This window comes from Micromonospora sp. NPDC047134, assembly GCF_040643455.1.
Taxonomy (GTDB): domain Bacteria; phylum Actinomycetota; class Actinomycetes; order Mycobacteriales; family Micromonosporaceae; genus Micromonospora.
On record NZ_JBEYUI010000002.1, the window covers coordinates 407,032 to 500,382 of the forward strand.

At 71.3% G+C, this 93,351-nt stretch carries 88 protein-coding genes and 1 pseudogene (1 of these 89 only partly in view); 49 read left to right on the forward strand and 40 right to left on the reverse strand.

Annotated features, from left to right (window positions below):
• Positions 1 to 1,185, forward strand: the 3' portion of a protein-coding gene (locus ABZ795_RS04685; protein WP_357528850.1) for an endo-1,4-beta-xylanase. It extends 234 nt beyond the left edge of the window; only the last 1,185 of its 1,419 coding nucleotides appear in the window; the start codon falls outside the window, past its left edge; the stop codon is at positions 1,183 to 1,185.
• A 1-nt stretch (position 1,186) separates the two neighbouring features.
• A complete protein-coding gene (locus tag ABZ795_RS04690; RefSeq protein WP_357528852.1) occupies positions 1,187 to 3,877 on the forward strand; it encodes an RICIN domain-containing protein in 2,691 nt (896 codons plus the stop codon).
• An 87-nt stretch (positions 3,878 to 3,964) separates the two neighbouring features.
• Here the strand turns inward: ABZ795_RS04690 and ABZ795_RS04695 are convergent, their stop codons facing one another.
• From ABZ795_RS04695 to ABZ795_RS04725, 7 genes are all read right to left on the reverse strand, one after another.
• Positions 3,965 to 4,903 (reverse strand): oxidoreductase, encoded by a 939-nt coding sequence (locus ABZ795_RS04695; protein WP_357528854.1) that lies wholly within the window; start codon positions 4,901 to 4,903, stop codon positions 3,965 to 3,967.
• A gap of 49 nt (positions 4,904 to 4,952) precedes the next feature.
• Complete coding sequence (locus ABZ795_RS04700; RefSeq protein ID WP_357528856.1) at positions 4,953 to 5,966, reverse strand: glycosyltransferase family 2 protein; 1,014 nt, start codon at positions 5,964 to 5,966, stop codon at positions 4,953 to 4,955.
• A gap of 23 nt (positions 5,967 to 5,989) precedes the next feature.
• On the reverse strand, positions 5,990 to 7,135 hold the full coding sequence (locus ABZ795_RS04705; protein WP_327022411.1) for a glycosyltransferase family 4 protein: 1,146 nt from the start codon (positions 7,133 to 7,135) through the stop codon (positions 5,990 to 5,992).
• Between the two features lie 56 nt (positions 7,136 to 7,191).
• Positions 7,192 to 8,289 carry a lysylphosphatidylglycerol synthase transmembrane domain-containing protein gene (locus ABZ795_RS04710; protein WP_357528858.1) on the reverse strand — a complete coding sequence of 366 codons (1,098 nt, stop codon included), beginning with the start codon at positions 8,287 to 8,289 and terminating at the stop codon, positions 7,192 to 7,194.
• A gap of 94 nt (positions 8,290 to 8,383) precedes the next feature.
• Positions 8,384 to 10,210 (reverse strand): BTAD domain-containing putative transcriptional regulator, encoded by a 1,827-nt coding sequence (locus tag ABZ795_RS04715; protein ID WP_357528860.1) that lies wholly within the window; start codon positions 10,208 to 10,210, stop codon positions 8,384 to 8,386.
• Between the two features lie 39 nt (positions 10,211 to 10,249).
• The gene (locus ABZ795_RS04720) at positions 10,250 to 11,275 is read right to left on the reverse strand and encodes a glycosyltransferase family 2 protein (RefSeq protein WP_327022408.1); all 1,026 of its coding nucleotides are present in this window, start codon (positions 11,273 to 11,275) and stop codon (positions 10,250 to 10,252) included.
• A 201-nt stretch (positions 11,276 to 11,476) separates the two neighbouring features.
• Positions 11,477 to 12,682 carry an endonuclease/exonuclease/phosphatase family protein gene (locus ABZ795_RS04725; protein WP_357528863.1) on the reverse strand — a complete coding sequence of 402 codons (1,206 nt, stop codon included), beginning with the start codon at positions 12,680 to 12,682 and terminating at the stop codon, positions 11,477 to 11,479.
• 394 nt (positions 12,683 to 13,076) lie between these two features.
• Between ABZ795_RS04725 and ABZ795_RS04730 the strand changes: the two genes are divergently transcribed.
• From ABZ795_RS04730 to ABZ795_RS04745, 4 genes are read left to right on the forward strand one after another with little or no spacing between them, the layout of a single operon-like run.
• Positions 13,077 to 14,108: an NAD-dependent epimerase/dehydratase family protein gene (locus ABZ795_RS04730; protein ID WP_357528865.1), complete on the forward strand. Its 1,032-nt coding sequence runs from the start codon at positions 13,077 to 13,079 to the stop codon at positions 14,106 to 14,108.
• A 28-nt stretch (positions 14,109 to 14,136) separates the two neighbouring features.
• Positions 14,137 to 15,126, forward strand: coding sequence for a UbiA prenyltransferase family protein (locus ABZ795_RS04735; protein ID WP_327022405.1), 990 nt, complete (start codon positions 14,137 to 14,139; stop codon positions 15,124 to 15,126).
• Positions 15,127 to 15,150: 24 nt separating this feature from the next.
• On the forward strand, positions 15,151 to 16,299 hold the full coding sequence (locus ABZ795_RS04740; protein ID WP_357528867.1) for a glycosyltransferase family 4 protein: 1,149 nt from the start codon (positions 15,151 to 15,153) through the stop codon (positions 16,297 to 16,299).
• A gap of 49 nt (positions 16,300 to 16,348) precedes the next feature.
• On the forward strand, positions 16,349 to 17,311 hold the full coding sequence (locus tag ABZ795_RS04745; protein WP_357528869.1) for an aldo/keto reductase: 963 nt from the start codon (positions 16,349 to 16,351) through the stop codon (positions 17,309 to 17,311).
• A gap of 140 nt (positions 17,312 to 17,451) precedes the next feature.
• On the opposite strand, the gene ABZ795_RS04750 is transcribed toward ABZ795_RS04745, so the two are convergent.
• The 4 genes from ABZ795_RS04750 to ABZ795_RS04765 are packed head-to-tail and all read right to left on the reverse strand — an operon-like array spanning position 17,452 to position 24,250.
• Positions 17,452 to 18,990, reverse strand: coding sequence for a condensation domain-containing protein (locus ABZ795_RS04750; RefSeq protein ID WP_357528871.1), 1,539 nt, complete (start codon positions 18,988 to 18,990; stop codon positions 17,452 to 17,454).
• On the reverse strand, positions 18,987 to 22,133 hold the full coding sequence (locus tag ABZ795_RS04755; RefSeq protein ID WP_357528873.1) for an amino acid adenylation domain-containing protein: 3,147 nt from the start codon (positions 22,131 to 22,133) through the stop codon (positions 18,987 to 18,989). Before ABZ795_RS04755 ends, ABZ795_RS04750 begins: the two co-directional genes overlap by 4 nt.
• A gap of 54 nt (positions 22,134 to 22,187) precedes the next feature.
• Positions 22,188 to 22,988 carry a hypothetical protein gene (locus tag ABZ795_RS04760; protein ID WP_357528875.1) on the reverse strand — a complete coding sequence of 267 codons (801 nt, stop codon included), beginning with the start codon at positions 22,986 to 22,988 and terminating at the stop codon, positions 22,188 to 22,190.
• Entirely contained in the window at positions 22,985 to 24,250 is a 1,266-nt protein-coding gene (locus ABZ795_RS04765) for an ATP-grasp domain-containing protein (protein ID WP_357528877.1), read from the reverse strand. The genes ABZ795_RS04760 and ABZ795_RS04765 overlap by 4 nt, the downstream gene beginning before the upstream one ends.
• A gap of 402 nt (positions 24,251 to 24,652) precedes the next feature.
• Here ABZ795_RS04765 and ABZ795_RS04770 point away from each other — a divergent pair, with 402 nt between their 5' ends.
• The 15 genes from ABZ795_RS04770 (at position 24,653) to ABZ795_RS04840 (ending at position 38,876) form a co-directional block, all read left to right on the forward strand.
• The gene (locus ABZ795_RS04770; protein ID WP_357528879.1) at positions 24,653 to 25,666 is read left to right on the forward strand and encodes a Gfo/Idh/MocA family oxidoreductase; all 1,014 of its coding nucleotides are present in this window, start codon (positions 24,653 to 24,655) and stop codon (positions 25,664 to 25,666) included.
• Complete coding sequence (locus ABZ795_RS04775; protein WP_357528881.1) at positions 25,663 to 26,385, forward strand: hypothetical protein; 723 nt, start codon at positions 25,663 to 25,665, stop codon at positions 26,383 to 26,385. Before ABZ795_RS04770 ends, ABZ795_RS04775 begins: the two co-directional genes overlap by 4 nt.
• Positions 26,386 to 26,388: 3 nt before the next feature.
• A complete protein-coding gene (locus tag ABZ795_RS04780) occupies positions 26,389 to 27,237 on the forward strand; it encodes a sugar phosphate isomerase/epimerase family protein (RefSeq protein ID WP_357528883.1) in 849 nt (282 codons plus the stop codon).
• Entirely contained in the window at positions 27,234 to 28,010 is a 777-nt protein-coding gene (locus tag ABZ795_RS04785; protein WP_357528884.1) for a sulfotransferase, read from the forward strand. The genes ABZ795_RS04780 and ABZ795_RS04785 overlap by 4 nt, the downstream gene beginning before the upstream one ends.
• Positions 28,011 to 28,124: 114 nt before the next feature.
• Complete coding sequence (locus ABZ795_RS04790; protein ID WP_357528886.1) at positions 28,125 to 28,559, forward strand: VOC family protein; 435 nt, start codon at positions 28,125 to 28,127, stop codon at positions 28,557 to 28,559.
• Positions 28,556 to 30,076, forward strand: a complete 1,521-nt coding sequence (locus tag ABZ795_RS04795) for an Ldh family oxidoreductase (RefSeq protein WP_357528888.1) — start codon at positions 28,556 to 28,558, stop codon at positions 30,074 to 30,076. Before ABZ795_RS04790 ends, ABZ795_RS04795 begins: the two co-directional genes overlap by 4 nt.
• On the forward strand, positions 30,073 to 30,816 hold the full coding sequence (locus ABZ795_RS04800) for a polysaccharide deacetylase family protein (protein ID WP_357528890.1): 744 nt from the start codon (positions 30,073 to 30,075) through the stop codon (positions 30,814 to 30,816). Before ABZ795_RS04795 ends, ABZ795_RS04800 begins: the two co-directional genes overlap by 4 nt.
• Positions 30,798 to 31,616, forward strand: coding sequence for a glycosyltransferase family 2 protein (locus ABZ795_RS04805; protein ID WP_357528892.1), 819 nt, complete (start codon positions 30,798 to 30,800; stop codon positions 31,614 to 31,616). The genes ABZ795_RS04800 and ABZ795_RS04805 overlap by 19 nt, the downstream gene beginning before the upstream one ends.
• Before the next feature lies 1 nt (position 31,617).
• Positions 31,618 to 32,946 (forward strand): nucleotide sugar dehydrogenase, encoded by a 1,329-nt coding sequence (locus ABZ795_RS04810; protein WP_357528894.1) that lies wholly within the window; start codon positions 31,618 to 31,620, stop codon positions 32,944 to 32,946.
• Positions 32,943 to 34,223: an MFS transporter gene (locus ABZ795_RS04815; protein WP_357528896.1), complete on the forward strand. Its 1,281-nt coding sequence runs from the start codon at positions 32,943 to 32,945 to the stop codon at positions 34,221 to 34,223. The genes ABZ795_RS04810 and ABZ795_RS04815 overlap by 4 nt, the downstream gene beginning before the upstream one ends.
• Before the next feature lie 217 nt (positions 34,224 to 34,440).
• Positions 34,441 to 35,415: an ABC transporter substrate-binding protein gene (locus tag ABZ795_RS04820; RefSeq protein ID WP_327022401.1), complete on the forward strand. Its 975-nt coding sequence runs from the start codon at positions 34,441 to 34,443 to the stop codon at positions 35,413 to 35,415.
• A 75-nt stretch (positions 35,416 to 35,490) separates the two neighbouring features.
• A complete protein-coding gene (locus ABZ795_RS04825) occupies positions 35,491 to 36,291 on the forward strand; it encodes an ABC transporter permease (protein ID WP_327022400.1) in 801 nt (266 codons plus the stop codon).
• The gene (locus ABZ795_RS04830; RefSeq protein WP_357528899.1) at positions 36,288 to 37,142 is read left to right on the forward strand and encodes an ABC transporter permease; all 855 of its coding nucleotides are present in this window, start codon (positions 36,288 to 36,290) and stop codon (positions 37,140 to 37,142) included. The genes ABZ795_RS04825 and ABZ795_RS04830 overlap by 4 nt, the downstream gene beginning before the upstream one ends.
• Positions 37,135 to 37,947: an ABC transporter ATP-binding protein gene (locus ABZ795_RS04835; protein WP_357528901.1), complete on the forward strand. Its 813-nt coding sequence runs from the start codon at positions 37,135 to 37,137 to the stop codon at positions 37,945 to 37,947. The genes ABZ795_RS04830 and ABZ795_RS04835 overlap by 8 nt, the downstream gene beginning before the upstream one ends.
• 41 nt (positions 37,948 to 37,988) lie before the next feature.
• On the forward strand, positions 37,989 to 38,876 hold the full coding sequence (locus ABZ795_RS04840) for a PaaX family transcriptional regulator C-terminal domain-containing protein (RefSeq protein ID WP_357528903.1): 888 nt from the start codon (positions 37,989 to 37,991) through the stop codon (positions 38,874 to 38,876).
• Here ABZ795_RS04840 and ABZ795_RS04845 read toward each other — a convergent pair.
• From ABZ795_RS04845 to ABZ795_RS04860, 4 genes are read right to left on the reverse strand one after another with little or no spacing between them, the layout of a single operon-like run.
• Positions 38,800 to 40,326 (reverse strand): long-chain fatty acid--CoA ligase, encoded by a 1,527-nt coding sequence (locus ABZ795_RS04845; protein WP_357528905.1) that lies wholly within the window; start codon positions 40,324 to 40,326, stop codon positions 38,800 to 38,802. The two genes, ABZ795_RS04840 and ABZ795_RS04845, sit on opposite strands and share 77 nt — an antisense overlap.
• A 43-nt stretch (positions 40,327 to 40,369) precedes the next feature.
• Complete coding sequence (locus ABZ795_RS04850; protein WP_357528907.1) at positions 40,370 to 40,822, reverse strand: MaoC family dehydratase; 453 nt, start codon at positions 40,820 to 40,822, stop codon at positions 40,370 to 40,372.
• A 17-nt stretch (positions 40,823 to 40,839) separates the two neighbouring features.
• A complete protein-coding gene (locus ABZ795_RS04855) occupies positions 40,840 to 41,721 on the reverse strand; it encodes an amidohydrolase family protein (protein ID WP_357528908.1) in 882 nt (293 codons plus the stop codon).
• Positions 41,722 to 41,745: 24 nt separating this feature from the next.
• Entirely contained in the window at positions 41,746 to 42,672 is a 927-nt protein-coding gene (locus tag ABZ795_RS04860) for an SDR family NAD(P)-dependent oxidoreductase (RefSeq protein WP_357528910.1), read from the reverse strand.
• An 85-nt stretch (positions 42,673 to 42,757) separates the two neighbouring features.
• Between ABZ795_RS04860 and ABZ795_RS04865 the strand changes: the two genes are divergently transcribed.
• Positions 42,758 to 43,225, forward strand: coding sequence for a MarR family winged helix-turn-helix transcriptional regulator (locus ABZ795_RS04865; protein WP_327022392.1), 468 nt, complete (start codon positions 42,758 to 42,760; stop codon positions 43,223 to 43,225).
• Positions 43,226 to 43,284: 59 nt separating this feature from the next.
• On the opposite strand, the gene ABZ795_RS04870 is transcribed toward ABZ795_RS04865, so the two are convergent.
• The 6 genes from ABZ795_RS04870 to ABZ795_RS04895 form a co-directional block, all read right to left on the reverse strand.
• Positions 43,285 to 45,753: a DUF6351 family protein gene (locus tag ABZ795_RS04870; RefSeq protein ID WP_357528913.1), complete on the reverse strand. Its 2,469-nt coding sequence runs from the start codon at positions 45,751 to 45,753 to the stop codon at positions 43,285 to 43,287.
• Between the two features lie 118 nt (positions 45,754 to 45,871).
• Positions 45,872 to 46,750 carry a PaaX family transcriptional regulator C-terminal domain-containing protein gene (locus ABZ795_RS04875; protein WP_327022390.1) on the reverse strand — a complete coding sequence of 293 codons (879 nt, stop codon included), beginning with the start codon at positions 46,748 to 46,750 and terminating at the stop codon, positions 45,872 to 45,874.
• Between the two features lie 9 nt (positions 46,751 to 46,759).
• Entirely contained in the window at positions 46,760 to 47,557 is a 798-nt protein-coding gene (locus tag ABZ795_RS04880; protein ID WP_357528915.1) for an IclR family transcriptional regulator, read from the reverse strand.
• Between the two features lie 25 nt (positions 47,558 to 47,582).
• Complete coding sequence (locus ABZ795_RS04885; RefSeq protein WP_357528917.1) at positions 47,583 to 48,530, reverse strand: PDR/VanB family oxidoreductase; 948 nt, start codon at positions 48,528 to 48,530, stop codon at positions 47,583 to 47,585.
• A complete protein-coding gene (locus ABZ795_RS04890) occupies positions 48,527 to 48,742 on the reverse strand; it encodes a hypothetical protein (RefSeq protein ID WP_357528919.1) in 216 nt (71 codons plus the stop codon). The genes ABZ795_RS04885 and ABZ795_RS04890 overlap by 4 nt, the downstream gene beginning before the upstream one ends.
• Positions 48,739 to 49,782 carry an aromatic ring-hydroxylating dioxygenase subunit alpha gene (locus ABZ795_RS04895; protein ID WP_357528921.1) on the reverse strand — a complete coding sequence of 348 codons (1,044 nt, stop codon included), beginning with the start codon at positions 49,780 to 49,782 and terminating at the stop codon, positions 48,739 to 48,741. The genes ABZ795_RS04890 and ABZ795_RS04895 overlap by 4 nt, the downstream gene beginning before the upstream one ends.
• Positions 49,783 to 49,949: 167 nt before the next feature.
• Between ABZ795_RS04895 and ABZ795_RS04900 the strand changes: the two genes are divergently transcribed.
• Positions 49,950 to 51,605, forward strand: a complete 1,656-nt coding sequence (locus ABZ795_RS04900; RefSeq protein WP_357528923.1) for a sigma-70 family RNA polymerase sigma factor — start codon at positions 49,950 to 49,952, stop codon at positions 51,603 to 51,605.
• Between the two features lie 121 nt (positions 51,606 to 51,726).
• Positions 51,727 to 52,035, forward strand: a pseudogene (locus tag ABZ795_RS04905) (hypothetical protein); the annotation flags it as partial.
• A 57-nt stretch (positions 52,036 to 52,092) separates the two neighbouring features.
• Here the strand turns inward: ABZ795_RS04905 and ABZ795_RS04910 are convergent.
• Together ABZ795_RS04910 and ABZ795_RS04915 are read right to left on the reverse strand one after the other, a co-directional pair.
• A complete protein-coding gene (locus ABZ795_RS04910; RefSeq protein ID WP_357529028.1) occupies positions 52,093 to 52,920 on the reverse strand; it encodes a DUF72 domain-containing protein in 828 nt (275 codons plus the stop codon).
• A 103-nt stretch (positions 52,921 to 53,023) separates the two neighbouring features.
• The gene (locus tag ABZ795_RS04915; RefSeq protein WP_357528925.1) at positions 53,024 to 53,770 is read right to left on the reverse strand and encodes a hypothetical protein; all 747 of its coding nucleotides are present in this window, start codon (positions 53,768 to 53,770) and stop codon (positions 53,024 to 53,026) included.
• Between the two features lie 143 nt (positions 53,771 to 53,913).
• Between ABZ795_RS04915 and ABZ795_RS04920 the strand changes: the two genes are divergently transcribed.
• The gene (locus ABZ795_RS04920; RefSeq protein WP_357528927.1) at positions 53,914 to 54,627 is read left to right on the forward strand and encodes a Clp protease N-terminal domain-containing protein; all 714 of its coding nucleotides are present in this window, start codon (positions 53,914 to 53,916) and stop codon (positions 54,625 to 54,627) included.
• A 4-nt stretch (positions 54,628 to 54,631) separates the two neighbouring features.
• Here the strand turns inward: ABZ795_RS04920 and ABZ795_RS04925 are convergent, their stop codons facing one another.
• Positions 54,632 to 55,147: a hypothetical protein gene (locus ABZ795_RS04925; protein ID WP_327022382.1), complete on the reverse strand. Its 516-nt coding sequence runs from the start codon at positions 55,145 to 55,147 to the stop codon at positions 54,632 to 54,634.
• Between the two features lie 133 nt (positions 55,148 to 55,280).
• On the reverse strand, positions 55,281 to 55,463 hold the full coding sequence (locus ABZ795_RS04930) for a hypothetical protein (RefSeq protein ID WP_327022381.1): 183 nt from the start codon (positions 55,461 to 55,463) through the stop codon (positions 55,281 to 55,283).
• 178 nt (positions 55,464 to 55,641) lie between these two features.
• Here ABZ795_RS04930 and ABZ795_RS04935 point away from each other — a divergent pair, with 178 nt between their 5' ends.
• Positions 55,642 to 56,304, forward strand: coding sequence for a GNAT family N-acetyltransferase (locus ABZ795_RS04935; RefSeq protein WP_357528930.1), 663 nt, complete (start codon positions 55,642 to 55,644; stop codon positions 56,302 to 56,304).
• A 185-nt stretch (positions 56,305 to 56,489) separates the two neighbouring features.
• On the opposite strand, the gene ABZ795_RS04940 is transcribed toward ABZ795_RS04935, so the two are convergent.
• The 4 genes from ABZ795_RS04940 to ABZ795_RS04955 all read right to left on the reverse strand — a co-directional run bounded on the left by ABZ795_RS04940 (position 56,490) and on the right by ABZ795_RS04955 (position 59,721).
• A complete protein-coding gene (locus ABZ795_RS04940; protein WP_357528932.1) occupies positions 56,490 to 57,188 on the reverse strand; it encodes a TetR family transcriptional regulator in 699 nt (232 codons plus the stop codon).
• Complete coding sequence (locus tag ABZ795_RS04945) at positions 57,151 to 57,639, reverse strand: DCC1-like thiol-disulfide oxidoreductase family protein (protein ID WP_357528934.1); 489 nt, start codon at positions 57,637 to 57,639, stop codon at positions 57,151 to 57,153. The genes ABZ795_RS04940 and ABZ795_RS04945 overlap by 38 nt, the downstream gene beginning before the upstream one ends.
• Positions 57,636 to 58,169, reverse strand: coding sequence for a hypothetical protein (locus ABZ795_RS04950; RefSeq protein ID WP_357528936.1), 534 nt, complete (start codon positions 58,167 to 58,169; stop codon positions 57,636 to 57,638). Before ABZ795_RS04950 ends, ABZ795_RS04945 begins: the two co-directional genes overlap by 4 nt.
• A gap of 100 nt (positions 58,170 to 58,269) precedes the next feature.
• Positions 58,270 to 59,721 carry a glycoside hydrolase family 3 N-terminal domain-containing protein gene (locus ABZ795_RS04955; RefSeq protein ID WP_357528938.1) on the reverse strand — a complete coding sequence of 484 codons (1,452 nt, stop codon included), beginning with the start codon at positions 59,719 to 59,721 and terminating at the stop codon, positions 58,270 to 58,272.
• Between the two features lie 141 nt (positions 59,722 to 59,862).
• Here ABZ795_RS04955 and ABZ795_RS04960 point away from each other — a divergent pair, with 141 nt between their 5' ends.
• The gene (locus ABZ795_RS04960; RefSeq protein ID WP_357528940.1) at positions 59,863 to 61,038 is read left to right on the forward strand and encodes an ROK family transcriptional regulator; all 1,176 of its coding nucleotides are present in this window, start codon (positions 59,863 to 59,865) and stop codon (positions 61,036 to 61,038) included.
• Between the two features lie 33 nt (positions 61,039 to 61,071).
• Here the strand turns inward: ABZ795_RS04960 and ABZ795_RS04965 are convergent, their stop codons facing one another.
• Positions 61,072 to 62,085, reverse strand: a complete 1,014-nt coding sequence (locus tag ABZ795_RS04965; RefSeq protein WP_357528942.1) for an ABC transporter permease subunit — start codon at positions 62,083 to 62,085, stop codon at positions 61,072 to 61,074.
• Positions 62,082 to 63,113 (reverse strand): ABC transporter ATP-binding protein, encoded by a 1,032-nt coding sequence (locus ABZ795_RS04970; RefSeq protein WP_357528944.1) that lies wholly within the window; start codon positions 63,111 to 63,113, stop codon positions 62,082 to 62,084. The genes ABZ795_RS04965 and ABZ795_RS04970 overlap by 4 nt, the downstream gene beginning before the upstream one ends.
• 93 nt (positions 63,114 to 63,206) lie before the next feature.
• On the opposite strand from ABZ795_RS04970, the gene ABZ795_RS04975 reads away from it, so the two are divergent.
• Together ABZ795_RS04975 and ABZ795_RS04980 are read left to right on the forward strand one after the other, a co-directional pair.
• On the forward strand, positions 63,207 to 64,085 hold the full coding sequence (locus ABZ795_RS04975) for an ABC transporter ATP-binding protein (RefSeq protein ID WP_327027240.1): 879 nt from the start codon (positions 63,207 to 63,209) through the stop codon (positions 64,083 to 64,085).
• A gap of 85 nt (positions 64,086 to 64,170) precedes the next feature.
• A complete protein-coding gene (locus ABZ795_RS04980) occupies positions 64,171 to 65,067 on the forward strand; it encodes a ribokinase (RefSeq protein ID WP_357528946.1) in 897 nt (298 codons plus the stop codon).
• A gap of 29 nt (positions 65,068 to 65,096) precedes the next feature.
• Here the strand turns inward: ABZ795_RS04980 and ABZ795_RS04985 are convergent, their stop codons facing one another.
• A complete protein-coding gene (locus ABZ795_RS04985; protein ID WP_357528948.1) occupies positions 65,097 to 66,068 on the reverse strand; it encodes a helix-turn-helix domain-containing protein in 972 nt (323 codons plus the stop codon).
• A 72-nt stretch (positions 66,069 to 66,140) separates the two neighbouring features.
• On the opposite strand from ABZ795_RS04985, the gene ABZ795_RS04990 reads away from it, so the two are divergent.
• A complete protein-coding gene (locus tag ABZ795_RS04990; protein WP_357528950.1) occupies positions 66,141 to 66,599 on the forward strand; it encodes a rhodanese-like domain-containing protein in 459 nt (152 codons plus the stop codon).
• A gap of 19 nt (positions 66,600 to 66,618) precedes the next feature.
• On the opposite strand, the gene ABZ795_RS04995 is transcribed toward ABZ795_RS04990, so the two are convergent.
• The 3 genes from ABZ795_RS04995 to ABZ795_RS05005 all read right to left on the reverse strand — a co-directional run bounded on the left by ABZ795_RS04995 (position 66,619) and on the right by ABZ795_RS05005 (position 68,379).
• The gene (locus ABZ795_RS04995; RefSeq protein ID WP_327022371.1) at positions 66,619 to 67,290 is read right to left on the reverse strand and encodes a hypothetical protein; all 672 of its coding nucleotides are present in this window, start codon (positions 67,288 to 67,290) and stop codon (positions 66,619 to 66,621) included.
• Positions 67,291 to 67,335: 45 nt separating this feature from the next.
• Positions 67,336 to 67,812 carry a DUF6232 family protein gene (locus ABZ795_RS05000; RefSeq protein WP_327022370.1) on the reverse strand — a complete coding sequence of 159 codons (477 nt, stop codon included), beginning with the start codon at positions 67,810 to 67,812 and terminating at the stop codon, positions 67,336 to 67,338.
• 93 nt (positions 67,813 to 67,905) lie between these two features.
• On the reverse strand, positions 67,906 to 68,379 hold the full coding sequence (locus tag ABZ795_RS05005; protein WP_327022369.1) for a DUF6232 family protein: 474 nt from the start codon (positions 68,377 to 68,379) through the stop codon (positions 67,906 to 67,908).
• A 97-nt stretch (positions 68,380 to 68,476) separates the two neighbouring features.
• Between ABZ795_RS05005 and ABZ795_RS05010 the strand changes: the two genes are divergently transcribed.
• Positions 68,477 to 69,250 carry an enoyl-CoA hydratase-related protein gene (locus ABZ795_RS05010; RefSeq protein WP_327022368.1) on the forward strand — a complete coding sequence of 258 codons (774 nt, stop codon included), beginning with the start codon at positions 68,477 to 68,479 and terminating at the stop codon, positions 69,248 to 69,250.
• Between the two features lie 68 nt (positions 69,251 to 69,318).
• On the forward strand, positions 69,319 to 70,941 hold the full coding sequence (locus ABZ795_RS05015; RefSeq protein WP_357528953.1) for an acetolactate synthase: 1,623 nt from the start codon (positions 69,319 to 69,321) through the stop codon (positions 70,939 to 70,941).
• A 24-nt stretch (positions 70,942 to 70,965) separates the two neighbouring features.
• On the opposite strand, the gene ABZ795_RS05020 is transcribed toward ABZ795_RS05015, so the two are convergent.
• From ABZ795_RS05020 to ABZ795_RS05030, 3 genes are read right to left on the reverse strand one after another with little or no spacing between them, the layout of a single operon-like run.
• Positions 70,966 to 71,382, reverse strand: a complete 417-nt coding sequence (locus ABZ795_RS05020; RefSeq protein WP_327022366.1) for a PLD nuclease N-terminal domain-containing protein — start codon at positions 71,380 to 71,382, stop codon at positions 70,966 to 70,968.
• 31 nt (positions 71,383 to 71,413) lie between these two features.
• On the reverse strand, positions 71,414 to 71,716 hold the full coding sequence (locus ABZ795_RS05025) for a DUF202 domain-containing protein (RefSeq protein WP_327022365.1): 303 nt from the start codon (positions 71,714 to 71,716) through the stop codon (positions 71,414 to 71,416).
• Positions 71,713 to 72,102 (reverse strand): DUF202 domain-containing protein, encoded by a 390-nt coding sequence (locus ABZ795_RS05030; RefSeq protein ID WP_327022364.1) that lies wholly within the window; start codon positions 72,100 to 72,102, stop codon positions 71,713 to 71,715. Before ABZ795_RS05030 ends, ABZ795_RS05025 begins: the two co-directional genes overlap by 4 nt.
• A 41-nt stretch (positions 72,103 to 72,143) precedes the next feature.
• On the opposite strand from ABZ795_RS05030, the gene ABZ795_RS05035 reads away from it, so the two are divergent.
• From ABZ795_RS05035 to ABZ795_RS05050, 4 genes are all read left to right on the forward strand, one after another.
• Positions 72,144 to 72,941: a GNAT family N-acetyltransferase gene (locus ABZ795_RS05035; protein WP_357528957.1), complete on the forward strand. Its 798-nt coding sequence runs from the start codon at positions 72,144 to 72,146 to the stop codon at positions 72,939 to 72,941.
• Between the two features lie 2 nt (positions 72,942 to 72,943).
• Positions 72,944 to 73,342: a hypothetical protein gene (locus ABZ795_RS05040; RefSeq protein WP_357528959.1), complete on the forward strand. Its 399-nt coding sequence runs from the start codon at positions 72,944 to 72,946 to the stop codon at positions 73,340 to 73,342.
• A gap of 244 nt (positions 73,343 to 73,586) precedes the next feature.
• On the forward strand, positions 73,587 to 74,366 hold the full coding sequence (locus ABZ795_RS05045; RefSeq protein WP_327022361.1) for an electron transfer flavoprotein subunit beta/FixA family protein: 780 nt from the start codon (positions 73,587 to 73,589) through the stop codon (positions 74,364 to 74,366).
• A gap of 12 nt (positions 74,367 to 74,378) precedes the next feature.
• Complete coding sequence (locus ABZ795_RS05050) at positions 74,379 to 75,338, forward strand: electron transfer flavoprotein subunit alpha/FixB family protein (protein ID WP_357528962.1); 960 nt, start codon at positions 74,379 to 74,381, stop codon at positions 75,336 to 75,338.
• A 98-nt stretch (positions 75,339 to 75,436) separates the two neighbouring features.
• On the opposite strand, the gene ABZ795_RS05055 is transcribed toward ABZ795_RS05050, so the two are convergent.
• Both ABZ795_RS05055 and ABZ795_RS05060 read right to left on the reverse strand, forming a co-directional pair.
• On the reverse strand, positions 75,437 to 76,165 hold the full coding sequence (locus ABZ795_RS05055; RefSeq protein WP_357528964.1) for an anti-sigma factor: 729 nt from the start codon (positions 76,163 to 76,165) through the stop codon (positions 75,437 to 75,439).
• Positions 76,119 to 76,721 carry a sigma-70 family RNA polymerase sigma factor gene (locus ABZ795_RS05060; RefSeq protein ID WP_327022358.1) on the reverse strand — a complete coding sequence of 201 codons (603 nt, stop codon included), beginning with the start codon at positions 76,719 to 76,721 and terminating at the stop codon, positions 76,119 to 76,121. The genes ABZ795_RS05055 and ABZ795_RS05060 overlap by 47 nt, the downstream gene beginning before the upstream one ends.
• A 257-nt stretch (positions 76,722 to 76,978) precedes the next feature.
• Between ABZ795_RS05060 and ABZ795_RS05065 the strand changes: the two genes are divergently transcribed.
• From ABZ795_RS05065 to gatB, 13 genes are all read left to right on the forward strand, one after another.
• The gene (locus ABZ795_RS05065; protein WP_357528966.1) at positions 76,979 to 77,809 is read left to right on the forward strand and encodes a DUF4397 domain-containing protein; all 831 of its coding nucleotides are present in this window, start codon (positions 76,979 to 76,981) and stop codon (positions 77,807 to 77,809) included.
• Positions 77,806 to 78,465: a class F sortase gene (locus tag ABZ795_RS05070; protein WP_357528968.1), complete on the forward strand. Its 660-nt coding sequence runs from the start codon at positions 77,806 to 77,808 to the stop codon at positions 78,463 to 78,465. The genes ABZ795_RS05065 and ABZ795_RS05070 overlap by 4 nt, the downstream gene beginning before the upstream one ends.
• Positions 78,466 to 78,526: 61 nt before the next feature.
• Positions 78,527 to 79,699 carry a cysteine desulfurase family protein gene (locus tag ABZ795_RS05075; protein WP_327022355.1) on the forward strand — a complete coding sequence of 391 codons (1,173 nt, stop codon included), beginning with the start codon at positions 78,527 to 78,529 and terminating at the stop codon, positions 79,697 to 79,699.
• A 127-nt stretch (positions 79,700 to 79,826) separates the two neighbouring features.
• Positions 79,827 to 80,900 carry a tRNA 2-thiouridine(34) synthase MnmA gene (gene mnmA, locus ABZ795_RS05080; protein WP_357528970.1) on the forward strand — a complete coding sequence of 358 codons (1,074 nt, stop codon included), beginning with the start codon at positions 79,827 to 79,829 and terminating at the stop codon, positions 80,898 to 80,900.
• A gap of 114 nt (positions 80,901 to 81,014) precedes the next feature.
• Entirely contained in the window at positions 81,015 to 82,049 is a 1,035-nt protein-coding gene (locus tag ABZ795_RS05085; RefSeq protein ID WP_357528972.1) for a methionine synthase, read from the forward strand.
• 35 nt (positions 82,050 to 82,084) lie between these two features.
• Entirely contained in the window at positions 82,085 to 82,453 is a 369-nt protein-coding gene (locus ABZ795_RS05090) for a VOC family protein (RefSeq protein ID WP_357528974.1), read from the forward strand.
• A gap of 36 nt (positions 82,454 to 82,489) precedes the next feature.
• Positions 82,490 to 83,503, forward strand: coding sequence for an ADP-ribosylglycohydrolase family protein (locus ABZ795_RS05095; RefSeq protein ID WP_357528975.1), 1,014 nt, complete (start codon positions 82,490 to 82,492; stop codon positions 83,501 to 83,503).
• Between the two features lie 118 nt (positions 83,504 to 83,621).
• Positions 83,622 to 85,757 (forward strand): NAD-dependent DNA ligase LigA, encoded by a 2,136-nt coding sequence (gene ligA / locus ABZ795_RS05100; RefSeq protein WP_357528977.1) that lies wholly within the window; start codon positions 83,622 to 83,624, stop codon positions 85,755 to 85,757.
• 146 nt (positions 85,758 to 85,903) lie between these two features.
• Complete coding sequence (locus ABZ795_RS05105; RefSeq protein ID WP_357528979.1) at positions 85,904 to 88,276, forward strand: EAL domain-containing protein; 2,373 nt, start codon at positions 85,904 to 85,906, stop codon at positions 88,274 to 88,276.
• Positions 88,277 to 88,452: 176 nt separating this feature from the next.
• Positions 88,453 to 88,758, forward strand: coding sequence for an Asp-tRNA(Asn)/Glu-tRNA(Gln) amidotransferase subunit GatC (gatC, locus tag ABZ795_RS05110; RefSeq protein WP_013732007.1), 306 nt, complete (start codon positions 88,453 to 88,455; stop codon positions 88,756 to 88,758).
• 52 nt (positions 88,759 to 88,810) lie between these two features.
• On the forward strand, positions 88,811 to 90,286 hold the full coding sequence (gatA, locus tag ABZ795_RS05115; RefSeq protein ID WP_357528981.1) for an Asp-tRNA(Asn)/Glu-tRNA(Gln) amidotransferase subunit GatA: 1,476 nt from the start codon (positions 88,811 to 88,813) through the stop codon (positions 90,284 to 90,286).
• Between the two features lie 238 nt (positions 90,287 to 90,524).
• Positions 90,525 to 91,655: a putative Ig domain-containing protein gene (locus ABZ795_RS05120; RefSeq protein WP_357528983.1), complete on the forward strand. Its 1,131-nt coding sequence runs from the start codon at positions 90,525 to 90,527 to the stop codon at positions 91,653 to 91,655.
• A 124-nt stretch (positions 91,656 to 91,779) separates the two neighbouring features.
• Positions 91,780 to 93,279 carry an Asp-tRNA(Asn)/Glu-tRNA(Gln) amidotransferase subunit GatB gene (gatB, locus tag ABZ795_RS05125; RefSeq protein WP_357528985.1) on the forward strand — a complete coding sequence of 500 codons (1,500 nt, stop codon included), beginning with the start codon at positions 91,780 to 91,782 and terminating at the stop codon, positions 93,277 to 93,279.
• Positions 93,280 to 93,351: the final 72 nt, after the last annotated feature.

The following is a 93,351-nucleotide window of genomic DNA, read 5'->3' on the forward strand; positions in this document are numbered from 1 at the left end:
CTCGTCGCCGAGAACGAGATGAAGTGGGACGCCACCGAACCCCAGCGTGGCGTGTTCAACTACAGCGCCGGGGACCGCATCGTCAGCCACGCCCGATCCCAGGGCATGAAGGTACGCGGACACACCCTGCTGTGGCACGCTCAGCAGCCCCGCTGGACCGACGGCCTGTCCGGCGGTGACCTGCGCAACGCCGCGATCAACCATGTCACCCAGGTGGCCAGCCACTTCCGGGGGCAGATCTACTCCTGGGACGTGGTGAACGAGGCCTTCGCCGACGGCGGCAGCGGCGCCCGGCGGGACTCCAACCTCCAGCGCACCGGCAACGACTGGATCGAGGCGGCCTTCCGTGCCGCCCGGGCGGCCGATCCCAACGCCAAGCTCTGCTACAACGACTACAACACCGACGGGATCAACGCGAAGTCCACCGGCATCTACAACATGGTGCGCGACTTCAAGTCCCGTGGGGTGCCGATCGACTGCGTGGGCTTCCAGTCCCACCTGGGCACCACCCTCCCCGGTGACTACCAGGCCAACCTCCAGCGCTTCGCCGACCTGGGCGTCGACGTGGAGATCACCGAGCTGGACATCACCCAGGGTGGCAACCAGGCCAACATGTACGGCGCCGTCACCCGCGCCTGCCTGGCGATCTCGCGCTGCACCGGCATCACGGTGTGGGGGGTACGGGACTGCGACTCCTGGCGTGGCGGGGACAACGCCCTGCTGTTCGACTGCGCCGGCAACAAGAAGCCCGCGTACACGGCCGTCCTCGACGCCCTCAACAGCGGCTCGAACCCCAACCCGAACCCGACCGGCAACCGGCTGCGCAACGAGGCCTCCGGCCGATGCCTGGACGTCAACGGCGCAAGCTCCGCCAACGGGTCGCAAATGATCATCTGGGATTGCCACAACAACGCCAACCAGCAGTTCACCCAGAACGGGCGGGCCCTCCAGGTGATGGGCAAGTGCCTGGACGTGCCGAACAACGCCGGCACCGGGACCCGGGTGCAGATCTGGGATTGCAGTGGTGCCGCGAACCAGCAGTGGGTCTTCAACAGCAACGGCACGATCAGCAGCGCCCAGACCGGGTTGTGCCTGGACGTCAACGGCGCTGCCACCGCCAACGGCAGCGCGGTGATCGTGTGGAGCTGCCACGGCGGCGGCAACCAGCGTTGGGCGAGGGCCTGATATGGGGAGCACTGCTCCTGCGGCCAGGCGCTCGTTGCTGGCGGTCGCGGTGCTCGTCTCCGGGGTGGTGCCCTCCCTGGTCGCCGATCAGCAACCGGCTTCGGCCGCAGCCCAGGCGACGTACTACGTGGCGCCGGACGGCAGCGACGCCAACCCGGGCACCATCACCGCACCGTTCCGAAGCCTGCAACGGGCCCGGGACGTCGTACGGACGACGAATGCGAGCATGACCGGCGACATCCAGGTCTACCTGCGCGGCGGAACCTATCCGGTGGGCAGCACGATCGAGTTCGGGGCGAGCGACTCCGGCACCAACGGTTACCGGATCAGCTATGCCGCCTACCCGGGTGAGACCCCGGTGCTTCAGGGCGGGGTGCCGGTCACCGGCTGGACCCAGCACAGCGGCAACATCTGGAAGGCCCCGCTGGACCGGGCCGGCAAGCTGCGGTCGCTCTACGTCAACGGCAAGCGGGCCTTCATGGCCGCCAAGACCATCAACTCGGCGGGCTGCCACGGATCGTACACCATCAATGCCGGACAGGCCGACTGGGCCTGGGAATCCGGATCACAATGCGCCGGCGCCAGATACAGCCTTTCTGACTTTCCGGCCGTGGCCGGAAACCAGGAGGACATCGAGATCGAGACGGCGACCACCTGGACCACCGCCATCGTGGGGGTCCGGCAGGTGATCACCGAGGGGTCGAACCGGGTGGCCCTGTTCCAGCAACCCGGTGCGGCCATCGCCCAGGGGGCCTTCAACGGCAACGCCCAGATCAACGGCAGCCACAAGGTCATGAACGCGTACGAGTTCCTGGACGCCCCGGGCGAGTTCTACTTCGACAAGTCCAGTCGGACGGTCTACTACTACCGGGCCAGCAGCGAGAACATGGCCACCGCCTCGGTCTTCGCGCCGAACAACGTGGCCACCGTGCTGCGGATCGCCGGCACCTCGACCAGCAACCGGGCCCGCAATCTCACCTTCTCCGGGCTGACCGTGGAGCATTCCGACTGGAACCTGGTCAATGTCGCCGGGTCGGTGTTCAAGCAGGCGCAGCAGGGCAACCTCAGTGCCTTCGCGTACGCCCGGGGCAACTTCCACGTCTATCACTACCGCAATGTCGACTTGGTTCCCGGCATGGTCCACCTCCAGAACGCCGACGGCATCCTGCTGGAACGCAACCGGGTCCAGCACTCCGGTGCCGACGGGATCACCCTGGTCAACGATGTGATCAACACCCGGTTGATCGGCAACTACACGAACGACATCGCGGGGACCGCGGTCAGTGTGGGGCATCCGCAGCACGTCTACCTCGGGGACCACACCTCGAACAACCGGGAGAAGTACCCGCCCCAGGTCGAGGCGGCACCGAGGAACATCGAGATCAAGAACAACTACATCCATGACAGCGCGGTGTTGTTCAACGGGCACGGCGCGGTCGCGGCCTACTTCGTCGACTCCCTGACGGTGCAGCACAACCGCATCGAGAAGGCCCCCTGGGCGGGCATCACCATGGGGTGGGGGTGGTGGAACTTCGACGGCTCATCGGGCTCGATCGTGCCCAACCGGCCGACCACGACGGCGAAGAACAACACCATCAGCCACAACCACATCATCGACACCGTCCAGCGGTTGAGCGACACCGCCCCGATCTACACCCTGGGCAGTCAGCCGGGCACGGTCGTCAGCGACAACTACCTCCAGGGGGTTCCGGCCGGTCACAAGTACGGGCTGCACCCGGACGAGGGCTCGGCGTACATGACCTTCCGGGACAACGTGCTGAGCGTCGACAAGAACATCACCTGGATGATCAACTCGGACAACTTCGGGCGTAAGCACGACCTGACCATCACCCGCACCTACGGCCCGATCAACAAGGTCTCCGAGAAGAACCTGCCCAACAGCACCATCGACGACATCATCGTCTCCTCCGACTACGTGTGGCCGGCCGCGGCGTACCAGATCGCGGTGAACTCCGGGCCGCAGGAGGCCTACCGGGACATCCTTCGGGCGCGCGACCTGCCCCTGGCGGATCTCGCCCTACCGGCCAGCACCGCTGTGGCCGGTGGAGTCAACTCCATCCCGATCCGCAGCACCGGGGAGGCGACCAGATCGGTCTGGTTGGCCCCCTCCGGTACCACCACCTTCGCCGTCGGACCGACGATGACCAGGGCGGACGGCACCGCCACCAGCATCGCCGTACCCACGACCTCGGGTGACTACCGGCTCTACGTCCTGGACGCCCAGGGCAACCGGTCGGCCGAATCCGCGTCGATCGTCCGGCGACAGGGCACCAGCAGCGGGCAGGGCGTACAACTCGTGGGCGGCCAGTCGGGTCGGTGCATCGAGGTCCCCGGTGCGGCCACCGCCAACGGCACTCAGCTGCAACTCTGGGACTGCGGCGGCGGCACCCACCAACGGTGGACCTACACCGCGAGCAAGCAGCTGACGGTGTACGGCAACAAGTGCCTGGACGCCTTCGGTAACGGCACGACCAACGGCACGGCAGTCATCATCTGGGACTGCCACGGTGGTCTCAACCAGCAGTGGAACCTCAACGCCAACGGCACCATCACCAGCGTCCAGTCCGGACTCTGTGTGGACGCCAACGGTGCCGCCACCGCCAACGGCACGAAGATCATTCTTTGGTCCTGCAACGGCGGTGCCAACCAGCAGTGGAGCCGACGCAACTGAGAAAAGCTCCGGGGCCAGGCATCCTCGCCTGGCCCCGGGGTTCCGTGTCGGCGGGTCGGCGCAGATCGCCGACCCGCCGAGGCGGGACTACTCGGACTTGCCGAAGGCGTCGACGCCGGTCAACTCGGCCGAGAGGGCCCAGAGCCGCTCGGCGGCCTCCCGGTCCTCCGGGCCCTCGAAGGTCTTGGCGACCTTGCAGGCCTGGAGGTAGCTGCCGCCCTCGGTCTCCAGAGCGGGTGCGGTAGCGGCCCAGACCTGGGTGGCGGCGCCCTGCTCGGGGGCCCGGAACTCCGGCAGCAGGGCGTTGCCCTCCTCGTCGATCCAGCCGGCGCCGACCATCTCCTCCTTGGCGAGGTGGCGCTGCAAGGGGGTGAGGATGTAGCCGGGGTTGACCGAGAAGGCCCGCACCCCGGCGGCCCTACCCAACCGGTCCAGTTCGGCGGCGAAGAGGATGTTCGCCGACTTCGACTGGCTGTACGCCGCCCACTTGTCGTAGCCCTCGGCGAAGTGCACGTCGTCCCAGTTGATCCGGGGGGTCTCCCCGGCACCGGACGACAGCACGACGACCCGCGCGCCACCCTCGGCGGTCAGGGCCGGCCAGAGCCGGTTGACCAGGGCGTAGTGCCCCAGGTGGTTGGTGGCGAACTGGGCCTCCCAGCCCGGGCCCACCCGGGTCAGGGGAGTGGCCATGATGCCGGCGTTGTTGATCAGGATGTCGATGCTGCGGCCGGAGGCGAGGAACCGGTCGGCGAAGGCCCGTACGCTGTCGAGGTCGGCCAGGTCGAGCTCCTCGACCTCCACCCCCTCGATCCCGGCGACGGCCTCCCGGGCGACATCCGTACGCCGGGCCGGGACGACGACCCGGGCGCCGGCGGCGGCCAGGGCGCGGGTGGCCGCCAGGCCCAGGCCGGAGTAGCCGCCGGTGACGATGGCTAGCTTGCCGGTGAGGTCGATGCCGGCGAGCACCTCGGTGGCCGTGCTGTCGATCCCGAAGCCCAGGTCGTCGGACTGGTCAGAAAGAGTCATCTTCAACTTCCGGTCAGGCACCACTGCTAATGCTGGCGCGTGGGAGGGGTCAGGCGGGCGTCTCGACGCGGTAGAGCCGCTGGGTCATGCTCGGGTACAGCAGGCCCTGCAGGATGCCGATGCTGGCTGCCACCGCAGACGTGAGCGTCACCAACAGATGGAGCACCGTGAATTGTAGGCCAAAGATGACCCCGTGGTGACGGAAGGCGTACGCGTAGGTGCGCTTGTCCAGGGCGATGCCGATCCCGGTGAACACCGCGGCGGCCAGCAGCGCCCAGGGGCCCAGCAACACCGCCGAGATCAGCGCGAACACCGCCGCGAGGATGAAGGCGCTGCCCAGCGCCCGGTAGCCGGTGCCGGCGCCGCCGGGGAGCTTGTTCAGCCGCAGCCAGTTCGGGGCGCCGAGCCGGGTGCGGTTGAACACCTTGGTCAGCATCACCCGCATGGTGCCGTCGTGGTCGTGGCGTCCCCGGATGGTCGGGACGGCCTTGACCTCGTAGCGGGCGTTGAGCCGGAAGCCGTAGTCCTGCTCCTCGGTCCACCGGAGCCGGTCGTTGAACTCGCCGATCTCCAGGAAGGTCTCCTTCTTCATCGCGAACAGCGCCGAGTGCAGACCGGGGATGGCTCCCTCGACCTCGCAGAACCAGACGTACTGCTGGATGGCGCGGTAGCGCTTGACCAGGCTGTCGGGGAACATCGGCTCGGCCCGGTACATGCCGCAGATCGCGCCGAGCCCCGGCTCGGTCTGGAGGTACTCGACCGCGCGGGCGACCGCGTCCGGGTCGAGGGCCACATCGGAGTCGACGAAGAACAACACCTCACCCTTGGCGTGCCGGGCACCCAGGTTCCGGGCGGTGGAGACCCCACTGTTGACCGGCACCTGCAACACGGTGACGTCCAGGGCTCGGGCGATCGCCACGGAGTCGTCCGTGCTGGCGTCGTCGGCCACGATCACCTCGACGGACGGGTAGGTCTGGTTCTTCGCCGCCTTGATGCACTCGCCGATGGTGCTGGCGTAGTTGTAGTTCGGAATGATCACTGAGACCAGCGGTTGTTCGTTCATCGGACTCCAACCTCTCCCTTGTTTCATCGGTATTGCCGTGCTGCCGTACGCCCGCGAAGGGTGCTGAAGAGAACCTCGTGCGCGTCCAGTGAGGTGGCCACGGAGAAGCGGGCCCGGGCCGCCCGGGCCTTGCGCTCCCGCCAGTCCCGCGGCACGGTCGCCATTTCGGAGATGGCCTGTTCCAGCGCCTGCGGGTCCCGGGGCGGCACCACCAGGCCGAACCCGGTAGCGGTGACCGGGTACCGGCTGCCGGGCAGATCGGTGGTCACCGACGGAATCCCGCTCATCATCGCCTCGGCCAGCACGGTGCCGAAGGATCCGGCGACCGCCGGGAGCGCGAACACGTCGACGGAGGCGTAGAAGTCGTTGACCTCCCGGCCGCGCAACTCGCCGAGGATCCGGACCCGACTGTCGCGGTCGATCTCCGCCTGCACGGCGGCCAGATTGCTGCCCCCGGCGATGGTGTGGTAGTTGCCCGCGATCAGCAGCCGGGCGTCGGGGTCGGGGATCCGGTGGAAGGCCCGTACCAGGTAGGCGATGCCCTTGTCCGCCACGATCCTTCCGAGGAATCCGACATGCAGGCCACGGGTCTCCCGGTATCGGGGCTCGCCGCCGCGCCGATCCAGGCAGGGTGGCGCGATCGGGGTGAAGGTGCGGTCCTGGATGTCCGGCCAGAACCGGGAGGCGTGGGCCTGGTCCCGGCTGGAGGCCACGACGACGGCGGAGCGGCGGATGACCGCTCGGGAGGCGGCGTCCGAGGCCGCCATGACCGCCCGGCAGAACCACTTCGACGGCGGCTGGGGGTCGCTGTGCAGCATGCTCACCACCGGCACCCGCGGCGCCGGGGGCATCAGCAGTCCCGCTGCCGGCATCGGCAGGTTGAGGTGCAGCACCGAGGACTGCCGCGCCAGCTGCCCGACCAGCATCGGATAGCGGGGGGCGAGTGGCGATCGGCTGGCTCGCGTCAGCATGGGGGAGCGGTAGACGTCCACCCCACCGACGGCGTCGCGCAGCGGCAGCTCGGCATCGTGCTGGGCGGTGACGACCGCGACCCGCCAACCCCGATTGGCCATGCCCTCGGCAATGCTGCGCGCGGTCTGCGCGTGGCCACTGACGTACGGCTCGTAGTGGGGGGCCGCAATCGTCAGATCGTATTTCCTGTCCGGCATCAGTACCGCATTCTCTGAGGTAGCTCTACGGCAGAATTTCCTGATTCCTGAACACATTAGCGGCCTGCCTGCGGCAGGCTTCTTGGTGAATTCTTGGAGGCCGGTGGGATGGAATTCCCATCGACACCCTCCGTTGCTGCGGCAGGCGATCCGGCCGTAGCGCGTCGCATGATCGCCGCAGTGACGAGCAGGCCGATTCCGGCGGTAGCAAGCTCACTGACCGTGACGACCACTCGGCTGACCAGTGCCACCACTCCGGCCACCGGCACCGGCAGGATGACACTGAGTGCGGCCGTCACCACCACCTCCCGGACCCCGATGCCGTCCGGGGCGAAGACGGCGATCACCCCGGCCACCGCGCCGAGTCCGAAGGCGCCGAGGCAGAGCGGCAGCGCCCGCAGTGGCGGAGCACCCATCGCCACGGCCAGCAGCCACAGGTGGGCCCCGCCGATCAGCCAGGCCAGCAGTTGGGCGACGACCGCCTGCCGGATGCCGGTCCCGGACATCGCCGTCGTCGGCTCCGGGCGCCGGCGCAACCGGGCCACCAGGGTCGCGGCCCAGCCGACCAACTCGGGGCGGACCAGGACCGCGGCCACCGGCAGGACGGCCAGCAGCAGCCAGGCGGAGGAGGCCCCGAAGACCTCCGGGCCGGCCGCCAGCCCCACGGTGGCGCCGGTCAGCAGGCTCACCACGAGGGCCAGCAGCCAGGCCGCCCCCATCCGGGCCGCCGGCACCCCGATGCGCCGGCCCATCTCGACGCTGACCAGGAAGCCGGCCACCTTGCCGGGCACGTACTTGACGAACTGGCCCAGGTAGAAGATCCGGGCCGCGTCCACGGCGGCCACCCGTTCGCCGACGCCGACCAACATGGCCCGCCAGGAGATCATCGTGGCGACCAGACCGAGGGCGTTGGCCAGTACGGCCAGCGCCACCATGGTCGCGACGAAACCGGGCCGTTGGCCACGCAGGGTGGCGGCCACGGTGGACCAGTCCTGACCACGGAGGGTGATCACTATGAAGAACGCGGTCACCACCAGCAGGAGACCCATGGCGACCTTGCGGGCTACCCCCCACCATCGCTTCCGGGGCGCCGTGGTGATTGTTTCGGCGATTTCCGGGAAGGTCTGCTCGGCGTCCAGTTCTTTTGTCGACACGGGCCACCTTCTCCGATCATGGAAAGGAATCGACCTGGGTGACCAACGCTAACCGTGAACCGCTTGCTTCTTCCTTGTCCGACCGTCTCGCCGGTCATTTCTCCTGGAGCCCGGCGAAGCGTTCCCGGGCGTACAGCCGCAGGAGTTCCCCCATCCGGTAACTGCCCGGCGCCGAGGTCTCCAGAAGCTGCACGTCGACCAGCCGCTCCAGGATGCGTTCGGTGTGTGCCTCGGAACGGGCGAGCAGCCGGGCGGCCGTGGACCGGCTGAGTTCCGTCATCGTCGAGGTCCCCAGCAGCTTGAAGGCCTCGGCGATGGCCCGCTCCGAGCGGTCCGCGCTGCCGCAGAGCCGGTCGTAGGAGCCGGCCATGCTGGCTCGCAGGCCGACCCCGTCGAACTCCAGATTGTCCAGCCGGCGCCGCTCGTCGGCGAGCCGGTCGCGCAGCTCGGCCAGCGGCCAGCCGGGGCGGGCCACCAGCCGGGCCCCGACGATGCGCAGCGCCAGTGGCAGGCATTCGCACCACTCGGCGATCGCGGCCGCGGCCTCCGGCTCGGCGGCCACCCGTTCCGCTCCCACCCAGTGGCTGAGCAGCGCGATGGCGTCGGCGATGGTCAGCGGCCCGACCCGCAGCTGGCTGACGTCACCGAGACCCGCCAGCGGCTGGCGGCTGGTCACCAGGGTTCCGCAGCCGGCGCCACTGGGCAGCAGGGGTCGCACCTGGGCGGCGTCGACGGCATTGTCCAGCACCAGCAGCAGCCGCCGTCCGGCCACCACCGACCGGAACTGGGCGGCGGCCTCGTCGACCTGCTCCGGGGCACAGGTGAAGCTGCTGACCCCGAGGGTGCGCAGCAGCCGGGCGAGGGCGTCGACCGGGGTCAGCGGCTCCGCGTCCACGCTGGTGCCGCGCAGGTCGATGTAGAGCTGGCCGTCCGGGTACCGGTTGGCCAGTTTGTGCGCGGCGTGGATGGCCAGGGTGGACTTGCCCACCCCGGCGGCTCCGTAGATCGACACCACCGGGGCGGAGTCGGTCGTGCCGGCGGGGTTCAGACGGTTCAGCAGGGGGGCCAGGTCGTCGTGACGGCCGGAGAAGCGGGCGATGTCGGCGGGCAGTTGCCGTGGCACCTGCCGCACCGGCGCGGAGACCGTCGCGACCGTGCCGGAGTGCGGCTCATCGAGTTCGCCGCGCAGGATGGCGACATGCAGGTTCCGCAGTTCCGGCCCGGGTTCGGCGCCGAACTGATCGACGATCTGGGCCCGGATGTCGACATAGGACTGCAAGGCCTCCGGGGTACGCCCCATCGAGCACAGGGCCCGCATCTGCAAGGCCACCAGCGGTTCGGCCAGGGGGTACGAGCCGAGGATCCGACCCAGCCGGTCGACCACCGCCTCCGGGTTGCCCAGTCGCAGTTCCTCCATGCTCCAGGCGGCGGCCAGGCTGATCAACTGGGAGGCCACGCTGCGCCGAACCCGGTTGGCCCAGTCGCCGGCGAGGGTGGCCAGTGGGTCCCCCCGCCACAGGTCCATCGCCTCCCGCAGGGCGCCGATCCGTTCGACGTCGCTGGTGCGTACTCCGGCCCGACCGGTGTCGATGAGCTGGTTCAGTCGATGCAGGTCGACCTGCTGGCGGTCGACGTTGAGGACGTACCCGTCCCCGTGGCGGCTCAGGCTGACCGGTCGACCGGAGTCGTCCTGGACCTGGGCGAGAGCCCGGCGCAGCCGCGCGACATGCGCGTAGAGCGCGCTACGGGGCGCATCCGGAGCCGCCGGGCCCCACACTCGCTCGGTCAGGGTGTCGATGGACACCGGGGTGCCGGCGTCCATGGCCAGGGCCGCCAGGACGGCACGCCGTTGACGTGGTCCCACGTCCAACGGGCCGTCGGCCGCCTCCACCTCGACGGGCCCCAGTAGTCGGATCCTCACACGCTCTCCCCCTGATCACGCCGAACCCGACCGCAGTCCCTAATGGACTTCGGCCGGTGTCCGGTACCTCTGTCGAAAGCGCGCGTCGAGCACGTAGCGCAGGCCACCGCTCAACGCACCCGCGGAAATCGCGAGACTGTACAGAAAGCTGAGAAACGCGCTGGGCGGAACCATCCGCCAGCCCGCAGTGCGCCGCACGTAGTTGAAGAGCGGCAGGTCGACGCTGATGAACCAGGCCAGAAAAGCGAGAGGTACGGCCGCCAGGTAGGGAGAGACCAACACCAGGGGGAGGCTGGCGGTGGCCAGAGAGGCGGCTGCGACCTCGGCGGGCCGGTGGGTTGCTTCCCGCTCGGGCTTGAGCTCGCGTTGCTTGAGCACGAGGGGGACCAGCGAGCCGGCTCGCCGGTAGAGCTTGCGCAGAATCGAGGAGAGCTGGTCGTCGTCGTCGTGGTAACCGATCACGGACAAGGTGCGGATGACCGGGTAATGCTCGGCGATGCGGAGGCTGAACTCGTGGTCCTCGTTGGCGTACTGGCCCAGCAGACGCTCGTCGAAGGCCCCGATCTCATCGATGACCCAGCGGGGGATGGCCCCGCTGGCGAAGTGGCCGGTGCGGGCCGCCCCCAGCTTGCGGGTGGCCCGGTAGTGGCCGTACAACACCTGCACCCACTCCACCACCCCGTCGTCGACCAGGGGACGGTCGCCGTAGACGCCCCATACCGCGCCGTAGGAGGGGTTCTCCTGGAAGATCTTCACGGCGTTGGCGACCGCCTCCGGGGCCAGGGCGACGTCGGAGTCGAGGAAGAACAGGATGTCGCCCCGGCTCGCCGCTATGCCACGGTTGCGAGCCGGACCCGCGCCCACATTCTCGGTCAGCGCGATCAGGGTGCAATCGAGTTTTCCGACAATATCCCGGGTGTTGTCGGTGCTTGCGTCGTCAACGACAATGACCTCGACCGACGGGTGGGTCTGGTGCAATGCCGAGAGCACACTCAGAGCTATGGTCTTGGCGCTGTTGTGGCAGGGTATTACCACCGACACCAGTGGCGTATTTCCGGAATTCATTGATGCTCCTCGGGCAGGATTTCGACTGCGCTGGGAGGTGGGCGACGCGCCTACTCATCGGTAATCTCTCGTCGCTGAGAAGACCCGTCGATCACCCTAGTACACAACCAACAGCCGTTGACAGTCGTAGATCACCTGGTGGGCGCTAAAACGTCCGGAATTGGTGTCTTCGCCTGCTCGGCGTCAATGTGACGATCATCTCTATCTGGGGGCAGAGATGACAAACTGTTGCGCCTTGTGGTCGGACAACCCCCGGGGCATGGTCAACTCGTAACGGTGCACGGTGATGTCCGGGGTGGTGAACAGCCAGTCGATGCGCCACAGCCGTGGCTTGTCGCCCACCGGCCAGGTGACCGGGTAGAGCGAGGTGAGCACCTTGGTCTGGTCGACCAGCCGGTCGGAGACCATGTCGAGCAGGTTCATCGAGGGCGAGGTGTTCAGGTCGCCGGCCATCACCGCCCGGTTCGGGTTGTTCTCCAGATCGGCCGCGATGGCTTGGTAGCTGGCCTGGCGGATCTCGAAGTTGAACCGGTCGATCTCGAACATGTTCCGGTCCTCGTCGCTGCGCAGCAGCAGGATCCGCACCGGCGGCTGGAAGATGTGCGCGTTGTAGAAGGAGACGACCTGACCGTTGACCTCGATGTCGGTGCGCAGCCCCTGCGAGGTGTAGAACAGCGGCCGGTCGATCAGGGCCGACGGCACCGGCTTCAGGTCGTCCGGCAGGTACGGCGTCGAGTCCAGCCAGGCGTGCCCGACCACCGGCAACCGGGTGATCGTCATGTTGCGACCCTCGCGGACGATCGTGTACCCGGGGAAGGCGGCCGCCAGCTCCGCCGCCTGATCGATCTCGTACGCCTGGGCGAAGATGTCCACCAGGGAGTCGTCGACATGGGCGTACTCGTGCAGCATGTAGACGTCGGCGTCCATGTCCCGCAGGAAGCTGTAGAACTGCTCCGTGGTGGTGCGCTGCTCACCGCCATTGCGCCGGTCCTGGTCCCAGTACTCGGTGTTCCAGGTGACCACCTTGATGGCGTCGGCCGGCGCCGGCGGCGGGGTGTGGAAGATCGTCGCGAAGTTGATCCCGCTGTAGCCGACCCCCAGGACCAGGGCCAGCAGCGCCGCCCCGACCAGCTTCCAGCGCATCGAGCGGGCCAGCCAGGCCACCGGCAGCAGCACCACCGGGACCGCCGCCCAGACGATCGGCGGCAGGAGGTCGATCGGACCCCACACGTAGGTCCGGGCGCTGAGCAGGTGGTGCAGCGCGACGACGGCCAGCCAGCCGAAGCAGGCCACGGCGGCGAGACGTAGCCCCCACTGACGCCCACGGGAACGGGTACGGGGTTCCGGCGACGGCGCTGGTTCCTTTTCGTCCATTGTCGCGGTCGTGCTTGCCGCCGCTTCCGTCATGGCAACTCCTTTACGTCACCCCGGTTCCTGCCGAGAGCGGTACCGGCCTCGGAAAAGGTATCGACGTAGACCTTGCTCGAAGCTTGTTCCGCACACCAAGGAGGGGGCAATCGTCGGTCGCTAGCGTCACGAGTGCCAATACCGGATTCTGTCGACCTGGAAGGAGCGCGGATGGCGTACGCCCAGCTTATCGGCGCCGACCGGGTGTGGTGTCGGGCCTGGCCCGATGTGCGAATTGCACGGTATCCGGTGGCCGGTCCCGATTGGTCGGCGCGGCCCGCCGCGTATGACTCACCGGTGAATTACTTGATAACGCGAATGTTTGAAACCTGGCCGTCGTTGAGACGTCACATCGTCGTCAAGAAAACGGCATTTTTCGACACGGGAGGCGGAAGTGCACGCAGTGGTGACCGGAGCCGCCGGCATGTTGGGCACCGCGTTGTTGGCCAGACCCTGGCCGGGAGTGACCTGGACCGGGGTGGACATCCGGCCGCTGGCGCCGAGGGTCGAGGGCAAGGCCGCCTTCATCCGGGCCGACGTCCGTGACGTGGACGCGCTGACCCGCGCCTTCCGCTCCGCCGACGTGGTCATCCACTCCGCGGCGGCCCTGCCCAGCCACCGGTCGGCGGACATCCGCTCGGTCGACGTGGACGGCACCGAGGCGGCCCTGGAGGCGGCCCGCCGGGCCGGGGTGGACCGCTTCGTGCACATCTCCTCCACCGCGGTCTACGGACTGCCCAGGGACTGCCCCACCCCGGAGGACTACCCCTGCGAGCCGGTCGACCCGTACTCGGCGGCCAAGCTCGGTGCCGAGACCGCCGTGCTGCGGCAACGTGAACGAGGGCTCTGCGCCCCGATCGTGCGGCCCAAGACCTTCCTCGGCGAGGAGCGTCTCGGCCTGTTCGCCATGCTCTTCGAGTGGGCCGACGAAGGCCGGCACTTTCCGCTGATCGGCGGCGGCGACGTCGCCACCCAGATGCTCGACGTCGAGGATCTCTGCACGGCCATCCAGTTGATCTGCGAGGCCCCCGACGACGTCGCCAACGACACCTTCAACATCGGCGCCCGGGAGTTCCGCACCCTGCGGGAGGATTTCCAGGCGGTGCTCGACGCCGCCGACCACGGCAAGCGGGTGCTGGCCATGCCGGTGGGGCCCGCCGTCGCCGTGCTGCGGATCCTGGCCGCCACCGGGCTGTCCCCGGTCTACAAGCGACTGGTGCACAAGCTGACCCGGGACTCGTACGTCTCGATCGACCGGGCCACCCAGCAGCTCGGATTCGATCCGAAGTTCAGCAACGAGCAGGCCCTGCTGAAGACGTACCACTGGTGGCGGGCCAACGCCGCCGGAACGCGGCGCAGCGCCGGACGTACCCACCGCGACCCCTGGAAGCAGGGCGCCCTGAGCCTGGCGAAGGCGCTGTTCTGACACTCCCCGGAGCAAGGAGAGGTCCGCCATGAAGCACGCCCTGGAAGCCCCGAGCGCCGCGTCACCGGAGGTGCCCGTGGTCACCGTCGACCCGGTGGCCGCGGTGCAGGCGCTCAGACCCCTGGCCCGCCTCGGCGGGATGTTCGCCCTGCTGCGCCCCCGCCAGTGGCTCAAGGGCGTGCTGGTGCTGATGGCGCCGCTGGTGGCGTCCCCGGAAGCCGCGGTGACCCAGGTGATGCCGCTGCTCGGCACCCTGCTGGCCTTCCTGGCCGCCTCCTCGGCCGTCTACATCTTCAACGATCTGCGTGACCGGGAGCGGGACCGCCTGCATCCGGTCAAACGCAACCGTCCCCTGGCCAGCGGACTGGTGAGCACCAGCGCCGCGCTTACCCTGCTGTTCCTCCTGCTGGCCGGCACCGCTGCCCTGTTGATGCTGCTCCCGATCCTGGTCGGGGTCATCGTCGCCGGCTACCTGGCCATCAACCTGTGGTACTGCCTGGCGCTCAAGCACCAGCCCCTGGTCGACGTGTCCGTGGTCTCCGTGGGCTTCGTGCTGCGGGTGCTGGCCGGCACGATCGCGGTCGGCATCGCCGTCCAACCGGCTCTGCTGATCGGGGTCTACTGCGCCTGCCTGGCGCTCTCCCTCGGCAAGCGGCGCCACGAACTCGCCGCCCTGTCGGCCGCCGGTGGCGAGGCGGGCGACCATCGTCCGGCGCTGCGGTCGTACTCGGTGCCCTTCCTGGACCAGGTCGTGCTGGTGAACCTGGTGGCGGCCCTGGTCGGCTATGTGGCCTTCATCTGGGCCCAGACCCCGCCGTACGGGCCGGTCACCGCCGGGCTGACCTTCCCGTTCGCGGCCTTCGCGGTGCATCGTTACCTACAGATGATCGCCATGGGCGGTTCCGGCGGGGACCCGGTCGAGGACCTCTTCCGGGACCGCGCGATGGTGGTCAACGTCGGTCTGTGGGCCGCGGTGCTGGCGCAGGCGATGCTGACCAGCTTCTGGCACCCCTGGTAACCGAACGACATCCTGGAGAAGCCCGTGAGCAGCAAAGACTCCCCTGAATACGACCTCTGTGTCGCGGTCAACTACTACTCGCCCTACGTCAGCGGGTTGACCGAGGTGGCCAGGGTGCTCGCCGAAGGTCTGGCCGAGCGGGGCTGGCGGGTGGCCGTGGTCGCCGTCCGGCACGACCCGTCCCTGCCACTGCGGGAGAGCCGCAACGGCGTGGACGTCTACCGCAGCCCGGTGGTCGCCTCCATCAGCCGAGGCCCGGTCAGTCCCGGCTTCGCGCCCCTGGTGCGCCGGATCGCTCGCCGCTCGCAGGTGGTCAACCTGCATCTGCCGATGCTGGAGGGGGCGCTGATCACCGCCCTGCCCCTGGGGGTGCCGGTGGTCAGCACGTACCACATCGATCTGTGGTTGCCGCCCACCCTGGTGACCCGGGCGGCGATGGCGGCCGTGCGGGTGTCGTCGCGGATCACCCTGCGCCGCTCGAACGCCGTCGTGGTCAACAGCGACGACCAGGCCCAGTACTCAGAACTCTGGTCGATCCTGCGGGCCAGCCAACGCTCGGCGATCCCCGCCCCCTGCCTGGACCGCCGGGGCGGCCGGCCGACCTTCCGGGAGACCGAGGGCCCGCACATCGGCTTCCTCGGCCGGATCGTGCCGGACAAGGGCCTGGACTACCTGGTCGCCGCCTTCGCCGAGATCACCGACCCGCAGGCGCGGCTGCTGCTCGGTGGGGACTACCTGACGGTCGCCGGCGGCAGTGTGATCGACCGGATCCGGGCCGCAGCCCAACGGGATCCCCGGATCCGGATCCTGGGGCTGCTGCGCGGTCAGCAGATCAATGACTTCTACGCCTCGATCGACGCCTTCGCCCTGCCCTCCGTAGCGGAGTCCTTCGGCATCGCCCAGGCCGAGGCGATGATGTGCGGCATCCCCTCGGTCACCACCGACCTGCCCGGCGGGCGGTACCCGGTGCTGGCGACCGGGATGGGCCGGATCGTCCAGCCGCGCGACCCGGTCGAGTTGCGCGCGGCGCTGCTGGACGTGCTCGGCTGGGACGCCGACACCCGACGGGAGGGCGCGAAGCGGGCCATCGAGGAGTTCAGCGTCCAGGGCTGTCTGGACCGGTATGCGACCCTGTTCCGGGCTCAGGGTGCACGGGCCAGCGCATTGATGTAGACCATCGTCCCGTCCGGACGCCGGGCGGGAATCTGTCGCGGAGGTAGGCATGCAGAGCAGGGATTTCGGTCGTCTCGGCAGCGTCAGCGCGCTGACCCTGGGTGGGGGCGGGATCGGCGGGGTCTGGGGACAGACCGATCACGCCGAGGCGGTGGCGACCGTGCAGGCCGCCATCGAGGGTGGGATCACCATGCTCGACCTGGCGCCGACCTACGGTGACGGCTACGCGTCCGAGCAGGTCGCCGGCGCCGCCCTGCGCGCCATGCCGGCCTCCGACGTCCTGGTCACCAGCAAGATCGAATTACCCGAGCAGGACGGGGGCGATCTGCCGGAGAAGATGATCCGCAGCCTGCACGCGACCCTGGACCGCATCGGCCGCGAGCACCTGGACCTGTTCCTGCTCCACTCTCAACTGCATCCGCACGGCTGGACCGGCCCCACCCCCCGGACCCTGGGCTGGGATCTGTACCTGGATCAGGTGGTCCCGACCTTCGAACGACTGCGGGAAGAGGGCAGGATCCGGGCCTGGGGGCTGACCGGGGTGGGTCACCCCCAGACCGTCATCGATGCCATGCAGCGGCAGCCCCGCCCGGACGCGGTCCAGGCGGTGGTGAACGCCCTGGACCTCAGCGGCGACATGTGGCTACTCGGCTCCTCGGCCGAGCCCCGCAACGACGAGATCCGGCAGGCCGCAGTCGACACCGGGGTCTCCGTGATCGGGATCCGGGCCGTGGCGGCCGGGGCCCTCACCGAGGGCATCGACCGGCCGGTGGACGACGACTCCCCGGTCGCCCTCGACTTCGCCCGGGCGCAGCGGTTCCGGGCCCTGGCGGCGGAGTTCGGTGAGTCCCCGGCCTCCCTGGCCCACCGGTACGCCCTGAGCGTCCCCGGGGTGGCGACCGTGGTGCTCGGCGTGAAGAACCGCACCGAGCTGGCCGAGTGCCTGGCCGCCGAGGCCCGTGGTCCACTGACCGAACAGGAGCAGAAGGCCCTGCGCGACCTGCGGGCCTGAGCCCGCGGACCGACCCGAAGCAACCGCCCGGTCGCGGAGTCCAGGCGGTTGGCCGGGGTCACCGGCAGCGCGGCGGATCAACTGACCTCACCGCTGCCGAGGCCGGTGACCCCTGGCCGGTCCGGGGTCACCGGTCCAGGTCAGGCGGCGGGCGTGGCAGCGACCCGGGCGAACCTCTCGGCGAAACCGACCCCCAGCTCGGCCGCCACAGCCGGCGCCACCACCGTGGGATCGAACTCCACCACCCCTCGCAAGGGCTCGCCGGGCCGACGGGGGAAGACTTCCAGGGTGAGGTCGTACTGCGTGGCGAGCGGCCGCAGGGGCAGTTCCTCGACCGTCACCCCGGGCACCGTCCAGCTCGGCTCCGGCCAGTTCGACCAGGCGAACTGCACTTGGAACAGCGACGATCTGCGGCGGCGGAGCCGACGCAGGATCGCGGGCAGGGTGACATCCCCGTTGCGCATCGCCTCGGCGACGGTGCCGTCCAACTGGGAGACGAGCAGATCGTCGCCCGGATCAGGCAGCACGACCGGAATCGGCAGGGTGGCGACGAAGAATCCGATAGTGTCGTCGAAACGCCGATCGTCCCGGGCGGAGTGCGGCACGCAGACGGCCAGCGAGGTGGTCGCGGTGGTGGCGGCGACGGTTCGCGCGAAGGCGGACAGACCCAGCACGAAGGGACTCACCCCCAACTGTCGTGCCTGCCGCTCGAACCGGTCGGCGTGCTCGGCGGCGATGGTGACCGGTTCCTCACCCAGGGCCGCCGCCTCGGCGCGGCCCGGGGCATCGGGCCAGGCCAGCGCGGGCAGATCCCGGAACCGCTCCGCCCACTCGCGGGTCCGGGCGGTGAGGTCCGCCCGGGGCGCCTCCTGCTGCGCGGCGGCGAATGCGGCGTACGGCAGCGGTTGGTCGGTCAGCGGTCGACCCGACAGGAGTCCGCTGACCTCGCGGGCGAGGATGGCCACGCTGTCCCCGTCGAAGGCGGCGTGGTGCACAGCCAGCACGAGCAGCACTTCGTGGGCCGTCCGGGTGATGCCGGCGGCGACCAGGGGCCCTCGGTCCAGGTGCACCTCGGAGGTCAGTTCGTCGGCCAGCCGCTGAGCCTGGTCGACATCGGTGCCCGGGGCCGTGGTGGTGGACCGCCGGACCAGCAGCGCCTGCGGCACCGACAGCGGCCGGGCCACGGGCAGGCCGTCCGGATCGGCGTCGATCGCGGTACGCAAGGCACCGTGCCGCGCGACGACGGTGCGCAGCGCGTCCTCCAGCGCTGCCGGATCCACCTCGCCGACCAGCCGGAAGGCGACCCGTAGGACGTTACCCAGAGCGTGCTCCGGTCGGATGTTGTCGTCCAGCCAGAGCCGCACCTGGCCTTCGCCGAGTGCCGTCGTCTCCCGCAGCGCCGGTGTGTCCCCGGCCCCGGCCGCGGGCAGTCGGTCGACGAGCACCTCGGCGAGGGCGGCCACCCGCCGACGGTCGAGCACGTCGGCGACCCGCAGGTTGGCCCCGGTCACCTCGTACAGGCGGCTGACCAGGCGGACGAGGTCGAGGGAATCGAGTCCGAGCGCGAACAGGTCCTCCTCGTCGCCGGGGGGTGAGCCGCCCGTCAGCGCGGCGACCTCGTCGCGTACCAGGGCGCGCAGCCCCGCCCGGTCTTCCGGGGTGCCGGCCGGCCGGTTCACCGGGCCAACCTTCGGGCCACCTCACCGAGCAGCCCGGCGATCCCGTCGACCAGTGCCTCCACCGTCGACTGCTCATACTGGTCGGTGCTGTACTTGACCCCGACGAGAAGCCGTCCGTCCACTATGTCTCCCTCGAACATCAGCTGGTAGCGCTCGGTCTGCCGGGGGGACCGGTTCAACCCGGGATTTTCCCGCGCCTCACCCAGGGCGGAGGTTTCCGGGCGGCGTTCGATCCGGTCCAGTTGGCCCCGATAGTTGAGCCGGGCCGGGCTGGCCGGCAGTCCGGCCAGGGCGGCCCGTTCGGCCGGGTGCGGTGAGCAGAACCGCAGGGCGTCGAAGCCGTACCGTCGCTCGGGGCCGCAGGAGACGGTGGTCAGCCGCAGCACCTCGTCGACCTCATCGCCCTGGACCTGGACGACATGCGGGTAGGTCGCCTGCACGTACCCCACCGTCCGGGACAGATCCAGGCCGCCGACGGCCGCGTCCCGGCTGTGGCTGTACACGTCGATCGCCTGGACGGGCTGCCCGCTCCACTTCGCCAGGGTCACGCAGATCGCGGCCAGCAGCAGGGTGTGTGGCCGAGGGGCGCGGCGGTCCAGCCGGTGCAGCAACACCTCGGTCTCCGCCTCGCCGAGCCAGCTCGTCCGGGTGCGAACGGTGGACAGCGTTCCGGGGCCCTGCCGGTCGTACGGCAGCGGACGCACCCCCTGCCAGGGCAGCGCCAGCCAGGCAGCGGCATCCCGGCGGGCCTCGTCGCCGGCCAGGTACCGGTCGAAGGCCGCCGAGACCGCCCGCACGTCGGCAGTACTCTCCGCCAGCGTCATCCGCCCGCTCAGCCCCGAGGTCACGGCCGCGTCCAGGTCGTCGACGAGCAGGGACATCGACCAGCCGTCCAGGAGCAGATGGTGCACCACCAGGAACAGCCGCCCCGGCCCCGCGGGCGCCCGCAGGTGCACCAACCGCCACACCGGGCCGTCCACGAGGTTCAGGCTTCGCTGGATGCCGGTGAGGTGCTGCTCCACCTCGACACTGATCTCCGCCGCGCTGCCGCCCACCAGGTCGATCACCTCCACCACCGATTCCTCGGCGAACTCGACGATCCGGGCCTGTTCGGCGTCGCCGTCGAAATGGAAGCGGCTGCCCAGCACCGGATGCCGGTCGACGAGCAGCCGGGCGGTGGCCAGCAGGAGGCCCCGGTCCAGCTGGGGCGGCACGGTGAACAGGGCGCAGAGCACGAAGGCGTCCATGTCGGGAATCTCGCCGTCGCGCAGCCACCGTAGTTGCGCGGGCAGCAGCTCGATCGGTCCCGTACCGGTCTTCTCGGGCCCGCTGGCCGCGTCCAGCGGGCGGGCGAGGGCGGCTAGGCCATTGACCGTCGCCGCAGCGAGCAGGTCGGCCGGTGAGATCAGCCAGCCGGCGGCCCGGGCCCGTGCGGTGATCTGCATGGCGAGCAGGGAGTCGCCGCCCAGGTCGTAGAAGTCCTCGTCGGGCCCCAGGTCGTCGACGCCGAGCACGGTACGCCAGATGGCCAGCAGGGTCGTCACCACCTCGTCGGTCCCCGGCTCGTCGTTGCCCCGGGCGGCGTTCTCCCGGTGCCGCTGCTGGTACTGCCGGCCCAGCTCGGCGGCGGTGGCGGCCCGGTCGATCTTGCCGTTGGAGTTGATCGGCAACTGCGGTACGACGACCGCGAACGACGGCACCATGTACGACGGCAGCACGGTCGCCGCCGTCCGCAGCACCTCGGCCGGGTCGCAGGTCCCCCCGGCCGCCCCGGTCAGCAGGGCACCCAGCACCGGCTCACCCTGAGGCCGGGAGATCAGCGCGACTGCGGCGGCGAGAACCTCGTCGGGTCCGCGCAGCGCCGCCTCGACCTCTTCGGCCTCGATCCGGTAGCCGCGTAGCTTGAGCTGCCCATCGGCTCGGCCGATGAATTCCAGGACGCCCCCGTCAAGTTCCCGCACCAGGTCGCCGGTGCGGTACAGCCGCTCGCCCTCGGCGTGGCGGATGAACCGCTCGGCGGTCAGCTCCGGCCGGTTGACGTAACCCTCGGCGAGCAGCCCGCCCAGGTGGAGTTCGCCGATGGCCCCCCGGGGGACCGCCTGCCCGTCGGGGCCGAGGATGCGCGCGGTCCGGCCCGGGAAGGGCGGACCGATGGGCAGGCCGCCGTCGGTCTCCGGCAGGACCGTGGTGGGGTCGATCCGGTACGCGGTCGCGGTCACGATCGCCTCGGTCGGCCCGTACGCGTTGACCAGTTGCGCGTGGGCCAGCGCTGACTCGCGCCACGGCGCGACATCGGCCATCCGGGCGGCCTCGCTGCCGATGACGACCAGGCGTACGGATCGGAAGGCGTCCGGCGACATGGTCGGACCGCAGGCCAACAGACTCCGCCAGTACGCGGTGGGCAGCTGCAACACCGTGATCCGGTGGTCCGCCACGATGGTGGCCAGTTCCGGCGCGGCCGGCAGCAGGCCGGTGGTGAGCACCAGCGTCGCGCCCGCCGCCCAGGTGGGCCAGATCTCCTCCTGCGCGACATCGAAGCCGAGGGAGGCGAACTGCAGGAGCCGGTCGCCGGGACGCAGGCCGAAGTAGTCGGCCGCGAGCCGGGCGTGCTCGGCGGCCGGGCCGGCGGCGACCGCCACTCCCTTGGGTGTGCCGGTCGAGCCGGAGGTGTAGATGATGTACGCGAGGCGACCCGGGTCGGCGGTGACGGCCGCCGGCTCCGCCGGCTCGCTCAACCTCTCCAACTCGATGACGCGAACCGAGCTGGGTAGCCGGTCGAAACGTTCGGCGGCGTCTCCTCGGGCCAGCACGAAGCTGCTGCCCGAGTCCTGCAGCACGAAGCTGATCCGGGCGTCCGGGGCGGCCGGGTCGGCCGGTACGAAGCAGGCGCCGAGCCGTTGCAGGGCGGCCAGGGCGATCAGCTCCTCGGCCCCGCGTCCCAGGCTCAGGCCGACCCGGTCGCCCGGTGCCACCCCGGCCCTGGTCAGCTGGGCGGCGGCGACCGTGACGGCCTGGTCGAGTTCGGCGTAGGACAGGGTCCGCGCCCCATCCGTCAGGGCGGGCCGGTCCGGCCAGCGGGCGGCGGAGGCGGTGAGCAGCTGGGCCAGTCCCGACCGCTCCTCCGGGAGTTCAGGGTTGCTCATCGGATGCATCGACAGTTCCTTCCCGCCGGTCAGCCCGGCGCCGGGTGGCCGGGATCAGCCGGTGACCGGTTGCAGCTGGACCAGTCGGCGGCTCTTGCCGACATGCCGGGGCGACAGCCCTTCCAGGGTGGTGGCGCGGACGCGGGCGTAGCACCAGCGTCGGGCGATGGTGGCGGCCCGGGCGTCACCGACGACGAGTCGGTCGGCGGCGTGGGCCGTGAGCAGGGCTCCGGTGTGGGTGGCGCTCAACGGGTCGAACAGGTAGGCAAGGCCGGCCTCGACTCCTTCGTCGTCCAGGCGGTAATCCTCGTCAGCCACCCGGGACAACACCGGGACGAGATCGCGTACGGCCTGGGCGGCCGGTTCCAGATAGTCCGGCACCTCGGTCGGGTGTGTCGCCTCGATCTCGGCCAGCACCTGCGCCAGACCCGGCAGGTCCAGAAGTTCGCGCTGGGCCTGAAGGGCCAGACCGACCGTGTCCGCGGTCGTGCGGTGGAGCTCTGACCGCAGGGCCTCGGTCGAGTCGCGGTCCTCCGGCGCGGCTATGGCGAGCACTCCGCCCAGGATGGCGGTGGCGTCCCGGTGGACTCGCCAGGCCGTGAGGGCGCGCAGGGCCGGTGACGCCGCCGGGGAGGCGGCTGCCGCCGCGGCCACCACCGCCGCCTCGACGACCACGAGCAGATCGGCGGTGAGTTCGACCCGTAGCGGTGCCGCGGCCACCGCTTGTCGCCGTACGGTGCCGACCGCGTCGGCCATCGCTCGGGCCAGGCGGAGGGTGGCCGAGTCGTGGTGCCGGTGCGCCCGCACGACGGGGTACTCGTCGAGCAGTTCCAGGAAGTTGTCCGGGCCGCTCACTCGGACGGCTCCGGCACGGTACGGACCACGACGGAGAGCAGCCGGGCGGCGGCTCGGGCGCGTTCCAGGGCGATGGCGGCCGAGGGCCCTTCGGCCTGTATGCCGGCGATCCGCACGGGTGGCCCGTCGGGGCGAGCCAGTTCGTCACCGACTTCGCAGAGCAGTTCCACATCGAAGACACCTTCGGCGGCGCCGGCGGCGTCCGCTCCGCTGATCTCCACGACCTTGCCGACCACACTGCTGGTCGCGTACCAGATGGCGGCGTGCCCGGCCGCCTGGGCGGTGCCGAGCCGGTCCCGGATGTCGTCGAGAACCGGGATGCCGACGCTCTGCCGGGCGAGCGCGTCGATCAGGTCCACGCCGAGGGCCCGATGCAGCAGGTACGGGATCTCGTCACCGGCGGGGCGCAGATGGGTCTCCACGACCCGGACCGCGTCGCCGGTCACGATCACCTCGGTGTGGGTGACCCCGTCGGCGATCTGGAGTGCGTCGAGCATGGCGTGCGTGGTCTTGTCGATCGCGGCCTGCTCGGCAGGGTCGATCGCGGCCGGGACGACATGGCCGATCTCGCCGAAGTGCTGGGGCTCGGTGACCTTGGCGGTGATTCCGACCGTCAGGTGCGAGCCGGCCTCACTCAGACACTCGACGCTGTACTCGCGGCCGACGTGCAGCGGTTCGAGCAGCGCCACCGGTGAGTCGAGTTCCGTGGCCTCCCGGCTGAGGAAGGCCATCGCCCGCACCACGTCGCGCTCACTGTCGACCCGGGACACACCGATGCTGCCGACCCCGCGTACCGGCTTGCAGATGAGGGGGAAGCCGAGGGCCCGGGCCGCGTCGAGGGCCTCGTCGGGGGTGCTGACCTTGATCGCCCGGGTGTCGTCGACCCCGGCGGCGGCGAGCCGTTCCCGCATGGCCACCTTGTCGTGCACCCAGTGCACGGTCTGCGGGTGGTGGGCGGGCAGTCCGAGAGCCACCCCGATGGCGGCCAGTTTGTCCTGGTCCTTCTCGCTGTAGGTCGCGATGGCGTCGAAGGGATCACGGGCGTGTACGGCCTGGGCCTCGGCCACCCACTCGTCGGCGGGGGCGTCGTCGGGGAAGACCACCACCCGCCGGTTGAGGCCGATGTCGCGTACCCGGGGCAGTACCTCGGCCCGGCAGAAGACGGAGGTACGCAGCCCGGGGACGGCCGCCCGGGCCAGTGCGGGGGTCTCCCGGCCGCCGCCGACGATCAGCAGGTGGGTGGCGCGTTCGCGATTTGTCATCTGGTCTCCTCGGCCGGTTCACGAACCAGGCGCAGACAGTTTTCTGGCAGCACGATTCCGGGCACTGGAAATGTGCCCCAACAATTCCTATCGACTCTGTCGTATTTGCCGGCGACTGCGCGGCCAACGGTCACGCGGGCCGGTCGGGCCTCAATGAAGCGCAGTGCTTCGGGCGCGCGACAATACCTCAACCTTCATCCTTACCCCCCGTTCAGTCCGCATCGCTGCGGATTGCATCGTCTGCCAGCGGGAATGCGCCTCGCCGGTGTCGGACGCCGACATGGTAGCCGAACTCCAGGCGGTTGGCGGGGCGAAGGGATCTTGCGGCATCCATAGCTGTCCAAGTCATGTCTAAACTGGACATCACGCATCTATCGGTTGCCGTTGACGGGCTATTGGCTCATGTGTAACCTCCGGGGAGAGTGCACTGCAAGATCATTTACCCCGCGTCGAGGTGGGGTTCTGCGGCACACCGCTCATCCGATACGGGGGTTTCGGCGAGTGAAAATAGTTGTGATAGGGCATGGGCGGGCCGGGCGTCAACATATTTCGGCTATCGCTTGTTCGCCCGAGGTGAAGCTGCATTCCGTACTGGAGACGAATTCCGCCGTGCAGATAGGCGATCTGCCGCGGGCCGATTCTTGGGAAGCCGTACTTCTCGATCCCAGCGTGGATGCGGTCTCACTCTGCGTACCTCCCGGCGGTCGCGCCCGGCTGGCCCAAGAAGCGTTGGCGGCCGGCAAGGGGGTTTTGTTGGAGAAACCACCGGCGATGTCGGCGGCCGAGTTGGCGGACCTGGAATCGTGGTCGATCGCAGCCGGTCGACCCGCCGCGGTGATGCTGCAACACCGGTACGCTCTGCCCGAGCCGGTGCTGGCCGCCGAATGGGGCGGCAACGCGGCCGGAACCCTCCTGGTCAGCCGGCCCCGGTCCGCGCACCACTTCACCGGCTGGCGCGGAGACCCCGGCCAGGCCCTCGGCGGAATCGTCGCCCACCTGGGCGTGCACTACCTCGACCTGGCCTGCCAACTCCTCGGCGAACCGGCCTCCGTCACGGTCACCGACCGCGCGGAGTGTCGACCGGGAATCGACACCCGATGTGCCGGCGTCATCACCTTCGCCACCGGCGCCACCCTCGCCTTCATCATCACCGCCGAGGCCGATGCCCGAGCCGAACGCCTCAGCATCGTCGGCCCGGCCGGGTGGCTGGACATCGCCGACGGTGCCGTGCGGGCCGGCCTCGACGGGTGCGACATCGACACCGAACCCATCGGCGGCGGTGAGCTGCGGCGGCGGGTGCTCGACGAGTTCGCTCAGGCGGTCGCCACCGGTACGGCTCCGGACCGGTGCGGTCTGGCCCGCACCCGAGGTGTCACCTGGCTGCTGGAGCGCACCACTCCGGTAACCACTCCATGAGGCCGGGGTTCGGTCTCTCCTCCGGCTGCGCACCCGACCTGACCGCCGAGGCTCTCGCGGAACTGGTCCGCCGATGTGGCGGCGACACGGTCGACCTGCGGGCCGGCAAGGGACATGCCTGGGAGAGCGCCGGAGTGTCTCCCTTCGCGGACCACGGCATCGACATAGCCTTCATCGGCGTCTCCGTCTGTCTGGGTGATCCGAGGTGTGCTCCGGAACAGGTCGCCGAGACGGTTCGGCCCTGGTCCGCGTACCCGGTCAAGGTCTTCACGGACCCCGGGACGGTCTGCGGGGACCGGGCCCTGCTCCGGGCCCAACTCGATGCGCTCACCGAGGACCGCCCGGCGGCGGCCGTGCTGATGGAAACCCACCACGGCCGGGCCCTGCCCAACGAACTGCGGGAGTTGCACGACCGGTACGGCCTGGGAGTCCTCCTCGACACGGCCGGGCTGGCCGCCGTCACCGACGACCAGCGGGTCGCTCTCGCGCTGCTCGCCCCGGCCGTGACCGCGGTCCAGGTCAAAGGCTTCACCCTGCGCCCCGGTGGCGGCAGCGATCACCACCCGCTCGGTGAGGACGACATCGCCGGGCTGGTCGACACCCTTCTTCCCCTGCGCGGGCGGCTCCGGGCCGTCACGATCGAATCCCGCGCGGGCACACCCGACAGCGACCTGCGCCACACGATGGCCGCCTGGTCCCTGGCCAGAAACAGGAGTTGAACGATGCGGTTGGCGATCATCAACGACGAACTCCATCAGGATCTACCGACCGTTGTGGAGACCGTCCGGCAGCTCGGCTTCGGCGGAGTGGAGGTGCGTTCCTGCGCACAGGTGCCGCCGCACCAACTCGACGACACCCACCTGGTCTCGATCAGGGACCAGGTGCGGGGGGCGGGACTGGAGGTCGCCGGCTTCTGCCCACCCGCGCTCAAGCGGCCCCTGCCCGATTCCGACGAGGCACTGGCGCAGACGACCACGCTGCTGGCCCGCTCGATCGAGCAGGCGAGGATCCTCGGCGCCCCCTACGTACGGATCTTCAGCTTCTACCGGACCGAGGACCCGGAACCGGAACGCGCGGCCGGGGTCGCGGCGAAGGTGCTGGCCGAGCTGGACACCACCGGAGTCGACCTCCTGCTGGAGACCGGCACCCGCACCAACACCCCGACCATCGCCCATTCGATGCGGTTCCTCGACGCCCTCGGACGCGACGACGTCGGCATCCTGTGGGATCCGGGCAACAGTGTCTTCAGTGGCTGGGACCCGCACCCGTTCCCCGCAGACTACGAACTCGGCCGCCCACTGATCCGGCACGTACACGTCAAGGACCCCGACGGGCGCGCCGGGTACGTCCGGCTCGGCTCCGGTGACCTGCCCTGGCCCGCGATCGTTCGCCGACTCGCGGACGACGGCTACTCCGGTTGGCTGTCGCTGGAGACCCACTGGCGCCACGGCCGGGTGCTCAACCAGCAGGAACGCGACGAGCCCTGGGGAGACGCCTTCACCGACGGCGGGTACGCCGCGAGCGTCGAGTGCATGCAGGTCCTCACCTCGATGGTGGAGGGTACGTGGTGAACCCTCCACTGATTCTGCTCGGCTGTCAGCGTTCCGGCACCACGGCTCTGGCCTGGGCGTTGAGCCAGACCTACGCCCAGGCCGGCGGCCACTTCACCGTCAACGGCAAACTGCCCTACCTGCTCGATCGATGGTGCCGCCAGGATGACCTCGACGCCGGTCACCTGCGGGCCGACGAGATCCTGCACGCCCTACGCCGCCGACTGCCCAGCGGAGTGCTCGTCGAACGGTGGATCGTGCAGGTCGAGGAGTCGCTGCGGCGGGCGGCGGCGGACGTCGTGGCAGCCCGAGTCACCGACGCGGACGAGTTGGCCCGGCGGATCATGGCGGAGAGCTACGCCGGGTTCGACCGCTGGGGCGACAAGTACAACGAGTACCTGCTGCACCTGCCCACCCTGCTGACCATGGTGCCCGAGGCGAAACTGGTGCTTCTGGTACGGGAACCGGCCGAGGTGGCCGCCTCGATGATCCGTTGGTCCGGCGATCGGCCGTGGCGCCCCCAGACCCCCCAGGACGCGATCCGTAAGTGGGTGAGCTGGCACCGGGACTGGCCGGCGACCTGCGGCAGGGTCCCGGCTGATCGGCGACTGGTCATCGACTACCACAGCCTCTGCCACGGCAAGGCCGACGAGGTGCTCAGCGAGTTCGTCGGCTTGGACCTGCGGCCCGCGCTGAGCGCGATCACACCCCGCCGACAGCCCTGCCCGGACCTGGAATTGCCGCCGGAGGCCAAGGCACTCTGGGCTGACCTGGTCGATCAGGCGCAAACCTGACCTTTGCCATCGCCGCCGGAAGCAGGTAGTTCGGGGGCCGACCTGCCGGCGGCGGTCGCACCATCCACCGGGAGTCTGCCGATGGCTCGCTCCCACAACCATGAGGAGACACCGATGACGGACAGCACGACTTCGCGCTTCGGCTACGGTCCCGAGCACGACTCCGGTCTGGGGTTCGGCCTGCACCACGTCCAGTTGGCGATCGCCCCCGGCAGCGAGGACGCCTGCCGGGCGTTCTACGTCGGCGTACTGGGCCTGGTCGAGGTGCAGAAGCCGCCGGTGCTCGCCGCCCGTGGCGGTCTGTGGGTACGGGGTGACCGGCTGGAGATCCACCTGGGGGTGGAGCAGGACTTCCAGCCGGCCCGTAAGGCCCACCCGGGCATCCTGGTGGGTGACCTGGACGCGCTGGCCGCCCGGTTGGCGGCGCACGGGGTCGAGGTGACCTGGGACGACAACTTCCCCGGACACCGTCGCTTCTACGCGTACGACAATCTCGGCAACCGCCTGGAGTTCCTGCAGCCGGACCCGGAGAACCCGGCGCGGTGGTGACCCCGGCACCCGCGCTGCGGCTACGCGACCTGGTGGTGGCGACCGGCGGACGCGGCGAGGAGAACGTCGTCATCCGCGGCGGACAGCTCGACCTCGACAGGGGTGAGACCCTGCTGGTCGTCGGTGGTGCGGGCAGCGGCAAGACCGTGACCGCCGCGGTGCTCGCCGGCCACTACCCGGCCAGGTTCGGGTCGGTCGACGGCATCTCCGCCACCCGCCGACGTGGACTGCTGCGGCGCCGAGGGCGGCCCACCGTCCCCGGCATGCGCCGCCGCCCGGTCTGGGACTCCGTGCGAGTCGCCATCGACGCCCGCCCTGACCTGCTCGTGGTGGACGATGCCGACGAGTTGCCGCCGAGTGAACTGGCCGACCTGCTGGACCGCCGCCGGTCCGCCGGACTGGCCACGGTGCTGTTCGCCGAAGCCACCGTGGCCGGTGCGGACCGGATGGTCCACCTGGACCGGGGCGCCCTGCTTCCCGCCCCACCGCCACCGGCTCCGGCCGCGGACGTCGTGCTCGACGCGGCCGAACTACAGGCCCGTACCACCGCCGCCCTGAACTCAGCGGGTACGCCGCCCGAGGTGGCGCGTCGGGTGGCCGAGGTGCTGGTCGACGCGGACGTGCGCGGCCACCGGTCGCACGGGGTCGGTCTGCTGCCGATGTATCTGAACCGCATCCGGGCCGGCGGAATCGACCCCACCAGCACCCCTGAGCTGACCGTGCACGGCACGACCGCCTCCGTCGATGCCCGGGGCGGCTTCGGGCAGCCGGCGGCCGACCTGGCGGCCCAGTGGTGTGCGCGCACCGCAGCGCAGGCCGGGGTGGCCGCCGTGGCGGTGCACCACAACAACCACGTGGGGATGCTCGCGGCCTACCGGCAGCCCTTCGCGCAACACCGGGTGGTCGGTCTCCTGCTCAACATCTCCGGCCCGGCGGTGGCGGCGCCGGGGGCTCGCCGACCGACCCTGGGCAGCAATGCGATCTGCCTGGTCACTCCCCGGGAGGAGGGCGGACCCTTCGTCATCGACCTGGCCACCGGGGTGGTGGCCGCCGGGAAGATCCGCAATGCCGAGCACCGTGGCGAACCGATCCCGGCGAGCTGGCTGCTGGATCGGCAGGGTGTCCCGACAACCGATCCCCGTGAGCTGGACCTCGGTGGCTCGATCCCGGTGTTCGGGGACTACAAGGGCCTCTGCGTCACCCTGATCGCGGAGATCCTCGCCGGGGTGCTCGGCGGGCACACGGTCAGCCCTCGGGTGGCCAAGCAACGCAAGTACCCGGACCGGCCGATGAACTGCAGTCAGCTCTTCATCGGGCTCGGGCTGGACGCCTTCGGTGCGCCGCCGGTGGACCTCCTGCTCGACCAACTGCAGGAGGCGGTGTCGGCGGGCCACGATCAGCAACCGGCCCGCCCGTTCTTTCCGGATCAACTCGAAACCGACGCCGCGGCGGCGGCGCACGCCGGGGGAATCTCCGTCCCGGCGGCGGTCGCCGAGGCCCTGGGGGACCCGACATGAACACCCCACATCTGCAGCCGGAGCTGGGCTCGGCCCCCGGATGGCCGCTGGTGCTCTACTTTCACCACGTCCATCCGACGCTGGAGCACTACACCTCGCTGACCCCGGCGTCCTTCGCTCGGGGGGTCGAGACGGTACTGGAGACGGTCGGGGAGGCGCTGCCGCCGACCGCGATCACCACGGACCGGACGAAGCTGCCCGACCGGCCGACCGTGCTGTTCACCTTCGACGACGGCTACCGGGACACGGTCGAACACGCCCTGCCGGTCCTGGCGGCCTTCGGGGTATCGGCCCTGTTCTTCCTGATCACGGACAGGTCCACCGAGGCGAGCGGGGCCGGTGCCGTCGCCGACCCCTGGCAGGCGTACCTGAACTGGGATGACGGGCGGGAGTTGGTCAGGGCCGGTCATCTGCTCGGTGCCCACAGCCGCACCCATCGCAAGCTGACCGAACTGGACCCGGCCGCCTGCCAGTCGGAGATCGAGGGGTCGGTCGAGGCGGTCTCCGCAGCGCAGGGGAGCACCGGGGAGGTGCACTTCGCCTACCCGTACGGGCTGGTGCCGCAGCAGCCCAGCCTGCCGGCGGGAACCCTGGGCTTCGGCACGGTCAAGGCACCCCCGGTCGCCTGGTCCGGGCAACCGCTGAACATCCGGCGGACATATCTGCCGACCGGCGCCGAGGACGACTGGGCGGCACTGTGCCGCGGCTGGAGGGATCAGTGGTGGGCGACGTCACGGTAATCATCCCCTCCCGCGACCGACCGCGGGACCTCCGCCGCTGCCTGCTGGCGTTGCGGGAGAACGACCTGCGTCACCTCAGGGAGGTGATCGTGGTCGACGACGCCTCCCGGGTCGCCGTCGGCGACGAGGTCGATCTGGCGAATCTGCCGGTCCGGGTGTTGCGCAACGACTCGCCGCAGGGAGCGATGGCGGCCCGTAACCGGGCGGCCGGGGAGGCCGACTCGGCCATCCTGGCCTTCCTCGACGACGACGCCCTGCCGAGGCAGGACTGGTTGAGCGTCATCGTCACCGCTCTCGACGAGACGCGGGGCGGGATCACCGGCCGGGTCCTCCCCTTCGACCAGGGAGTGGTGTCCCGGGCCCGGCAGGCCCGTTACGTGCAGCGGTACCACGCCCTCACCGAAGGCCAGTCGGTCGACTTCTTCGCGGGCGGCAACAGTGCCGCCTGGCGGGACCTGTTCGACCGGGCGGGTGGCTTCTCCGCGCTGGGTGTCGGTGGCGACAACAGCCTGGTGGCCGGGCTGGAGCGGCTCGGCCATCCGGTCTGCTTCGTGCCGGACCTGGTCATCGTGCACCGCAACGGCAAAGGTGTCCTGCGGGCCTTCCAGGACGCCTATCACGCGGGCCGGAGCCATCCTCGGCCGTTGCCGCCCGGCGCGATACTCCGGGACGCGATCCGGGCCCGCCCCGCCCCGGCCGATCCCGCCAGCCGCGCCCTCAACTGGGCCCTACAGGTCACCCATCTGGTGGGGCGGGGCCAGGCCGCCAGCCGATCGACAGCACGACGAATAGAGGTGTGACATGACCACCACTCGGGTGGGCGCGCCGACGGCGACCCCGCAATCCACCCCGCAGCGGCCTCCGGTGGCGGTGATCGGTATCGGGTACGCCGGCCTGCCGCTGGCCCTGGAGGCAGCCGCCGCCGGCCACCCCACGGTGGGTCTGGACATCCGAGCGGAGGTGGTCGACCAGGTCAACAGCGGCTCCAGCCATGTCGAGACAGTCAGCGACGAGCGGCTGCGTTCCGTCGCCGGGCGGTTCCGCGCCACTCTGGACCCTCAGGAGATCGTCGACTGTTCCGTCGTGGTGATCTGCGTACCGACCCCGCTGAACGAGCACGGGGTGCCGGATCTGTCGATGGTCGTGGCGGCCGCGCGTACGCTCTCCGCCTGGCTCCGGCCGGGGCAACTCGTGGTGCTGGAGTCGACCGTGCAGCCCGGGTGCACGGAGAACATGGTCCGGCCGATCCTGGAGACCACCGGCCTGACCGCCGGGGTCGACTTCAACCTGGCCTTCGCCTCGGAACGCGTCGACCCCGGCAACCCGAGCTTCGGGGTGCACAACACGCCGAAGGTGATCGGTGGTCTCAGCGGGGTCTGCCTGGAACGCGCGGCCGGCTTCTACGAACCGCTCACCGGGTCGGTCCACCGGTGCGCCGGCATCCGGGAGGCGGAGGCGTCCAAGATGCTGGAGAACACCTACCGGATGGTCAACGTCGCGCTGATCAACGAGTTCGCCCGGTACTGCCTGCACAGCGGCATCGACGTCTGGGATGTCATCGAGGCCGCCCGGACGAAGCCGTTCGGATTCACCGCCTTCCAACCGAGCGCCGGGGTCGGCGGGCACTGCATTCCGGTCGACCCCCAGTACCTGGCCTACACCGCGAGGGCGGAAGGTCAGCCGTTGCGCCTGGTCGAGCAGGCCCGTGCGATCAACGAGGAGACGCCGCTGTGGGCGGTGGAGCGGATCGTGGCGCGGCTACGCCAGCACGGCCGGGCGGTGCAGGGTGCTCGGGTGCTGCTGCTCGGCATCACCTACAAACCCGGGGTGGCGGACGTGCGCCACTCGCCTGCGATGCCCATCGTCGCGGAGTTGTGGCGGCAGGGTGTCCAGGTCCTCTTCCACGACCCTCAGGTCGACACGTTCGAGGTGGACGGCCGGGCCGTGCCCCGAATCGACGATCCGGTCGCGGTCGCGACGGAGGCGGACGCCACCGTGGTGCTGCAACGGCACCGGGAGTACGACCCCGGGATGTTGGCCCGGGTGCCTCGGCTGATCAGCATGACCGGGCGTGATCCGTACTGGTCGAGGGCGTCCGGGGGCGGTCGAGTGGCCTCGATGGCCGGATGAGCGCTCCGCCGCGACCCGACACCTCGGGCCCCCCACCGGCGCCCTCCGCTGCTATCTGGTCGAGGCTGGCCCGGCTGCTGCCCGACTCCCGGGCCGGTCGCATCCTGGCGCTGAACGCGCTGGTCAGTTCCACCGGCAGTGGCCTCTTCCTGGCCGGATCGATCATCTACTTCACCGCGGTGGTCGGCCTGTCGGCGGTGCAGGTGGGGGTCGGGCTCTCCGTCGCCAGCGCGGTCGGATTCGCCACGACGGTGCCGCTGGGGCGGATGGCCGACCGGTTCGGTGCCCGCCGGATGCTCGTCCTGCTCACCGGCTGGCGGGCGGTCGGCTATGTCGCCTACCTGTTCGCCACCGACTTCTGGCAGTTCCTGTTGGTGGCCTGCCTGCTCTACATCGCCGACCACGGTGCGCCACCGATCAACCAGGCGTTGGTCGGCGCGCTCTTCGACGGTCCGCAACGGACCAGGACGATGGGATTCGTCCGGGCGGTACGCAACGCGGGGCTCACGGTCGGGTTCGGGCTGGCCGGGTTCGCGCTGGCCGACGGCTCGACCATGGTCTTCCGGCTGCTGTTCCTCGGCAATGCCGCGTCCTTCGTCATCTCCTGTCTGCTGATCCTGCTGCTGCCTCGGGTGACGCCCCGGCGTCCGGACCGGGGGGCTGATGAGGAGCCGCCGCCGAACCGGCCGCCGATCCGCGATCCGCGCTATGTCACCGTGACCGCCGGTAACGGGGTGCTCATGCTGCACAGCACCGTGCTGCTGGTGGTGCTGCCGGTCTGGCTGAGTCAGCACACGACCGCCCCGACCTGGTTCCTGACCGTCCTGCTGACGGTCAACACCGTGCTCACCGTGATGACTCAGGTGCCGGTGACCCGGTTCGCGGACACCCTGGCCAAGGCCGGGCCGGCGAGTCTGGTCAGCGGGTTGCTGCTCCTGTTGGCCTGCCTGCTCTTCGCCGGTACCACGGCGGTGGAGTCACAGCTGTCGGTGGGTTTGATCCTGGCTGCGGCGGTGGTCGCGTTGACGGCCGGTGAGGTGCTGCACTCGGCGGCTTCCTGGCAGGTCTCGTTCGATCTGGCACCGGCCGAGGGGCAGGGCCGCTACCTGGCTTTTTTCCATCTCGGACTGTCCGCTGAGGAGATCGTCGGCCCGGCGGCCGCGCTGTGGTTGCTCTCCACCACGGGGGCGGTGAGTTGGCTGCTCCTGGGCGCGGTGTTCCTGGCTGCGGGAATCCTGGTGCATCGCACGGTGAGGGCCGGTGAGTCGCCGGGCTGAGGGGTGATCCGGTGGGGGCGCCGGGGGTGGTCTTGGCGGCACCTTTGTTCAACTTATTCATGACGGGCGTCAGAATTTCTTGACTTCCGGTGCTGGGTGACTGACCATGGCCAACACAGCGAAGTGACCTCTCCCACAGTGGAAGGTCACCGGCAACTCCGTGGCATCCGCCGATTTCTGACGCACCCACCACCCCCGCCCAGGAAGGGCCCCGTCCATGAAGAAGGTCATCGCCCTCGGGTTGATCGCCGCCACCGCGATCGCCCTCACCGGATGTACTGATTCCGACGCCTCCTCCCCGTCCGACTCCACCGACGGCGACCTGCGCCAGGTCCGGGTCGCGGCGCTGCCCATCACCGAGACCGCCGCGCTGTGGGGCGGCATCAAGGCGGGCATCTTCGCCAAGCGCGGCCTCAATGTGGAGGTGCTGCCCGCCCAGGGTGGCGCGCAGGCCATTCCGGCGCTGCTCAACGGCGACATCGACTTCGCGATCGGCCAGCCCTTCGGCCCCTTCCGCGCCGACCTCCAGGACCTCGGGGTCGTCGTGATCGGCAACTACGCCTCCTCGTACGCCGAGGGCGACGACATCAACGCCGTGGTGGCCTCGGCCAAGTCCGGCATCACCCGCCCGGCCGAGCTGGCGGGCCGCCGGGTGGCGGTGAACAGCCTGGGTGCGGCCGGCGACGTGACGATCATGGCGGCGGTCGAGAAGGACGGCGGTGACCCCTCCACCATCAAGTTCGTCGAGGTGGCGTTCCCGGACGCCCCGGCGCAACTGGAGGCCGGCAACATTGACGCCGCCTGGGTGCCGGAGCCCTTCGTCACCCAGCTGCGCAGCCGGGGCGACACCTTCATCGTGGCGCCCTACCAGGCCGTCGTGCCGGGTCTGACCACCCTGACCACGATCACCACCAAGGAGCGTACGGAGTCCGACGCCAAGCTGGTCGACGACTTCGCGGCGGCGATGAAGGAGACCCTCCAGTGGGCCCAGGACCCCGCCAACGAGGCGGCCGTCCGGCAGGCCATCAAGGACAACCTCCAGCTGCCGGAGCCCGTGGCGGATTCGGTGAAGCTGCCGGAGTTCGGCTGGGACCTGGACCGCACCAGCCTCCAGACCCTGGCCGAGCTGGCCCAGAAGTACAAGGTGCTCGACAAGCAGCCGAACCTCGACCGGCTCATCCAGCAGAAGTAGCTGTCGCCGCCAGGCCCTCCCCGGCACCCGAGGCCGGGGAGGGCCTGACCGGGCGTCCCCGATTCCGGGAGTGACATGGCCGTCCCCTCCACCCGACGCCTGCGCGGGCTGCGCAAGGCGCTGCTGGGCCTCGTCGGCCTGGCCGGATTCCTCGTCGTCTGGCAGTTGGTCCCGACCCTGGGTCTGATCAATCCGCAGTACCTGCCGTACGTGACGGACGTGTTCGCCCGGTTGGCCGAGGAGTCCGTCGACCTGGCCTTCTGGCGCCGGTTGGGCGCCACCATGAAGTCCTGGGCGATCGGTCTGACGGTGGCCACGGTCGCCGCCGTGGTCCTCGGCACGATCGTCGGCCTGGTGTCCTTCCTGCGCCGGGCCACCCACACGGTGGTCGAGTTCCTGCGGCCGATCCCGTCGGTGGCGCTGATTCCGCTGGCCGTGCTGATGTTCGGCATCCAGATGGAAGCCGCCCTGGTCATCATCATCTACGCCTCCTTCTGGCAGGTGTTCGTGCAGGTGATCTACGGGGTGGCCGATGTCGACGCGGTGGCCCGGGACACCGCCCGCAGCTTCGGGTTGACCCGTCGCGAGCAGTTGACCCGCCTGGTGCTGCCGACCGCCCTGCCGTACCTGATGACCGGGGTGCGGCTGGCGGCGGCGGTCGCCCTGATCCTGGCCATCACCGCGGAGATGGTGATCGGCAACCCCGGCCTGGGCACCCTGATCGAGTTGTCCCGCTCCGCCGGGGACTCCGTCGGCCTGTACGCCTTCGTGGTGGTCACCGGTCTGCTGGGGTTGGCGGTCAACCTGGTCTTCCGGTTCGTCGAGCGGCGCACCCTGTTCTGGCACCAGTCCATCCGAGGGGAACAGGCCCGGTGATCAAGCAATCCGACCAGACCCCGGTCGCCGTCGGCGAGCCGGCGACCAGACCCGCAGTCGTACGCAGACGGGGTGTCGGCACCCGGATCGCGGCCGGCTTCGGGTACTCCCTGGGGTTGCCGATGCTGCTGCTGGTGATCTGGGGCCTGGTGGCCACCCGGTCGACCAACCGGTTCTTCCCCGGCCCGCTGACCATCTACGACGCCTTCGTGGAGACCTGGGTCGGTTCCGCCTTCATCGAGGACGTGCTGCCCAGCCTGTACCGCCTGGGTCTCGGCATCACCGCCTCGGTGCTGATCGGCATCGCCGCCGGCACCATCATCGGTCTGGTCCAGTGGCTGCGTGAGCTGCTCGAACCCCTGCTGGAGTTCTTCCGGGCCATCCCGCCGCCGGTGCTGATCCCGGTGGTGATGCTGCTGCTCGGCATCACGGACACCATGAAGGTGGTCGTGATCGTCTCCGGGGCGATCTGGCCCATCCTGTTGAACACCATCGAGGGGGTCCGGTCCACCGACAGCGTGATGACCGAGACCGCGGACTCCTTCCAGATCACCTGGTGGGAGCGGCTGTGGTTCCTGGTGCTGCCGGCGGCCAGCCCGCGCATCATGGCCGGGGTCCGGCAGGGCCTGTCGGTGGCCCTCATCCTGATGGTGATCTCGGAGATGTTCGCCTCCTCCGCCGGCCTCGGCTACCGCATCTCCTACTTCCAGCGCAACTACCTCATCGCCGAGATGTGGAGCGGAATCCTCCTGCTCGGTCTCGTCGGCGTCTTCCTCGCCGTCGTCTTCGGAATCGTCGAGCGGCGCGTGCTGCGCTGGTACCACGGAATCAGGGAGGTCAACCGTGTCTGACCGGAGCACCCTGCTGCGGGTGGAGCATCTGCGCAAGGTCTACGAATCGGCCACCGGCAACGTCGAGGCGATCGGGGACATCAGCTTCACGATGGCGGCCGGTGAACTGGTCTGCATCGTCGGGCCCTCCGGCTGCGGCAAGACCACCCTGCTGAAGTGCCTGGCCGGTCTGCTGCGCCCGACCAGCGGGGTGGTGGAGATGGAGGGCGCCCCGGTCACCGGACCCAGCCCGGCCATGGCGGTGGTGTTCCAGGAGTACGGCCGCAGTCTCTACCCCTGGCTGACCGTACGCGGCAATGTCGAACTGCCCTTGCGGCACAAGAAGCTCAGCCGCGCCGAGCGGAACAAACTGGTCACGGACGCCCTGACCGTGGTGGGCCTGGATCATGCCGCCCGCAGCCACCCCTGGCAGCTGTCCGGGGGGATGCAGCAGCGGGTGGCGATCGCCCGGGCCATCGCGTACCAGCCCGAGGTCATGATCATGGACGAGCCGTTCGCCGCGGTCGACGCCCAGACCCGGGCGGACCTGGAGGACCTGGTGCGGGAGCTGCACACCAGCCGCAACATGTCCATCCTGTTCGTCACCCACGACATCGACGAGTCGGTTTACCTGGGAGAACGGGTACTAGTATTGTCCAAGTCGCCGACCTGGGTACAAGAGGATCTCGCGATCGATCTGCCGCCTGTGCGTGATCAGATCACCACCCGCGCCCTGCCCCGGTTCACGGAACTGCGGACCCACGTCTACGACCAGATCCAGCGGGCCAAGCGCGGGCAGGTCGTCGCCCCACAAGCGGTGCGGTGACCGCCGCTGCCGCGACGAGGGATACGCCGAAAGGGAGGGCTGTGCGCAGTCGTCAGCCGAAGCAACTGCTGCTCGCCTTCTTCGGCGAGCACGTGGTCGACGCCGCCACCGGGCCGATCCGGGCCAGTGCTCTGATCAGTGTGCTGGAGCCGGCCGGTGTCGCCGCCCCGGCCACCCGCGCCACCCTCGACCGCCTGGTGGGCAGCGGCATCCTGGCCCGGACCAGGAACGGCCGGGAGACCCTGTTCTCGCTGACCGAGCACGGGGCGGCGGTGCTGCGTGAGGCCACCGACCGGGTCCGGGGCCCTAGGCCCTTCGACCCGCAGGGCCACGGGTGGACCCTGGTCACCTTCTCCATCCCGGAGGGGCAGCGGATGCTGCGGCACCGGCTGCGCTCGACCCTGACCTGGGAGGGCTTCGCGCCGCTGCGCGACGGGCTGTGGCTGGCCCCCGGTGAGGTCGACCTGGCCGGGTCGTTGGAGCCGTTGCGGCAGGATCTGCCACCGCACACCGTGATCGCCTTCCACGCCCGGGAGCTGGCGGGCTTCCCGATCGGGGAGAGCGTGCGCGCCGCCTGGGACATCGAGGCGATCCGCCGTGAGCACCTGGCCTTCATCGAGATGTGGGAGGATCCGGCCGCGGTGGATCTGGCGCCGAGCGCCCTGACCGTACGGACCATGCTGGTGGCGGACTGGCTGGCGTTGCTGCGGGCCGATCCCCGGCTGCCGGCCGAGTTCATGGACGCCCAGTGGCCGGCCATCCGGTCGGCGGAGACCTATCGCCGGATGCACGAGAAGTTGGCCGAGGCCTCCGCCGCCGAGTTCGCCGACCTCATCGAGGCCCGCACCCCGGTCAGGCGCCGAAGCGGGCGCGCAGCTCCGCCTTCCGCACCTTCCCCGACGCGGTCCGGGGCAGGTCGTCCACGATGACCACGTTCTTCGGCAGCTTGTAGCGGGCCAGCCTGCCGTCCAGGTGCGCCCGTACGGCCTCCACATCCACGGCCGCCCCCTCGCGTACGGTCACGATCGCCCAGGGCACCTCGCCCCACCGCTCGTCCGGTACCCCGATGACGGCCGCCGCGGTGACCCCCTCCAACTCGCCGAGCAACTGCTCGATCTCGGCGGGGTAGATGTTCTCCCCACCGGAGATGATCATGTCCTTCAGTCGGCCGGAGATGTACAGGTAGCCCTCGGCATCCAGGTAGCCGAGGTCGCCGGAGCGGAACCAGCCGTCCGGGGTGAAGGCGTCCGAGGTCGCCTCGGGCAGCCCGTGGTAGCCCGGGAAGACGTTCGGCCCGGCGATCTGGATCTCCCCGACGCTGCCGACCGGTGCCGGCTGCCCGGTCACGTCCGTGATCCGGACCTGGGTGAAGAAGTGCGGCAGCCCTACGCTGCCCTGCTTGGCGCGGGTCATGTCCGGGGGCAGCGAGGTGGCCCCCGGTGAGGCCTCGGTCATGCCGTAACCCTGGGAGAAGGACAACCCCCGGGCCTCGTACGCGTTGAGGATGCGCGGCGGCACCGCCGACCCCCCACAGGTCAGCTTCGCCAGGGTGGACAGGTCGGTCGATGCCCAGTGGGGGTGGTCGGCCATCAGTTGATAGGTGGTGGGCACCCCGCTGAGCATGGTCACCCCGTGCCGCTCGATCTGGGCCAGGGCGCGTCCCGGCTCGAAGCCCTTCTCCAGCACCATGGTGGCGCCCTTGAGGATGACCGGGAGGGCACCCATGCCCAGCGAGGCGACATGGAACAGCGGGGAGATCATCAGCGCCACGTCGGTAGAGACGACGTCGTAGTCGACCACGCAGTTGAGGGCGACCCAGGTCAGGTTGCCGTGGGTCAGCACGGCCCCCTTGGCGCGGCCGGTGGTGCCGGAGGTGTAGATGATCGCCGCCGGGTCCTCCGGCTCGGTGGCGACCGGGCCGGCGGGGTCGGGGGCGGTGTCGCGGACCAGTGCCGCGAGCCCCGGACGCTGCGCCTCGCCCTCACCGGTGACCAGAATGTGCGGCGTCTGCTCGGCCGTGCCGGCCGCGGCCACCCGGGGGGCGAACTCGGGGTCGTGGATCAGCACCCGGGCACCGCAGTCGGTGAGCACATGGGTGATCTCCGGCGGCGCCAGGCGGGTGTTGACCGGGACGAAGACCGCACCCAGTTGCGCCGCGCCGAACATCACCTGGAGGAACTCGGGACTGTTCTCACCCAGGTACGCCACGGTGTCGCCCTTGCCGACCCCCAGCCGGCGCAGCACCGCGGAGATCCGGTCGGCGGCGTCGGCGAACTGGGCGTACGTCACCGTGGCCCCCTCGCCGTGGACCAGGGCTACCTTGTCGGGGGACTTGAGTCGGCGCTTGGCCATCCAGGCGCCGATTCCGTGCTGGTGCATCAGCAGTCTCCTGGTGGAGGTGGTGGTGTGCCGACAGCGGTGCTCAGGCGTAGAAGCGGTACAACCCTCGGGCGACGACGGCGGGCTTGCTGCCCCCCTCGACCTCGATGGTCTGGTCGACCGCGATCTGGTAGCCGCCCCGGACCTCGGTGACCTCGGCGATGGTGGCCCGCATCCGGACCCGGGCGCCGACCGGGACCGGGGCCGGGAAGCGCACCTTGTCCAGGCCGTAGTTCACCTTCGTGGTCACCCCCTTGACCTCCAGCAGTTCGGTCCAGAAGGGAACGGCGAGGGAGAGGGTGAGGAAGCCGTGGGCGATCGGCGCGCCGAAGGGCCCGGCCTTGGCCCGCTCCGGGTCGACATGGATCCACTGGTGGTCGTCGGTGGCGTCGGCGAACAGGTTCACCTGGTCCTGGGTGACCGTGCGGTACTCGGTGTGACCGAGGTCGGTGCCGGTCAGGTCGGGCAGCTGCTCGTACGCGATGGTGGTGGTCATGGCGGTTCCTCTCGTCGTCACCGGGCTAGGCGTAGCAGTCGGGCCGCGTTGTCCTTGAGGATGCCCGGGAGCACCTCGGGTTTGAGGTCGGTGGCCGCCACGTCGCGCAGCCAGCGATCGGGGGTGATCAGTGGATAGTCGGTGCCGAACAGCACCCGGTGCTTGAGCATCGAGTTGGCGTAGCGCACCAACTCGGCCGGGAAGTACCTGGGACTCCAGCCGGACAGGTCGATCCAGGTGTTGTGTTTGTGGGTGGCCACCGACAGGGCCTCGTCCTGCCACGGCACCGAGGGGTGGGCCATGATGATCTGAAGGTCGGGGAAGTCGGCGGCGATCGGGTCGAGCAGCATCGGGTTGGACAACCCCAGCCGCAGGCCGTAGCCCCCCGGGGTGCCCGCACCGATCCCGGTCTGTCCGGTGTGGAAGATTGCCGGCACCCCGGCCCGCTCGATCAGCGCCCACAGCGGGGCGTACTGCTCCTGGCTGGGGTCGAAGCCCTGCACGGTGGGGTGGAACTTGAAGCCGCGTACCCCTTCGTCCTCGATCAGCCGGGTGGCCAGTTCCAGGGCGGCCTCGCCGGTGCGCGGGTCCACCGAGCCGAAGGGGATCAGCACGTCGGCGTGCTCCGCCGCGGCCCGGGCGATGTCGGCGCTGGACAGCGGCGGGTGCTTCAGCTGGGTCCGGGCGTCGACCGTGAACACGACCGCGGCCATGTTCCGTTCCCGGTAGTACTGCGCCACCGCCTCCACGGCGGGCCGGGGCCCGTCGGTCCGGAAGTACTTCGACACCGCGGCCACGAGTGGCTCCGGCAGCGAGGCGTGACCGTGGCCGTCGACCTCGATGTGGACATGCATGTCGATCGCCGTGACGGCGGCCAGGTCGATCGCGGGCTGGTACATCAGCGCAAACCTTCCTCGGGTGGGTCAGGAGGCCGCGGGCTTGAACTCCTCGGGGAGTTCGGGGAAGCGTTCGCCGACGCTCTGCATGGCCGGGGCGAACTCGGTGGGCCAGGACTGCACCAGGGCCTCGTAGGTCCAGCCGCCCTCGCAGTAGGCGGAGAGCGCCGCCTCCGGGTGGGTCCAGATCTGGAGCCGGTCACCACCGACGCCGATCACCTGGCCGGTCACCGAGGCGGCCGCGTCGGAGCCGAGGAAGGCGATCAGACCGGCCACGTCGTCGGCCGTGCCGAAGCCCAGGTCGTGCCGGAAGAAGGCCGGCATCGGCTCACCGTTCGCCTCGGCCTGCACCGCCGCGGCGAAGTAGGGCACGGTCGCGGTCATCGCGGTCGCCGCCACCGGTACGACCGTGTTGGCGGTGATGCCGGCCCGCTTGAGTTCCAGGGCCCAGGTGCGGACCATGCCCACGATGCCGGCCTTGGCGGCGGCGTAGTTGGTCTGGCCGAAGGTGCCCCGCTGCCCGGTGGGCGAGCCGATGCAGATGATCCGGCCACCCTCGCCGGCCTGCCGCATGTGCCGCACGGCCTCCCGCACGGTGGTGAAGGTGCCGCGCAGGTGCACGTTGATCACCGTGTCGAAGTCCTCGTCGCTCATCTTCCACAGCACGGTGTCGCGCAGGATCCCCGCGTTGGTGACCAGGATGTCCAGCCGCCCGAACTGTGCGACCGCGGTGCTGACCAGTTCCTGAGCGGTCTCGGTGGGGCCGACCGGGGCGGTCACCGCGACGGCCTTCCCGCCGGAGGCATGGATCGCCGCGACCGCCTCGGCCGTGACCGTGGCGTCGACGTCGTTGACCACGACGGATGCCCCCCGGCGGGCCAGCTCCTTGGCGTAGGCGAGGCCGAGACCCCGACCGGATCCGGTGACGATCGCGACTTTGCCGTCCAGTGACATGGGTGCTGCTCCTTTGCGTCCATCCGATGTGAGCACAAACCATTGAAAAAGTCAATTATTTGTGAAGCTTGCTACCATCGTCGTCATGTCCCCTATCGGAAGGACCCGGCCGACCGGACGCGACCGGCTGCGGGACAGCGTGCTCGCCGGGGACCTGAGCTTTCTGCTGGCCCGCGCCAACGCCCTGACCCTCGCGGCGGCCAACGCGGCCCTGGCCGAACACGGGCTCAAGGCCCGCTCCTACTCGGTGCTCGCCCTCGCCGCCGACGACGTCCGTCCCACCCAGCGGGAGCTGGCCGAATTTCTGCGGCTGGATCCGAGTCAGGTGGTGGCGTTGGTCGACGGGCTGGAGAAGCGGCAGCTCGTCGAGCGCCAGACCGATCCCGCCGACCGCCGGGCCAACGTCCTCGTCGCCACCGAGGCCGGTCGGGCCCTGTTCGCCCGGGCCCAGGAATCCGCCCGGGCGGTGGAGCTGGGCCTGCTGTCGGCCGTGACCCCGCAGGACCATGAGCGGCTGGCCCAACTGCTGCGGCTGCTGGCCTTCCCCGACTGATGCCGTGAACCGGGCGGTGCCCTGCTGGCACCGCCCGGCCCCGGTCATCCGAGCTGCGACTACGGTCCGGCGCAGTCGACGGCCGGGTAGCCCCGGATCTGGGCGGTGGTCACCGCCTGGCCGTCGAGCGAGCCGGTCACCCGGACCGTCGCCGACCCGGTCGGCACCGCCGTCACCCGCGTGGCGAACTGCTGGAAGGCGTTGCCCCCGGCCGCCACCCCGGCGAAGGACCGCTGGCCGTACGCGCTCTCCAGGGTGATGTCCACCGGCGCGTCGTGGTCGTTGCGGACCTGCACCACCAGGTATCCCCGACCGGCGATGCACCGGGCCTGCACCGTGGTCGTCACCGGCAGCACCGGTCGCACCGCGGGCTCGGCAGACCAGCGGATCCAGGTGTCCGCCAGCGGCACCTGCCCGACCCCGGGCCTGGACCAGTCGCAGACCCCGCCGGGGAAGACCGCCTGGAGGCGCTGCCACTGCTCATCGGTGAAGCTCACCCCGTAGGCGGCCCGGTCCAGCGGCGCCAGCTGGCACTTGAGTACGGCGGAAGTGGTCGGACCGCCGGCGACCACCCGGGGATTGCGGTGGAAGGGGAACAACTGGTTGCACTGGGCGGCCGGATCCAGGGTCAGGGCCTCCACGATCCGGTCACCGTCGGCCGCGATGCAGCCGTCGGCCAGGCCCGCCGGCCGGGACAGTCGGGTCAGGGCCACCTCGTCCAACTCCGGCCGGGCCGCCGCCAGCGCCGTGCGGGCGGTCAGCCAGGCCTCCATCTGCTCCAACGCCAGGGTCGAGGCGGTGTTGGCGGCGGCCCCCGGGGCGGCGGTGATGCTGATGTGGTTGTCGGCGTTGCCGTTGGCCGCGACGATCCGCTCCCGCATGGTCCAGGACCGGAACCGGTCGTGGAAGTCGCCGGAGGGGTCGGTGTAGCCCCGGGTCTCGATGATCGGGGTCCAGCGCAGTCCGCCGTCGAACTGGTTGATCCGGCCGGTCTCGTAGGCCACCTTGATCGCGTCCACGTCCGCCGAGGTGCGCTGGGAGGTGCGGTTGCCCTGCACGTCCAGGCCGCCGATGCCCTCGTTGAGCCGGACGAACTGCTCCGGGGTGATCGTGCCGGACTCCAGGGTCTGCAGGCCGTACTGCACACCCACCGTGTCCGGGATGATCGGCCTGCCGAAGCCGGTGGCCGGGTCGACGCCGTACACGTTGGAGATGAAGTCGGCCATCGCGCACCGCAGGCCGGTCGGGTTGGTGACCGGGTGGTACCGCTGCGCGGCCGGGACGTGGCCCGGGCAGTTGGCGGGCCAGTCGACCCCGTCGAAGAACTGGTAGCCGAAGCAGGTGTTCGGGCTGGCGAAGCCGGTCACCGCGGTGTGCTGGGCGGTGGACAGCCCGGCGGCGGAGGCGGCCTGGGAGATGAAGCGGCACTCGTGGCCGCTGACGGTCGTGGACCGCTCGTCCGGGTAGCCGATCTGGCCGATCACCCCGTCGATGATGCCGGGGTACGCGTTGGAGATCAGCAACTGCTGCATGGTGCCGGCCGAACCGCCCCAGCCCATGGTGAAGGCGGGCACCCCGTACGTCTCGATGAAGTGTTCCTTGACCATCAGGGCGGTCTCGGCCGAGGTCACGTCATTGCAGTTGTTGGCGAACACGTTGAAGGTCGAGCTGGCCACCGCGTAGCCCCGGCTGAGCAGGCCGTGGTCCATCACGCCGCCGGTGCTGGTGGCCTGGGTGTAGCCGATGCCACAGGCCCCACCGAAGGTGTAGACCAGCCGCTCGTTCCAACCCTCCGTGCCCGTCCAGGGGTCCGGCACCGGGGTGCCCGGCTCGTGCAGCAGAGCGATCTCGTAGACCGCCCGGTTGATGGTGCCCCGCTCTACCCGCACGATGTACGGGACCGTCCGGCCCTCGATGGTGGTGGTCGTGGCCAGGTTGCCGGGCAGCGGACCGTCGGGCAGGGCGGCGAAGCTGCCGGCGGTGGTGCGGTACTGGTACGTCACCCGGGGGGCGGCCACATGGCAGTTCTCGTCGACCGGCCCCAGGTTCCAGGGGCTGCCGGAGGCGGTGCAGACCAGCGGGATGTGCGGGCCGGACAGGACCGGGCCCTGCGCGGGGTGGTTGACCAGGGTCAGCTCGGCCGTCGGGCGGCCCTTCCCGTTGCCGTTGGACCGGATTTCCAGGGTGTTCTCGCCCAACGCCAGGTCCTCGACCAGGCCGAGCAGGGTGCGACCGTCGCCGACAGGGCGGAACTGGCTGCTCAGGTTGCGGCCGTCCAGGTGCACCCGCACCTGGTGCGGCGGAACGTTGCGGGGCACCTCGATGCGGACCAGGGCGTCACCGCCGCTGACCAGGTCGGCGCGGGTCGAGACGACCGCCACCTCGAAGGCACGGTCGATACCCGCACCGGGCGGCGGGGCGGCCAGGGCCGGCACCGCTGAGCTGCCGACCAGTGTGGTGGCGGCGAACGCCGTCAGGGCGACTTTCCAGGATCGGTGCGGTTTTCCCCAGGGTCGACGTAGGTGCATGGCAGGGCCCCTTTCAGCCGGGAACGGGCGGCTGGACCTCCTGGTCACATGTGCACGGGGAACCTAATGCGAAATCTGATCGTGCGTCAACGAATCTGCAATCTATCTACTTCAGACGCTACTTCCCGGCCTCCGCGGCCCGCAGGATCTGCTCGAAACGCTGTTGCGCCGGCCGGGCCAGGGCCTGGGAGATGTCCAGGAACAGGGTCCGCGCCTGGGCCCGGGGGAAGGAGGCCGGCAGGAAGGTGGCCGGCAGGTCGGGATCCTCACCCACCAGGGCCCGCCAGTCGTTGACCATCTCGGTCCGCCGCACCAGCGCCTGCGCCGGTGCCACACTGCCCGCGGTGGCCTTCCAGGCCAGCTCCCGGTGTCGCTCCAGAAAGGACTGGTACCCGGCGGCCAGCTCGTCGATCCGCCAGGCGGCCTCCAGCCGGGCCCGGCCACTGGGCAGCAGATCCAGGTCGGTGGCGCGCAGCACCACGGCGTCACTGATGCCGAGTTCGCTCAACTGCTCCCGTACCTCGTCGAAGCGGTCGTGCGGGGTGACCCAGGTGGCGTCGTACAACGGCGAGAAGGTCAACCAGCGCAGCCGGGCCCGCAGTAGCCGGCGCAGGTTGGCGTCGTCCAGCGGCAGGGTGAAGGCGATCAGGGTCCACCGGCCGTCCCAGGTGCTCCCGTCCGTGCTGGCGAAGATCCGCCGGGCCCCCCGCTGGAGCAGGTGCCAGGCCGACTCGGTCAGCCGGTAGCTGGTGCGGCGGCCCTCCTTGGTCCGCTCCAGCACCCCCCGCTGGGTCAACCGGCTCAGGGTCGCCCGGGCGTTGGCGGGTGCGATGTCGAATTCGGCCAGCACGGCGACCAGCCCGCCGGAGGGCAGGGGGGCGTGCCCGGCGTGCCAGTAGTCCCCGAACAGCGTCACCAGCAGCCGTTGGGCGCGGGCCCGTCCGATCGCCGCCGCGCTCTCCGACGGCGTCTCCAGCGCGTGATGGAGCTCGGACATCCAGTTAAGTTACTGGGTCTCCGGGCGGGGTGGTGACGGCACCCGGCCCGAGGGCTGCCGGTACGAGGCGCCCAGGGCCCGGGACAGGGTCCGCCCGGCGGCCTGCACCAGCGGCGCCAGGGCCAGGGGGTCGGCCCGGTCGTGGGCGACCACCAGGGAGATCGCGGCCACCACCTGCTCGGGGGTACGGATCGGTGCGGCGACCGAGAGGGCGTCCATGGTGACCTGCCGGTCGCTGACCGCGTACCCGGCCCGGCGCACCTCGGCCAGGCAGCGGCGCAGCCGCCGGGGGTCGGTGATGGTCAGCTCGGTGTAGCGCTCCAGGGGTGCGGCCAGCACCTGCTCCTGGACCTCGTTCGGGGCGTAGGCGAGCAGGACCAGCCCGACCCCGGTGGCGTGCAGCGCGAACCGACCCCCGACCCGGGTCAGCACCGGCACCGCGTGCCGTCCGGCGATCCGCTCGATGAAGACGAGTTCCAGCCCCTGCCGGACGGCCAGTTGGACGTTCTCGTGGGTCACCTCGTAGAGGTCTTCCATGATCGGTAGGGCCAGCTCCCGCAGCCCCAGACCCCGGGGGGCCAGCGAGCCCACCTCCCACAGCCGCAGACCGATCCGGTACCGCCCGTCCTCACCCCGCTCCAGCGCCCCCCAGGCGACCAGCTCCGCGGCCCGACGGTGGGCGGTCGGCAACGGCAACCCGGCGCGGCGGGCCAACTCGGTCAGGGTCAGCGCCGGAGCGGCCGGGGTGAAGGCGTCCAGCAGCGCCAGCACCTTGCTGGTGACCGACCGGCCGGGCTGCGCCTGCATCCCGCCATCATCGCGCCTGCGCCGGTCACAGCTCCAGGACCAGCCGGGGGGTACGGGCCCGGGACACACAGATCATCATGGTGTCCCCGGCCGCCCGCTCCTGCTCGGTGAGCAGGCTGTCCCGGTGATCCGGCACTCCGGCCAGCACGGGCGTCTCGCAGGTGCCGCAGGTGCCCTCCCGGCAGGAGGAGAGCACCTGCACCCCGGCCTCCTCCACAGCCTGCAGGATCGGCACCCCCGCCGGCACGGTGAGGGTCCGGCCGGAGAGGGTCAGCTCGACCTCCACGGCGGTGTCGACCTCCCCGACCTTCCCGGCGGAGGTGGCCGGGGTGAACCGCTCGACGTGCAGACTGCCCGGCGGCCAGCCGGAACAGTGCTCCTCCACCGCCTTAATCAGCGTCTCCGGCCCGCAGCAGTAGACCAGCCCGGCCTCCGGAGGACCCAGCAGCGCGGGCAGGTCCAGCAGGCCGGTCTCGTCCTGCGGACACAGGCGTACCCGGTCGCCGTACTTCTTCTGTAGGGAGTCGGCGAAGGCCATGGTGGCGCGGCTGCGTCCCCCGTACACCAGTTGCCAGTCGGCACCGGCGGCGTCGGCGGCGGCGACCATCGGGCCGATCGGGGTGATGCCGATGCCCCCGGCGATGAAGAGGTACCGTCCCGCCGCCACCAGCGGAAAGTTGTTCCGGGGGCCGTGCACCGCGACCGTGGCCCCGGGAGTCAGTCGGTCGTGCACGAGCAGGGACCCGCCCCGCCCCTGAAGCTCCCGCTGCACCGCGATCCGTAGCCCGGACCGGTCCGCCGGATCACCGCAGAGGGAGTACTGGCGGACCAGGTCCGGGCCGAGCAGCAGATCGAGATGGGCCCCGGGGGTCCACTGCGGCACCGGGCCGCCGTCCGGGCGGGCCAGGGTGATCGCCACGACCTCGTCGGCCACCTGCTCCCGGGCGGTGACCATCAGATACATCTCGGTCATGCCGGCACCGCCGTACGGGTAGGCACCTCGGGTGGAGGCGTCACCGCCTGGTGGCCCTGCGGGTGGGCGAGCAGCCACTCCCACAGCTCCACCGGCTCCTCGGCCACCCGCTCGGCACCGCAGTGGCAGACCCCGCGCAGGATGTCCGTGCCCGGCATCCAGTGGATCCGGTAGACCCGGTCGCCGGTGAGCATGCCGGCCGGGCCGCTCACCGGGTCGCCTCCACCCTCCCCGCGTCGACCAGGCGGGCCAGCAGCCGCCGGGCCGCCAGGCCGCCGGTGTCGATGTTGATGCTCAGCTCCTGGTACTTCTCCGGTTCGGCGGCGATCACCTGCTCCAGGATGTTGAGGGCGGTGACGTCCTGCATGACCACGGTGTGGTTGCTCTGGTGCAGGTACTCGCTGACGGACTCGTCCTCGATCGCGAAGTCCCGGGCCACCGCCCAGAAGTCGTAGGTGGTGTTCTCCGTCGAGGGGGTGATGGCGTACACGATCTCGGCGTGGAAGGCCTCGCTGTCCTCGCCCTGCGCCGGCGGGTACACCCCCTGCGGGGCGATCCGGCTGTGCAGCAGGTAGAGGCAGGGCGGGTGGTACTCGATGTCCTGCCAGCGGGTGATCCGGCCCTGGATGCCGGTCGAGCGGGCGTAGAAGGGCGGGCACTCCGCGTCGTCCATGTGCCGACTGACGTAGACGATGCCGCGCTCGTCGTCCACCTCGGTGGTGATCGGGGTGTTCGCCACCTCCGGGGTGCCGATGTAGCCACCGTGCAGATAGGTCTCGTGGGACAGGTCCAGCAGGTTGTCCACCAGCAGGCCGTACCGGGCGTTCAGCGGGGCCATCCCACGGACCACCGCGTACCGGGGGTCGACCAGCCAGGGGGCGCGGGGAATCGTGGTGGGATCGGCCCGCTCCCGGTCACCGATGAACACCCAGATGAAGGAGTCCTGCTCCACCACCGGATACGCCGCGACCCGGGCGGTACGCGGAATCCGCTGCTGCCCCGGCACGAAGACACAGGAGCCGGTCTGGTCGTAGGTGAAGCCGTGGTAGCCGCAGACGATGGTGTCGCCGTCGAGCCGGCTCTCCGACAACGGGTAGCGCCGGTGCACACACCGGTCGGCCAGCGCCACCGCCTCCCCGGCCTCGGTGCGGTACAGCACCAGCGGCTCACCGAGCACCGTACGGGCCAGCAGGTCGCGCCCTACCTCGCTGCCGTAGGCCGCCACGTACCACTGGTTGCGTGCGAACGCCATGGGGATCCCTCCTCCTCGTCCCGCCAGCCGGATCATGCCGGGGACAACGGTGATCGGGACCACGTCTTTCATTGAATGAAAGGGGAGGGCCACTCGATCACCGGGCGCGTTCTGGTTAGGGTGTGACGTCGTGCTCGGCGGGGGACTCCACATTGGGGCGGTGCTGGATGGCGATCACTGCGAATGACGTGGAACTCGTCACCGCAGCGCAGTCGGGCGACGGTTCGGCTCGTGACCGCCTCATCGCCGCCCATCTGCCGTTGCTCTACAACATCGTCGGTCGGGCCCTGCACGGTCACCCCGACATCGACGACGTGGTCCAGGAGACCCTGATCCGGGTCATCCGGGACCTGCCCGCCCTGCGCGCCCCGGAGAGTTTCCGGTCCTGGCTGGTGGCGATCGCGGTGCGGCAGATCGCCACCCACCGGCAGCGGCTGCGTACCGCCAACCACCGGACCACCATGGTCGACCCGGCCGACCTGTTGTCGGCCGCCGGTGATGTCGAGGACGAGGCGATCCTGCGGCTGCACCTGGCCGACCAGCGCCGTCAGGTGGTGGCCGCGACCCGCTGGCTGGACCCCAACCACCGTCCGATGCTGTCCCTGTGGTGGCAGGAGTGCGCCGGCCAGTTGACCCGCCGGGAGATCGCCGCCGCCTGCGACACCCGGGTGGCGCAGGTCGGGGTACGCCTGCAACGGATGCGGGAGCAACTCGAACTGAGCCGGGTCATCGTCGCGGCGCTGGCCGTGCGGCCACGCTGTGCCGGACTGACCGAGACCCTGGACGGCTGGGACGGGGTCCCCACCTCGGTGTGGCGCAAGCGGATCGCCCGGCACACCCGGGACTGTCCCACCTGCTCCGCTCTCACCCAGGGTCAGGTGCCCACGGAACGGCTGCTGCTGAGCATCGCCCCGCTGGTGGTGCCGGCCGGTCTGGCCGCCGCGTTGGCCGCCAAGGGGCTGTTGACCACGACCACCCTGGCCACCCCCGCCCTGGCGGCCTCGGCCACCACGACGGTCACGACCACGGCCACGACGACGGTCGGCGGCGGCACCCCGGGCACCCTGTTCGGCAAGCTGGCCCAGATGGTCAGTGCCCACCCGGTGGCCGGCCTGGCCGCCGGGGCGGCCCTGCTCGTCGCCCCGGTGACCCTGGTGGTGCTGCAACCCGGGTCGGCATCGAACCCACCGGCCGCCATCGCGGCACCCACCACGGCGGCCCCGGTGGCGGCCACCCGGGCACCCTCCGCCGAGACCTCGCCAGCCCAACCCTCCCTGGCCCGACGGTCCCCGGCCCCCTCGCCCTCCTTCGCCACCCCGCCGCCGGTCGCGCCTCCGCCGACCGCGGCCCCCCCGCCGACGAACGGACCGACCATCCCACCGGGGACCATCCCGCCGGGCACCTGGTCGCTGGAATCGGTGAAGGTGGCCGGTCGCTACCTCAGCCATGACGGCAAGTACGCCCAACTCGCCGAGGTCGACGCGGCCAGCCCTCGGCCGGACCGGCAGCGGGCCACCTTCACGGTCGGTCGCGGACTGGCCGACTCCGACTGCGTCACCCTGCGCCTGGCCGACGGGCGATACCTGCGGCACTGGGGGATGCAGGTGCAGTTCAGCAGCAGGGAGGACACCACCATCTTCCGGGAGGACGCCACCTTCTGCCCGGGGCCGGGCGGCGGCACCGGATCGGTGATCCTCCGGTCGTACAACTACCCCTCGCATGTGGTGCACTACCGCGACGGCGGCTTCTGGTTGGACGTCCCGGACGGCAGCCCGGCCTTCACGGCCGCCAGCTCCTTCGTCGTACGCGATCCCTGGGCCTGACCCGATTTCCGTTATTCACCGGGCGGTCCGGCGGTCTCCTACTGTGTGAGGCACCGACGCATCACCGTTCCGGAGTGGACCTGCCCGGCCGGCATCCCCGCGCGTGGAGGACGGGGCGGTCATGGCTGAGGAGGACCAGGCTCCGCTCCCGCATCTGCTGGCCACCGAACCGGTGGAGCATCCGCCGATGCGTCCGCTGTGGATGTGCCGCCAGTGCGGTCAACCCTGGCCGTGTACCCGGGCCAAGCTGGCCCTGCTGGCCGACTACGCGACCGATCCCGTGGGCCTGCGGCTCTACCTGGCCGGCTGCCTGTGCGACGCCATCGACGATCTGCACCGGCTGAGCCCCAGTCTCACCGGCAGCGCCGCCGACATCTTCGACCGTTTCCTGGGCTGGCCGGGCCAACTGGCCCGCGCCTACCGGGTGACCCGGCGTTCCGGCCGATCCCGGGGCGGCGACTCGGCGCCGACCCCCCGGCCGCAAGGGTCAGAAGAGGGTTGTGGGCTCGACCGGGATCGGAGTCGGTAGGGGCGCCAGTTCGGGTACCCGGGCGCGTACCTCGTCGTGGAACCGGCGGGCCAGGGTAGGTGCCTGCGCGTTGTCCGGGGTGTGGATGAACAGGGTGGGGGAGCGTCCCTCGCGCAGCCAACCCACGGTGATGTCGATCCACCGCTGCCACCCCTCGACCGTACGGTCCGGGTCGTCGCGGCCCAGATAGCGGACGATCGGCCGGTCGGTCAGCGCCCGGGTACGCAGCGGGGTGCGGGGTTTCTTGGTCCAGGCGTCCCGCTCGGCGTCGCTGGTCGGCGGCTCGGCGAAGAAGGTCGTGGTGTCGAAGGGCACCCACTCGGCGTCGGTCTGGGCGAGCACCGCCTCCAGCCGCCGGGCCGCCGAGGGGTCGGTGAAGAACTCGGGGTGGCGAACCTCCACCGCACACCGGTGGGCGGCCGGCATCCGGCGCAGGAACCGGGCCAGGGTGGGCAGGTCCGAGGGGGCGAAGGAACGGGGGAGCTGCACCCAGAGGGCGTGGGCCCGCGGGCCCAGGGGCTCGATCGCGTCCAGGAAGGCACGCATCGGCTCGGTCACCTCGGTCAGCCGTCGCTCGTGCGTCACCACCTTGGGCACCTTCGGCACGAACCGGAAGTCCGGGTCGGTCTGCCGGGCCCAGGAGGCCACCGTCTCCCGGGCCGGGGTGGCGTAGAAGGTGGTGTTGCCCTCGACGGCGTCGCACCACCCGGCGTAGTGCCGCAGCCGCTCCTCAGCCGGCAGGGGATGTGCCAGCAGCCGTCCCTGCCACGCCTTGTGCGTCCACATGGCGCAGCCGACGTGTAGCCGCATGCTCTCGGTCCCTTCACCACCACCGGCATACCGACCCGATGGTGCGTACGCCTGCGGCACATACCGTATCCGGGCTGGATCAGCGGTCGGCCTCGGTACGCTCGACGGTCAGGCCGGAGACTCCGGCGGTGGCGTCGATGTCGTAGCGGTCCGCCGCCTCCGCCCACTGCGGGGCGGTGAAGGTGGTGCCCCCGGCCACCCCGGAGTGGGTGGTGCCGTCGACCGTCACCGTGCCGGCACCGCCGCCCGCGCGGACCTGGACGGGTGCGTCGCCGGCCAGGCGGACGAGGACCTGACTGGCGCCGCCGCCGAGCACGGTGCGCTGGGTTCCGGTGGGGGTGGGCAGGGTCAGCTCGATCCGGTTGGCTCCCGCGGTGAACTCGATCTCGCCCACCTGGGCGTTGCTGAGGTCCAGGTGCTGCTCCTTGGCCCCGCCGTCGAGCCGGATGTGCCATCGTACGGACTCGTGCAGGGCCACCTCGACGATCGCCGGGCCGGCCTTGCCGGTGTCCCGCAGGCTGGTCATCACCCTTCCCTCAGTGAGCGAGGCGGCCGGGCGCAGCGCGGCGTCACCCGGGGTGGACACCCGGTAGGCCTCCTCGCCCAGGTCGGCGGTGCGCAGCCGGATCACGTCGGCGCCGTCGAGCAGCACGAAGGTGGCCTCCCGCAGGTCACCGACGGCACCGGTGACGACATGCCCGGATCGGCCCTCGCCGCGCACGGTCACCCAGGTCCAGCTGGCCACCAGGACCACCACCACGACCAGCAGGGCCCCGCCGAGCCACCACCAGAGCCGTCGCCCGCCGACCGTCTGCGCGTCGCCCATCTCGCCTCCCGTATCGGTGATTCCGCTGGGCTACTACCCACCGGGGTCCGCACCGACTCTTACGCACCACCGGGCCCCGCGGCTCACCGCTTGATCGTCAACCTGGGGTTGACGGGTGGCCATCGTCAACCTACGGTTGACGCATGACGAACCCTGTGCAGATGAACAACCCGATCCGGCTCGACGACCTGATCGAGACCATCAAGCAGACCCACACCAGCGCCCTCGATCAACTCTCCGGGGCGGTCATGGTCGCCGATCACATCGGTGAAGTGGCCGACCACCTGATCGGCCACTTCGTCGACCAGGCCCGCCGCTCCGGGGCCTCGTGGACCGAGATCGGCCGCAGCATGGGGGTGAGCAAGCAGGCCGCCCAGAAGCGCTTCGTCGCCGGGACCATGGACCCCCGGGAGGGCTTCCAACGCTTCACCCCGCGCGCCCGTAACGTGGTCGCCGCCGCGCACAACGAGGCCAAGGCCGCCGGCAGCGCCCACACCACCCCGGCCCACCTGGTGCTCGGGCTGCTCGCCGAGCCGGAGGCGCTGGCCGCCAGGGCACTGACCGCCGCCGGGGTGTCGGCCGAGGCGGTGCGCCAGGCCGCCACGGCCGCGCTGCCGCCGGCGGCCGAGGAGGTGCCCGACCTGATCCCGTACGACGCCGCCGCCAAGAAGGCCCTTGAGTTGACCTTCCGCGAGGCGCTGCGGCTGGGGCACAACTACATCGGTACGGAGCACATCCTGCTGGCGCTGCTGGAGCAGGAGGACGGCCAGGGGGTGCTGACCGGGCTGGGCCTGGACAAGGCCACCACGGAGGCGCAGATCGTGGCGACCCTGGCCAAGGTCCGGGCCTTCGAATAGCTGATCAGGCGGTGGGGAAGCCGTACCGGGCGGCGTGCTCCGGGTCGGCCGGGTCGATCTGGCGCAGGCCGGCGTCGGCCAGGCGCTTGTTCACCTCGTCGAGGTGTTCGCGGACCAGCCGGGCCTCCTCCTCGGTGACCCGTCCCCGGTGGGGCTTGCCGGCGTGCTCGATGGTGCCGTAGTCGATCTTCTCGGTGGCCCGGCGGGCCTTCGGCGGGCGGACCCGCTCGGCGGTCCTGAGCAGTTGGGCCATCGGCATCTCCGTGGCCAGGGCGTCGAACTCGCTGGCGGTCAGCACCACCCGACGGGGTTCGCCGTCACCGTGCCGGTCATGGATCTCCACCACGGCCACATCCAGCGCCGCGTCGTCCAGGCTCTCCACCTCGAGCGCTGTCGCGTCCAGCTGCACGGGCCCGGCCACCAGATCAGGGTGCTCGAGGACGACGACGCGGACCGCCTCGTCGTCGGCGCCCAGCACCGTGCCGCTGAAGTCGGAGACGCGGATCGTCTTCTTGCCCATGAGTGCGCTAGCTCCCGTCGTAACCCGGTCGAAGGACCAGCAGACGTTACCCGACAGGTGTGCGAACGGCGGCGCTGGCTCGCCGTCGGAGTCGGCCCGGACACCCGGCCGGTGACGGGGGAGATCCGGCGGATCAGTGGGTGTTGAGGTGGCAGGCCGAGCCCCCGACCGAGGACCGGTTCAGCGTCTCCCAGGACAGTCGGCCGGTCCGCCGGCTGTGGTGCCGAGGCTGGCCGGGGAGGCGACTCGCCGCCCGGTCGTACGGCCAGATCCGGGTGGGATCCTGCTGGTGACGGTCGTCCGGGTGCATCGGCATGAGCCCACCATTCCAGAGAAAGTTGTACATGTATGGAATTGGCTATGACGCCGGAACGATGACCTTGGTTCCGACGGGGCGCGAAGATCACCTCACCGGGTCCTTCCGGAGGGTCGGCGTCGTGACCCTGGTCCGTCGTAGGGTGGGCGGGCGGCAGCGAGGGCGCGGGAGGTGGACGGTGCGCGACCGGCGACTCCACCTGCACCTGGCCACCTGGCTGGGGCAGTGGCCGGCGGGCAAGGGGCTGCACGTCGTGGGTTCCTGGCGACGCAGCCACCCGGCCTGGGACGGCCGCCTGCGTCCGGCGATCGCGGTCACCACCGGCGAGAGCACGGTGCTGTCCGTGCCACCCGACCGGGTCGCCGGGGTACGCGAACTGGCCCAGCGGTCCACGGCCCTACTGCCCGCGCTGCCGGCAGCGGTCGGTCGACCCTCGGGGTGGGTGGTGCACGACGACGTGTTCCGGTGGAGCATGGCCCCCGCGCCGCTGCCGGAGATCGGTGCGTGGGTCGCGCCGACCACCCTCGGCCTGCCCTCCTGGCTGCGACTCTTCGACCGGCCCGTGCTGGTGGTCCGCGACGACCAGGGGCGCTACCTGGCCGGAGTCGGGATCAAGCGGCACGACCCGTTCGGGCAGGAACTGGCCGTGGGCACGGTGCCGACCGCCCGAGGGCGGGGACTGGCCCGGTGCCTGGTGGCGCAGGCGGCCCGCCGGGTGCTCGACGAGGGTGCCGTGCCGACCTATCTGCACGACCGAGCCAACGCGGCCTCGGCCCGGGTGGCCGAGGCGGCCGGTTTCCCGGATCGGGGTTGGGGGTCCTACGGGGTCTATCCCGGTTGACCGCCTCGGCAGGGCGCGGACCGTGAATCCCGGGCCGGATCCACGGTCCGCAGCCTCCCCCCCAGGTCCGCGTACGACGTCTGCCGATCACGCTACGTATCGGGTCGTTGGCAGGGCAAGCCTCCACCGGCTCCTTCTGCTGTCCAATAGTGGACTTGACCAGGAGAAACGTGTCCCAGTGGAGATCACTGGCGGAGCATGCGCAGCAGGTCGACGATCTGCCGGGTGACCGGGCGCAGGACCCGCAGCCGGGAGAGGGAGACCAGTCGGTCGATCAACGGCACCGCCCCGTTGATGAGCATCCGGGTCCGGGCCTGCCCCGGCGAGCGGTCGTAGACCCAGAAGAGCACTATCCCCATGTACGCCAGCCAGAGCAGTTCGGGCAGGTGGGGACGCAGTTCCGGGTCGACCTTGGTGGTGGAGCCGCTCAGCACCTCGTCGAACAGTTCGATGGATGCCTGGCGCGGGCCGCTCGACTCGGGCGAGAAGGGGCTCAGCGGTGAAGTGGGCTCCGCGGCGAACTTGAAGACGCTCGCCGCGAAGTCGTGCGCGGGGGTCGACACGTCGATGGCCGCGTGCAGCACCCCGGCCAGCCGGGCGGTGAAGGTCGTCTCCCGCGCCAACACCGGTCGTGCCGCGGCTCGGTGCTCCTCCTCGGTCCGGGTGTAGAACTCCTGGATCAGGCGTTCCTTGGAGTCGAAGTAGTAGTAGGCGTTGCCGACCGCCACTCCGGCCTCCTGGGCGATGGCGCGCATGGTGGTGCGGGCGTACCCGCGCTCGCGGAACAGCCGCAGCGCGGTTTCCAGGATCAACTGCCGGGTCTGCTCGCCCCGGGCGGTCGTCGCCTCACCCGCAGCGGTCGTCGGCACAGACTGGTCGGTCATCCGGGCCACCGTATCCGGTCGACCCTCCGGGCGGCACCGACCCCGGTTCCCGGACCATCTCCCTGACCGCCGAGGCGGCGGCCACCACCCCTCGCGCCAGCGGCAGCAGGTGGGGACGGGACAGGCGCTCGGCCGTGGCCCGGTACTCGGCCAGCGCCCACAGGCAGGCGATCCAGGCGCCGTCGCCGATGTAGAGCGCCCCGTCGTCGGCCACCACGGTGATGTCGCGCAGGGTGGCCTCGTGGTCCAGGCCGGGGAAGCGCTGCCGGGCCTCGGCCGAGCCGGCCGGCACGAACTCCAGGGGTACGAGTTGCGCCTGCGAGGCCAGCCACTCGCGGGCCGTCCGGCAGATCGGGCAGTGCGCGTCGTAGAGGACGGTGAGGTACCGGATGCCAGCACCCCCGTGCGTGCTGGCATCCGGTGGTCCACCAGTCGGCTGGCGGGTGCTCATCGGGGCGGTGCCGGCGGCTGCGCGGGGCCCTGAACCGGGCCCTGCGCGGGGCCTTGGGCCGGGGCCTGGGCGGGGGCGGGGTGGGGCTGCTGCCTGGGCAGGTGCCCGGCGGGCGGGGCGGCGGCCGGGTGGGGCTGCTGCCTGGGCAGGTACCCGGCCGGCGGCAGCGGGGGTGCGGTGGCCAGTTGACGGAGCCGGCTCTTGCGGTAGCGGTTGAGGGTGAAGACGTTGAAGAAGTGCAGGGCACCGAGCACCAGCAGCACCAGCCCGATCTTCCAGGACAGTTCCTCCATGGCCTCGCTCGTCGACTCGATCAGCCCGGAGTGCCGCATCGCCACGGTCACATAGCCGAGGTTCAGCAGGTAGAACCCGACCACCAGCAGGTTGTTCACCGCGTTGGCCAGTCGCTCGTCGGCGAACACCTCCTGAAGGAAGACCAATCCGTTGCGGGCCAGGGTCCGGGCCACCCAGATGGTCAGACCGATGCTGACCACCAGATAGACCAGGTACATCCAGACTTTGATGTCCATGCCGCCACACCTCGATTTGAACGTGTTCAAGTATCGACATCGCTAGTGTAGGAGACGAGTTGAACGTGTTCAACAGTGGACGGTCGAAGTGGCGTACGCCTCAGCGGATCAGGCCCAGCACCTCGGCGGCGGCCCGACCGTTGGCGTGGCTGGCGCCGTAGGTGAGCACGAAGGCCCGGCTGCCCACCGGCCGCCACCCGCTCGGCCAACCCATCTCCACCACGGTCACCGGATGGGCGGCGGTCAGCGCGTCGACCAGCTCCGGCCCGCCGGGCAGCCGGTGCAGCCGTCGGCCGACCAGCACGATCGGACGGTCACCGGCCCGCCGCCGAAGCTCATCCGGGTCGGCCTCGGCGGCCACCACCTCGACCAGCTCCGGGCCGTCCAGATGCGGGCCGAGGCCCCACGGCACCCGCCCCTGCACGATGGTGGACCGGGCGTGCACCTGCACCACCAACGGATCGACCGAGCGGGTCGGCACACCTTCCACCCGAAGGGCCCGGCGGGCCGCCGCGTACCCCAGGTCGGGGGAGGGGACCGGGGTCGGGCCGGTGTGGCGGGTCCACTCGGCCAGTTCCGCAGCACGTCCGGCGGCCTGCTCTACCCGTTCCCGGGCCAGCCGACCATCGCCCACCGCCGCTACGACCTCGGCGACCACCCCTTCGACCAGGGCAGCGTCCACTTTGGCCCCGATGCAGAGCAGATCCGCACCGGCGGCCAGGGCCCGTACCGCCCCGGGGGCGATGCCGCCGGCCGCCAGGGCGGCACCCTTCATCTCCAAGGCGTCGGTGATCACCGCGCCGGTGAAGCCGTACTCCCGGCGCAGCAGGTCGACCAGGACGGCGCGGCTGAAGGTGGCGGGCTGGGTGCCGGTCAGGGCCGGTACCCGGATGTGGGCGGTCATCACCGCCCTGGCCCCGGCCGCGATCGCCGCGGCGAAGGGCGGCAGGTCCCGGCGGCGCAACACCTGCGGGGACACCTCCACGGTGGGCAGTTCGTGGTGGGAGTCGGTCACCGTGGCGCCGTGCCCGGGAAAATGCTTGGCGCAGGCGGCCACCCCGGCGGCCTGAAGACCGCCGACCGCGGCGGCGCAATGGGCGGCCACCCGCACCGGATCGGTCCCGAAGGACCGGGTGCCGATCACCGGGTTCTCCTCGGTGCTGTTGACGTCGACCGCGGGCGCCAGATTCACGGTGACCCCGACGGCGGCCAACTCCCCGCCGATGGCCCGGTAGACCTCCCGGGTCAACCCCTCGTCGTCGATCGCCCCGAGCGCCGCGTTGCCCGGGTACGGGCTGCCGGTGGCGTGCGCCAACCGGGTGACGTCCCCACCCTCCTCGTCGATCGCCACCAGGACCTCGGCCCGGCCGGTACGCAGGGCGGCCGTGCTGGCCGCCACCTGCGCGGGTGTGTCGATGTTGGTCCCGAACAGGGTGTGCCCGGCCAGCCCCTCGGCTACCAGTTCGACCGCCCAGTCCGGCGGGACCGGCCCCGGGTACGCGGCCAGCAGGGTGCCCAGGGCCAGCCGGCGAAGTCCCGGATCCCGGCGCACGCACCCTCCTCCCGATGTCGAGATGTTGATCGTGATGTCGGATCGGCTGAGCGATTCGCTCACCTGCTGCGGATACGCTACGGCTACCCGTTCGAGGCGAAGCTATGGTTAGCGACGCTTACTAAAAATCAAGGACATGGCATGAGCGCGACCCGGCTTCCCGGCACACCACGGCTGTTGCGGGCCCTCAACGACCGCGCGGCATTGGAACTGCTGCTGGAGCAGGGGCCGTTGACCCGGGCCCGGATCGGTGAGTTGACCGGCCTGTCCAAGGTCACCGCCTCCCAGTTGGTGGAACGGCTGGAGGAGCGGGGCCTGGTGGCCCGGGTGGGTGAGCAGGCCGGCGGGCGGGGGCCGAACGCCCAGCTCTACGCCGTGCGGCCGGGCAGCGCGTACGTCGTCGGGGTGGACGTCGGGGCGGAACGGGTGGTGGCCGCCTGCGCGGACATCACCGGCGCGGTGGTCGGGCGGGTGGAACAGTCCACCCAGGACACCGACGACCCGGTGGGGGTGGTGCACAACGCCGTGGTCCAGGCCGCCAGCAGCGCCGGGGCGCAGTTGGACAGCGTACGCCGGATCGTGCTCGGCACCCCCGGCCTGGTCGATCCGGGCACCGGCGACATCACCTTCGCCTTCGACCTGCCCCGCTGGCACCGTGGCCTGCTGGCCGCCCTCCGCGAGGACCTGGACACCCCGGTGGTCTTCGAGAACGACGTCAACCTGGCCGCGGTGGCCGAGGCGCAGTCCGGCGCGGCCCAGGGGGTGGAGGATTTCGTCCTGGTCTGGATCGGCGCCGGGGTCGGCCTGGCGATCATGCTGAACGGCCGGTTGCACCACGGCAGCAGCGGCGCGGCCGGGGAGATCGGCTACCTGCCGGTGCCCGGGGCGCCGATCCCGCGCGACGTGTCCCGCCGGGCCAAGCCGGCCTTCCAGCAGGTGGCCGGGGCGGACGCGATCCGGGGCCTGGCCCGCGAGCACGGCTACCCCGACGGTGGCGCCGCCGAGGCGGTCAGGGCCGCCATCGCCGCCGGTACGGCCGGGGGGCCGATGCTCGACGAGGTGGCACGCCGGCTGGCCCTGGGGGTGGCCAGTACCTGCGTGGTGCTGGACCCTCCGCTGGTGGTGCTGGCCGGGGAGGTCGGCCAGGCCGGAGGGGCCGCGCTGGCCGAGCGGGTGCAGCACGAGGTGGCCGCCATCACCCTGGTCCGCCCCCGGGTGGTGCCCACCGGGCTGACCGAGGAACCGATCCTGCACGGCGCGCTGCGCACCGCCCTGAACGCCGTCCGGGACGAGGTCTTCGGCTCCACGGTTGGTTGAGGACCCCGCCGGGTCAGGCCAGGTCCCGCCGGGTCAGGCCAGGTCCCGGCGCCGGAACACCGCGAACGCGGCGATGGTGAGACCGGCGGTGAGCAGCAGCAGTACGGCCAGGGCCGGTCGCCAGGTCAGCAGGTAGCTGCCGTCGCAGTAGCCGTAGTAGTCGCTGGTGCAGACACTGTTGTCGTAGAGCCTGACCTCCTTGGTGAGCCAGGCGGCCACATGGGTGCTGAGCATGAGCTGATCCGGCCGGGCCACCTCCAGGATCTGCAGCACGATCCGGCCGCCCAACTCCCACACCACCAGGTACGCCATCACCGCGCCGAGGGCCGCCGCGGTGTGCCGACCGATGGTGGCCAGGGCGAAGCCGACCCCGGTGGCCAGCAGCACCAGCCCGATCCCCCGACCCCACAACTGGGCCAGGGCGGCCCAGAAGGTCGGGTCGGTGGGGCCGGGATAGCCGTCGAGGTGGGCGACGACCCAGAAGGTGACCAGGTACGCCACCGAGGCGAGCACGGACAGCACCACGACCGCGCCGAGCAGGGTGCCCAGTTTCGCACCGAGCACCATCAGTCGGCGGGGCCGCCACAGCAGAAGGTTGACCACCCCGCCGGAGTTCAGGTCGGCGCCGATGTAGGAGGCCCCGACCAGGAAACCGAACATCAGCAGGAAGGCGATCAGGAAGTACAGCAGCGACTCGGCCTGCTGGGTGAAGGTGAAGACCCCCTCCAGGAAGTCGGCCGTGACCGGCAACCGGTCCAACCGGGCGGGATCGACCTCGGCGCAGTCGTGCGGCAGGTAGGCGCCGTCTCGTTGGGCCCACTCCTCACCCCGATCGCGGGCCAGGCAGCGGGCATGTTCCGCCTCCAGGGCCTGTCGACTGGCCGCGGCCTCCTGCTGGGCGGTGGCGAGTTCGTCCCGGGTGGGCGAGTGGGAACCGGCCAGGGTGGTCCCCGCGGTCACCATGAACGCCGCCAGCAGCAACAGGACCATCAGCTGCACGAAGCGGCGGGCGGTCAGCCGCTCCACCTCGGCGCGGAACAGGTTCACCGATCCACCCCCCGGAACTCGTCCAGGTCGATCATCCGGCCGGCGGCGGGGGTCGCCCCACCGGAGCCGGGCCCGGGCCCGGGTCCGCCGTCGGCCTGCCGGGGGAGAGTCGGCTGCGGCCCGGCCCCGGTCAACTCCAGGAAGACGCTCTCCAGATCCGGCCGCACCGGGGTCAGCTCGCGTACCCAGAGGCCCTGCTCGCCCAGGGTCCGGCTGATCAGGGTCGGATCGGTCACCCGGCCGACGATCAGATGGTCGGGGTGCCCGGTGACGGTCAACCCGGCGCCGCGTAGCAGCTCCTCGGCCCGGACCAGGTCGTCGGCGCGTACCAGACACTCGTTGCGGTCGAACCCGGCCAGCACCTCGGCCACCGGCCCGGCCGTCACCCGCCGCCCCCGGGAGATGATCGTGACGTGGTCGCAGATCAGCTGGATCTCGGCCAGGATGTGACTGGAGACCAGCACGGTCACCCCGTTGCCGGCCAGGGTCCGCATCAGGTCCCGCATCTCCCGGATGCCCGCCGGGTCCAGCCCGTTGGCCGGCTCGTCCAGAATCAGCAGCTCGGGCCGTTTGAGCAGAGCCGAGGCCACCGCCAGGCGCTGCTTCATGCCGAGTGAGTACCCCTTGACCCGGTCGTGGCCCCGATCGCGCAGCCCGACCTGCTCCAGCACCTCGTCGACCCGGCTGACCGGCAGACCCCCGGCCACGGCCAGCAGCCGCAGGGTGCGGTGGCCGGTGAAGTTACCGAAGAACTGCGGACTCTCCACGATCGCGCCGACCCGGGCGGCGACCCGGGGCAGAGATTCCGGTGCGTCCGCACCGAGCACCCGCAGGTGTCCCGCGTCGGCGCGGACCAGCCCGAGCAAGGCCCGCAGGGTGGTGGTCTTGCCCGACCCGTTGGGCCCCAGGAACCCGTGCACCTGACCGGCCTCGACCAGCAGGTCGAAGCCGTCCACGGCGACCCGGGAACCCTTACGCAGACTGCGGAAGGTCTTCCGCAGTCCCTCGATCTCGATGACCGCGCTCACGCGGAAGACCCCGGACCACTACTGGGCATGACCGCCGACTCGGCTGAGGTGAGCAACGACACGGCGCTCACCCTACGGCCACCACGCCCGCCCATGGGGGCGGCACGCGTTGCGTGGTTGGATGGGCGGGTGACTGGTGACCTGATCCCTGGCGCCGGTGGCGCCTCGACCGCCCCCGCACCCGTGGACGCGGATCTGGTGGTCAGCCTCGACGGCGTCGGCGTACGCCGATCCGGCACCGCCCTGCTGCACGACGTCGACTGGCGGGTGGAGCTGGACGAACGCTGGGTGGTGCTGGGCCCCAACGGTGCCGGCAAGACCACCCTGCTCAACCTGGCCTCGGGGCGGCTGCACCCGACCGTCGGCACCGCCCACGTGCTGGGGGAGCGGATCGGCCGCACGGACCTCAACGAGCTGCGTACCCGCATCGGCCTGACCACCGCGGCCCTGGCCGCCAGCCTGCCGGCCGACGAGCGGGTCACCGATGTGGTGATGACCGCCGCCTGGTCGGTGGTCGGCCGCTGGCGGGAGAGCTACGACCCGGCCGACGAGGCCCGGGCGCGGGCCCTGCTGAGTCAGCTCGGGGTCGGCGGGCTGGCCGACCGCAGGTTCGGCACCCTGTCGGAGGGCGAACGCAAGCGGACCCAGATCGCCCGGGCGCTGATGACCGACCCGGAGCTGCTGCTGCTCGACGAGCCGGCGGCCGGGCTGGACCTGGGCGGCCGGGAGGACCTGGTGGCCCGGCTGGCCGAGCTGGCCCAGGATCCGGACGCCCCGGCGATGGTCCTGGTCACCCACCACGTGGAGGAGATCCCGCCCGGGTTCACCCACGCCCTGCTGCTGCGCGACGGCGGGGTGGTGGCCCAGGGCCTGCTGGCGGAGACCCTCACCGCGGACAACCTCACCAAGACCTTCGGCCTGCCGCTGCTGGTCGAACGCAACGGCGACCGCTACACCGCCCGCGCCGCCTGAGGTGTAAGGAAGGGCCCCCTCTTAACGCCTGAGGTATAGGAAGGGTCCCTTTCTAACAAGTCGCAAACCCCGCAGGGAGGCTCCCGTGCGTCAGCCTCGCGTCGTCGTGGTGGGCAGCGCGAACATGGATCTGGTCGCCACCGCGGAGGCCCTGCCCCGGCCGGGTGAGACCCGGCTCGGCACGGACTTCGTCATGGTGCCCGGCGGCAAGGGGGCCAACCAGGCCATCGCCGCGACCCGGGCGGGCGCCGACTGCGCCTTCCTGGGTGCGATCGGCTCGGACTCGTTCGGCGTCACCCTGAAGGCCCGGATCACCGCCGCCGGTGTCGACACCGGCCCGCTACGGGTCACCTACGGTCCCTCCGGGGTGGCCCTGGTGATGGTGAACGCCGCGGGCGAGAACGCGATCCTGGTGACCCCGGGGGCCAACGCCTCGCTCACCGACCTGACCGAGGCCGAACTCGACCTGGTACGCGGGGCCGACGTGCTCGTCGCCCAGTTGGAGATCCCGGTAGAGACGGTGACCCAGGCTGCCGTGGCCGCCCGGGAGGCGGGCAGACGGGTGGTGCTCAACGCGGCACCCGCCCTCCCGATGCCGCCGGAACTGCTGGCCGCCGTGGACCTGCTGGTGGTCAACGAGAACGAGGCCCAGGCCTACACCGGCCGGGGCCGGGAGGACCCGCACGCCCTGCTGGACCTGGTGCCGCGAGCGGTGCTGACCCTCGGCGCGGCGGGTGCCTGGTACGGCGATCGGGAGGGCACCGCCGTGCACCTGCCCGCCGTGCCGGTGGCGGCCGTCGACTCCACGGCCGCCGGGGACGCCTTCACCGGTGCCCTGGCGGTGGCCTGGGGCGAGGGCCGGGACCTGGTCGACGCGGTGCGCTGGGCGGTGGCGGCCGGGGCGGCCTGCGTCCGGCGCCTCGGCGCCAGCGTGTCCCTGCCCCACCGGGCCGAGATCGACGAGTTGTACCCGGCCCCCTGAACCGGCCGCGCCCGACCCCGCCGACCGGGTCAGCCGCCGGCAGCGGCTCGGAAGGCCCGGCGGTACGCCGAGGGGGAGGTCCGCATGGCCCGAGTGAAGTGGTGCCGGTAGGTGACCGGGGTGTCGAAGCCGACCGCCGCCGCGACCTGCCCGACCGGGGTGTCCGTGCTCTCCAGCAGGGCCAGGCTGGCCCGGATCCGCTGGTCGATCAGCCAGCGGATCGGGCTGGTGCCGGTGCTGCGGGCGAAGTGCCGCAGGTAGGTCCGGGTGGACATGTGCGCCTGTCGGGCCAGCCGCGCCACCGTGATCGGCTCCCGCAGGTGCGCCAGGGCCCAGGCCAGGCTGCCGGCGATCCGGTCGTCCTGCGGGTCCGCCGCCACCGGAGCCTCGATGAACTGTGCCTGGCCACCGTCGCGGTGCGGCGGGATCACCAGCCGACGGGCCACCGCGTTGGCGACCGCCGCCCCGTGGTCGCGCCGGACCAGATGGACACAGAGGTCCAGACCGGCCGCGCTGCCGGCGCTGGTGAGGATGTCCCCGTCGTCCAGGTACAGCACCTCGGGGTCCACAGTCACCTTCGGGTAGCGGCGGGCCAGCAGGTCGGCGTACCGCCAGTGGGTGGTGGCCCGACGACCGTCCAGCAGACCGGCACCGGCCAGGGCGAAGGCGCCGGAGCAGATGGAGACGATCCGGGCACCGGCCCGGTGCGCCCGGCGCAGGGCGGTGACCAGCTCCGGCGAGGGCACCCCGGTCACCTCGGGCACCCCGGGCACGATCACCGTCCGGGCGGCGGCCAGCACCCCCAGGCCGTACGGGCTGTGCAGGGTGGCGCCGCCGATGACCGGCACCGGCCCGGGGCGCTCGGCGCACAACCGCAGGTCGTACCAGGGCACGCCGAGTTCCGGGCGGGGGAGTCCGAAGACCTCGGTGACGATCCCGGTCTCGAAGACCGACATCCCCGGGTACGCGAGCACGGCGACGGTGCGATCGACCGGTGCCATGGCGGGATGTTAGCGCAGACCGTCGTCCCCGCCACTCCTGCTGGCGCCCGCGCAGCGGCCAGGATCGGTGCCATGACCCGTGCCTTCGCCGTACCGGCTGCCGATCCCGACACCGCTGTCGCCTACTTCCTGGCCGAGTTGAGGGTCACCACCGACGTGGCCGACGTGCACGCCGACCTGACCGCCGGGGTGCCCGGCCTGGTGGTGGTGGACTCCCGGGGCGAGGCGGCCTGGGCCCAGGGCCACCTGCCCGGGGCGGTGCACCTGCCCACCGCCCGGATCGCCGAGCGGGCCGCCCAGATCGTGCCGCCGGGTACCCGGGTGGTCACCTACTGCTGGGGTCCCGGCTGTGACGGGGCCACCCGGGCGGCGTTGGAGTTCGCCCGGCTCGGCTACCCGGTCAAGCAGATGCGCGGCGGCTACGAGTACTGGGTCCGTGAGGGCCTGCCGGTGGTCACCCCGACCGGGCTGACCCGTCGCGCCGTGGACGACCTGACCGCCCCCGCCCACACCCCTCACTGCGACTGCTGACCCTCCCGGCGGTCGTCGGTCAGCTGGCGTCGTCGTTGAGTTTCTCGCCGCGCCGACGCAGCATCGCCAGGCCGGGGATGCCGGCCACGGCTAGCTTGAGGTCCCGGGTGACGTCCAGCAGGTCGTGCAGGTCCGGGCCGACCCGGTCCAGGGTGGCCAGGATCGGCATGACGTCGGCGGTGAGATGCTGCCGCAGCTTCGGCAACTCGTCGATTAGGCGTACCGCCGCGGCCACCTCCTCGTGGCTGAGCTGCTCGATGAAGTGGGTGGCCATCGGCGCGGCCCGGCGCAGCGCGGGCTCGTACGCGGTCAGCAGTTCGGCCGCCGTCGCCGCGGCCTCGGCCGCCACCCCTACCGCCTCGGCCGCCCGGCCGGACACCGTCTGCGCCCGCGTCACCACCTCGGCGGCGGCAGCGGCGACCGTACCGGCGTTGTCCACCGCGGCGGTCGCGGCGGCGCTGATCACGGCTACCTCCCGGACGGCGACCTCGGCGTCGGCCAGCACCTGGTCGGTGCGGTCCAGGGTCTCCTCGATCCGGTCGACCACCCCGTTGATCCGGGTCAGCAGCGCCTCCACCCCGTCGAGGACCGCGAAGGCGCGGCCCGGGATCGCGGCGAAGGAGGCGGCCGAGTCGAGGGCGGTACGGGTCAGGCCGACGACGGCGGTCGGCCGGGGCAGGGGGATCACCATGAACTCCAGTGTGCGCCGGGCGGGCCACCGTCGCCGCGCGGGTGGTCACCAGCGGTCACTCTGCTCCACGGCCCGCTGCACCGCCCGGTAGATCTGCCCGAAGCGCAGGGCGTCCGGGGTGCGCAGCACCATGGCCTCCTGCCCCCGGTACTGCACCCACAGCTCGTGCACCCGGTTGCCGCGTTCGTAGGAGCGGTCCAGCCAGCCCAGCGGGATCTCCAGGAAGGGCACCAGGGCCAGGGCGATGACCAGGCAGGCCACCAGTGCCACCAGGGCCGGCACCCAGCCCCGGTCCTGGGCCGAGAAGAGCAGCGACAGTACGCAGACCACCCCGATGAGCGGGGGCAGGGACAGCAGCAGCACCAGTACGCCCCGCCCGAGCACCCGGCCCCGGACCGCCAGGGTGGTCTGCCCCTTCTGATGCCAGACATAGGTGACCTCGGAGATCGGGATGACGTGTCCGGCGACCCGGATCGACTCTGAGGAGACCTGCACCGCATCGTCCCGGTAATAGAGCGCCATCACTAAGCCTAACCATCTTCCGGCAACTGATGGCGATGGCGCGGTCACCCTGAGGGGTGTGGTTAAGCGGGGACCCCTGCTCTACCGGAGGCGTTAACGGGGGGCCCTTCCTTGCATCTGGGCTTCCATGGCGCGTTGGACGGCGCGGTAGATCTGTCCGAAGCGCAGCGCGTCCGGGGTGCGCAGCAGCCGTACCGGGTGGCCCCGCCAGCGGATCCAGACCTCACGGGGGCGGCTGCCTCGGGCGTACGAGCGGTCGAAGTACTCGAAGAGCTGGTCGGCGATCGGCCCGGCGGCCAGTCCGATCAGGATGGAGACCCCGATGATGGCGACCGTGACGGTGGCCGACCCGTCCAGCCAGACGGCCAGCGCGATGCCGAGCACGGCGGCCACCAGTGGGCCGATCATCGCCGCGCCGAGGGCACCCCGGCCGATCAGCACCCGCCAGGACCGGCTGCCCTGGTGGTGCCAGACCTCGCTGATCTCGGCCAGCGGGTAGGCGTCGCCGTTGACGGTGACGGCGGTGGAGGTGACCTGTACGGACTTGTCGTCGTAGTACGTGACCATGGGAACTCCGGGGCGCGGGACTGGCAGCCAGACTACGTGCCGGTGGCGGCTGGTCGTAAGGTTGGCACGCGACTTCGACGAGGAAGTGAGGCTCAGCGTGGGCGAGTTCGTGCGGCTGGAGACCGGGGACGGCATCGGCACCATTCGGCTGGAACGGCCGCCGATGAACGCCCTGAACACCCAGGTCCAGGAGGAGTTGCGGGCCGCGGCGACGGCGGCCACCGCCGACCCCGGAGTCCGCGCGGTCATCGTGTACGGCGGGGAGAAGGTCTTCGCGGCCGGGGCGGACATCAAGGAGATGGCCGACATGTCCTATGTGGACATGGCGGACCGGGCCGCCGACCTGTCCAGCGCCCTCGGCGCGATCGCCCGGATCCCCAAGCCGGTGGTCGCCGCGATCACCGGGTACGCCCTGGGTGGGGGTTGTGAGCTGGCGCTGGCCTGTGACTGGCGGGTGGTGGCCGAGGACGCCAAGCTGGGCCAGCCCGAGATCAAGCTGGGCATCATCCCCGGTGCCGGGGGCACCCAGCGACTGGCCCGGCTGGTCGGCCCGGCCCGCGCCAAGGACCTGATCATGTCGGGTCGGATGGTCGACGCCCAGGAGGCGCTGCGCATCGGCCTGGCCGACCGGGTGGTCCCGGCGGCCGAGGTCTACGCGGCGGCCGTGGCGCTGGTGAAGCCGTACCTCAGCGGGCCGGTGCAGGCGCTGCGGGCGGCCAAGCTGGCGGTCGACGGCGGCCTGGACATGGACCTGAACTCGGGCCTGGCCTGGGAGAGTCAGCTCTTCGCGGCGCTGTTCGCCACGGAGGACCGGCGGGAGGGCATGCGGGCCTTCGTCGAGAAGCGCAAGCCGGACTTCACCGGTCGATGAGGGTGGTTCACATTCCTCCTACCGGCCAGTAGCGTGTGACTCCGGTCAGGCTAGGCGAAGGAGCGGCGATGACGGAGCGGATCGAAGGCCACGGCGGAGACCTGGCCCTGGCGGCGCTGCGGGCGTACGGGGTGCGGGAGATGTTCACCCTCTCCGGCGGTCACGTGTTCCCGCTCTACGACGCCGCCCACAAGGCCGGATTCCCGCTGTACGACGTGCGGCACGAGCAGTCCGCCGTCTTCGCCGCCGAGGCGGTGGCCAAGTTGCAGCGCCGCCCCGGCCTGGCCGTGCTCACCGCCGGTCCCGGGGTGACCAACGGCATCTCCGGCCTGACCAGCGCCTACTTCAACGCCTCCCCGGTGCTGGTGCTGGGCGGGCGGGCCCCGCAGTTCCGGTGGGGTTCCGGCAGCCTCCAGGAGATGGACCACCTGCCGCTGGTCGCCCCGGTCACCAAGCACGCCGAGACGGTGTTCAGCGCCGACGACATCCCCCGGGCGGTCGCCGCGGCGCTGACCACCGCCCTCACCCCGCACCGGGGCCCGGTCTTCCTGGACTTCCCCCTGGAGGCGGTCTTCTCCACCGGCGACGCCGACCTGCCGGCCGGACCGGCCATCGCCGGAATCGAGGCCGACCCCGAGGAGGTCGCCAAGGCCGCCGGCCTGATCGCCTCCGCGCAGCGGCCGGTCATCATCGCCGGGTCGGACGTCTACGCCGGGGACGCCGTGGCGGCCCTGCGCGCCGCCGCCGAGGCCCTGGAAGTGCCGGTCTTCACCAACGGCATGGGCCGGGGGGCCCTGCCCCCGCAGCACCCGCTGGCCTTCGCCAAGGCCCGGCGGGTGGCGCTCAAGGGCGCCGACGTGGTCGTGGTGGTGGGCACCCCGTTGGACTTCCGGCTCTCCTTCGGCGACTTCGGCGACGCCACCGTGGTGCACATCGTCGACGCCCCCAGCCAGCGGGCCACCCATGTGCAGCCCGCCGTGGCCCCCGCCGGTGACCTGCGCGCCATCCTCACCACCCTGGCCGAGTACCCCGGCGACCGGGTCGACCACACCGACTGGGTGGCGCAGTTGCGTACCGCCGAGGACGCCGCCAAGGCCCGCGACGCCGAGGAGATGGCCGCCGAGACGGACCCGATCCGTCCCGCCCGGGTCTACGGCGAGTTGCGTCGGGTGCTGGCCGCGGACGCGATCACCATCGGTGACGGCGGGGACTTCGTCTCATACGCCGGCCGGTACCTGGAGCCGGCCCAGCCGGGCACCTGGCTGGACCCGGGCCCGTACGGCTGCCTGGGCACCGGCATGGGCTACGCGATGGGGGCCCGGGTGACCCATCCCGACCGGCAGATCTGTGTGCTGATGGGCGACGGGGCGGCCGGCTTCTCGCTGATGGATGTGGAGTCCCTGGTCCGGCAGAAGCTGCCGGTGGTCATCGTGGTCGGCAACAACGGCATCTGGGGGCTGGAGAAGCACCCCATGCGGGCCATGTACGGCTACGACGTGGCCGCCGACCTCCAGCCGGAACTGCGCTACGACCAGGTGGTCACCGCCCTGGGCGGGGCGGGGGAGACGGTCGCCAAGGCCGCCGATCTGGGCCCGGCCCTGCACCGGGCCTTCGAATCCGGGGTGCCCTACCTGGTCAATGTCATCACCGACCCGGCCGACGCCTACCCCCGCTCGTCCAACCTGGCCTGATCCCGGGGCGACCTGCCCCGGGGGTCACACCTCGGGGCGGGGCTCCTCGCGGGGCGGGTCCCCCTCGCGGCGGCGCAGGTCGTCCTCGCGCTTGCGCAGGTCGTCCTCCCAGCGGCGGAAGAGTTCCTGGTCCTCCTGGCGCGAGCGCTCCTCGATCGAGCGCAGGAACTCGGGGTCGTCGTCCGGCGCGAGCGGCCGGGCCGGACGGCGTACCGGGGACTGGACTCCGCCGGAGAACATGCCCCCACCGGCGGCCTTGCGCTTGCGGCCGGCCAGGAACCAGGCGATCGAGCCGATCAGGGGGAAGAACAGGATCATCAGCACCCAGGCGATCCGGGGCAGATGACGAACGTCGTCCTCCTCGGCCGAGAGGCAACTGATCAGGGCGCAGACGGCGAGGACGACCTGTACCAGGAAGAGGAGGATATAGAGCCGGGCCATGCACCCATCATGTCCTACTCCCGGTCGATGCTCACACCCCGTACGCGACCAGCACGACCCCGATCAGGGCGAACCCGGTGATGCACAGCCCGACGGCACCGTAGGTACGACCGCCGGTGCGGGGCACCCCGGTGCCCACGGCCCGGCGCCAGCACAGCTTGATCGCGACGCCCCAGCAGAGGATGGCCAGGACGGCCAGCACCGCCCCGAACCGGTCGGCGAGCAGCGCCAGTCGGACGGTCAGGATCGCCACCACGGTCACCGCCAGCGCGGCACGCCGCCAGGCCAGCCGGGTCCGCTCGGGTTGAAGCCCCGGGTCGCGGGCGGCAGTCATCCGTCGATCGCCCCGGCCACGACCGCGACCACCAGCAGCAGCGCGCCGAGGCCCACCACGACGGCCAGCACCGCCGGGAAGCGGGAGGCCGGCAGCTCCTCGTCCAGCCGGATGGCCCGTTCCACCCGCGCCCAGTGGTCGATGGCGCGGATCGCCACCGCGCCGCCGAGCAGCAGCAGCGCCACGGAGATCGCCTCACGCAGGTGCCGGGGGGACAGGGTGGGCAGGAACTGGGCGGCGGCCAGGCCACCGGCGATCAGCGCCAACCCGGTACGCAGCCAGGCCAGGAAGGTCCGCTCGTTGGCCAGGGAGAAGCGGTAGTCGGGGGTGGTGCCGACCGAACGCATCTCCTGCGGGTCGAACCAGTTCCTGATCCTCTGCCACACGGTGGTGATTATCCGGCGTTAACTGGGCATAACCTGGAAACATGACGGATCTTGACGTGACGACTTTGCGCGCGGCGTACGACGCCCAGCTGCGGCCGGGCCTGCCCGACCCGGTCCCAGAGGGCGCGAGCATCGAGCCGGACGGTCCGTTGTTCCGGATCTGGGGTCTCGACTCTGGTGGTCTGGTGACCTACCGGGACCTCGGTGGGCTGGTCGACGCCGAACTCGACGCCCTGATCGCCCGCCAGGTGGCGGCGTCCCGGGAGCGGGGCGAGCCGGTGGAGTGGAAGCTGCACGGCCACGACGAGCCGGCGGACCTGCCGCAGCGGCTGCAAGCGGCCGGTTTCCTGCCGCAGGCCCAGGAGACCGTCCTGGTCGGCCCGGTCGCGCCGCTGGCCTCCGCGCTGCCGGTGGTGCCCGAGGGGGTACGACTGCGGGAGGTCACCACCGGGGCGGACCTGGACCGGATCGCGGCCCTGGAGACCGAGCTGTGGGGCCGTGACCTGGCCGGCCTCGCCGACGGGCTGGAATGCGAGATCGCCGCCGATCCGCAGGCGATCACCGTCGTGGTGGCCGAGGCCGGTGACACCCTGGTCAGCGCGGGCTGGGTCCGCTATCCCGCCGGCACGCCCTTCGCCACCCTGTGGGGTGGGTCCACCCGGCCGCAGTGGCGTCGGCAGGGCATCTACCGGGCGCTGGTCACCTACCGGGCCCGGCTGGCCGGCCAGCGGGACCGGACCCTGTTGCAGGTCGACGCCGCCGAGGAGAGTCGCGCGCTGCTGGAGAGTCTCGGTCTCGTCCCGGTGACCAGCACCACCCCCTACGTCTACACTCCGTGATCATGGAGCGTCGACTGACGGACGAGGAGATGTCGACCCTCAAGACGGGGGCCTTCGGGGCGGTGTTCCTGGTGTCCGACGCCGACCCGGGGGTGCTGGCGCTGTTCCGGGAGAGCTTCGCCGCCTCCGCGGCCATCGTCGGCGCCAGCGGGGTGGTAGAGACGGCCCTGCGCAGCGGGCCCCTGCCTAAGCTGCCCCGCCGCTCGGCGGCGGACGTCGAGGGGGTCGTGCTGCCCGCCCTGCGGGAGGCGGTCCGGGTCCTGGCGGAGAAGTCGCCGGAGGATGTCGCGGTCTACCGCTCGGTGGTGCTGGCCGCCGCCGATCGGACGGCGCGGGCCCACAACGGGATCAGTGCGGCGGAGGCGCAGGTCATCGAGCGGATCGCCGAGGCGCTGGCCTGACCGGGCCGGCACCCTCCGGCCGTCGGCGCGTGCCGGTTGGCCGCAGGTGCCCCGGAGCGGGGAGAATGCCGGTGAGCTGAGTCACTCGGGGCGCGTCCGGAAGGTAAGCTACTGGCAGGTAACATTGCCGCGTGGGCAACTGCACCGCAGCCTGAAGTTGACCTAACGGTGGCTAAGGAGCAAGGCTGCGCCCAGCACAGGGCAAGTGATCACACCACCACAGCAGGAGGGTCGTCGAAGCGCGATGAATATCGTCGTACTCGTCAAGCAGGTGCCTGATTCGGGCGCGGACCGCAACCTGCGTCCTGACGACAACACAGTCGACCGCGGTTCGGCGAACAACGTCATCAACGAGATGGACGAATACGCCATCGAAGAGGCGTTGAAGATCAAGGAAGCGCATGGCGGCGAGGTGACCATCCTGACCATGGGTCCGGACCGGGCGACCGAGTCGATCCGTAAGGCGCTGTCGATGGGCCCGGACAAGGCGGTGCACGTGGTGGACGACGCCCTGCACGGGTCGTGCGCCGTGGCCACCTCCAAGGTGCTCGCCGCCGCCCTCGGTCAGCTCAACGCCGACCTGGTGCTCTGCGGGTCGGAGTCGACCGACGGCCGGGTGCAGGTGATGCCGCACATGCTGGCCGAGCGGCTCGGGGTGGCGGCCCTGACCGGGGCCCGCAAGCTCACCGTCGAGGGCGCCACCCTGACGGTGGAGCGGCAGACCGAGGAGGGCTACGAGGTGGTCACCGCCTCGACCCCGGCCATCGTGTCGGTCTGGGACACCATCAACGAGCCCCGGTACCCGTCCTTCAAGGGCATCATGGCCGCCAAGAAGAAGCCGGTGCAGACCCTGTCCCTGGCCGACCTGGGGGTGGCCGCGGACGAGGTCGGCCTCGCCGGGGCGACCAGCGTGGTCGTCGAGCACAGCAAGCGTCCGCCGCGCTCCGGTGGCGCGAAGGTCACCGACGAGGGTTCCGGCGGCGTGCAGCTGGTCGAGTTCCTCGCCACCGAGAAGTTCGTGTGAGGGGTGTGGGACATGTCTGAGGTTCTCGTCGTCGTCGAAGCCACTGGCGAGTTCGGCGTCAAGAAGGTCACCCTGGAAATGCTCACCCTGGCCCGTGAGCTGGGCAGCCCCTCGGCCGTGGTGCTCGGTGGCACCGGCGCCGCCGAGGCGCTGTCGGCCAAGCTGGGCGAGTACGGCGCGGAGAAGATCTACGCCGCCGAGGGTGAGCAGATCGACGGTTACCTGGTGGCCCCGAAGGCCACCGTGGTCGCCGAGCTGGTCAAGCGGGTACAGCCGGCCGCCGTCCTGCTCGCCTCCTCCCAGGAGGGCAAGGAGATCGCCGCCCGACTGGCGGTCAAGCTGGACAACGGCATCCTGACCGACGTGGTCGCCCTGGCCGCCGACGGCACCGCCACCCAGGTGGCCTTCGCCGGCTCCACCATCGTCACCGCCAAGGTGACCCGGGGCCTGCCGCTGGTCACCGTCCGGCCGAACTCGGTGACCCCGACCCCGGCCGCCGCCACCCCGGCGGTCGAGCAGCTCACCGTCGCCGTCAGCGACACCGACAAGCTGGCCAAGGTGGTCGACCGGGTGGCCGAGCAGAAGGGCTCCCGGCCCGAGCTCACCGAGGCCGGCGTGGTCGTGGCCGGTGGCCGTGGGGTCGGCAACGCGGACAACTTCAAGCTGGTCGAGGAGATCGCCGACCTGCTCGGCGGCGCCGTCGGCGCCTCCCGGGCGGCGGTGGACTCCGGCTTCTACCCCCACCAGTACCAGATCGGGCAGACCGGCAAGACGGTCTCCCCGCAGCTGTACATCGCGCTGGGCATCTCCGGTGCGATCCAGCACCGGGCCGGTATGCAGACCTCGAAGACCATCGTCGCGGTCAACAAGGACGGCGAGGCGCCGATCTTCGAGCTGGCCGACTTCGGTGTGGTCGGTGACCTGTTCAAGGTGGTCCCGCAGGCCGCCGAGGAGATCCGCAAGCGCAAGTGAGCCGTACCGCGACAGCCGCCGTCCGGAATCCCGGACGGCGGCTGTCGCGTGAACAAGGGAGCTGATCGGCGGGCCGGGGAGCTGAACCGGCCCGCCGATCAGCCCGTCAGAGCGCCCCTCAACAGGCTGTCGCCGGAGTGGGCGGTGTCGTTGTCGAACTGCTCGGCGGAGACGTCCACGACAGAGTATTGCCGCAGGTCCACGTTCGGCGGCAGCGGCAGCAGCACCTCAGAGCCACTGCCCAGCACCCCGACCGAGAACATCTCCATGTTCTGCGGGTTGATCAGCCACACCTCGTAATACCCCGGTACGGGCGGGAGATTCGCTACGTGCAGGTGCAGTTCTCCGCTGCCGAGCACCCGGGCGTCACCCCGGGCCTGTGGCGGGGTCGAGCCGTACGCGGCCAGTTGGGCACTGGCCGTCACGGACGGCTGCGGCGGAGTGCCCTCCCGCAGCACCGCGGCCGTGCCGACCACCCCCAGGGCGGCGGCGGCAACCGCGGTGACCGCGTACCGGACCCAACGGCGGGGCCGGCGGGACACCGGCGGTACGGCCGGGTCCGGGTGATCCTCCGGCCGTGGCCGGGTCAGGGTGGGCAGCTGTTGGGCCGCCGCGATCTCGGCGGTGATGTTCTGCCAGAGGTGCTCCGGCGGATCGGGCAGGTCGCGCAGGGACTGGGTGGCCTTGCCCAGGCCGGCGACCTCGCGCAGACCCGCCAACTCGGTGCGGCAGTGCGCGCAGGCGACCAGATGGCTGCGGTCGGCATTGTCCGCCTCGGTCTCACCGAGCGCCAGAAATATCAGCCGGTCGTGCTCCAGATGCTGCACCGTCCACCTCCCATCTGCGCTTGAGACTCGCCATGCCCCGCCGGATGTGACTCTTCACCGTGCCCAGCGGCACTCCGGTGACCGCCGCGATCTGCTGGTGGGTCAGATCGTCGAAGAAGGCCAATTCCAACATCCGTCGCTGCTCGTCCGGCAGCCGCGCCAACTCCTCGGCCACCACCAGCCGGTCGACCACGGTGTCCGGGTCGTCGCCAGGGGGCACCGGTTCGGGCAGTTGGCGTACGGTCTCGACCACCCGGTTCTCCCGGGCGAAGGAGCGCAGCCGGTCGATCACCTTGCGTCGGCCGATCCCCAGCAGCCAGCCGACCAGCGACCCCTTGGTCGGATCGAAGGTGTCCCGGCCCAGCCAGGCGGCGACGAAGGTGGCCTGGGTCGCGTCCTCCGCGTCGCTGCGGTTGATCAGGGTGCTGGTGGCCAGGTGGAGCACGGCCCGTCCGTAGCGGTCGTACGCCTCGCGTAGCGCCCGCTCGTCACCGGCCCGGAAGCGTCGGGCCAACTCGTCGTCGGAGGTCTCCGGCTCCTGCCGGATCTCCGTCACGAGACGGCTCGCCTGGTTGGAGGCATACCCGACTGTAGCGCGCACCGGTGCCGTCCTCTCTGTCCGTCTGACGTGGCCTGGCGATCCGTTCGCCCCAGGGGCTCCTCGACCTCTCTTCGTCCGGGCGGTGCTGGTCGGATGCGCTTTCGACGAAGAAAAGAAAGTCGCCTCCGGCCGCATCCGGATGGCGTGGACCCGGCGTAACTCGGGGTGCACAGCAAGCCTGACGAACCAGTACGAAACAGCAGGAGGCAGACATGCAGTTCGCGTACCTTCGCCGGGTCGCCGCGGGTGGCGCGGTCGCCGCGCTGACCTTCGTCGGCGCCGGCCTCGCGACGGCGACCCCGGCCTACGCCGCCGACTCGAAGGTCTCCGTCGTGCACGGGATCCCGGACACCCCGGTCGACGTCTACGTCAACGGGGAGAAGACCCTGGAGAACTTCAAGCCCGGCGACGTGGCCGGCCCGCTGGACCTGCCGGAGGGGTCGTACGACATCGCCCTGACCAAGCCCGGTGAGCCCATCGGACAGGCGATCCTGACCGCGGACGACGCCGAGGTGCCCGGCGGGGCGAACATCAGCATCGCCGCCCACCTGAACGCCGAGGGGGAGCCCACCATCACCCCCTTCGTCAACGACACCGCCAAGGTCGACCCCGGCAAGGCCCGGCTGATCGTCCGGCACACCGCCGCCGCCCCGGGGGTGGACGTACGGGCCGGTGGCAGCCCGGTCTTCGAGGGGCTGACCAATCCGAACGAGGCCAAGGCCGACGTGGACGCCGGCAGCGTCTCCGCCGACGTGGTGCTCGCCGGCACCGACACGGTGGTGATCGGGCCGGCCGACCTGAACCTGCGCGAGGGCACGGCCACGATCGTCTACGCCATCGGCTCCGCGGAGGCGGAGAACCTGACCGTGGTGGCGCAGACCATCACCGGCCTGCACTCGGCCCCCTCCGGGGTGCCCAGCGGCACCGGCGGCCAGGCCGACACCGGCCTGGGATCGTGGTGGTACGCCCTGGCGGGCACCGGGCTCCTGCTGCTGGTCGCCGGTGGGGCGCGGGTGGCCGTACTCCGGTCGGGTCGCCGGTGACCGTGGTCAACCGTGGGGCGCTGGCGGCGGTGGCCGCCGGCGCCGCCGCGCTGACCGTGGCGGCCGTGCTGGCCGTGCTGTCCCGACCGGACGGGCCGGTCGGCGCCGAGCAGGCCGCCGCCCTGGCCGACCCGACCCCCTCGGCCGCCCGGTCGTCGACCGGTGGCCCCCCGGTGGTCCCGGGGGCCCTGCCGGACGATCCCGCGGTGGTGCCCCCGGTCCGCCTGCGGATCCCGGCGATCGAGGTCACCGCCCGGGTCAACCCCGTCGGGGTCGACAAGGGCACCGGGGAGTTCGACGTGCCGCCCAGTGTCGACCGGGTCGGCTGGTACCGCTACGGACCCGGGTTGGCGGCCGAGACCGGTTCGGTGGTGATCGCCGGGCATGTCGACAGCGCCGAGCAGGGCCGGGGGGCCTTCTACCGACTGCGCGACCTGGCACCGGGCGACACCCTGACGGCCACCGGTGAGGACGGGATCGAGCGGGCCTACCGGGTGGTGGCCCGGGAGGAGTACGACAAGACGAAGATCCCGCTGGAGCGTTACTTCGCCCGTGACGGTCGGCCCCGCCTGACCCTGATCACCTGCGGCGGGCCCTTCGACGCCGAGGCCCGCCGGTACCGCGACAACATCGTGGTGACCGCGGTGCCGGTCTGATGTCCGGGTCGGGTCATCCAGCCTGAGGTCGGGGCGCACCCGGTCGTTAGGCTGAGTCGTGATGGCTTACCTGGATCATGCTGCGACGACCCCGGTGCTCCCCGAGGCACTTGAGGCGTACGTCGCGGCCGCCCGCGAGGTCGGCAACGCGTCCTCACTGCACGCCTCCGGTCGGCGTGCCCGGCGGCAGGTGGAGGAGTCGCGGGAGCGGGTGGCCGCCGCACTGGGTGCCCGGCCCTCCGAGGTGATCTTCACCGGTGGCGGTACGGAGAGCGACAACCTGGCGGTCAAGGGCATCTTCTGGGCCCGCCGGGACGCCGACCCGGCCCGCCGCCGGGTGGTCTCCAGCGCGGTCGAGCACCACGCCGTACTGGACGCGGTGGACTGGCTGGGCCGACACGAGCAGGCACAGTTGGGGTTGCTGCCGGTCGACGAGGTCGGCCGGCTGCACCCCGACGCGTTGCGCGCGGAGCTGGCCGAGCACGGCGACCAGGTGGCGTTGATCACCGCGATGTGGGCTAACAACGAGGTCGGCACGGTGCAGCGGATCAGCGAGCTGGCCGCCGTGGCGACGGAGTTCGGGGTGCCGATCCACACGGACGCGATCCAGGCGGTCGGCCAGATACCGGTCGACTTCGCCGCCAGCGGGGTCGCCGCCCTCACCGTGACCGGGCACAAGCTGGGCGGCCCGGTCGGGGTGGGTGCCCTGCTGCTGGCCCGGGAGGTGGCCGCCGTCCCCCTGCTGCACGGGGGTGGGCAGGAACGGGACGTACGCTCCGGCACTCTGGACACCGCCGGCATCGTCGCCTTCGCCGTCGCGGTCGAGGCCGCCGTCAAGGGCCAGCAGGAGTACGCCGTCCGGGTGGCCGCCCTCCGCGACGACCTGGTGCGGCGGGTCCGGCAGGCGGTGCCCGAGGTGGTCTACAACGGCGACCCGGCCGACCGGCTGCCCGGCAACGCGCACTTCTCCTTCCCCGGCTGTGAGGGGGACGCCCTGCTGCTGCTGCTGGACGCCCAGGGCATCTACTGCTCCACCGGTTCGGCCTGCTCGGCGGGGGTGGCCCAGCCCTCGCACGTCCTGCTGGCGATGGGCGCGGACGACGACCGGGCCCGCTCCTCGCTGCGCTTCTCCCTCGGCCACACCAGCACCTCCGCCGACGTGGACGCCCTGATCGCCGCGCTGCCCGGTGCGGTCGAACGGGCCCGCCGCGCCGCCCAACGCAGCCCCCGCTGACGGCGAAGGAAGGGCCCCTTCTTAACGCCTGCGGTAGAGCAGGGGCCCCCGGTTAACACCTGCCCCACCGAGCGCCGACCGGCGCCGGGGCGGGGGATAGGCTCGACGGGAAGGGAGCGTGGTCCGGGTGAGGGTGTTGGCGGCGATGTCCGGCGGCGTGGATTCCGCCGTGGCGGCGGCGCGGGCGGTGCAGGCCGGTCACGACGTCACCGGCGTACACCTGGCTCTGGCGCGCAACCCCCAGACCTACCGCACCGGCGCCCGGGGCTGCTGCACCCTGGAGGACTCCCGGGACGCCCGGCGCGCGGCCGACGTGCTCGGCATCCCGTTCTACGTGTGGGACATGGCCGACCGCTTCCACGCCGACGTGGTCGACGACTTCGTCGCCGAGTACGCGGCCGGGCGTACCCCCAATCCCTGCCTGCGCTGCAACGAGAAGATCAAGTTCGCCGCGGTGCTGGACCGGGCGGTGGCCCTGGGGTTCGACGCGGTGGTCACCGGCCATCACGCCCGGCTGGGTCCGGACGGTCTGCTGCGCCGCAGTGTCGACCTGGCCAAGGACCAGTCCTACGTGCTGGCCGTGCTCACCCGGGAGCAGTTGGACCGGTCGATGTTCCCGCTCGGCGACTCGACCAAGGCCCAGGTGCGGCAGGAGGCCGCCGACCGTGGTCTGGCCGTCGCCGACAAGCCGGATTCGCACGACATCTGCTTCATCGCCGACGGCGACACCCGGGGTTTCCTGGCCCAGCGGCTCGGCGAGTCGCCCGGCGACGTGGTCGACGCCACCACCGGCTCCGTGGTCGGCCGGCACACCGGGGCGTACGCGTACACCGTCGGGCAGCGGCGTGGTCTGCACCTGGACCGGCCGGCCCCGGACGGTCGGCCCCGGTACGTGCTCTCCATCACCCCCAAGACCAACACGGTGACGGTGGGCCCGGCCGAGGCCCTGGAGGTGTCCACCGTCTCCGCCACCCGTCCGGTCTGGACCGGGGGCCCGATTCCGGATCAGCCGATCGAGTGCGAGGTGCAGTTGCGGGCGCACGGTGACGTCGTACCTGCCGCCGTCAGGGTCGACGGCGACCGGCTGCGTGCCGACCTGCGTCGTCCGCTGCGGGGGGTGGCGGCCGGTCAGGCCCTCGTCGCCTACCGCCCGGACCCGGCCGGGGACATCGTCCTGGGCTCGGCCACCATCACCGACTGATCGCCCACCCCTGGCGCTGGCCCGGCTGCCTGGCCGGGGTCGAGGGGGCCGGTGCCGGGTCGGGGGAGCGGTGGTTGGGGCGGGTCGGGGTACGCCAGCGGGTAGGGTGCTGCCGTGACTGATCGGGATTGGCCCTGGCCGGTGGGCGCGGCGACCGGGATCGGGTCGCTGCCCGGCACCGACATCGCCGAGGCACAGCGGATCGTGCTCGGTGAACTTCCCGCCCTGCCACACCTGCCCGAGTTGCCGGCCCGGGGGCCGGGCGCCGACCTGATCGGGCGCACCGCCGGCCTGCTGGCCGAATTGCCGGTGGAGCTGTACGCCGCCCGCTGGCGAATCGCCTCCCGCCCCGGCAAGGACCTGCGCCGGGCCCGTGACCTGATGGAACGGGACCTGGACCAGTTGGCCGAGCAGGCCGAGGAGTACGCCGGCACGATCAAGATCCAGGCGGGCGGTCCACTGACCCTGGCCGCCTCCCTGGAGTTGCCGATCGGCGGCCGGATGCTGCGCGACCCCGGCGCGGTACGCGATCTCGCCGGTTCCCTGGCCGAAGGGCTGCGCAATCACGTCGAGGCGGTGGCCCGCCGGGTGCCCAGGGCCAGGGTGCTGCTCCAGTTGGACGAGCCCTCGTTGCCGACCGTGCTGGCCGGTCGGGTACCTACCGAGAGTGGCCTCGGCACCTACCGGGTCATGGAGTCGGAGGTGGCCCGGGCCCTGCTGGGCGGGGTGATCGAGGCGGCGGGGGTACCGACCGTGGTGCACTGCTGTGCCCCGGAGGTGCCGCTGGAGTTGATCCGGTCCGCCGGTGCGGTCGGGGTGGCCCTCAACCTGAGCCGGGTGACCGAGCTGGACCCCCTGGGTGAGGCGCTGGACGCCGGCCTGGGCCTGCTGGCCGGGGCCGCGTCGACCTCGCCGCCCTCATCGCCGTCCGGCGGTCCGGCGACACCCTCGGCTGCTGGGGCGCCGACCTCGGCCCAGGTGGCCGATCGGGTACGCGGACTCTGGGACCGCCTGGGCTTCCCCCGGGCCCACCTCGCCGAGCAGGTGGTGGTCACTCCCACCTGCGGGCTGGCCGGGGCGACCCCGGCGTACCTCCGGGGGGTCCTGGCCGCCTGCCGGGACGCGGGTCGTCGGCTCGCCGAGGTGTGAGTTTCCTGTCGTACCCGGTGGGCAGGATGACCGACATGATTGGACGACTACGCTCCACGGTCATCGACTGCCCCGACCCTCGGGCCCTGGCGGGCTTCTACGCCGAGCTGCTAGGCCTGCCGCTGGTGGAGGACGACTCCGAGGGCAACGACTGGGTGGTGCTCGGGGGTCCACCCGGCCATCAGCCCCGGTTGGCCTTCCAACGGGCACCGGATCTGCGTCCGCCGGCCTGGCCCGATCCGGACCGCCCCCAACAGCTCCACCTCGACGTGACGGTCGAGGACATCGAGACCGCGGAGCAGGCGGTGCTGGCGCTGGGCGCCCGGCGACTGCCCGGTGCGGGTGAGGGGTTCCGGGTCTACGCCGACCCGTTCGGGCATCCCTTCTGTCTCTGCTGGCCCTGACCGCCTCCGGCGGGCCGGGGCTTGCCGACTGACGGCATGATCTTCTCCATGACCACCGCCGTGTCACATCGAGTCGCCGGTTCGCTCTTCGGGCTCGCCTACGGCGACGCCCTGGGCAAGCCCACCGAGTTCCTCAGCGTCGCCGAGATCGAGAACCGGTACGGGCCGACCGGCCCTAGGGACCTGGTCGGCGACCCCGCGCTGGTCACCGACGACACCCAGATGGCGCTGGCGGTGGCCTGGGCGCTGCACGACGCCCCGGAGTTCACCCCCGAGGCGGTGCAGCCCCTGCTGCGGCAACGCTTCCTGACCTGGGCCGGCAGCCCGGACAACAACCGGGCACCGGGAATGACCTGCCTGCGGGCCTGTGCCGAGCTGTCCCGGGGACTGCCCTGGCAGCAGGCCACCGTGATCGACTCCAAGGGCTGCGGGGCCAACATGCGGGTGACCCCGGTCGGGCTGCTGGCCATCGACCCGGACACCCTGGCCGGGCTGGCCCAACTCCAGGCCGGCCTGACCCACGGTCACCCGACCGGCCTGGCCGCCAGCGAGCTGACCGCGTACGCCGTCTGGTTGTTGCGGGCCGGTGCCGCCCTGGCGGAGCTGCCCGGTCTGCTCACCGATCGGGTGGACGAGCAGCGGAAGGTCTACCGGGACGACTGGCTCGGCGACCTGTGGCGGCGCGCCGGGGCCGCGACGCCGCAGGAGTTCATCGCGGCCGGTTGGGACGAATGCGGTGCCGCGCTGGGTCGGCTGGACGCGGCCCTGTCCGCACCGGACGAGGGTGGCGACCCGTGCCGGCTGACCGGTGCGGGGTGGATCGCGGAGGAGGCCCTGGCCACCGCCCTCTACTGCGCCCTGCGGCACGCCGAGGACCCGGTCGGCGCCCTGGCCCGGGGCGCCCGGACCGCCGGTGACTCCGATTCCATCGCCGCGCTCGCCGGTGCCTTCGTGGGCGCGGCCCAGGGCATGGCCGCCTGGCCGACCCGGTGGGCCGAGCAAATCGAGTACGCCGACCAGCTGGCCGCCCTCTCCGCCGATCGCGACTGAACGGTTGGGGCCCGGCGTAACGGCTGGTGGCCGCCCTGGTGGGCCGGGTTGTCCGACCCGGGGACTACGGTGCGGAGGTAGCACGATCACGGGAGGTCCGGTGGCCGGAGGCGGCAGCGTGTCCGAAGAAGCGAGCGGTCAGCAGGTCAGCGCGGCGCAGGAGGCGGCGGCGGGAGCCGAGCCGACCCCACAGGCGCGGGAACGTCACGCCACCCTCAGTCAGGAGCTGACCGAGCATCAGTACCGCTACTACGTGCTCGACGCGCCGACCGTCTCCGACGCGGAGTTCGACCGGCAACTGCGTGAGCTGACCGCCCTGGAGGAGGAGTTCCCGGCCCTGCGTACGCCGGACTCGCCGACCCAGCGGGTCGGTGGCACCTTCTCCACGGACTTCACCCCGGTGGCCCACGCCGAGCGGATGATGTCGCTGGACAATGCCTTCGCCGACGAGGAGCTGGCCGCCTGGGCGGAGCGGGTGGAGCGGGACGCCGGTGGGCCGGTGCCCTACCTGTGCGAGCTGAAGGTCGACGGGCTGGCGATCAACCTGACCTACCAGGGGGGCCGGCTGATCCGGGCGGCCACCCGGGGGGACGGGCGCACCGGCGAGGACGTCACCGCCAACGTACGCAGCATCCGGGACGTGCCCAGCCGGCTGACCGACTCGGAGCAGTACGGCCCGGTCCCCGAGTTCATCGAGGTGCGAGGCGAGATCTACTTCCCGGTCGAGGCCTTCGCCGACCTCAACGCCGGCCTGGTCGAGCAGGGCAAGGCACCCTTCGCCAACCCCCGCAACGCGGCCGCCGGCAGCCTGCGGCAGAAGGACCCGCGGATCACCGCCTCCCGGCCGTTGCGGCTGGTGGTGCACGGCATCGGGGCCCGGCGTGGTTTCCAGCCGAGCACCCAGTCGGAGTCCTACTCGGCCTTGCAGGCGTGGGGGCTGCCGACCAGTGACCGCTGGCGGGTGCTGCCGGATCTGGCCGGGGTCCGCGACTACATCGCCCACTACGCCGCGCACCGGCACGACGTCGAGCACGAGATCGACGGGGTGGTCGTGAAGGTCGACCCGGTGCCGATCCAGGGACGACTGGGCTCGACCAGCCGGGCACCCCGTTGGGCGATCGCCTTCAAGTACCCCCCGGAGGAGGTCAACACCAAGCTCCTCGACATCGAGGTAGAGGTCGGCCGTACCGGGCGGGCCACCCCCCGGGCCGTGCTGCAACCGGTCAAGGTGGCCGGCTCCACAGTGACGTACGCGACCCTGCACAACGCCCGCGAGGTGCAGCGCAAGGGGGTGCTGATCGGTGACACGGTGGTGATCCGCAAGGCCGGTGACGTGATCCCCGAGGTGCTGGGCCCGGTGGTCGATCTGCGCCCGCCGGACGCCCGCCCCTTCGTCATGCCCACCACCTGCCCGGCCTGCGGCACCCCGCTGGCCCCGGCAAAGGAGGGCGACGTCGACATCCGCTGCCCGAATGCCCGCAGCTGCCCGGCGCAGCTGCGGGAGCGGGTGTTCCACCTGGCCGGGCGCGGCGCCTTCGACATCGAGGCACTGGGCTACAAGAGCGGGGCCGCCCTGCTGGACGCGCAGATCATCACCGACGAGGGGGACCTGTTCTCCCTGGACGCGGAGCAGTTGGCCCGGTCGCCCTTCTTCGTCAACAAGGACGGCAGCCTGGGCACCAACGCCACGAAGCTGCTCGACAACCTGGCCGTGGCCAGGGAACGTGACCTGTGGCGGGTGCTGGTGGCGCTCTCCATCCGGCATGTCGGGCCGACGGCCGCACAGGCCCTGGCCCGGCACTTCCGCTCGATCGAGGCGATCGACGCCGCCTCGGAGGAGGAACTCTCCTCCGTCGACGGGGTAGGCCCGACCATCGCGGCCAGCATCCGGGAGTGGTTCGCCGTCGACTGGCACCGCGAGGTGGTCCGCAAATGGGCCGAGGCCGGGGTACGGATGGCCGAGGAGGCCGTGGCGGAGGGGCCCCGCCCCCTGGAGGGGGTCACCGTGGTGGTCACCGGCACCCTCAGCGGATACTCCCGCGACCAGGCCGCCGAGGCGATCCAGTCCCGGGGCGGCAAGGTCTCCGGCTCGGTCTCCAAGAAGACCGGCTTCGTGGTGGTCGGGGACAATCCCGGGTCCAAGGCGGACAAGGCGGCGACCCTCAAGGTGCCGATCCTCGACGAGGAGGGTTTCCAGGTCCTGCTCGATGCGGGGGTCGAGGCGGCCCGCGAGGTGGCACGCATCGACGCCTGACCCCTTCGGGGCACTCGCGAAGGATACCAACTTAATTACGACTACGCCCGATTCGTGACTGTCGTGGCGGGGAAACCGGCACCGGGGGCGTTTCATTGGGTCACGGCACGTGAGAGCACGTGCCGGGTTCCGTACCGGGAGGTGTGATGGAGCCGCCCGACCCGCGCAACCTGGTCCCGCCCGAACGGGCGGCGCAGTTCACCGCCTTCGTGGCCGGTGTGCTCGCGGTGGCCGTGCTGGTCTCGGCCGGCCCCCTGGTGTCACTGGGCACGTCGGTGTCCACGTTGCCGGTGGCCTTCTGGACGATGGCGGTGCTCGCGGTGGCCTGCGACGCGCGCCCGTTCGTCGCGCCCGGGCGGCGGCAGTCCTCCGCGGTCTACCCCTCCAGCTGCTTCACCTTCGCCATCCTGCTCGGCTGGGGGCTCGGGCCTGCGGTCGCCGTGCAGGCGGTGGCCGTGCTGGTCTCCGGGGTCCGGTCGGGTCACGCCCCCTGGCGTACCGCCTTCAACGCCGCCCAGTACGCCTGCTCCCTGGCCGCCGCGTACGCCATCAGTCGGCTGGCGCCCGGCGCGGCCTTCGAAGGCGGGCCCCTGACCTGGGCGGACGTCGCGGCGATCGGCGGCGCCGGGGTGGCCTGGTTCCTGGTCAACTACGGGCTGGTCACCGCCGCCGTCCGGCTGCGTTTCGGCGAGCGGTGGTGGCCGAACGCCTGGCGGGGGCTGCCCTTCGAGTTGCTCTCCACCGGTTCCCTGCTGCTGCTGGCGCCGATCCTGGTGACCGCGGCCCGGGCCAGCGCGGCCCTGGTCCCGCTGGTGCTGGTGCCGCTGTTCGCGGTGTACCGGATGGCGCGGCTCACCGTGGAGCAGCGTCAACTGGCCGCGCTCGACCCGCTGACCGGGCTCCCCAACCGCAAGGCCCTGCTGGCCGAGGTCAACGAGCAGGTGCACCGGCACGCCGAGCGCGCCGCGCGGGGGGAGCCGGACGCCCAGCTGGCCCTGCTGCTGATCGACCTGGACCGCTTCAAGAACGTCAACGACGCCCTGGGACACGCCGTGGGGGACCGGCTGCTGGTCGAGGTCAGTGCCCGGCTGACCGAGGTGGTCGAACCGCCCGGCCTGGTCGCCCGGCTGGGCGGCGACGAGTTCGCCATCGTGATGACCGGGCTGACCGAGGTAGGGCAGGCCCGGGCCTTCGCCGACCAGGTGGTGCAGGTGCTGGCCGAGCCGGTGCAGTTGGACGGGTTGCCGCTGGATGTCGGAGGCTCCATCGGCATCGCCCTCTATCCCGACCACGGCGAGGACTTCGCCACCCTGATGCGGCACGCCGACGTGGCGATGTATGACGCCAAGCACCGCAACGACACCGTGGCCGTCTACACCCCGGAGTCCGACCACAACTCGGCCGAGCGGCTGAGCCTCCTGGCCGACCTGCGTCGGGTGCTGGAGGCGGGACCGACCGGACAGCCCCCGCCGGCCACCTCCCCGGTGCGCGGCGGGGACGGCGCCACCCTGCCGGTGGCCGGGGCGGCCGGTGGGCGTACCGGCCAGCGGTGGTGGCCCCGGCGTCGCCGTCGGCTGCCCACCGAGGTCCAGCATGACGAGCTGATCAACCACATCGTGACGGCCGCGGACCCGATCCTGCGGCGCAGCACCCAGCCCACCCCACCGGCATCGGACGGCGAACCGGTGTGGGTCGGACCGACCCCCTCCGAGGAGCCGCCGGAGCCGGCTTCGGAGGTGGGCGAGATCATGCTCTACTACCAGCCGCAGATCGAGATCGCCACCGGCGCGGTGGTCGGGGTGGAGGCGCTGCTGCGGTGGCGCCACCCCCGCCGGGGCATGGTCGACCCGGAGGAACTGATCCGGGTGGCCGAGCAGAGCGCGGTGATGCGGTTGCTGACCCGCCGGGTCGTCGACGACGTGGTGGAGCAGCTCGCCAAATGGTCCTCGGCCGGGGTCGGGCTGCGGGCCGCCCTCAACGTCAGCGTCCGGGACCTGCACACCGGTGAGATCGCCGAGCAGATAGCCGACCGGCTGACCCGCTACGGGGTGGCCCCCGAGCGACTGCAACTGGAGATCACCGAAGGCGCCCTGATGGCCGATCCCCGTCGGGTGCTGACCACCATCACCCGGCTGCACCGGATCGGGGTGGGCATCGCCCTGGACGACTTCGGCACCGGCTACTCGTCCCTGCAACACCTGCGTCGGCTACCCCTGTCGGAGGTGAAGGTCGACCGGTCCTTCGTCCTGGGCATGGTCGAGGACAGCGACGACGCGGCGATCGTACGGTCGACCATCGAACTGGCCAAGGCGCTCGGGCTGCGGGTGGTGGCCGAGGGGGTGGAGGACGAGCGGACCTGGCGGATGCTGCACGCGGCCGGCTGCGACGCCGCCCAGGGCTGGTTCTACGCCCGGCCGATGCCGGCCGAGGAACTGGTCGCCTGGCTGGCCCGCTACCGTCCGGTCCGCCCCCTGGCCACCTCCGAGGAGGCCGAGCTGCCCCGGCGGCACCCCCGCTGACCCGCCCGGCCCGGCGGGCGGGAGGCCAGGGCAGGCGATCGGGTGTGTGAACCGGGGGCCGGGGAGCCCCCAGCGGTCGGCCGGGCACGGAACAATAGACTCGCTGGACGTCACCACGGGTCGCAGGACCGGGTGGGCGTTAGGCAGACGCAGGGACAGCCACGAAGGGGGCACTGATGGCCGCCATCTCCCGCGAGGAGGTCGCGCACCTGGCGCGACTGTCGCGGCTCGCCGTGACGGAGGAGGAACTCGACACCTTCGCCGGCCAGCTCGACGTGATCCTCCAGGCGGTAGCCCAGGTGGGCGAGGTCGCCGCCGCCGACATCCCGCCCACCTCGCACTCGGTGCCGCTGACCAACGTGTTCCGCGAGGACGTGGTGACGCCGTGCCTGACCCCGCAGGAGGCGCTGTCGGGCGCACCGGACGCGGAGGAGCAGCGGTTCCGCGTACCGCGGATCCTGGACGAGGATGTGGCATCGTGAGCGAGCGGATCAACGTGCTCGGTGACGGCACGGGTCGAAGCGGAGTGGCGGCATGAGTGACCTGACGAAGTTGAGCGCCGTCGAGATCGCCGGCCTGGTGGCCTCGGGGCAGACCTCCGCGGTCGAGGTGACCCAGGCGCACCTGGACCGGATCGCCGAGGTCGACGGGCGGGTCAACGCCTTCCTGCATGTCGACAGCGAGGGCGCCCTGGCCGCCGCCCGGCAGGTGGACGCCCAGCGGGCCGAGGGCGCGCAGTTGGGTCCGCTGGCCGGGGTGCCGGTGGCGGTCAAGGACGTGCTGACCACCAAGGGGGTGCCGACCACGGTCGGCTCGAAGATCCTCGAGGGCTGGCGTCCGCCGTACGACTCGACGATCGTGCAGCGGCTGCGGGCCGCCGGCACGGTGATGCTCGGCAAGACCAACATGGACGAGTTCGCGATGGGCTCCTCCACGGAATACTCCGCGTACGGACCGACCCGCAACCCCTGGGACACCGACCGCATCCCGGGTGGTTCCGGTGGTGGTAGCGCGGCCGCCCTGGCCGCGTACGAGGCACCCCTGGCGATCGGCTCGGACACCGGCGGCTCGATCCGCCAACCGGGTGCGGTCACCGGCACCGTCGGCGCCAAGCCGACCTACGGCGGCACCTCCCGCTACGGCCTGGTGGCCTTCTCCTCCTCGCTGGACACCCCCGGCCCCTGCGCGCGTACGGTGCTGGACGCCGCGCTGCTGCACGAGGCCATCGGCGGGCACGACCCCCGCGACTCGACCTCCATCGCCGCGCCGGTGCCGGACGTGGTCGCGGCGGCGAAGCTCGGTGCCACCGGCGACCTGACCGGGGTACGGCTGGGCATCGTCACCGAGTTCGCCGGTGAGGGGGCCGAGCCGGGGGTGATGGCCGCCTTCCACGAGGCGGTCGACACCCTGACCAAGCTCGGTGCGGAGATCGTCGAGGTCTCCTGCCCGCACTTCAAGTACGCCCTGCCGGCGTACTACCTGATCGCCCCGAGCGAGTGCTCCTCCAACCTGGCCCGCTTCGACGGGGTCCGGTTCGGGCTGCGGGTCGGCGACGACGGCAACCGGTCGCTGGAGGAGGTCATGTCGCTGACCCGGGAGGCCGGCTTCGGCCCCGAGGTCAAGCGACGGATCATGATCGGCACCTACGCCCTCTCCTCGGGCTACTACGACGCCTACTACGGGCAGGCCCAGAAGGTCCGTACCCTGATCACCCGGGACTTCACGGCCGCCTTCGAGCAGGTCGACGCGCTGATCTCGCCGACCACCCCGTTCGTGGCCTTCCAACTGGGTGCCCGCACCTCCGACCCGTACCAGATGTACCTGGCCGACCTGTACACCATTCCGACCAATCTGTACGGCGGGCCGGGCATCTCGGTGCCGTGTGGTCTGGCGGACGGGCTGCCGGTGGGTCTCCAGGTGATGGCCCCGACCATGGCCGACGACCGGATGTACCGGGTCGCTGCCGCGCTGGAGAGCGCCGTCGGCACCCTCACTCCGCCGGCCCTGTGATCAGAGGGGGTGCGCGGGCGGGTCGCCCGCCCGCGCACCTCATCGCCGTACGCCCGCCTGTGGTCACCCCGACCGCACCGGGCGCGGTCGTTGTGGAATCGACACCCTGGCCACCGCGTGGATGATTGCTCAGAGTCACGCTTGCTGATTGGATGAGTACGAGTCTGCCGGACTCTGGTCGCCGGCCAGACGCGAGCCGTTCTGATCGACGAGTCGTTCTGACCGACCTGGATGTGCGATGAAGACACTGCGCCCGGTCATGGCCCTGACGATGGTGGTCGCCCTGCTGCTGGTCGGCGCCCCACCGGCCGCAGCGGCGACCGTCACCATCACCTCCGGCGCGCCCCAATCGCCGAGGTATCTGGGCCAGACGTACGCGGTCCACACGGTCGAGGCCACCGGTGGTACGGCGCCGTACGCCTTGTCGGTGAGTGCGGGGAGTCTGCCGCCGGGCATGCTGGTGGTCGGTAACTCCCTGGGCGGCTCGCCGACCACGGCCGGCAGCTACACCTTCACCCTGCGGATGACGGACGCGGAGGGGGAGTACGCCGAGCAGACCGCGACCATCGAGGTACGCGAACCGGAGATCGAGATCACCTCGGGTGCGCCCCGGTCGCCGAGGTATCTCGGCCAGACGTACGCGATCCACACGGTCGAGGCCACCGGTGGTACGGCCCCGTACGCGTTGTCGGTGAGTGGGAGCCTGCCGCCGGGCATGCTGGTGGTCGGCAACTCCCTGAGCGGTTCGCCGAACACGGCCGGCACCTACCGCGCCACCCTGCGGATGACGGACAAGAACGGCTTCTTCGGCGAGCAGGACATCACCATCGTCGTCGCCGTGGCCGCTACCGCCTTCACCTCCGGCAACCCGCCCTCCGGCACGGTGGGCCAGCCGTACTCCTTCCCGTTCACCGCCGAGGGCGACGAGAACATCACCTTCTCCCTGGCCGCCGGCACCCTGCCGAACGGGCTGACCCTGGCCACCAACGGTCTGCTCAGCGGAACCCCCAGCAGCGCCGGCACCTTCGACTTCATGGTCCGGGCGGCCGGCGCCCAGACCAGTGCCACCACCGAGGTGGACCTGGTCGTCGTCGCTAGGTCCACCCCCACGGCCACCCCGACCGGTCCCACGGCGACCCCGACCGGTCCCACCGTCACCCCGTCTCCGGTCGCCCCCTCCGCTACCCCGTCCGAAAGTCCGGCGGCGCCGGTCCCCTCACCCTCGAAGACCAGCGGGGCCTGGCTGCCGGTCACCGGATCGAACTCGACGATCGTGCTGCTGTTGCTGAGCGTCCTGGCCTTCTCCATCGGCGGGATCCTGCTGGTGTTGACCGTCAACCACCGTCGACGCTTCAGCGCCCCCGAGTGACACCCCGCCTCGGCTCGTAGGTGTGATGCCCGGCCGAGGCGGGCCAGGTGGAACGGTTAGGCTTGGCGGCGTTGTGTCCGGATGCCGCCGTGGGCCGGCTACCGCCTGCAAAGCTGGAGTTCTCATGACCACGACGCTGCCCGCGTACGACGAGGTCGTCGCGCGATACGAGCCGGTGATCGGCCTGGAGACCCACGTCGAGCTGGGCACGAACACCAAGATGTGGTGCGGCTGCCCGACCGACTTCGGCGGCGAGCCGAACACCCGGGTCTGCCCGGTCTGCCTGGGCCTGCCCGGCTCCCTGCCGGTGGCCAACAAGGCCGCCATCGAGGCGACCATCCGGATCGGCCTGGCGCTGAACTGCTCGATTGCGCAGTGGTGCCGGTTCGCCCGGAAGAACTACTTCTACCCGGACATGCCGAAGAACTTCCAGATCAGCCAGTACGACGAGCCCCTCTGCTTCGACGGCTACCTGGACGTCGAGGTCAACGGCGAGCTGGTGCGCATCGGCATCGAGCGGGTGCACCTGGAGGAGGACACCGGCAAGACGCTGCACGTCGGCGGCGCCACCGGCCGCATCCACGGCGCCACCGAGTCCCTCGTCGACTACAACCGGGCCGGCATCCCCCTGGTCGAGATCGTCACCAAGCCGATCCCCGGCACCGGTGCCCTCGCCCCCGAGGTGGCCCGCGCGTACGTCGCCGAGCTGCGGGACGTGATCCGCTCCCTGGGGGTCTCCGACGTCCGCATGGAGGAAGGTTCGCTGCGGTGTGATGTCAACACCTCGCTGAACCTGCCCGGCGAGGAGTGGGGCACCCGTACCGAGACCAAGAACGTCAACTCCCTGCGCTCGGTCGAGCGGGCGGTCCGTTCGGAGATGCTGCGCCAGGCCTCCGTACTGGATGCCGGCGGTCGGATCACCCAGGAGACCCGGCACTTCCACGAGGACACCGGGGACACCACCCCGGGCCGGTCCAAGGAGACCGCCACCGACTACCGCTACTTCCCGGAGCCGGACCTGGTCCCCATCGCCCCCGACCCGGCCTGGGTGGCCGAGCTGAAGGCCGCCCTGCCGGAGCTGCCCCGGCTGCACCGCCGTCGCCTCCAGGAGGCGTGGGGCCTGTCGGACACGGACATGCAGTCGGTGCTCAACGCCGGTGCGGTCGAGCTGATCGAGCAGACTGTCGCCGCCGGTGCCTCCCCGGCCGCCGCCCGCAAGTGGTGGCTGGGTGAGCTGTCCCGGAGGGCCAACGAGACCGGTGTGGAGCTGGCCGACATCGGGGCCACCCCGGTGCAGGTCGCCGAGCTGCAGAGCCTGGTCGACGCCGGCAAGCTCAACGACAAGCTGGCCCGTGCCGTGCTGGAAGGCGTGGTCGCCGGTGAGGGATCGCCCACCGAGATCATGACCGCCCGGGGCCTGGAGGTCGTCTCCGACACCAGCGCCCTCACCGCCGCCGTGGACGAGGCGATCGCCGCCAACCCCGACATCGCCGACAAGATCCGCAGCGGCAAGGTAGCCGCCGCCGGAGCCCTGGTAGGCGCCGTAATGAAGACCACCCGAGGCCAAGCCGACGCCAAAACCGTCCGCGACCTGATCCTCACCCGCCTAACCCCCACCCCCTAACCCCCCCACCCCCACCCCCACCCCCCACCGCCACCCCCACCCCCGTCTCGCCCCGTTGATCATGTGGTTGGC

Bases quoted from the DNA above. Each gene is read 5' to 3' on its own strand.
- ABZ795_RS04790 (WP_357528886.1), top strand. From the start codon at position 28,125: ATGACGGACAGCACGACTTCGCGCTTCGGCTACGGTCCCGAGCACGAC.
- ABZ795_RS04845 (WP_357528905.1), bottom strand. From the start codon at position 40,326: ATGCACCAGCACGGAATCGGCGCCTGGATGGCCAAGCGCCGACTCAAG.
- ABZ795_RS04735 (WP_327022405.1), top strand. From the start codon at position 14,137: ATGAAGCACGCCCTGGAAGCCCCGAGCGCCGCGTCACCGGAGGTGCCC.
- ABZ795_RS04985 (WP_357528948.1), bottom strand. From the start codon at position 66,068: ATGGCACCGGTCGATCGCACCGTCGCCGTGCTCGCGTACCCGGGGATG.
- ABZ795_RS04915 (WP_357528925.1), bottom strand. From the start codon at position 53,770: ATGGGCGACGCGCAGACGGTCGGCGGGCGACGGCTCTGGTGGTGGCTC.
- ABZ795_RS05035 (WP_357528957.1), top strand. From the start codon at position 72,144: ATGACGGATCTTGACGTGACGACTTTGCGCGCGGCGTACGACGCCCAG.
- ABZ795_RS04690 (WP_357528852.1), top strand. From the start codon at position 1,187: ATGGGGAGCACTGCTCCTGCGGCCAGGCGCTCGTTGCTGGCGGTCGCG.
- ABZ795_RS04755 (WP_357528873.1), bottom strand. From the start codon at position 22,133: ATGAGCAACCCTGAACTCCCGGAGGAGCGGTCGGGACTGGCCCAGCTG.
- ABZ795_RS04725 (WP_357528863.1), bottom strand. From the start codon at position 12,682: ATGACGGAAGCGGCGGCAAGCACGACCGCGACAATGGACGAAAAGGAA.
- ABZ795_RS05050 (WP_357528962.1), top strand. From the start codon at position 74,379: ATGTCTGAGGTTCTCGTCGTCGTCGAAGCCACTGGCGAGTTCGGCGTC.
- ABZ795_RS05095 (WP_357528975.1), top strand. From the start codon at position 82,490: ATGATCTTCTCCATGACCACCGCCGTGTCACATCGAGTCGCCGGTTCG.
- ABZ795_RS04745 (WP_357528869.1), top strand. From the start codon at position 16,349: ATGCAGAGCAGGGATTTCGGTCGTCTCGGCAGCGTCAGCGCGCTGACC.
- ABZ795_RS04800 (WP_357528890.1), top strand. From the start codon at position 30,073: ATGAACACCCCACATCTGCAGCCGGAGCTGGGCTCGGCCCCCGGATGG.
- ABZ795_RS04870 (WP_357528913.1), bottom strand. From the start codon at position 45,753: ATGCACCTACGTCGACCCTGGGGAAAACCGCACCGATCCTGGAAAGTC.
- ABZ795_RS04780 (WP_357528883.1), top strand. From the start codon at position 26,389: ATGCGGTTGGCGATCATCAACGACGAACTCCATCAGGATCTACCGACC.
- gatB (WP_357528985.1), top strand. From the start codon at position 91,780: ATGACCACGACGCTGCCCGCGTACGACGAGGTCGTCGCGCGATACGAG.
- ABZ795_RS04815 (WP_357528896.1), top strand. From the start codon at position 32,943: ATGAGCGCTCCGCCGCGACCCGACACCTCGGGCCCCCCACCGGCGCCC.
- ABZ795_RS05045 (WP_327022361.1), top strand. From the start codon at position 73,587: ATGAATATCGTCGTACTCGTCAAGCAGGTGCCTGATTCGGGCGCGGAC.
- ABZ795_RS05025 (WP_327022365.1), bottom strand. From the start codon at position 71,716: ATGACTGCCGCCCGCGACCCGGGGCTTCAACCCGAGCGGACCCGGCTG.
- gatA (WP_357528981.1), top strand. From the start codon at position 88,811: ATGAGTGACCTGACGAAGTTGAGCGCCGTCGAGATCGCCGGCCTGGTG.
- ABZ795_RS04930 (WP_327022381.1), bottom strand. From the start codon at position 55,463: ATGCCGATGCACCCGGACGACCGTCACCAGCAGGATCCCACCCGGATC.
- ABZ795_RS04865 (WP_327022392.1), top strand. From the start codon at position 42,758: ATGTCCCCTATCGGAAGGACCCGGCCGACCGGACGCGACCGGCTGCGG.
- ABZ795_RS04885 (WP_357528917.1), bottom strand. From the start codon at position 48,530: ATGACCGAGATGTATCTGATGGTCACCGCCCGGGAGCAGGTGGCCGAC.
- ABZ795_RS04975 (WP_327027240.1), top strand. From the start codon at position 63,207: ATGGGGGCGGCACGCGTTGCGTGGTTGGATGGGCGGGTGACTGGTGAC.
- ABZ795_RS04990 (WP_357528950.1), top strand. From the start codon at position 66,141: ATGACCCGTGCCTTCGCCGTACCGGCTGCCGATCCCGACACCGCTGTC.
- ABZ795_RS04770 (WP_357528879.1), top strand. From the start codon at position 24,653: ATGTGTAACCTCCGGGGAGAGTGCACTGCAAGATCATTTACCCCGCGT.
- ABZ795_RS04705 (WP_327022411.1), bottom strand. From the start codon at position 7,135: ATGCCGGACAGGAAATACGATCTGACGATTGCGGCCCCCCACTACGAG.
- ABZ795_RS04700 (WP_357528856.1), bottom strand. From the start codon at position 5,966: ATGAACGAACAACCGCTGGTCTCAGTGATCATTCCGAACTACAACTAC.
- ABZ795_RS04820 (WP_327022401.1), top strand. From the start codon at position 34,441: ATGAAGAAGGTCATCGCCCTCGGGTTGATCGCCGCCACCGCGATCGCC.
- ABZ795_RS05120 (WP_357528983.1), top strand. From the start codon at position 90,525: ATGAAGACACTGCGCCCGGTCATGGCCCTGACGATGGTGGTCGCCCTG.
- ABZ795_RS04880 (WP_357528915.1), bottom strand. From the start codon at position 47,557: ATGCAGGCGCAGCCCGGCCGGTCGGTCACCAGCAAGGTGCTGGCGCTG.
- ABZ795_RS04910 (WP_357529028.1), bottom strand. From the start codon at position 52,920: ATGTGGACGCACAAGGCGTGGCAGGGACGGCTGCTGGCACATCCCCTG.
- ABZ795_RS05090 (WP_357528974.1), top strand. From the start codon at position 82,085: ATGATTGGACGACTACGCTCCACGGTCATCGACTGCCCCGACCCTCGG.
- ABZ795_RS04950 (WP_357528936.1), bottom strand. From the start codon at position 58,169: ATGGACATCAAAGTCTGGATGTACCTGGTCTATCTGGTGGTCAGCATC.
- ABZ795_RS04855 (WP_357528908.1), bottom strand. From the start codon at position 41,721: ATGTACCAGCCCGCGATCGACCTGGCCGCCGTCACGGCGATCGACATG.
- ABZ795_RS05020 (WP_327022366.1), bottom strand. From the start codon at position 71,382: ATGGCCCGGCTCTATATCCTCCTCTTCCTGGTACAGGTCGTCCTCGCC.
- ABZ795_RS04920 (WP_357528927.1), top strand. From the start codon at position 53,914: ATGACGAACCCTGTGCAGATGAACAACCCGATCCGGCTCGACGACCTG.
- ABZ795_RS04695 (WP_357528854.1), bottom strand. From the start codon at position 4,903: ATGACTCTTTCTGACCAGTCCGACGACCTGGGCTTCGGGATCGACAGC.
- ABZ795_RS04765 (WP_357528877.1), bottom strand. From the start codon at position 24,250: ATGACAAATCGCGAACGCGCCACCCACCTGCTGATCGTCGGCGGCGGC.
- ABZ795_RS04850 (WP_357528907.1), bottom strand. From the start codon at position 40,822: ATGACCACCACCATCGCGTACGAGCAGCTGCCCGACCTGACCGGCACC.
- ABZ795_RS04860 (WP_357528910.1), bottom strand. From the start codon at position 42,672: ATGTCACTGGACGGCAAAGTCGCGATCGTCACCGGATCCGGTCGGGGT.
- ABZ795_RS05065 (WP_357528966.1), top strand. From the start codon at position 76,979: ATGCAGTTCGCGTACCTTCGCCGGGTCGCCGCGGGTGGCGCGGTCGCC.
- ABZ795_RS04825 (WP_327022400.1), top strand. From the start codon at position 35,491: ATGGCCGTCCCCTCCACCCGACGCCTGCGCGGGCTGCGCAAGGCGCTG.
- ABZ795_RS05075 (WP_327022355.1), top strand. From the start codon at position 78,527: ATGGCTTACCTGGATCATGCTGCGACGACCCCGGTGCTCCCCGAGGCA.
- ABZ795_RS04875 (WP_327022390.1), bottom strand. From the start codon at position 46,750: ATGTCCGAGCTCCATCACGCGCTGGAGACGCCGTCGGAGAGCGCGGCG.
- ABZ795_RS04940 (WP_357528932.1), bottom strand. From the start codon at position 57,188: ATGACCGACCAGTCTGTGCCGACGACCGCTGCGGGTGAGGCGACGACC.
- ABZ795_RS04720 (WP_327022408.1), bottom strand. From the start codon at position 11,275: ATGAATTCCGGAAATACGCCACTGGTGTCGGTGGTAATACCCTGCCAC.
- ABZ795_RS05000 (WP_327022370.1), bottom strand. From the start codon at position 67,812: ATGGCGCTCTATTACCGGGACGATGCGGTGCAGGTCTCCTCAGAGTCG.
- ABZ795_RS04925 (WP_327022382.1), bottom strand. From the start codon at position 55,147: ATGGGCAAGAAGACGATCCGCGTCTCCGACTTCAGCGGCACGGTGCTG.
- gatC (WP_013732007.1), top strand. From the start codon at position 88,453: ATGGCCGCCATCTCCCGCGAGGAGGTCGCGCACCTGGCGCGACTGTCG.
- ABZ795_RS04775 (WP_357528881.1), top strand. From the start codon at position 25,663: ATGAGGCCGGGGTTCGGTCTCTCCTCCGGCTGCGCACCCGACCTGACC.
- ABZ795_RS04995 (WP_327022371.1), bottom strand. From the start codon at position 67,290: ATGGTGATCCCCCTGCCCCGGCCGACCGCCGTCGTCGGCCTGACCCGT.
- ABZ795_RS05040 (WP_357528959.1), top strand. From the start codon at position 72,944: ATGGAGCGTCGACTGACGGACGAGGAGATGTCGACCCTCAAGACGGGG.
- ABZ795_RS05105 (WP_357528979.1), top strand. From the start codon at position 85,904: ATGGAGCCGCCCGACCCGCGCAACCTGGTCCCGCCCGAACGGGCGGCG.
- ABZ795_RS04945 (WP_357528934.1), bottom strand. From the start codon at position 57,639: ATGAGCACCCGCCAGCCGACTGGTGGACCACCGGATGCCAGCACGCAC.
- ABZ795_RS04960 (WP_357528940.1), top strand. From the start codon at position 59,863: ATGAGCGCGACCCGGCTTCCCGGCACACCACGGCTGTTGCGGGCCCTC.
- ABZ795_RS04895 (WP_357528921.1), bottom strand. From the start codon at position 49,782: ATGGCGTTCGCACGCAACCAGTGGTACGTGGCGGCCTACGGCAGCGAG.
- ABZ795_RS04810 (WP_357528894.1), top strand. From the start codon at position 31,618: ATGACCACCACTCGGGTGGGCGCGCCGACGGCGACCCCGCAATCCACC.
- ABZ795_RS05015 (WP_357528953.1), top strand. From the start codon at position 69,319: ATGACGGAGCGGATCGAAGGCCACGGCGGAGACCTGGCCCTGGCGGCG.
- ABZ795_RS05005 (WP_327022369.1), bottom strand. From the start codon at position 68,379: ATGGTCACGTACTACGACGACAAGTCCGTACAGGTCACCTCCACCGCC.
- ABZ795_RS04900 (WP_357528923.1), top strand. From the start codon at position 49,950: ATGGCGATCACTGCGAATGACGTGGAACTCGTCACCGCAGCGCAGTCG.